At 44.5% G+C, this 115,343-nt stretch carries 85 protein-coding genes (2 of these 85 running past the window's edge); 74 read left to right on the forward strand and 11 right to left on the reverse strand.

Annotation, left to right across the window (positions count from 1 at the left end):
* From GO495_RS09590 to GO495_RS09665, 16 genes are all read left to right on the forward strand, one after another.
* A protein-coding gene (locus GO495_RS09590; protein ID WP_157299462.1) for a SusC/RagA family TonB-linked outer membrane protein crosses the window boundary here: on the forward strand, positions 1-3,161 show its 3' portion. 4 nt of this gene lie to the left of the window's left edge; only the last 3,161 of its 3,165 coding nucleotides appear in the window; its start codon lies off the left edge, out of view; the stop codon is at positions 3,159-3,161.
* A 10-nt stretch (positions 3,162-3,171) separates the two neighbouring features.
* On the forward strand, positions 3,172-4,926 hold the full coding sequence (locus GO495_RS09595; protein ID WP_157299463.1) for a RagB/SusD family nutrient uptake outer membrane protein: 1,755 nt from the start codon (positions 3,172-3,174) through the stop codon (positions 4,924-4,926).
* Positions 4,927-5,041: 115 nt separating this feature from the next.
* Positions 5,042-7,132 (forward strand): DUF3826 domain-containing protein, encoded by a 2,091-nt coding sequence (locus GO495_RS09600; RefSeq protein WP_157299464.1) that lies wholly within the window; start codon positions 5,042-5,044, stop codon positions 7,130-7,132.
* Positions 7,122-10,316 carry a DUF6298 domain-containing protein gene (locus GO495_RS09605; RefSeq protein ID WP_205691233.1) on the forward strand — a complete coding sequence of 1,065 codons (3,195 nt, stop codon included), beginning with the start codon at positions 7,122-7,124 and terminating at the stop codon, positions 10,314-10,316. Before GO495_RS09600 ends, GO495_RS09605 begins: the two co-directional genes overlap by 11 nt.
* A gap of 15 nt (positions 10,317-10,331) precedes the next feature.
* Positions 10,332-11,675: a glycoside hydrolase family 140 protein gene (locus tag GO495_RS09610; protein WP_157299465.1), complete on the forward strand. Its 1,344-nt coding sequence runs from the start codon at positions 10,332-10,334 to the stop codon at positions 11,673-11,675.
* A gap of 3 nt (positions 11,676-11,678) precedes the next feature.
* A complete protein-coding gene (locus GO495_RS09615; RefSeq protein ID WP_157299466.1) occupies positions 11,679-12,590 on the forward strand; it encodes a glycoside hydrolase family 43 protein in 912 nt (303 codons plus the stop codon).
* On the forward strand, positions 12,560-15,325 hold the full coding sequence (locus tag GO495_RS09620; RefSeq protein ID WP_157299467.1) for a SusC/RagA family TonB-linked outer membrane protein: 2,766 nt from the start codon (positions 12,560-12,562) through the stop codon (positions 15,323-15,325). The genes GO495_RS09615 and GO495_RS09620 overlap by 31 nt, the downstream gene beginning before the upstream one ends.
* An 11-nt stretch (positions 15,326-15,336) precedes the next feature.
* On the forward strand, positions 15,337-17,031 hold the full coding sequence (locus tag GO495_RS09625; protein ID WP_157299468.1) for a RagB/SusD family nutrient uptake outer membrane protein: 1,695 nt from the start codon (positions 15,337-15,339) through the stop codon (positions 17,029-17,031).
* On the forward strand, positions 17,015-18,739 hold the full coding sequence (locus tag GO495_RS09630) for an exo-alpha-sialidase (protein ID WP_157299469.1): 1,725 nt from the start codon (positions 17,015-17,017) through the stop codon (positions 18,737-18,739). Before GO495_RS09625 ends, GO495_RS09630 begins: the two co-directional genes overlap by 17 nt.
* Positions 18,736-22,497, forward strand: a complete 3,762-nt coding sequence (locus GO495_RS09635) for a family 78 glycoside hydrolase catalytic domain (protein ID WP_157299470.1) — start codon at positions 18,736-18,738, stop codon at positions 22,495-22,497. Before GO495_RS09630 ends, GO495_RS09635 begins: the two co-directional genes overlap by 4 nt.
* The gene (locus GO495_RS09640; protein ID WP_157299471.1) at positions 22,476-23,354 is read left to right on the forward strand and encodes a sugar phosphate isomerase/epimerase family protein; all 879 of its coding nucleotides are present in this window, start codon (positions 22,476-22,478) and stop codon (positions 23,352-23,354) included. Before GO495_RS09635 ends, GO495_RS09640 begins: the two co-directional genes overlap by 22 nt.
* A 47-nt stretch (positions 23,355-23,401) precedes the next feature.
* On the forward strand, positions 23,402-27,532 hold the full coding sequence (locus GO495_RS09645) for a glycosyl hydrolase (protein WP_157299472.1): 4,131 nt from the start codon (positions 23,402-23,404) through the stop codon (positions 27,530-27,532).
* A gap of 29 nt (positions 27,533-27,561) precedes the next feature.
* Positions 27,562-29,820, forward strand: a complete 2,259-nt coding sequence (locus tag GO495_RS09650) for a glycoside hydrolase family 2 TIM barrel-domain containing protein (protein WP_240915198.1) — start codon at positions 27,562-27,564, stop codon at positions 29,818-29,820.
* 54 nt (positions 29,821-29,874) lie between these two features.
* Complete coding sequence (locus tag GO495_RS09655; protein ID WP_157299474.1) at positions 29,875-32,595, forward strand: family 78 glycoside hydrolase catalytic domain; 2,721 nt, start codon at positions 29,875-29,877, stop codon at positions 32,593-32,595.
* A gap of 38 nt (positions 32,596-32,633) precedes the next feature.
* Positions 32,634-33,611, forward strand: coding sequence for a pectinesterase family protein (locus tag GO495_RS09660; protein WP_157299475.1), 978 nt, complete (start codon positions 32,634-32,636; stop codon positions 33,609-33,611).
* On the forward strand, positions 33,584-35,140 hold the full coding sequence (locus tag GO495_RS09665; RefSeq protein WP_157299476.1) for an MGH1-like glycoside hydrolase domain-containing protein: 1,557 nt from the start codon (positions 33,584-33,586) through the stop codon (positions 35,138-35,140). Before GO495_RS09660 ends, GO495_RS09665 begins: the two co-directional genes overlap by 28 nt.
* 256 nt (positions 35,141-35,396) lie before the next feature.
* On the opposite strand, the gene GO495_RS09670 is transcribed toward GO495_RS09665, so the two are convergent.
* The 4 genes from GO495_RS09670 to GO495_RS09685 all read right to left on the reverse strand — a co-directional run bounded on the left by GO495_RS09670 (position 35,397) and on the right by GO495_RS09685 (position 41,118).
* On the reverse strand, positions 35,397-38,399 hold the full coding sequence (locus GO495_RS09670) for an efflux RND transporter permease subunit (protein ID WP_338075388.1): 3,003 nt from the start codon (positions 38,397-38,399) through the stop codon (positions 35,397-35,399).
* On the reverse strand, positions 38,396-39,295 hold the full coding sequence (locus GO495_RS09675; RefSeq protein ID WP_157299477.1) for an efflux RND transporter periplasmic adaptor subunit: 900 nt from the start codon (positions 39,293-39,295) through the stop codon (positions 38,396-38,398). The genes GO495_RS09670 and GO495_RS09675 overlap by 4 nt, the downstream gene beginning before the upstream one ends.
* Entirely contained in the window at positions 39,292-40,530 is a 1,239-nt protein-coding gene (locus tag GO495_RS09680; RefSeq protein ID WP_157299478.1) for a TolC family protein, read from the reverse strand. The genes GO495_RS09675 and GO495_RS09680 overlap by 4 nt, the downstream gene beginning before the upstream one ends.
* Positions 40,531-40,605: 75 nt before the next feature.
* Positions 40,606-41,118 (reverse strand): GNAT family N-acetyltransferase, encoded by a 513-nt coding sequence (locus GO495_RS09685; protein ID WP_157299479.1) that lies wholly within the window; start codon positions 41,116-41,118, stop codon positions 40,606-40,608.
* Between the two features lie 318 nt (positions 41,119-41,436).
* Between GO495_RS09685 and GO495_RS09690 the strand changes: the two genes are divergently transcribed.
* The 24 genes from GO495_RS09690 to GO495_RS09805 all read left to right on the forward strand — a co-directional run bounded on the left by GO495_RS09690 (position 41,437) and on the right by GO495_RS09805 (position 71,352).
* Positions 41,437-42,339, forward strand: a complete 903-nt coding sequence (locus tag GO495_RS09690) for an SAM hydrolase/SAM-dependent halogenase family protein (RefSeq protein WP_157299480.1) — start codon at positions 41,437-41,439, stop codon at positions 42,337-42,339.
* A gap of 6 nt (positions 42,340-42,345) precedes the next feature.
* Complete coding sequence (locus tag GO495_RS09695) at positions 42,346-45,012, forward strand: TonB-dependent receptor (protein WP_157299481.1); 2,667 nt, start codon at positions 42,346-42,348, stop codon at positions 45,010-45,012.
* A 70-nt stretch (positions 45,013-45,082) separates the two neighbouring features.
* The gene (bglX, locus tag GO495_RS09700; RefSeq protein WP_157299482.1) at positions 45,083-47,332 is read left to right on the forward strand and encodes a beta-glucosidase BglX; all 2,250 of its coding nucleotides are present in this window, start codon (positions 45,083-45,085) and stop codon (positions 47,330-47,332) included.
* A 220-nt stretch (positions 47,333-47,552) separates the two neighbouring features.
* Positions 47,553-51,944 carry a Calx-beta domain-containing protein gene (locus GO495_RS09705; protein WP_157299483.1) on the forward strand — a complete coding sequence of 1,464 codons (4,392 nt, stop codon included), beginning with the start codon at positions 47,553-47,555 and terminating at the stop codon, positions 51,942-51,944.
* Between the two features lie 21 nt (positions 51,945-51,965).
* Positions 51,966-52,940 (forward strand): PorP/SprF family type IX secretion system membrane protein, encoded by a 975-nt coding sequence (locus tag GO495_RS09710; RefSeq protein WP_157299484.1) that lies wholly within the window; start codon positions 51,966-51,968, stop codon positions 52,938-52,940.
* Between the two features lie 2 nt (positions 52,941-52,942).
* Positions 52,943-54,742: an OmpA family protein gene (locus tag GO495_RS09715; RefSeq protein WP_157299485.1), complete on the forward strand. Its 1,800-nt coding sequence runs from the start codon at positions 52,943-52,945 to the stop codon at positions 54,740-54,742.
* A 235-nt stretch (positions 54,743-54,977) separates the two neighbouring features.
* Entirely contained in the window at positions 54,978-55,832 is an 855-nt protein-coding gene (gene hisG, locus GO495_RS09720; protein WP_089782790.1) for an ATP phosphoribosyltransferase, read from the forward strand.
* A 1-nt stretch (position 55,833) separates the two neighbouring features.
* On the forward strand, positions 55,834-57,114 hold the full coding sequence (gene hisD / locus GO495_RS09725; RefSeq protein ID WP_157299486.1) for a histidinol dehydrogenase: 1,281 nt from the start codon (positions 55,834-55,836) through the stop codon (positions 57,112-57,114).
* A 7-nt stretch (positions 57,115-57,121) separates the two neighbouring features.
* Positions 57,122-58,174, forward strand: coding sequence for a histidinol-phosphate transaminase (gene hisC / locus GO495_RS09730; RefSeq protein ID WP_157299487.1), 1,053 nt, complete (start codon positions 57,122-57,124; stop codon positions 58,172-58,174).
* Positions 58,171-59,307: a bifunctional histidinol-phosphatase/imidazoleglycerol-phosphate dehydratase HisB gene (gene hisB, locus GO495_RS09735; protein ID WP_157299488.1), complete on the forward strand. Its 1,137-nt coding sequence runs from the start codon at positions 58,171-58,173 to the stop codon at positions 59,305-59,307. The genes hisC and hisB overlap by 4 nt, the downstream gene beginning before the upstream one ends.
* A 355-nt stretch (positions 59,308-59,662) precedes the next feature.
* Entirely contained in the window at positions 59,663-60,208 is a 546-nt protein-coding gene (locus GO495_RS09740; protein WP_157299489.1) for a DUF6934 family protein, read from the forward strand.
* A gap of 13 nt (positions 60,209-60,221) precedes the next feature.
* Positions 60,222-60,413 carry a hypothetical protein gene (locus GO495_RS09745; protein ID WP_157299490.1) on the forward strand — a complete coding sequence of 64 codons (192 nt, stop codon included), beginning with the start codon at positions 60,222-60,224 and terminating at the stop codon, positions 60,411-60,413.
* A 256-nt stretch (positions 60,414-60,669) separates the two neighbouring features.
* Entirely contained in the window at positions 60,670-62,079 is a 1,410-nt protein-coding gene (locus tag GO495_RS09750; RefSeq protein WP_157299491.1) for an anthranilate synthase component I family protein, read from the forward strand.
* A 1-nt stretch (position 62,080) separates the two neighbouring features.
* Positions 62,081-62,650, forward strand: coding sequence for an anthranilate synthase component II (locus GO495_RS09755; protein WP_157299492.1), 570 nt, complete (start codon positions 62,081-62,083; stop codon positions 62,648-62,650).
* 3 nt (positions 62,651-62,653) lie between these two features.
* A complete protein-coding gene (trpD, locus tag GO495_RS09760; RefSeq protein WP_157299493.1) occupies positions 62,654-63,646 on the forward strand; it encodes an anthranilate phosphoribosyltransferase in 993 nt (330 codons plus the stop codon).
* A gap of 18 nt (positions 63,647-63,664) precedes the next feature.
* The gene (trpC, locus tag GO495_RS09765) at positions 63,665-64,468 is read left to right on the forward strand and encodes an indole-3-glycerol phosphate synthase TrpC (RefSeq protein WP_157299494.1); all 804 of its coding nucleotides are present in this window, start codon (positions 63,665-63,667) and stop codon (positions 64,466-64,468) included.
* On the forward strand, positions 64,465-65,091 hold the full coding sequence (locus GO495_RS09770) for a phosphoribosylanthranilate isomerase (RefSeq protein WP_157299495.1): 627 nt from the start codon (positions 64,465-64,467) through the stop codon (positions 65,089-65,091). Before trpC ends, GO495_RS09770 begins: the two co-directional genes overlap by 4 nt.
* A 7-nt stretch (positions 65,092-65,098) precedes the next feature.
* Positions 65,099-66,316, forward strand: a complete 1,218-nt coding sequence (gene trpB / locus GO495_RS09775) for a tryptophan synthase subunit beta (RefSeq protein ID WP_157299496.1) — start codon at positions 65,099-65,101, stop codon at positions 66,314-66,316.
* Positions 66,313-67,083, forward strand: coding sequence for a tryptophan synthase subunit alpha (gene trpA, locus GO495_RS09780; protein ID WP_157299497.1), 771 nt, complete (start codon positions 66,313-66,315; stop codon positions 67,081-67,083). Before trpB ends, trpA begins: the two co-directional genes overlap by 4 nt.
* Positions 67,084-67,089: 6 nt before the next feature.
* The gene (hisH, locus tag GO495_RS09785; RefSeq protein ID WP_157299498.1) at positions 67,090-67,683 is read left to right on the forward strand and encodes an imidazole glycerol phosphate synthase subunit HisH; all 594 of its coding nucleotides are present in this window, start codon (positions 67,090-67,092) and stop codon (positions 67,681-67,683) included.
* 3 nt (positions 67,684-67,686) lie between these two features.
* Positions 67,687-68,832: a 1-(5-phosphoribosyl)-5-[(5-phosphoribosylamino)methylideneamino]imidazole-4-carboxamide isomerase gene (gene hisA / locus GO495_RS09790; protein WP_157299499.1), complete on the forward strand. Its 1,146-nt coding sequence runs from the start codon at positions 67,687-67,689 to the stop codon at positions 68,830-68,832.
* Positions 68,833-68,837: 5 nt separating this feature from the next.
* Positions 68,838-69,593 carry an imidazole glycerol phosphate synthase subunit HisF gene (gene hisF / locus GO495_RS09795; protein WP_157299500.1) on the forward strand — a complete coding sequence of 252 codons (756 nt, stop codon included), beginning with the start codon at positions 68,838-68,840 and terminating at the stop codon, positions 69,591-69,593.
* A gap of 35 nt (positions 69,594-69,628) precedes the next feature.
* A complete protein-coding gene (gene hisIE, locus GO495_RS09800; RefSeq protein ID WP_157299501.1) occupies positions 69,629-70,237 on the forward strand; it encodes a bifunctional phosphoribosyl-AMP cyclohydrolase/phosphoribosyl-ATP diphosphatase HisIE in 609 nt (202 codons plus the stop codon).
* A gap of 23 nt (positions 70,238-70,260) precedes the next feature.
* A complete protein-coding gene (locus GO495_RS09805) occupies positions 70,261-71,352 on the forward strand; it encodes a redoxin domain-containing protein (RefSeq protein ID WP_157299502.1) in 1,092 nt (363 codons plus the stop codon).
* 60 nt (positions 71,353-71,412) lie between these two features.
* Here GO495_RS09805 and GO495_RS09810 read toward each other — a convergent pair whose 3' ends face one another.
* Both GO495_RS09810 and GO495_RS09815 read right to left on the reverse strand, forming a co-directional pair.
* Positions 71,413-74,076 (reverse strand): TonB-dependent receptor, encoded by a 2,664-nt coding sequence (locus tag GO495_RS09810; protein WP_170302654.1) that lies wholly within the window; start codon positions 74,074-74,076, stop codon positions 71,413-71,415.
* Between the two features lie 14 nt (positions 74,077-74,090).
* Positions 74,091-74,600 carry a hypothetical protein gene (locus GO495_RS09815; protein ID WP_157299504.1) on the reverse strand — a complete coding sequence of 170 codons (510 nt, stop codon included), beginning with the start codon at positions 74,598-74,600 and terminating at the stop codon, positions 74,091-74,093.
* A gap of 609 nt (positions 74,601-75,209) precedes the next feature.
* Between GO495_RS09815 and GO495_RS09820 the strand changes: the two genes are divergently transcribed.
* The 3 genes from GO495_RS09820 to GO495_RS09830 all read left to right on the forward strand — a co-directional run bounded on the left by GO495_RS09820 (position 75,210) and on the right by GO495_RS09830 (position 78,651).
* Positions 75,210-76,328 (forward strand): TlpA disulfide reductase family protein, encoded by a 1,119-nt coding sequence (locus GO495_RS09820; protein ID WP_157299505.1) that lies wholly within the window; start codon positions 75,210-75,212, stop codon positions 76,326-76,328.
* Between the two features lie 285 nt (positions 76,329-76,613).
* Positions 76,614-76,970, forward strand: coding sequence for a BlaI/MecI/CopY family transcriptional regulator (locus tag GO495_RS09825; protein ID WP_157299506.1), 357 nt, complete (start codon positions 76,614-76,616; stop codon positions 76,968-76,970).
* Between the two features lie 7 nt (positions 76,971-76,977).
* A complete protein-coding gene (locus GO495_RS09830) occupies positions 76,978-78,651 on the forward strand; it encodes a M56 family metallopeptidase (protein ID WP_157299507.1) in 1,674 nt (557 codons plus the stop codon).
* Between the two features lie 37 nt (positions 78,652-78,688).
* Here the strand turns inward: GO495_RS09830 and GO495_RS09835 are convergent, their stop codons facing one another.
* On the reverse strand, positions 78,689-79,723 hold the full coding sequence (locus GO495_RS09835) for a formylglycine-generating enzyme family protein (RefSeq protein ID WP_157299508.1): 1,035 nt from the start codon (positions 79,721-79,723) through the stop codon (positions 78,689-78,691).
* A 131-nt stretch (positions 79,724-79,854) separates the two neighbouring features.
* Between GO495_RS09835 and GO495_RS09840 the strand changes: the two genes are divergently transcribed.
* Positions 79,855-81,198, forward strand: coding sequence for a GH1 family beta-glucosidase (locus GO495_RS09840; RefSeq protein ID WP_157299509.1), 1,344 nt, complete (start codon positions 79,855-79,857; stop codon positions 81,196-81,198).
* A 35-nt stretch (positions 81,199-81,233) separates the two neighbouring features.
* On the opposite strand, the gene bamG is transcribed toward GO495_RS09840, so the two are convergent.
* Positions 81,234-82,478, reverse strand: a complete 1,245-nt coding sequence (gene bamG, locus GO495_RS09845) for a BamG family beta-barrel-assembly machinery protein (protein ID WP_157299510.1) — start codon at positions 82,476-82,478, stop codon at positions 81,234-81,236.
* A gap of 22 nt (positions 82,479-82,500) precedes the next feature.
* Positions 82,501-83,838, reverse strand: coding sequence for a DUF4270 family protein (locus tag GO495_RS09850; RefSeq protein ID WP_157299511.1), 1,338 nt, complete (start codon positions 83,836-83,838; stop codon positions 82,501-82,503).
* A 254-nt stretch (positions 83,839-84,092) separates the two neighbouring features.
* On the opposite strand from GO495_RS09850, the gene GO495_RS09855 reads away from it, so the two are divergent.
* The 4 genes from GO495_RS09855 (at position 84,093) to GO495_RS09870 (ending at position 87,587) form a co-directional block, all read left to right on the forward strand.
* On the forward strand, positions 84,093-85,118 hold the full coding sequence (locus GO495_RS09855; RefSeq protein ID WP_157299512.1) for a Kelch repeat-containing protein: 1,026 nt from the start codon (positions 84,093-84,095) through the stop codon (positions 85,116-85,118).
* Entirely contained in the window at positions 85,111-85,461 is a 351-nt protein-coding gene (locus GO495_RS09860; protein WP_157299513.1) for a DUF4907 domain-containing protein, read from the forward strand. Before GO495_RS09855 ends, GO495_RS09860 begins: the two co-directional genes overlap by 8 nt.
* A 175-nt stretch (positions 85,462-85,636) precedes the next feature.
* Positions 85,637-86,905, forward strand: a complete 1,269-nt coding sequence (locus GO495_RS09865; protein WP_157299514.1) for a sensor histidine kinase — start codon at positions 85,637-85,639, stop codon at positions 86,903-86,905.
* A complete protein-coding gene (locus GO495_RS09870; RefSeq protein ID WP_089782818.1) occupies positions 86,877-87,587 on the forward strand; it encodes a LytR/AlgR family response regulator transcription factor in 711 nt (236 codons plus the stop codon). The genes GO495_RS09865 and GO495_RS09870 overlap by 29 nt, the downstream gene beginning before the upstream one ends.
* A gap of 73 nt (positions 87,588-87,660) precedes the next feature.
* On the opposite strand, the gene GO495_RS09875 is transcribed toward GO495_RS09870, so the two are convergent.
* Together GO495_RS09875 and glmM are read right to left on the reverse strand one after the other, a co-directional pair.
* Positions 87,661-88,788, reverse strand: coding sequence for a cysteine desulfurase family protein (locus GO495_RS09875; protein WP_157299515.1), 1,128 nt, complete (start codon positions 88,786-88,788; stop codon positions 87,661-87,663).
* A 193-nt stretch (positions 88,789-88,981) separates the two neighbouring features.
* Complete coding sequence (glmM, locus tag GO495_RS09880; protein ID WP_338075392.1) at positions 88,982-90,364, reverse strand: phosphoglucosamine mutase; 1,383 nt, start codon at positions 90,362-90,364, stop codon at positions 88,982-88,984.
* Positions 90,365-90,617: 253 nt separating this feature from the next.
* On the opposite strand from glmM, the gene GO495_RS09885 reads away from it, so the two are divergent.
* The 26 genes from GO495_RS09885 to GO495_RS10010 all read left to right on the forward strand — a co-directional run.
* Positions 90,618-92,633: an LTA synthase family protein gene (locus GO495_RS09885; RefSeq protein ID WP_157299516.1), complete on the forward strand. Its 2,016-nt coding sequence runs from the start codon at positions 90,618-90,620 to the stop codon at positions 92,631-92,633.
* Positions 92,634-92,652: 19 nt separating this feature from the next.
* Positions 92,653-93,420: a class I SAM-dependent methyltransferase gene (locus tag GO495_RS09890; RefSeq protein WP_157299517.1), complete on the forward strand. Its 768-nt coding sequence runs from the start codon at positions 92,653-92,655 to the stop codon at positions 93,418-93,420.
* A gap of 2 nt (positions 93,421-93,422) precedes the next feature.
* Positions 93,423-94,001, forward strand: coding sequence for a phosphatase PAP2 family protein (locus GO495_RS09895; protein WP_157299518.1), 579 nt, complete (start codon positions 93,423-93,425; stop codon positions 93,999-94,001).
* Positions 93,998-94,729, forward strand: coding sequence for a ZIP family metal transporter (locus GO495_RS09900; protein ID WP_157299519.1), 732 nt, complete (start codon positions 93,998-94,000; stop codon positions 94,727-94,729). Before GO495_RS09895 ends, GO495_RS09900 begins: the two co-directional genes overlap by 4 nt.
* A 23-nt stretch (positions 94,730-94,752) precedes the next feature.
* Entirely contained in the window at positions 94,753-96,054 is a 1,302-nt protein-coding gene (locus GO495_RS09905) for a hemolysin family protein (protein ID WP_157299520.1), read from the forward strand.
* A gap of 158 nt (positions 96,055-96,212) precedes the next feature.
* Positions 96,213-97,754 carry a flexirubin biosynthesis tyrosine ammonia-lyase FlxA gene (gene flxA, locus GO495_RS09910; RefSeq protein ID WP_157299521.1) on the forward strand — a complete coding sequence of 514 codons (1,542 nt, stop codon included), beginning with the start codon at positions 96,213-96,215 and terminating at the stop codon, positions 97,752-97,754.
* Entirely contained in the window at positions 97,751-98,479 is a 729-nt protein-coding gene (gene flxB / locus GO495_RS09915; protein ID WP_157299522.1) for a flexirubin biosynthesis SDR family reductase FlxB, read from the forward strand. The genes flxA and flxB overlap by 4 nt, the downstream gene beginning before the upstream one ends.
* A 4-nt stretch (positions 98,480-98,483) precedes the next feature.
* Complete coding sequence (locus GO495_RS09920) at positions 98,484-99,710, forward strand: beta-ketoacyl-[acyl-carrier-protein] synthase family protein (RefSeq protein WP_157299523.1); 1,227 nt, start codon at positions 98,484-98,486, stop codon at positions 99,708-99,710.
* Positions 99,711-99,973: 263 nt separating this feature from the next.
* Positions 99,974-100,231 carry an acyl carrier protein gene (locus GO495_RS09925; RefSeq protein WP_157299524.1) on the forward strand — a complete coding sequence of 86 codons (258 nt, stop codon included), beginning with the start codon at positions 99,974-99,976 and terminating at the stop codon, positions 100,229-100,231.
* Positions 100,231-101,121: an LpxL/LpxP family acyltransferase gene (locus GO495_RS09930; protein ID WP_157299525.1), complete on the forward strand. Its 891-nt coding sequence runs from the start codon at positions 100,231-100,233 to the stop codon at positions 101,119-101,121. Before GO495_RS09925 ends, GO495_RS09930 begins: the two co-directional genes overlap by 1 nt.
* 7 nt (positions 101,122-101,128) lie before the next feature.
* Positions 101,129-101,548 (forward strand): hotdog family protein, encoded by a 420-nt coding sequence (locus GO495_RS09935; RefSeq protein WP_157299526.1) that lies wholly within the window; start codon positions 101,129-101,131, stop codon positions 101,546-101,548.
* Positions 101,549-101,561: 13 nt separating this feature from the next.
* Positions 101,562-102,308: a hypothetical protein gene (locus GO495_RS09940; protein WP_157299527.1), complete on the forward strand. Its 747-nt coding sequence runs from the start codon at positions 101,562-101,564 to the stop codon at positions 102,306-102,308.
* 116 nt (positions 102,309-102,424) lie between these two features.
* Complete coding sequence (locus tag GO495_RS09945; protein ID WP_157299528.1) at positions 102,425-102,877, forward strand: acyl-CoA thioesterase; 453 nt, start codon at positions 102,425-102,427, stop codon at positions 102,875-102,877.
* A complete protein-coding gene (locus GO495_RS09950) occupies positions 102,874-104,016 on the forward strand; it encodes a beta-ketoacyl-[acyl-carrier-protein] synthase family protein (protein WP_157299529.1) in 1,143 nt (380 codons plus the stop codon). Before GO495_RS09945 ends, GO495_RS09950 begins: the two co-directional genes overlap by 4 nt.
* Positions 104,017-104,038: 22 nt before the next feature.
* Positions 104,039-105,106 (forward strand): methyltransferase, encoded by a 1,068-nt coding sequence (locus tag GO495_RS09955; protein ID WP_157299530.1) that lies wholly within the window; start codon positions 104,039-104,041, stop codon positions 105,104-105,106.
* Between the two features lie 34 nt (positions 105,107-105,140).
* Positions 105,141-106,385 carry an NAD(P)/FAD-dependent oxidoreductase gene (locus tag GO495_RS09960; RefSeq protein WP_157299531.1) on the forward strand — a complete coding sequence of 415 codons (1,245 nt, stop codon included), beginning with the start codon at positions 105,141-105,143 and terminating at the stop codon, positions 106,383-106,385.
* 5 nt (positions 106,386-106,390) lie between these two features.
* Positions 106,391-106,951, forward strand: a complete 561-nt coding sequence (locus GO495_RS09965) for a 3-oxoacyl-ACP synthase (protein ID WP_157299532.1) — start codon at positions 106,391-106,393, stop codon at positions 106,949-106,951.
* A 6-nt stretch (positions 106,952-106,957) separates the two neighbouring features.
* On the forward strand, positions 106,958-107,218 hold the full coding sequence (locus tag GO495_RS09970) for a phosphopantetheine-binding protein (protein WP_157299533.1): 261 nt from the start codon (positions 106,958-106,960) through the stop codon (positions 107,216-107,218).
* Complete coding sequence (locus GO495_RS09975; RefSeq protein WP_157299534.1) at positions 107,218-108,414, forward strand: beta-ketoacyl-[acyl-carrier-protein] synthase family protein; 1,197 nt, start codon at positions 107,218-107,220, stop codon at positions 108,412-108,414. Before GO495_RS09970 ends, GO495_RS09975 begins: the two co-directional genes overlap by 1 nt.
* Before the next feature lie 2 nt (positions 108,415-108,416).
* Positions 108,417-109,484, forward strand: a complete 1,068-nt coding sequence (locus tag GO495_RS09980; RefSeq protein ID WP_157299535.1) for a beta-ketoacyl synthase chain length factor — start codon at positions 108,417-108,419, stop codon at positions 109,482-109,484.
* The gene (locus tag GO495_RS09985; RefSeq protein WP_157299536.1) at positions 109,478-110,254 is read left to right on the forward strand and encodes a polysaccharide deacetylase family protein; all 777 of its coding nucleotides are present in this window, start codon (positions 109,478-109,480) and stop codon (positions 110,252-110,254) included. Before GO495_RS09980 ends, GO495_RS09985 begins: the two co-directional genes overlap by 7 nt.
* Positions 110,247-110,882 carry a flexirubin biosynthesis/transport protein LolA2 gene (gene lolA2, locus GO495_RS09990; RefSeq protein WP_157299537.1) on the forward strand — a complete coding sequence of 212 codons (636 nt, stop codon included), beginning with the start codon at positions 110,247-110,249 and terminating at the stop codon, positions 110,880-110,882. Before GO495_RS09985 ends, lolA2 begins: the two co-directional genes overlap by 8 nt.
* On the forward strand, positions 110,860-111,471 hold the full coding sequence (gene lolB2, locus GO495_RS09995) for a flexirubin biosynthesis protein LolB2 (RefSeq protein ID WP_157299538.1): 612 nt from the start codon (positions 110,860-110,862) through the stop codon (positions 111,469-111,471). Before lolA2 ends, lolB2 begins: the two co-directional genes overlap by 23 nt.
* Positions 111,471-111,836, forward strand: coding sequence for an ApeI family dehydratase (locus tag GO495_RS10000; protein WP_157299539.1), 366 nt, complete (start codon positions 111,471-111,473; stop codon positions 111,834-111,836). The genes lolB2 and GO495_RS10000 overlap by 1 nt, the downstream gene beginning before the upstream one ends.
* A 1-nt stretch (position 111,837) precedes the next feature.
* On the forward strand, positions 111,838-113,049 hold the full coding sequence (locus tag GO495_RS10005; protein ID WP_157299540.1) for a DUF2062 domain-containing protein: 1,212 nt from the start codon (positions 111,838-111,840) through the stop codon (positions 113,047-113,049).
* A gap of 7 nt (positions 113,050-113,056) precedes the next feature.
* Positions 113,057-115,343: the 5' portion of a 1-acyl-sn-glycerol-3-phosphate acyltransferase gene (locus GO495_RS10010; protein ID WP_157299541.1), read on the forward strand. Its footprint extends 1,568 nt past the window's final position; the window shows 2,287 of its 3,855 coding nt (coding positions 1-2,287); the start codon lies at positions 113,057-113,059; the stop codon falls past the right edge of the window.

Raw genomic sequence — 115,343 nt, forward strand, 5'->3', positions numbered from 1 at the left:
TTAAATTTTTATTCCCTCTGTGGGGATTGTTGTTATGGAATACGACTGTTAAAGGACAACAGGTCGCTTATCAAAAACCCAAGGCTGCCACAGACTCCCTGGTACCGGCAAAAGAAATTATACTCAAAGGAAAAGTATTTTCGGGGGATGAACGTACCGGTATGCCGGGCGTTACTGCCAGAGTAAAAGTAGGTAACAAAGGTACCACCACTTTGGTGGATGGTTCTTACTCCCTCAAAGTACATGAGAACTCTACCGTTATTTTTTCCCAGATGGGATACATCTCCCAACAGATACCTGTCAATGGACGTACATCAATGGATGTATACCTGGAGAAAGATGTAAAGTCACTCAATGAAACAGTGATCATCGGATATGGCACACAGAAAAGAGCAAACGTACTGGGTGCTGTAACTGCTGTCAACGCTGCGGATATTGAGGACCTGCCGGTAGCCAACCTCGGAACTGCCCTGCAGAATAAAGTGCCGGGAGTATCTATTGGGCAAACGTCCGGTAAGCCGGGAGCTACTACCTCACTCACTATCAGGAACCCCGTTACCTGGGCCTCTACCGGTTCTACTACAGATCCGCTGTTTGTGATAGATGGCTTCCAACTGACAAAGCAGGACTTCGATAACCTCGATGCTACACAGATAGAAAGTGTTACTTTTCTTAAAGATGCTGCTGCATCTATATATGGTGCAAGAGGTGCCAACGGTGTTATTCTCGTTAAAACGAAGATGGGAAAACCGGGGAAACCGCGTATCAGCTATGCTGGTTCCTATGGTATTTCCTCCGCTACCTATATCCCGGAAATGTTATCCGGATATGATCAGGCTATTCAACTGAATAATAAATACACCAGTCTGAAAGATGCGGATGCTAACAAATATTACACACCCGATGAGCTGGCATATCTCAAAACACATAATAACAACTGGATAGATGATGTGTGGAAAAGCTCTCACCTTACCAGACATACTATCAGCGTGAGTGGTGGTACAGACAGGATCACCTTTTTTGCCGGAGGAAATTATTATAAAGAGAACGGAAATGTGGGTGATCTATATGTAACAAAATACGGTTTGAGAATGGGGATCAATGCTAAGATCATTGATAACCTCACCACCAGTATTTCCTTTTCTACAGATAATGCGCTTACGAACAGACCAGCCCCTAAGACAGTGCAGTCTGGCTTAACAGAGCAGTCAGATCAGATGAGCGCTACGGTAAGTGCGTTACTGCTTACTCCAGGATGGGTGCCTATGTATATAGATGGCAGACCGGTATATTCTTCGGTACCAGGCTGGCATCCGCAGGAACTGATCAAAACAGGAAGTTACAGCAAACTGAAATCACAGGGGCAAACGATTAATGCCAGTCTGGATTATAAACTGCCCGCTGTTAAGGGATTGACTTTCCGTGTACAATATGGACGTAATACCCGTACCAACTTCGGTAAGGAATATTACCTGCCTTATTCCCTGTACAACTTTGTAAGGGAGGGTACACACAACACATCACAGAATGTGATCTTCACCAATCAACTGACGACTACCAACCCGAGTACGCTCATCAAGAATGGTAATTTAATGACGGAATCATATGGTGGTACTTCCAGTTACCAGTTGAATGAGTCCGTAAGTTATGACCGTACTTTCGGGAAACATGCAGTGAACCTGATATTAGTAGCTGAACAAAGCGAAAGTCAGACAGATAATTTTGATACGAGAAGAGAGACTGTCGTAATACCGGGTATTGATCAGTTATTTGCTTTTAGTCAGGATAAAACATTGTACGACAACTCCGGCTCTGCAGGGGAAGGTGGCCGGAAGAGCTACCTTGGTCGTGTGAATTACGCCTTCATGGATAAGTTCTTATTAGAGGCAACTTTCCGCGCAGATGCTTCCCCTAACTTCCCTAAAACATCCCAGTGGGGATATTTTCCTTCTGTAGCCATAGGCTGGAAGTTATCAGAAGAACCTTTCTTTAAAGAACATGTAAGGTTTGTGAATGACTTCAAGGTCCGTTTCCAGGTGGGACTGACAGGTAACGATGCGGTAAGGAATTATCAGTATAAAGAGAGATACACACAAACGACCGGGATGCTGTTTGGTAGTACCCTCACCAGTGGTCTTAACAATAATGATATTCCTAACCCCAGTATTACCTGGGAAAGAGCATTGTATAAAAACCTTGGTTTCGATGGAACATTCTTCAACCGTCGTTTCAACTTTGCGATCGATCTCTACCATCGTTATAATTATGATATGCTGATGCAGCCGACAAGTACAGTTCCTACTACTTTCGGCGGAGGTATCTCAGATCAGAATTATGGAAGGTTGAAATCATGGGGACTGGAAGCCATGTTAAACTATAACGGTTCCATTACAAATGACCTGAAATTCACAACAGCGATCAACTTTTCTATCAGTGATAATAAAGTCATCCGCAAATATTACGGTGCTGGTGATACTGCCTGGAAAAACCCTATCGGCCGCAGAACGGATAACGGACTGGAAGGCTATAAATCTACCGGCATATTGCGCTCACAGCAGGAGGTGGATGCTTTCATGGCAAAGAACCCGGGCTGGACTATAGACGGGCAGCCATTAGTGCCCGGATACATGAACTATGCGGATATCAACAAAGACGGTAAGATTGATGAAAATGATAAAACACGTATTGCGCCAAGGGGAGGAAGTCTGTTCGGGGTAGGATTTATTCTGGGCGCTTCCTGGAAAACGCTGAAGCTGAGTGCTAACATCGGTTTGCAGGTAGGTGGATATGAGGCGTATGATAAAACGGCCAGAACTCCTGCTACCGAAAATCAACGCTCATTAGCAATCTGGAAAGATTCATGGTCGCCGGATAATCCGAACGCAAAGTATCCGCTCATCAATTCTCCATTGATCAAAGAAGTATCAGATTTCTGGGTACGCAGCGGAACAACGATGCGTGTGAATAATATGATGTTATCATATGGATTGCCACAGGCATTATCTGCAAGATGGAAGATCCCTGATTTGCGGGTATTTGTTACCGGCACAAATTTATGGTCGATCATTAACAATCAGCCTTACAAAGATCCTGCTACCAACCTGGCAGTGGATTATCCTGCTCTCCGCACATATACGTTCGGTTTAAATCTGAGCCTGTAAAAAAGATCTCATGAAAAAGTTATTGATATTTATACTTTGCCTCACTTCCTGTTCGAAGATCCTTGATAAAACGGACCTGACAGGGATAGATGAACGTACCTGGGATACAGAGTCTACCGCTACACTTTTCCTGAACAGACTCTATGATGTATCAATGCCTACATGGCCTAATATGAGCAGCTCGGCTGCCTTGCCTACCGGTATTCATGATCTGGCCGACGATTATAACGGGGGAGAAGCGAAGATCTGGTACGGACAATTATCTGTAGATAATATAACAGATTTTTACGGAGGAAATGCTGCCAGTAATGCCTGGGCATACATCCGTAAAATTAATATCCTGCTTACACAGATAGAACAGGGTGCATTACCCTTGGATGTTAAAACCAAAATAAAAGCACAGGCCTATTTTTTAAGAGGATGGGTTTATTTCCAACTGGTAAAATTATACGGCGGAGTTCCGTACCTCAATCATCCGCAGGACTGGGTAACAGAAAACCTGCAGGTAAAACGTAATAAAACCTCTGAATGTATAGACTCTATTGTCCGCGATTTTGACATGGCGACTTCATTACCTGCTTCCTGGGGTAGTGCCGACCGTGGACGTATTACAAGAGGTGCAGCATTGGGCATAAAGGGCCGTATGCTGCTGTATTGGGCCAGTCCGCAATTCAATCCGGGCAATGATGCTGCACGTTGGGAAAGGGCTTATAAAGCCAACAGGGCGGCTTATGATACATTACTGATAGATGGGTATGCGCTGTTTTCCAATTTCGCCAATGTATGGTTGGATGAGGGTACTGGTAACAAGGAAGTGATCATGTTAAGATCATTTGACGGAGCCACCAAAGCCAGTACATTTGAGGATGTTGCCCGGCCTTATTCTGAGTCTAATGGTGGAGGCGGGTCTTATCAGCCTACACTGGAACTGGTGAATACTTTTCCGATGAAAAACGGGTTATCTGTAACAGATGCTGCTTCCGGTTATGACTCCGTGTATTACTGGAAAAACCGTGATCCCCGCTTTGATGCTACTATCGCTTATAATGGCTGTACCTGGCCGCTGAGTAATAAGACCAATCGTAAGCAATGGAATTATGCGGGTGTTACTGATGATAAGAATAAACCCTGTGTAACAGGTTTTTACTGTCGTAAACTGATCAATACGGCTACTATAAAGGATAATTCCAAACTGGGTAAAACCGACTGGATAGAATTACGCTTAGCAGAAGTGATGCTGAACCTTGCGGAATGTGCGAATGCTACCGGGCGTATGCAGGAAGCTTATGATATGCTGATCGCTATCCGTAAAAGAGCGGGTATTGATGCAGGCGTGGCAGGATTATATGGATTAAAGGCAGCGATGACACAAACAGAAATGTGGAATGCTATTTTATCAGAGCGCAGGATAGAGCTGGCTTTTGAAGGCAAGAGATATGATGATCTGCGCCGTAATAAATTATTTGATCAGTTGAACGGTACGAAAAGACATGTGCTTAAAATAGCTATCAAAGCGCCTTTCACTGTAAAAGACCTGGAGAAAACAGATGGAGAGGGTGTGATGCTGAGGGATCGTATAGATATTAATGGTCCGGATTATACTACTTATTTCAGTCCGTTTGTGGATGTACTTGACACACAGAATTCGATCAACTTTTTACCTAATTATTATTTCTATGCCATCCCAACGTCAAATATTCTCAGGAACCCTGCATTGGAACAAACAGCAGGATGGGGTAGCGGAACATTTAATCCGCTGGAATAGCTATCCAATCGCTGCATTCAGCTCCGTTAGGAGCTACGTGTTTGTAGCAGAAGATCATATTATTTATCAGACTCCGTAAGAATCCCCTGTTTTATAATGTTGTAATTTAATCAAGATGAAAATACCTTTTTTATTCGCTGCTCTTTTTATCATGCAGCATGCACAGGCTCAATATCCAAAAATTCCTAAAGATGTACAGGAAGTAAGTGACAAACTCCTTGACAGCGCCAAAAAACATGCTGATGAGGCATGGCAGAAAGCATTACCGATCGTTCAGAAAGAGGCAAAGAACGGAAGACCTTACATTCCCTTCGCTGCCCGCCCTACAGACCTCCCGCAGGCAGATATCCTGGCATTCCCGGGAGCAGAAGGCGGTGGTGCTTACACTTTCGGTGGCCGTGGTGGTAAAGTGTTTGTGGTTACCAGTCTGGAGGATAGCGGTCCGGGTACACTAAGAGAGGCTTGTGAAGCCGGTGGCGCACGTACCATTGTCTTTAACGTAGCGGGTATTATCCACCTGAAAACGCCTATAATGTTGCGGGCGCCTTATGTAACTATTGCGGGACAGACAGCTCCTGGCAGTGGTGTATGTATTGCTGGTGAGAGTTTCTGGATAGATACGCACGATGTTATCATCCGCTACTTACGCTTCCGCAGGGGCGAAACCAATGTCGGCCGCAGAGATGATGCGCTGGGAGGAAATCCTATCGGTAACCTGATCGTAGATCATTGCTCTGCCAGCTGGGGCCTGGATGAGAACATCTCTCTCTACAGGCATATGTATAACCCCGGAGAAGGTTATCCGGAAGAGAAATTACCTACTGTAAACATTACTGTACAGAACTGTATCTCTTCAGAAGCGCTGGATACTTACAATCATGCTTTTGGCAGTACGATGGGTGGGGAGAACTGCTCTTTTATCCGTAACCTCTGGGCTTGTAATGCGGGACGTAATCCTTCTGTAGGATGGTTCAGTGTATTCAACTTTGTGAATAATGTAGTGTTTAACTGGAAACACCGTACTGTGGATGGTGGTGATTACCGTTCCCAGTTCAATATCATCAATAACTATTTCAAGCCAGGCCCTGTTACACCGGTGGATGATCCTGTAGGACATCGTTTGCTGAAACCGGAATCTGGTCGTAGTAAATTGAAATATCAGCAGTTTGGAAGAGTATATGCCAGTGGGAATATTATGGAAGGGAATGATAAGGTGACAAAAGATAACTGGGATGGCGGTATACAGGTGGAAGAGCTACCGGATGCTGGTCAGTATAAAGAGGATATGCGTGCTGATAAGCCAATGCCAATGCCTCATTTCACGATCATGTCCGCTAAAGAGGCATACCAGTATGTATTGGATAATGCTGGTGCTACTTTACCGGTAAGAGATCCGGTGGATACGCGTATAGTGGAACAGGTGAGAACGGGTAAAATTCTTTACAAGGATAATACATCTTCTAAGATCGGACATGAATATATCACCCGCCGGTTAGGAGAAGATTCTTATAAACAAGGTATTATTTATGATATCAGTCAGGTGGGCGGCTATCCTGAATACAAAGGCAAGCCTTATAAAGATACTGATGGAGATGGTATGCCGGACGATTGGGAAACGCGTCATAACTTAAATCCTAAAGATCCTTCTGATGCGAATAAGATAGGTAACAGGGATGGTTATACCAATATTGAGAATTTCCTGAACGACATCAAACCTGAAAAGAAAAGTTACACAGTTGTAGTAACAGAACGTGCAGATAAAATAGTTGCTGCATTGGATATTAAAAATGTCAGTCAGTCCGCTACTGTAAGAGATATTATTGCACAACAATACATTGATATTAATAATACAGAGAAAGATACAGCAGCATTGCATCAGTTACATGTACGCTATCTTTCTAAATTATCTTCTGTATTAACTACAGAGCAGGTAACGAAAGTAAAAGACGGGATGACTTATGGCATCTTGCCTGTTACTTATCGTGCTTACCTGGAGATGCTGCCTCAATTGACTCCTCAGCAACAACAGCAGATTATGGCATGGCTGGTGGAAGCGAGGGAATATGCAATGGATGCAGGTACTTCTGAAAAGAAACATGCATGGTTTGGTAAATACAAAGGCAGGATAAATAATTATTTATCTGCTAATGGGATTGATATGAAAAAGGCGGAAGCCGACTGGAAGAAACGACAGAATGAAAAATAACTTACTTTTTATACTATTTGTCTGCTTTTCTGCTAACGTTGATGTACAAAAGAAATCTGCCCTGCCCGTAATGGTGGGGCAGGATAGTCATTTAATATATACGCCTGATTCGTTAGGTAACCGTATACCCGATTTCTCTTATTGCGGATATATGGGTGGGGATAAACCTATTCCTGATGTACCTGTACGTGTGCGGGTTCCTCTCATAAAAGGGGACGCTACGGCGCGTATTCAGGCCGCATTGGATTATGTGGCGGGCTTACCATTAAAAGGAACTTCTTTGGATGGATCACCCTTGAATGGGACAAGATCGTCTTTGGACGGAAAAGGAATGCCCTTGGAGGTAACAGGCTCACCTTTCCGTGGTGCTGTATTGCTGGACCCTGGTACATACGAAGTATCAGGTTCTTTGCATATTAATGCTTCGGGAGTAGTACTCAGAGGTAATAATACTTTGTTGCTGGCAACAGGTATTAGCCGGGAAACACTGATCACTATTGCAGGACAGGATAACAGGGTCTTCTCACCGGCTGTTAAGGTCATTGATCCATATGTGCCTGTGAATGCCTGTAAAATCAGGATAGCGGCACAAATGCATACAGGAGATAATATCCGTATTACACGCCCTTGTACAAAAGACTGGATCGGTTTATTGGGTACGGAACATTTCGGGGGTGGGATTACTTCTTTAGGCTGGAAACCGGGAGAAAGAGAGATTCACTGGGATAGAAAGATCACGGCTATCACCGGAGATACGATAACACTGGATGCTCCGCTCACAACAGCACTGGATACGGCTTATGGTGGCGGATATGTGCAGGTATACCGCTGGCCGGGTTGTATCTCCCGGTCGGGTGTAGAGAATTTGCGTTGCAGTTCTGTATTTGATACTACGAATATAAAAGATGAAGACCATCGCTGGATGGCCATCACTATTGAAAATACAACAGATGCCTGGGTAAGACAGGTAAGCTTTGAACATTTCGCCGGATCAGCAGTAGCTGTATTGGAAACTGCCCGGCGTATCACAGTTGAAGATTGTATTTCTCTGGCGCCTGTTTCCGAGATTGGTGGGCAAAGGAGAAATACTTTCTTTACTACCGGACAACAAACACTCTTCCAGCGCAACTACGCTGAATACGGCTATCATGATTTTGCTACCGGCTTCTGTGCCGCCGGCCCTAATGCATTTGTACAATGTGAATCCTATTTGCCATTCAGCTACAGCGGAGCTATTGATAGCTGGGCCTCCGGTTTGTTAATGGATATTGTGCAGGTTGATGGACAGGCATTAGGGTTCCCTAACCGCGGGCAGGATGGCCAGGGAGCAGGATGGAGTGCCGCTAACAGTATGTTATGGCAATGTACTGCTGCAAGGATAGATTGTTACCGTCCGCCAGGTGCAAATAACTGGGCCTTCGGCTCCTGGGCGCAATTTGCAGGAGATGGGTACTGGGATAGTTCCAATGAGTACGTCCAGCCCCGCAGTCTCTACTACGCCCAGTTATCTGACCGTACAGGGGACCAGACGAGAGCGCAGTTATTACCGGTAACATCTGAGGCTTCCAGTAGCCCTACCGTAGAACAAACGGCTGCACTCATCAAACAATCAGTGCAACCTGCATTGACCTTACGCGAGTGGATATTACAGGCAGGGCAAAGGAACCCCATTCCTGTTGATGGCACCGGGGCTATTGCTATAGGTAATAAAGGGCCTGCTGTTAATAAGCCGGCAGCTAACAGGTCATCAGGCCCTATGCAGGTTTCCAACGGCTGGTTAATCCGTAATGGTGCAGTTATCACCGGCGGACGCAGGGAAGTTGCCTGGTGGAGAGGCAGTCCTAAACCTTACGACCTTAAAGACGTTGGGCCGCATATCACCCGCTTTGTACCTGGGCGCACCGGCACAGGGCTTACAGATGACCTGGACACCGTTACCAACCAGATGGTGCGTAAGCATATCGCTGCTATAGAACATAACTATGGCTTATGGTATGATCGCCGTCGCGATGATCATGAACGTGTGATGCGCATTGACGGAGATGTATGGCCTCCATTCTATGAACTCCCTTTTGCACGCAGTGGCAAAGGTACTGCCTGGGATGGCCTCAGTAAATACGACCTTACAAAATATAACCACTGGTATTGGGATCGTTTAAAAGCATTTGCTACGCTGGCGGATAGCAAAGGACTGGTCCTCATCCACCAGCAATACTTCCAGCATAACATCATAGAAGCAGGGGCACACTATGCAGATTTTCCCTGGCGTCCGGCTAATAATATCAATGCGACAGGCTTCCCTGAACCACCACCATATGCAGGTGGTAAACGCATTTTTATGGCAGAGCAGTTCTACGATACTGCAAATGCGGTAAGGCGTAATCTGCACAAGGCTTACATCCGCCAGTGCCTGAATAACTTCGACGGTACCGGCAGTGTTATCCAGTTATTAGGTGCAGAGTTCACCGGGCCATTGCACTTCGTGCAGTTCTGGGCGGATGAAGTGGCTGCCTGGAAAAGAGAAACCGGCAAGCCGGCTGTCATCGGACTAAGCACTACCAAAGATGTACAGGATGCTATTTTGGAAGATAAAACGCGCTTGTCTGCCATAGACCTTATCGATATCCGTTACTGGTATTACCAGCAGAATGGAACTGCCTATGCGCCACAGGGTGGGCAGAACCTGGCCCCTCGCCAGCATGCAAGGTTGTTAAAGCCAAAGAAGACCAGTGCAGAGCAGGTATACAGGGCTGTAAGAGAGTACCGTAGTAAATACCCCGGTAAGGCAGTATTGTATTCCGCTGATGGGTATAATGCTTTTGGCTGGGCCGTATTCATGGCAGGTGGTTCATTGGCCAATATCCCTGTTATTGAGGCAGAAGGATTTTTATCAGCAGCGGCTTCTATGCAACCTGTAGATACAACAACTACACAGTCTGTAACATCAATCAGGACTTCTACTATTCAACCTGCAGCTACAACCGCCGGACAGTTTGTCTTACGCAATGAGCATGACGACTACATTATTTACGCTACTGAAACCATCCACTTAAACCTGAAAGGATCTTACAAAGCATACTGGATAGATCCCAGAGACGGCCATATATTAAAAACAGAAAAGAACATAAAGACCTTGAAAAACCCGGTAGAAGGTGCAGTCGTACTATGGCTGACCCGGATGTAATATAAACACGATCATATGCTGAACAGAATACTGACTATCCTCCTGTTATTTTTCTCTATTAATACTTACAGCCAGCATAAACTGCCTGAATTACGCGTTTCTAAAAACCACAGATACCTGCAAACCAAAGACGGCAAACCTTTCTTCTGGCTTGGTGACACCGGCTGGTTGTTATTTACAAAACTGAATAGCGAACAAACCGGGCTGTATTTCTCAGATCGTCAGCAAAAAGGATTTAACGTGATACAGGTAATGATATTACCTTCTCTGACTGCGACGAACGCCTGTGGGGACAGCGCTTTAATCAATAAGAACGTGGCACATCCTGCACTGTCAGGATATTGGGACCATATAGATTCCATGATTGATAAAGCCGCTGCAAAGGGCTTATACATGGCATTGGTACCCATATGGGGAAACAATGTGAAAGATGGGTCAGTGAGTATATCTGACGCCAGGACTTTCAGTTCTTTCCTCGCCGGAAGATATGCAGATAAACCCAACATCATCTGGTTGAACGGAGGAGATACGAAAGGGAATGATTCAACAAATACATGGAATGCGATCGGTAATACCCTGCATCAGCAAGACCCTCATCATCTGATAACCTTTCATCCCCGTGGCCGTCTGCAATCATCAGAATGGTTCCATAATGAATCCTGGTTAGACTTTAACATGTTCCAGTCAGGACACCAGAGTTATTCGCAGGATACTACAGGCAAAGCTTATGGAGAAGATAACTGGAAATATGTAGCAGCAGATTATCAGCGTACTCCGGCAAAACCTGTCATAGACGGAGAACCATCCTATGAAGCTATGCCACATGGATTACATGATCCCCGCGCTACCCGCTGGACGGCCGGCGATGTGCGCAGATATGCTTACTGGGCTGTATTTGCAGGGGCTTTTGGTCATACTTACGGACATAATGCTGTGATGCAGTTCCATCGCCCGCAGGACGGGGCCGGCGTTTATGGCGTAAAGGAATACTGGACAGATGCTGTCAATGCACCTGGCGCTGCACAGATGGTATATCTCAAAAAACTCATGCTCTCCCATGCTTATTATGACAGGGTCCCTGATCAGTCAATGATAGCAGGTGGAACAGGTGATAAATACCAGCGGTTGTCAGCTACAAGAGGGAAAGACTACGCTTTTATCTATACATATAACGGTCGTAATATCTCTGTAAACATGGGCCATACAAAAGGGAAAAATGTAAAAGCCAGTTGGTATAGCCCCAGAGATGGAAGTACGAAAGAGATAGGCACATATCCAAATAAAGGTGTGATGGTATTCGATCCTCCCGGTGATATACAGGATGGTAACGACTGGGTATTGGTAATCGAAAAGATCTGATGCATGAACAAACATCTTCTATATATCCTCTTATTATTCTCCTGCCGGCCGGCAAAGGAGGTATACATGTTCACTTCCTTCAGAGAGCCGGCCACGGACGGGCTTCACCTGCTATACAGCTATGATGGCATTAAATGGACCGACCTGAAAGGGGTAGTACTGAAGCCGGAAAACAGCATCCTCAGAGATCCTTCCATCGTAAAAGGCCCGGACAATAACTATCATTTAGTATGGACAAACAGCTGGAAAGGAAATACCGGTTTTGGCTACGCTGAATCAAATGACCTCATCCACTGGTCAAAACAAAAAACCATCAACGTCATGGAAGATGAACCCGGCACTGTCAACATATGGGCGCCGGAAATCTTTTATGATGAAGAACAGCAACAATATATCATCATCTGGGCATCTGCCATCCCACAACGATTCCCAAAAGGAATAGAAGCAGAAGATAACAATCACCGGATGTATTACACCACTACAAAAGATTTTACCACTTTCTCCAAAGAGAAACTATTCTACGATCCCGGATTCAGCATAATAGACGCCGTTATTGTGAAAATGGAGAAAGATAAATACGCCCTTGTATTGAAAGATAATACCAGACCGGAAAGAGACCTGAAAGTAGCATTTGCTACCAGACCCACAGGCCCTTACGCCAACTGCTCCGCAGCTATCACCGGGCATCTTACGGAAGGCCCTGCAACTGTTCGCATCGGTAATGAATGGTTGATTTATTACGATAACTACGGAGAGAAAAAATACAACGCATTAAAAACAACAGATTTCAAACAGTTCACAACACAGGAAATAGTTATCCCATCCGGACATAAGCATGGAACCATTTTTAAAACGTCCGGTAAAAACCTGCACAAACTAATGTTATGGTTAAAAGAACAACAACCATCCTCCTGACCCTATCCTGTTTCACTGCCTATGCACAGGATACAATGAAGGTCCGGGCCCTCAATGAAACCGTTGTAATCGGTTATGGCGTGGTAAAAAAGAGAGACCTCACAGGTGCTGTTTACTCCGTTAAACCTGATGTGATCATGCAGGCGCCCACGCATAACCCGCTGGAAGCATTGCAGGGAAGAGTACCCGGTATGGATATCACCCGCAGCTCCGGCAGACCCGGTGCTGATGCAAATGTACTGATCCGCGGAACAAGGTCTATCAGCGGCAGTAGCAAGCCGCTCTACATCATAGACGGTATGCAGGGGGGGAACATCAGCGATCTGAACCCTGCTGATATCGCCTCCATAGAAGTCCTGAAAGACGCTTCCGCTACCGCTATCTACGGCTCTCAGGGTGCTAATGGCGTAGTGATCGTTACCACTAAAAAAGGATCAGAGGGTAAAACGAAAGTCTCCTATAACGGCTACTATGGTATCAACGGATTTACACAATATCCTAAACCCAGACTGGGAGAAGATTATCTGAAACTCAGAAGAGAGGCTTACCGGGCGTCCTTAAACCCCGGAGATCCCATGCCTGATGACGCTACCATATTCGCCAATGCAGGAGAATATGACGCTATTCAGAAAGGGCAATGGGTGAACTGGCTGGACCTGCTTACCAGCAATGGTACTGAACAGCAACACAGTATCTCAGTAAGTGGGGGTACAGAGAAAACAAAGGCTTACTTCTCCGGTGGATATTTCAAAGAAGAAGGTGTACTGAAGAATGATAACATGACAAGATATACCGTAAGATTAAGTATCGATCAGAAAATCAATAACAGGATCAAAGCAGGTATACAAAGTCAACTGAATTATTACAAGTCCGATAGCCGGAAGGATGTGTTTCCCGTAGCACTCACCACCACTCCATTAGGTGTTCCTTACGATGCTAATGGTAATATAAGTTTATATCCCGTAGCTGGTAATACCACCACCATCACTCCGTTAACTGATGATCGCGGAGACTATATCTCCAAAGACCAGACCATCATAAATATCACTACACTCAATGGATATGCAGAAATAAAACTGGCAGAAGGATGGACGTTCCGTTCCAACTTTGGTACTACAATTACCTTCAACAGAGAGGGCAAATATTATGATGGCACCTCTCTGGAACGTAAAGATGTACGCACTTCTTTATCCAGTATCACCAACAAGAATAACAGGTTTTATAACTGGGATAATATCATGACTTACACCCGGCAGTTACAGGACCATTCATTCACTGTCACCCTGTTAACGAGCTATACGCACAAAGATTATGATGATGCATATGCAAGTGGATATAACCAGGCATTAGCCTCCCAGTTGTTCTATAACCTGGGCGCAACAGATGTAACCAGCAGGGGAATAACATCCTCATACATTGGCTCAAAAACCATGTCTTATGCGGCAAGAGTGAACTATAACTACAAAGGGAAATATTTACTGACCTTCTCAGAACGTATAGACGGGGCTTCGAGATTAGCCGCCGGACATAAGTACGCTGGTTTCCCCTCAGTAGCTGCGGGATGGCGCATCACAGATGCCGTGAAGTTAAGGGCCGGTTACGGTATAGCCGGTAATTCAGGGATCGATGAATATGGAACACAAACAGGCGTCTATGCTTATCCCTATATGTCATTTGGGAATGTAGCTGCTCCGGGATATATGTTCAATGACCTCGTTGGTAACAAAGAACTGGGATGGGAATTGTCTGCTACTACCAATGCAGGGGTAGATCTTGATTTCTTTAACGGCAGACTGAATGCTACCATCGATATATACAATACAAAAACAACAGATCTTTTACAGATAAGGACTTTACCACAATCCACTGGTGTTGTGAAAGTATACCAGAATATAGGAGCTACCAATAACAAAGGGATTGAGATCGGAGTAAACACAGTGAATATTCAGCAGAATAATTTCAAATGGACATCAACGCTTACATTTACCAGCAACCGCGAGAAGATTACTTCTCTGATTGATGGAAAGGATGTTATCGCTGCGTCCGGTCCTGAAACCAACTCTTTATTATTAAACCATCCTGTCAAATCGTTTTATACTTACAAAAAACTGGGTATCTGGCAAACATCAGAAGCTGCTACCGCTGCACAATACTCCTTCGGAGGTACACCGTTTAAACCCGGGGATATAAAACTACAGGACAAAAATGGGGATTTAAAGATTACTGCGGATGATGACAGAATGTACCTGGGGGCTGCTGTTCCCCGCTGGACAGCAGGGTTTCAGAATAATTTCAGCTATCGCGGACTCGATCTTGGTATCTTTTTATTTGCCCGCTGGGGACAAATGCTGAATGCACAATTCTTAGGGAGATATAATCCTTCCGGAGAAGGAGGTGGCCCCGCGATGATCAATTACTGGACACCTGAAAACCCAACCAACGATTTCCCCCGTCCGTTAAAAGGAGCCGGTATTAGTAAATATGCAGGTTTCCAGGCGCTTAATTTTGTAGATGGTTCTTATGTGAAGATTAAGAACATTACACTTGGTTATACCTTACCGGCACGATTAGCAGAACGCTTAACGATTCAGCGTTTACGGGTATATGCTACAGGCGCCAATATCTTCACTAAAGCCCGTAATCACCTGGTGAAATATTATGATCCTGAAAGGGGAGGAGAGGAATCTACTCCGCTGAACCGTCAGTTTGTATTTGGTGTAAACGTGGATTTTTAAACCGGTATGTTATGAAAAAGATATGTCTGATAATTTTACTGTTCTCCTGTAATATAGATGAATACAACCCTTCCGGCGCTACAGCAGATGCGGTGTGGTCAACACCTCAGGGATTTGTTACGCTGGTGAATGCTGCATATTCAGAACAACGGGCCTGGTATGGCAAAGAGGATGGGGTGTTTATGTCGGAAGCAGGGACCGATCTCTGGTTCAATTCCAATAAAGATAATTATGCGAATGAACTCACCCGTTATGAGAGCTTTACTCCTTCCACTGCTAATCCTAATAAAGCCGTGTGGAAGTCTTTGTATAAAGCTATCAACCTTTGTAATGCGGGGATCAACAGGATTGGTCAGGCCGGGTTTACAGACAGCGTCCAACGTAATAACAGGGAAGGGGAATTACGTTTCCTCAGGGCCTTTTGTTACTGGCATGTGGTGGAAACATATGGTGGCGTCATGTTGCTGACACAGGAAACATCCGGAGTGATGCTGACTGCTACCAGGAGCCCGGTAAAAGCTTTCTATCAGTTAATGGTGGAGGACCTTACCCTGGCAGTGAAGTATTTACCCGTTAGTTATGGCGCTGAATATAGTCGTGCTACAAAGAAATCTGCGCTGGGATTATTAGCCCGTGTATACCTCTCCGGCGCTTATTATTATACGGGCGCAGAAGCACAGCAATGGTTTAAAAAGGCACAGGAAACTGCGGATGAGGTGATTAACAGGAAAGTGGAATTTGGGGTAGATCTTTGGGCTGATTACGCCGATCTCTGGAAACCTCAGAATAATAAACAGAACAAAGAGGCTTTGTATACCATCAGTAATTCTACTAATACGGCGTTGAATTATGATGGTAACGCGAATCGTTTGCACCTTTGGTTTCTGACTACCTACAGCTCCAAACCCGGTATGCAGTTAAGCATGGAATATGGAAAGGATAACAGCCGGAGATTTATGCCTACCCGTGCATTGCTGGATTTTTATGATGAGAATAAAGACCACCGCTATGCAGGTGCTTTCCAGGAAGTATGGATCTGTAATAAGGCGTATACATGGACAGCGGCAGATGTGGCTACCTATAAAAAAGATCCTGCTATGATCGGAAAACAGATGATACCAGGGAAAGATACTGCGCTGTATGTTACCAAACAAAGTATCGCTGATAAGGCTACCCGTCCCTATTTAGTAATTGACAGGGATAGTACTTATCATACGAATGGTTCCATCTATGGGGCGAATGATTATGTGCAACTGAAGAAATATATGGACCCTCTTACACGTGCTGCTGCCAACTCCAATCCCGGTTACCTGGATATCCTGGTTATTCGCCTGGCAGAGATATACCTGGTGGCAGCGGAAGCGGCTTTTCAACAAGGGGATAATAATGCAGCCGCTGCGTATATCAATATATTGAGGACAAGGGCTGCTGTCAAAACACCTGTAAATCATACTACAGAGATGCAGATCACAGCAAATGATATCAGCCTGGATTTTATACTGGATGAAAGAGCACGTGAACTGGCCGGAGAACATTTACGCTGGTTCGATCTGAAACGTACAGGTAAACTTATAGACAGGATCCATCAGTATAACCCGGATATCACACAGGTACAACCTTTTCATATGCTGCGGCCGGTGCCGCAGGTTGAACTGGATGCATTAACTAATGGTCAGCAATTCGGACAAAATGAAGGGTATAATTAGTTTATTCTTATTACTGGCAACATCTGCTGCTGCACAGGTACATTATACAGGTAATACACTGGTAAATGTAGACTATCATCATGGGCAGTTACACCCTGTTGTGGGTGTGCGTAATATCCAGGTAATGCGGGCCGATAGGAATATTAACCACGGCTGGACTTACAACCATGCGCCCATGCTGGCATACTGGCGCAACAGGTTCTATCTTGAATACCTGAGTGATGAAGTAGGGGAAAGCGTGCCACCCGGACAAACATTATTACTTACTTCTCCGGATGGTGTTACCTGGTCTTCGCCTGATGTCATCTTCCCGCCTTACAAAATCCCCGATGGGCCTGTGAAAGATGGTATTGCTCATAATCTCTATGCGGTCATGCACCAGCGTATGGGATTCTATGTATCTAAGAATGATCATCTGCTGGCATTGGGATATTATGGTATCTGTTTAAATGCAAAGGATGATCCGAATGATGGGAAAGGTATCGGTCGGGTAGTAAGAGAAATTTTGCCAGACGGTAAATACGGCCCCATTTATTTTATACACTACAACAAGGCATGGAATGTAAGTAATACATCCTATCCCTTTTACACCAGCAGTAAGAATAAAGAATTTGTGGCTGCCTGTAATGAGTTATTAGCTACACCGCTGATGATGATGCAATGGAATGAAGAATCTGACAGAGATGATCCTTTGATCCCTTTACAGAAACAATACAAGGCATTTTGTTATTATCATTTGCCGGATGGTAAGGTAGTAGGATTATGGAAGAATGCGTTGACTGGTACAAGCAATGATGAAGGGAAAACATGGTCTGCTGTTGGGCGGGCTCCGGGGTTTGTAAATAGTAACGCAAAGATATGGGGACAGAGAACTTCAGATGGCCGCTTTGCTACAGTGTATAATCCTTCTGAATACAGATGGCCACTGGCATTGTCCGTAAGTAATGACGGACTTGAGTATACCAACTTATTACTGGTGAATGGAGAAGTACCCCCTATGCGTTATGGCGGGAATTATAAGTCTTACGGGCCACAATATGTAAGAGGGATAGAGGAAGGGAATGGTATACCAAAGGACAGCAATCTGTGGGTTACTTACAGTATGAATAAGGAAGATATATGGGTGGCGATGATACCTGTGCCTGTAAAGGATTATGGGGATGAATGGAATACGTATAGCCCGCTTTTGGCGCCTGTAACTATCACACCTGATAAAATTACTTTGGAAGATAAAGACCCTTATGATTACGCTAAAGCAGAAAGGATTATCCCTGCTGCAAAAAAACTACAGGTGGATTTTACTATCACTCCCAAACAGGATGACCACGGTCAGTTACAGATAGAATTGCAGGATGGGAAAGGCGCTCCTGGTCTCAGGCTTATCTTTGACGCAGATAGTATATTAAAAACAAAAGCAGGGGCCAGGTATAAAAACTTCTTCCATTATCAAGGAGATAGTACTTATGCTTTCCATATTACCTTAAACACGTTCACCCGTTTTTACACTATCAATATAAACGGGAAAGATATACTGACCAGTCTTCTCTATGCTCCTTTGGATGCCGTGGAAAGAGTGGTGTTCAGAACAGGGGAGACAAGACATTTCCCGGATGCAGATACACCTGCGGATCAGACTTATGATCTGCCGAAGGCTGATGTGCAAAAGGCTGTGTACGATATCCGTTCTTTTAAAACTGCTGCATTATGATGAGATACCTTCTTTTATTATTATTTGTGAGCAGCCCGGTATCTGTTGATCATCTCCGTTGTGAGATGTTAACAAACCCGGAAGGTATTGATGTCCTCACTCCCCGGCTTAGCTGGGAGATAAATGGGACTGGTAATAATATCAAACAAACGGCTTACCAGGTCATCGTTGCATCTTCCATAGAAAAACTAAATGAAGGTGATTTATGGAATTCAGGGAAAGTACTATCTGATCAGTCTATTCACATTACCTACGCAGGAAAACCTCTTAAAAGCGGTACGGATTGCTACTGGAAAGTAAAGGTCTGGACTACCGCAGGTGTCAGCGACTGGAGTGCACCTGCCCATTGGGGTATGGGGCTGTTTAACTGGCAGGCGCATTGGATAGGACTGGACAGTGTTTTTGCATGGGATAGTGCACAGAGTAAATTCTCACGCTTGTCTGCACGTTACTGCCGTAAATCATTTGATGTAAAATCTGGTATTAAAAAGGCCACTGTTTACATGGCCGGCCTGGGTCATTATGAATTATATATTAACGGGAAACAGCAGCGTGATGTTGTATTGGCGCAGGCGCCTACCGATTACTCCAAAAACATTTTATATAATACATATGATGTAACCAATATTATTAAACAAGGAAAAAACGTGATTGGTACCGTATTGGGTAACGGGCGTTTCTTCACGATGCGACAGGCATACAAACCTTATAAGATCAAAACCTTCGGTTATCCGAAGTTATTACTGCAACTGGATATTGAATATACTAACGGAGAGAAACAAAGTATTATCACGGATGATTCCTGGAAGATAACGACCGATGGCCCTATCCGTACAAATAATGAATATGACGGAGAAGAATATGATGCAACGAAAGAAATGCCTGGATGGGATAATATTGCTTTTAATGATGATCATTGGTTAAAAGCGGCACTGGTACAATCGCCGGGTGGACGTTTGGACGCACAGATGAATGAGCCGGTGAAAGTGATGGAGAAGATAAAGCCTGTCTCTATCCGTGCTGTTACTCCGGGTGTGTACATCATGGATATGGGGCAGAATATGGTGGGATGGTTGCGAATGAAAGTGACCGGACAACGCGGTCAGCAGGTTACTTTACGTTACGCGGAAACTTTAAAACCCAATGGCACACTGTACACGGAAAATCTGCGCGATGCTAAGGTAACAGACAGATATACCTTAAAAGGTGGTGGAAAAGAAATATGGGCGCCTTCTTTTGTATATCATGGTTTTCGTTATGTGGAAATTACCGGCTGCGTACCTGCATTGGATGATTTTGTAGGAGAGGTTGTATATGATGATCTTACAACAAATGGTCAGTTTGAAACGTCAGACCCTACTTTAAACCAGATTTATAAAAATGCTTACTGGGGGATAAGAGGGAACTACAAAGGCATGCCTGTAGATTGTCCTCAACGTAATGAACGTATGCCCTGGCTGGGCGACAGGGCAACAGGTGCTTATGGAGAAAGCTTTCTTTTTGATAACGCAAAACTGTACGCCAAATGGCTGGATGATATTGAATATGCACAAACGGCAGAAGGGGCTATTCCTGATGTGGCACCTGCCTATTGGAATTATTACTCCGATAACATGACCTGGCCGGGAACTTATCTGCTGATAGCAAATACTTTGTATGAGCAGTTCGGGGATGTACAGTCTATCCGTAAACATTATCCTTCTATGAAAAAATGGATGGAGTATATGCGGAGTAAATATCTTGTCAACAATATCATGACGAAAGATAAATACGGCGACTGGTGTGTACCTCCTGAATCTAAAGAGCTGATTCATGCAAAAGATTCTTCCCGGTTAACAAGTGGTACTTTGATCGCCACGGCTTATTATTATCATCTGCTTACTTTAATGCAGCATTTTGCGGGATTAGTGCAGGAGGATAAAGATGCAAAGACATTCGCCGATTTGTCTGTCAAAATAAAAACTGCTTTTAATCGACGGTTTTTGAACAACAAGCATAACGATAGTAGTACAGTTAAGTATTATGATAACAATACTGTAACCGCTAATCTCCTGCCTTTGTCTTTTAATATGGTGCCTGTTGCCGATCGTAAAGAAATATTTGAACAGATAGTACGCAAGTCTGATGGTCATATCAGCACAGGTATGATAGGTACACAATGGTTAATGCGTGGCCTTACAGATAATGGCAGAGCAGATCTTGCTTATCAGATAGCTGCCAGCCGGGATTATCCCGGCTGGGGATATATGGCAGCAAACGGTGCTACTACCATCTGGGAATTATGGAATGGTAATACGGCTAATCCCAGTATGAACTCTCATAACCATGTGATGTTATTAGGAGATCTACTGGTTTGGTTTTATGAGAACCTGGCGGGAATTAAAAGCCATGATGCTTTTAAAGATATCATCATGAAACCTGTTCTTGTAAATGGGCTGGATGAAGTAAATGCTTCGTTTCATTGTATGTATGGAGATATTCGTAGTCATTGGAAAAAGACGCCGGGAAGTTTTACGTGGGACATTTCTGTACCTGCCAATTCAACGGCTACAGTATATATCCTTGCTAAATCTGTTAAAGATGTAAAAGGTCACGGGACTTTTTTACGTATGGAACAAGACAGGGCCGTTTATAAAGTAGGCTCAGGGGACTATACATTTATTGCTGAGCAAACGAAGAAAAAAGCAGTGATTGTTGATGAGTTCATATTTGATAAGGCGCCTTTCCCCGAGAGCCATGCAGCCACTATTGCAGAAACACCGAAGGGGTTGATCACCGCCTGGTTCGGAGGTACGAAAGAAAGGAATCCGGATGTGGGGATATGGGTAAGCAGGCAGGTAAAGGATACAATAAATGGACAGAGTAATAAGGGTGTAAAGATAAAAGATAAAGCAAACAGTCAGGCAAGGCTTATCTGGACTACGCCTGTGGAAGTAGCCAATGGCATTGTTTCAGATAGTGTTCGGTACGCCTGCTGGAACCCGGTATTATACCAGGTACCCGGGGGCGACCTGCTGTTATTCTACAAAACAGGCCCCAATGTGGCAGGATGGAAAGGCTGGATGAAAACATCTGCTGATGGAGGGATGACATGGTCTGCTGCACAAGCTCTTCCGCAAGGCTTTTTAGGCCCGATAAAGAACAAACCGGTACTACTGGAGAGTACACTACTATGCCCTTCCAGCACAGAAGAAGGGGGCTGGAAAGTGCATTTCGAAGCTACTAAGGATAATGGCAAAACCTGGACTATGACAGGCCCAATTAACGATGGTAAAACCAGTAACGCTATCCAACCCAGTATACTCAGTTATGGTAATGGGAAATTACAGGTCCTTTGCAGAAGTAAAGAAAGAGTAATAGAGCAGTCCTGGTCTACGGATAATGGGCGTAGCTGGTCTCCGGTAACCGCTACTTCATTACCTAATAATAACTCTGGTACAGATGCAGTGACGTTGTCAGATGGGCGTCAGCTATTGGTATATAACCATGTTAAAACGCCTGAAGGTGCATCCAAAGGGGCGCGTACACCTTTAAATGTGGCAATATCCAAAGATGGAATTACCTGGTATGCAGCGCTGGTATTGGAAGATTCTCCTATAGGTCAGTATTCTTATCCTTCTGTAATACAGTCGGCCGATGGGTATGTACATATTGTATATACCTGGCGCAGACAGAAGATTAAATATGTGAAGATAGATCCGCGTCAGCTTACTTTAAAACTGATAAAAAACGAGCAATGGACAGACGTCAATTTATAGGCAAAGCTGCAATAGTTAGTACAGGATTGTTATTACCAATGCAATTACTGGCCACAGCGAAAGAACCCCGTTACAGAATAGCTGTCTGCGACTGGATGATCCTTAAAAGGCAGAAGCTGGGTGCTTTCCAGTTAACCAGGGATATAGGAGCAGATGGGGTAGAGGTAGATATGGGAGGATTGGGTAACCGTCCAACTTTTGATAACAAGTTAACAGATCCTGTTGTCCGTCAGCAGTTTCTCGATAAATCCAAAGAGTTAAATATTGCGATCAGTTCTGTTGCGATGTCTGGTTTTTATGCGCAGTCATTTGCAGAAAGACCGGAAGTAGATGCTATGATACAGGATTGTATCAATACCATGCTGCAATTAAACGTAAAAGTAGCCTTCCTGCCATTAGGCGTAGAAGGGGATCTGGTGAAACACCCGGAGCTGCGCCCTGCTATTGTCACCCGTTTAAAAGCGGCTGGCCTGCAAGCGGCAAAAGCAGACGTAGTCATCGGTATTGAAACAGCTTTATCCGCAGCAGAAGAGGTGAAGTTATTAGATGAGATCGACTCTCCTGCCATCAAAAGCTATTTCAATTTTTCCAATGCTATACAGGGAGGCAGGGATTTACAACAGGAGTTACGTACGCTGGGTAAACACCGCATTTGCCAGATCCATTGCACAGATACGGATGGGGTATGGTTACAAAACGATTCGCATATCAATATGCGCAAAGTGAAACACACGTTGGATAAGATGGGCTGGCGTGGCTGGCTGGTAATAGAGCGCTCCCGCGATGCCAATGATGCAAAGAATGTTAAAAGAAACTTCAGTGCCAATACCGCTTATCTGAAATCCATTTTCCAATAATCCAGGTCTCTTTCGTTATTATAAAAATCAGGGTCTCTTTCTTCGTCATGAAAAAACTTCTTTCCATAGCAATAATCCTTCTTTGTACAACACAGCTTGTTGGGCAATCCTTAGATTCTCTTTTTCTCCATCCACCGCCATCAGCCAGGCCATGGGTCTTCTGGTACTGGCTGAACGCTGCGGTATCCCGTGAAGGGATTAAAGCAGATTTACAGGCGATGAAAGACGCAGGAATTGGCGGAGCCTACCTGATGAGCATCAAAGGTAAAACTGATCCGCCTTTGGTAGATCCCCCCACAGAACAACTGACCCCTCAATGGTGGGATATGGTGCACTATGCAATGAAAGAAGCAGATAGTCTGGGGCTGCAAATGGGGATGCACGTAAGTGATGGCTTTGCCCTGGCCGGTGGTCCCTGGATCACACCGGAACTCTCTATGCAAAAAGTAGTATGGACAATATCTTCCCCAAAAGATACCTTGTCACAACCGGAAACAAATGAAGGATATTACAGGGATATTGCCGTACTGGCATATCCTTCTCCGTTATATGCAGATGCCAGACCTGTAGTGACCAGCAGCAATGGAGATGCCCATTACCTTGCCACTCCTGGTAACAAAGAAGCATTCAAAAGCACAACACCCTGCTGGATTCAATATGCATATGATAAACCCTTTACCTGCCGGTCGGTCATCATTCATACAAACGGGAACAATTACCAGGCACATAGATTAGGAATGGCTATCAGTGACGACGGAATAAACTTTCGTCCTGCTGGAAAAATGGAATCTCCCCGTCATGGCTGGCAGGATACAGATGCAGATGTAACGTATTCAATCCCTGCCACCACTGCCCGTTATTTTCGTTTTTTATATGATAACGACGGTTCTGAACCAGGTGCAGAAGATCTTGATGCAGCTAAATGGAAGCAAAGTTTAAAAGTCGCCGGGATCACTTTATCTCCCTTGCCCCGCATTCATCAGTACGAAGGGAAAACAGGGGTGGTATGGCGTATCAGTACACGAACTATATTACCGGATTCATTATGTATCCCCCTGGATAAAATCATCGATATCACGAATAAGATGGATGCCAACGGGTGTTTACACTGGAAAGCCCCTGCCGGTAACTGGACCGTTATCAGAATAGGACATACTTCTACCGGCCATACCAATGCTACCGGTGGCGCGGGCAAAGGACTGGAATGTGATAAGTTCAATCCTGTAGCTGTAAGGTTACAATTTGATCACTGGTACGGAGAAGCATTACGCAGATCTGATCCGGCACTAAAAATGTTCCATGTAGATAGCTGGGAATGTGGTAGTCAGAACTGGTCGCCCGTATTCAGAGATGCTTTTCATAAAAAACGCGGATATGATTTATTGAAATACCTGCCTGCTATGGCAGGCATTCCTGTGCAAAGTGCTGAAAGGTCAGAGCAATTCCTTCATGACATACGAGAGACCATCACAGAACTGGTACAACAGAACTTCTTTGATACACTGGCTGTTCTTGCGCATGCAAAAGGTTGCACCTTCAGTGCAGAAAGTGTAGCGCCTACTATGACCAGCGACGGTATGTTACATTACAGCGCTGTGGATATCCCTATGGGAGAATTCTGGTTACGCAGTCCGACTCACGACAAACCCAATGATATGCTGGATGCTATTTCCGGTGCACATATCTATGGTAAAAATATCATCCAGGCAGAAGCATTTACTTCATTACGTATCCGGTGGGATGAACACCCGGGTATGCTCAAAACCTTACAGGACAGGAACTATGCGCTGGGAATCAATCGCCTGGTATACCACGTATTCATGCACAACCCCTGGATGGACCGTCAACCCGGCATGACATTGAATGGTATCGGTCTTTATTTTCAAAGAGATCAGACATGGTGGAAGCCCGGCAGCGCCTGGGTTACCTATGCACAACGCTGTCAGGCTTTATTACAACAGGGCCGCCCTGTAGCAGATATAGCTGTATTTACGGGAACAGAGATTCCCAGACGTGCCGTACTGCCAGAGAAACTCGTGCCAGTATTACCGGGCATCTTCGGAGATAGTATTGTGAAGAAAGAACAGGCGCGTCTGGCTAATAAAGGGACACCCCTGAGAGAAATGCCTGCCGGCGTTACATCCGGTGCTAATATCACTGATCCGGCAGACTGGATAAATCCTCTGCATGGATATGCCTACGATTCTTTCAACCCGGATGCACTGATGCGGTTAGCAAAAGTACGCAACGGACGCATAGAGCTGCCAGGCGGGGCCTCTTATAAACTGCTGATCGTACCGGGCAATACTTTACCCGCAGAAATGACTACACGTTTATATCAACTGATTAAAGAAGGAGCAACAGTATTGATAAATGATACTACTTTAAAGACGCAAAAAATAGGTAAAGGTTATTTATTAACGGGCCCCTGGGAAAAACAGGATTTTAGTTCGGTCAATTTACATCCTGACTTAGAAGTCCCATCCGGTATTGCCTGGACTCACCGTACTGCCCCGGGCTTTGATCTCTACTTCATCTCTAACCAGGATAGCTGTGAACGTATCATCGATGCCTCTTTCCGTATCTCCGGCCGTATTCCTGAATTATGGGATCCCGTTAACGGGGAACAGCATGCCGCAGGTAACTGGTATATCGCTAACGGTCGTATTAAATTGCCTTTGCAGCTACCTGCCAATGGTTCCGTTTTTGTCATCTTCCGTAAACCAACTGCCGCAAAAGGAGCCAATGGTAACAACTGGCAAACGTTCACAACTGTACAGGAACTGAAAGGCCCCTGGAAAGTAGTTTTCAATAAAGACACTACCACCTTCGATAAACTGACCGACTGGAGTACAAACTCATCTGACAGTATCAAATACTTCTCCGGTACAGCGAATTATACACAAACCTTCTCCTGGCAGGGCAAAACACAAGTACAGCTATCTCTGGGAGAAGTCGCCAACCTTGCAGCGGTAAAAGTAAACAACATCCCCTGCGGGATAGTATGGACGGCTCCTTACAGCGTAGATATCACACATGCTTTAAAACAAGGGGAAAACAATATTGAAATAGCCGTTACCAACACCTGGGCCAATCACCTTTCAAAATCTTCGCTAAAAGCAGGATTACTAGGGCCTGTAGTACTAAAAACAAATCTCCCGGATAGCAATACCATGCAGGCTATTTATTCAAAAATAAAAACGCCTTATAAATACGGGTTAGTAATGACCCCGGAAGATAACTCCAAAAAGATGGACTGTCCCAGCATCTTCAGGAAAGACGGCAAATGGTACATGGTATACATTGTCTTCGACGGCAAAGGATACGAAACCTGGCTGGCAAAAAGCAACGACTTACTACACTGGAAAACACTAGGTAAAATGATGTCATTCTCAGACAGTACCCACTGGGATGCCACACAGAAAGCTGGTTATATCGCCCTGCAGGACTATCAATGGGGCGGTAGTTACAATTGGGAGGAATACAACGGACAACACTGGATGTCTTACATAGGAGGCGCAGAACATGGCTATGAACAGGGATTATTATCCATTGGTATTGCTCACACAAATAAAGGCATTACTACTCCGCATGAATGGCAACGTTTGGATAAGCCTGTATTAAAAGCTACAGATAAAGATGTAAGATGGTGGGAGAATAATACGATCTATAAAAGTTCTGTCATCCATGATAAAGATAAAATCACCGGATATCCTTTTGTGATGTACTACAACGCAAAAGGAGACAGCCTCAAACCTAAAAGAGGAAAGGAACGCATAGGGATGGCCGTGTCAAATGATATGGAACATTGGATCAGGTACGGTAAAGGACCCGTATCAGATCATTTCACCGGCATCACCGGCGATGCTGTCATCCAGAAAATAAACAACATATGGGTGATGTTCTACTTCGGTGCATTCTGGAAAAACAGGCCAAATGCTTTCAACCGTTTCGCCTGCTCGTATGATCTGGTCCACTGGCAGGACTGGCAGGGAGAAGATCTCATCAGCTCTTCAGAAAAGTATGATGAACGGTTTGCTCACAAATCTTTTGTAATTTACTACAAAGGAGTTGTTTATCATTTTTACTGTGCTGTTAACAATGCCGACCAGAGAGGCATTGCTGTCGCTACATCTAAAGACATGGGAAAAAGTAAAATTACATTCAGGAGGTTATGAGAATATTGATCATCTTTTTTTGTTGTATCATGAGTACTGCACACGCACAACGATATTTGTTTGATGAAAACTGGCGGTTCTACCGTGGCGCTGCACAGGGTGCAGAAGATATCAATTTCAATGATTCCGGATGGAGAACTATAAATCTTCCCCACGATTGGAGCATAGAAGACCTGCCGGGTACAACCTCTCCTTTTAATCCTGGTGCTTTGAGCCAGGTGAGTGGTGGATTTACCACAGGAGGCACCGGCTGGTACCGTAAACATTTCAAAACAGAGGAAGGGAAAAATACCATTCTTCAGTTTGATGGTGTATACATGAATGCAGAAGTATGGGTGAATGGAAAGAAGCTCGGCAAACATCCCTATGGATATACTTCTTTCTGGTATGATATATCTGCTCATGTCTTTTCATCCAAAGACAACGTGGTAGCCGTAAAAGTAAGGAATGAAGGAGAGAACAGCCGCTGGTACTCCGGTTCCGGTATCTACCGGCATGTATGGCTTCATTCACTGGACCCGCTGCATTTCGATCAATGGGGCGTTAGTATCACGACGCCAAAAATAACGGCTAACAGTGCTACTATCAACATCGAAACAAAACTACATACGAATTTTAAGCAGATAACAATGATCATCCGTATACTGGATGCAAACGGGAAACAGGTGGCGAAAAGAGAAGCTCCCGCAACCGAAAGCAGTACCCAGGAAATCGAGATCAAAAACCCGGTTTTATGGTCTGTTACCTCTCCGGTACTCTATACCGCAGAAACAACCGTCTTCGCTAATGGCAAGCCTACGGACAGCCTTACTACCACCTTCGGTATCCGTACTATCGCTTTTGATGCGGTAAAAGGTTTCCGGTTGAATGGACAGTCATTAAAGCTAAAAGGAGGCTGTGTACACCACGATAACGGCCCGCTGGGTGCGAAGGCTTACGACAGGGCAGAAGAGCGTAAAGTGGAGCTTTTAAAGGCCAGTGGGTACAATGCTGTCCGCTGCGCCCATAACCCGCCTTCTCCTGCCTTTCTGGATGCCTGCGACCGTCTGGGTATGTTAGTGATAGATGAAGCCTTTGATACCTGGCAGGATGGCAAGAACCCCGAAGATTATCACCTGTATTTTAAAGACTGGTGGCAGAGAGATCTTGAAAGCATGATTTACAGGGACCGTAACCACCCTTCCGTTATCATGTGGAGCATCGGTAATGAAATCCCTCATAGAGAGAAACCGGAAGTTGCTGCTATAGCAGTTACGCTGCGTGATTTTATAAAAGGTATAGATACCACCCGTCCTGTTACCTGTGGTGTAAACGGGATTGCAGAAGATAAAGATCCTTTCCTGGCAGCGCTTGATATAGCCGGATATAATTACGCGCCTGATAAATATGGAACAGATCATCAGCGTGTACCGCAAAGGATCATAATGGCCACAGAATCTTTTCCGCTGGATGCTTATAAATACTGGAAAGCAGTGGAAGATCATCCCTGGGTGATAGGAGACTTTGTATGGACGGCCTTCGACTATATCGGGGAAGCCAGTATAGGCTGGCTGGGTTACATGCAGAAACAGAGTTTCTATCCCTGGAACCTTGCTTACTGCGGGGATATTGATATCTGTGGATGGAAACGGCCACAATCCTGTTTCAGAGATGCTCTCTGGAAGGAAAAGCAGCTCTCGGTATTTGTACGTCCCCCTCAGCCTTCTTTTAAAACTAATCCGGATAAGATAGACTGGAGCCGCTGGGAGTGGCAGGATGTAACTGACAACTGGAACTGGAAAGGCTATGAAAATAAACCACTGAAAGTAGTGGTATATACTTCTGATAAACAGGTGGAGTTATTCCTGAACGGCCGGTCTTTAGGTAAGAAAAAGGCGGATAGTTGTACGGCTGAATGGGAAGTGCCCTATGAAGCAGGGACTTTAAAAGCTGTTAGCAGGAATAATACTGCTACGCTGAGTACTGCGGCTGAACCAACACAAATTACCCTTACAGCAGATAAAACAACAACAAAAGACCTGTCTTACATCACTGTACAGCTTACAGATGCCAGGGGCATCCGCAATCCTTTAGCAGAAAACCTGCTAAAGTTTGAGATAAGTGGCCCGGGTAGTATCGCTGGTGTAGGCAATGCTAACCCACGAAGCATAGAAAGTTACCAGTTGCCTCAACGCAAAGCATGGCAGGGGAGATGCCTGGTAATAATAAAAGCAGATGGGACCGGTCCTGTCACCCTCACCGCTAAAACAGACGGATTGCCTCCCGCAACAATAACAATCAATAGGTAAGCATAAGACAGTTAAACGTAGAAAATTATATAGCTTATTCGCAATTCTTTATCGATGACCAGAACTTGCCTTTCCACGTTATTCGTTCTGTTTACCTGTTATTGTACAGCCCAGGTGAAAGTAACGGACCTCTTATGTGAACATAAACCATCTCCTGATGGAGTAGATGCTAATGCTGCTTCATTCAGCTGGCAGATAAACGCCACACAAAGAAACTACCTGCAATCTGCTTACCAGGTCCAGATAACAGATGATAGTACAACACTACAAAAGCAGCCTGCCAACATCATCAAAAGCAATCTGTCTGTATACAAAGGAAAAAAACTACTCCCGGCACACCGCTATTACTGGCGTGTAAAAGTATGGGACCAGCATAATCAGCCTTCTGGTTGGAGTAACATCTCTACTTTTACCACAGGTATCACAGACTGGAGCAATGCTAAATGGATAGGTTACGAAGAACTCCCCGATTCCATGCTGCTGGTACCGGGAGTGCATTCAGGAGAAGAAAAGCCCAACAATAAAAACAAAGCAAAACAAAGGCCTGTCATCCCTTTATTCCGCAAAACATTCAATACTACACACGCAATAAAAAGAGCATTGGTATTTATCAGCGGACTAGGTCAGTATGAACTGAATATCAACGGGAAAAAAGTAGGGGATAACTTCCTCGCTCCCGGCTGGACATACTACGATAAACGTGTCTTATACAACAGCTACGATATTACCGGATTACTGAAAAATGGGGATAACGCTATCGGCGTAATTGTAGGTAACGGATTTTACAACATCAACAAAGAACGCTACCGTAAATTATCCATTGCTTTCGGTATGCCGAAGATGATCTGCAAACTATTTATTACTTATGATAATGGTACTACCAATACCATCGTTTCCGGTAGCGACTGGAAAACAGCGCCATCACCCATTACCTTCGCCAGTATATACGGAGGAGAAGATTACAACGCCAACCTGGAACAAAAAGACTGGGACCAACCTTCCTTCCATGATGAAACATGGAAGAATGCATTGCTGGTAAAACCACCTCAGGGATTACTGGAAGCAGAAAAAGACTATCCCGTAAAAGTAACAGATATCTTGCCCGTAAAATCAATCTCAAAACCCGTAGACAGTATCTACATGTATGACTTCGGACAGAATGCATCTGGTATCATTGAACTGAAAGTACAAGGGCATAAAGGACAAACTATCAAACTCATTCCCGCTGAACTGATCAATGATAAAAAATTAGCTAACCAGAAAGCTACCGGCAAACCCTATTATTACTCCTACACATTAAAGGGAGAGGGGATAGAAACCTGGCGCCCCCGTTTTACCTATTACGGTTTCCGTTACGTACAGGTAGAAGGTGCCATACCTGATACCGCCAAACAGAACGATCTTCCAAAGATAAAAGGACTCAGTTTTTTACATACCCGTAATTCAACCCCCTCATCAGGATCTTTTGAATGTTCAAATGCGTTATTTAACAAGATAAATACGCTCATCCTCTGGGCTATTAAAAGCAATATGCAAAGTGTGGTCACTGATTGCCCGCACAGGGAAAAACTCAGCTGGCTGGAACAGGATTACCTGATGGGTACATCTATTCAACACAATTTCGATATCTACCAGTTGTATAAAAAGCTGGTATACGATATGATGGACGCACAAACCAAAGAAGGATTAGTGCCAGACATTGCTCCGGAATTCGTTGTATTCAATGATGGTGGTGTTGGTTTTCGTGATTCTCCGGAATGGGGCAGTGCATCCGTCATACTCCCCTGGTTAATTTATAAATGGTATGGTGATAAGGATGTTATGCGGGCTGCTTACCCGATGATGAAAAGATATGTAGAATATCTGAAAAGCAGATCAGACAGCAACATCTTATCTTATGGATTAGGAGATTGGTTTGATTATGGTCCTGCGCGGCCAGGTGTTGCGCAACTCACCCCCAAAAGCCTTACGGCAACGGCTATTTATTATTACGATATCAGCCTCTTATCTGAAATGGCTACCTTACTGGGCAACAAAGACGTGGCTAAATGGACGCAACTGGCAGCTTCCGTAAAGCAGTCGTTTAATAAGAAATTCCTGCATGCACAGGTATATGCCACCGGTAGCCAGACAGCCATGGCTATGCCGCTTTGCACCGGACTGGTAAATGAAAAGGACAGGAAGCAGGTATTCAAAAACATGGTAGATTCCATAGTGCATGATGGCAAAAAGCTCACAGCCGGAGATATAGGTTTTCACTTTCTTGTACAGGCGCTACAGGAAGGTGGTGCTTCTCAATTGATTTACGATATGAACTACCGCAGTGATGTACCCGGTTATGGTTTTCAACTGGCAAAAGGAGCAACGGCACTCACTGAATCCTGGCCGGCACTGGCAGAAGTCTCTAACAATCACCTGATGCTGGGGCATATCATGGAATGGTTTTATAATGGGTTAGCGGGGATTAATCAATCGGAAAAATCGGTGGCTTATAAAGACATTATTATCCGTCCGGAAGTAGCAGGGGATATCTCTTATGTAAAAGGGGCTTATAATTCTCAGTACGGAACTATTCGCAGCGAATGGGAAAAAAAAGGAAGGGTATTTAATTTGTACGTACAGATTCCGGCTAATACTACTGCTACTATATACATTCCTGCCGCAAATACACAAATGATTAAAGAAGGCGGTAAGATGGTTATACCAATTGGATATGAAGATGACAGAGCAATTATCAAAACAGGCTCGGGGGAGTATCATTATGTAGTGAGATAAATTTTATAACTTGTCAGCAATCCTGAAAACTCTTTATTATGAAATACTTTTTATTATTCCTTCTGTTTATTACACAGATAGCCAGGGCAGAAGACCCCAAATACATTGTTGTTGCCAAAGATAATTCCGGTGATTTCCATACTATCCAGGAAGCGGTGAATGCTGTGCGCGACTTCTCCTATTTTCCCTGTAAGATCTTTATCAAAAAAGGAATTTATGAAGAGAAACTGGTGATCCCTTCCTGGAAAACAGGTATTACTTTAGAAGGGGAAAGCAGGGATAGTACTATTATCACTAATTCCGATTTCTCCGGAGGATTTGTACCAGGTGCCAGAAAAGATATGTTTGGTAAGGATAAGTTCAGCACGTTTAACTCTTACACTGTATTAATAGCGGGAGATGATGTTACTGTAACAAATCTCACCATTGAAAATACCGCAGGTAACGTTGGTCAGGCTGTAGCATTGCATGTGGAAGGAGATCGTTGTGTTGTCCGCAACTGCCGGTTGCTGGGTAATCAGGATACGTTGTATACCGGCAGGGCGGGCAGTCGTCAGTATTATCAGAATTGTTATATAGAAGGCACTACCGATTTTATCTTCGGCGCTGCTACTGCTATTTTCAATGATTGTACTATTCAAAGTAAGAAGAATTCATACATCACTGCTGCTTCAACAACGAAGGATCAGCAATACGGGCTTGTTTTCATGCACTGCAGGCTAACGGCTGATAAGATATTCACGAAGGTCTATCTGGGGCGGCCATGGCGCCCTTATGCCGCTACGCTGTTCATGTATTGTATCCTGGGTGCCCATATATTACCTGCAGGCTGGTATTATTGGGAAAAGGAGAAAAACGAACAGACTGCAAGATATACAGAGTATAAGAATACCGGTGCGGGTGCAGCTATTGACAAACGTGTGGCATGGTCACATCAGTTGACGGATAAAGACGCGAAATCTATCACGATTACTAAAGTATTTAGAGGATGGGATCCTTCAAAACAAAGTTACTAGCTTGTTTGCTGTTGTCTGTGAATGCCGTTGCTCAGCAATACATAGCACCGGCGTTAACTCCATATGCAATCCACAGGGGGACAGATACTACACTGTTTCGCTATGTTGAACGCTTCAACAGGCAGGACAGTGAATATATAAAGAACCTCATAGACAATAAGAATGCCTATAGCTGGTTGGCTGCGAACATCCCTGTGTTGCAATGCCCGGATTCAGTCATAGAACAAACTTATTACTATCGCTGGTGGACTTTCCGCAAACACCTCAAACAAACACCGGACGGCTACATCTTCACTGAATTCATCACACCTGTAAAACATGCGGGAAGATATAATGCTTTAAGCTGTGCCTTCGGACATCATGTATACGAAGGCCGCTGGTTAAGAGATACGCAGTATATCAATCAATACGTCCGTTACTGGTTTATCAAAGATGCACAACAACCCGCTCCCCGTTTTCATCAGTTCAGCAGTTGGGCAGAAGATGCGGTGTATAATCGTTTTCTGGTAGATGGGGACAGCAGCTTTATCATCAGCTTATTGCAAAACATGGATGCTGATTATCGCCTCTGGAAAAAGGAAAAGGGGGTAGGAGAAGGCTTCTGGCAGTTTGATGTAAAAGATGGAATGGAAGAATCTATCAGTGGTTCCAGGAAGGAAAAGAATATCCGCCCTACCATCAACAGTTACATGTATGGTAATGCCAGTGCGATAGCAAAGATTGCTGCAATGGCAGGTAATGATACCTTACAACAAAGGTATGAGAGAGAAGCAGACACATTGAAATCGTTCATATCCCGGCTTTGGGATGAGGATGCTCATTTTTACAAAGTAAGATTAGCAAAAGGCCCTTTATCTGATGCCCGGGAGGAGTTGGGTTTCATCCCCTGGTATTTCAATATACCAGCCGATAAAGCCACTTATGCTAAGGCATGGGAGCAACTTACCGATACATCAGGATTTAATGCTCCCTGGGGCATTACTACCGCAGAGAGAAGGCATCCTGCCTTCCGTTCTCATGGCAGCGGTGGCTGTGAGTGGGACGGGGCCATCTGGCCATTTGCGACTACCCAAACATTAAAAGGGCTGGCCAACCTGCTCACCAACTACAAGTATCATATAGAGCCTGCTGTCTACTACAAAGCTTTACATACTTACGCCAATTCCCAACAGAAAAACGGCATTCCCTACTTAGGCGAATACCAGGACGAACGTTCCGGCTACTGGCTGAAAGGGGATGATCCCCGCAGTAGTTACTACAACCACTCCGGTTTCTGCGATCTGGTCATCAGCGATCTGATAGGCCTTAAACCCGGTACCGGAAACACGATCGAACTAAACCCTCTGATCCCTTCCGGGAAATGGGATTGGTTCTTACTGGACAAAGTTCCTTATCACGGGCATCTGCTCAGCATCCGCTGGGATAAAACAGGCAGGAAATACAAGAAAGGAAAAGGGTTATACATTTTCGCTGATGATAAAGTGATCTATCACGGAGATCAGTTAAAACATGTCATCACGAAATTATAGGTAAGTCCATATTATCCTCAGCAGGATAATAATGATTCGATAAGAAAAAGCAATAGCTTCTTAAGTCTGGTTTTGTTTGATTACATAATCTTCGCACAGATGTTGTTGATCGATAAATACACCTTATCTGACGTGAATATCAGGTGAAGTTAAATTGAAAAACAAATCCTGAGTCCATATTCCAAAGCTAAATCAGAGAACTAAACAGTCAGATGCAGTGTATTTATCGATCAACAACATCTGGTAATCTAAGCTGTTATAGTATCGCATCAATTACTGGAAAGGGATTTTTATCCTTGTACAATATACGCAACATAGAAGGCAATACAATAAGCAACAAAGGAAGGGCTACTATAAAACCACCTATCACCGCTATGGCTAGTGGCTGGTGCAGTTGCGCTCCGGCGCCAATACCTAAAGCCAGTGGCATTAAAGCAATGATAGCGCCCAGGGCTGTCATGAGTTTGGGTCTTAGACGGGTAGAGATGGAGTATATAATAGCCTCATCCACATGATGTTTACAAAGCGAATCCTTAAACTGTAAAAATGTGAAAATAGCATTCTCTCCAATGATCCCCACGATCATAATTAAGCCTGTATAACTGCCCACATTCAAAGGCGTATTAGTAAGATATAATGCCAAATAACTACCAGAGATACCCAGTACTGCTAAGATAATAATGAGCAATGCAATTTTAAAATCACGGAATAAAAAGAGAATTACGATAAACACCAGCAGACTGGCAGTAATAAGAATGATCAACAACTCATTGAAAGATTGTTGCTGATCTGCATACGCTCCACCATACTCCACATGATATCCGGGAGGCACTTTGATTTTACGGATCTCATTCATCACCGTTCCCAGGTCACTGTTCTCCAGACGGGCAGTAACGACGCCCATCGTTTGGAGATTTTGCCGTTGAATCTCCGCATCTCCTGCATTCAGCCTGACTGTAGCCAGGGATGAAATAGGATGCAAACGTCCGTCAGGAGAGAATATCTCCAACTGCTGAAGGTCTGTAATGCTACGGCTGCGGGGATAGATCATCCTCACCGCGGACAACTGCTCTTTTTCTGGAATACTGCCAATGACATTGCCTTCCAGTGCATTCTGCAACTGCATCTGCAGGTTGGCAGGGGTGATCCCAAACTGTGCCATCCTGCTGTAATCCGGAACGATACTTACGGAAGGTCCGGCAATGACGATGCCATTAAAGACATCTGCCGTACCATGTATCTTAGATACCTGCTCTGCTACCCGTTTTGCAATTCTCTGTGGATTATCCCCGAATATTTTTATCTCTATTGGCTGAACGGAAGTCATCAGATCGCCCAGCATATCACCAACCACCTGCCCGAAATCTATGCGCAGCGCTGGTTGTGTAGACTCAATGCGTTGCCGGATATCACTGATCACTTCATTAGTACTCCTGTCACGTTGTTTTTTAAGTTGTATCAGATAGTCGCCGGTATTAGGTTCTGTGATAAAGAACCCCATCTGCGTCCCCGTTCTCCTCGAATAAGCCTGTACCTCCGGAACTGCCATGATCAGCTTTTCCGCTTCCCGTAACATCTTGTCTGTTTCTTCGAGAGAAGTGCCGGGCGGAGAACTGTAATCCAGCACTATACTGCCTTCATCCATCTCCGGTAAAAAACCGGTTTCCAGTTTAGGGAGGATGAGGTATATCAGCAAGCCCAGACAAATTACCATCACAAAGCTGATAACAGGGCGATGGATAAAAAATGATACCCAGCCTCGTTGCCGCACGGCATGTACCTTCACCGGTGTATCTTTTCTGGAAAACAAGAGATAAATGACCGGTAACCCGATCCATGTTACGAAGAAGGAACATACCAGCGTGATGATCATCGTATTGGTCAGTACTTTGAAATAAGCACCTGCCACACCCGTCATCAAAACGAAAGGAAGAAAGATGACTATTGTACTGATAGAAGATCCCAGCATGGCCGGGAACAGGTAACGGACCGCTTCCTGTAACAACGTAACGGTTGATTCATCAGGATGTTCTTCATGCGTACGGTGAATCTGTTCCACTACTACAATGGCATCATCTATAATTAAACCGGTTGCTGCCGCAAGCGCTCCTAAGGTCATGATGTTAAACGTGTACCCGATAGCGTATAAAACTAATAATGTTAAGCAGAGCGTAATCGGTATCGTGACTAATATCGTAGCACTGGCTTTTAAAGAACGAAGAAATATGATAGCTACTACAATGGCCAGTAATAACCCTATCCACAAGCTGTCTGTTACACTTCTCACCGCATCCTGTACAAAATCCGACTGGATATAATACGGTCTGATAGTTACGCCGGCTGGCAAAGTCAGTTGCTGTACCTTTTTCTCCATAGCAAGGGACATGTCTGTAAGGTTCGCATTGGGCTGCTTGATAATGGCTATCAGTATGCCTTCCCTGCCATTTGCGTTGATCTTGGTATATTCTATGGCTTCCTTTATGTCTACTGCACCAATATCCTGTAAACGCGTAATTCTTTTACCATCATTCCTGATGATGATTTTTTTCAGATCATCTACTGAATGTACAGTAGCATCTGTGACAGTAAGGTATAGGAATTTATAATCTGATAAATAACCATTCGATTTGATGAAGTTAGTCTGGGATAATACATTGCTTACCATATCCGGTGTTACGGACAACGTACTCATTTTATTGGCATCCAGTTGTAACCAGTATTCCTTGGTTTTGCCACCTATCACCCGCACTTCCGATACACCATCCACCTGAGATAAAAACGGTTTAATGGTATAATTGGCCAGCATCTTTAACTCAATCGGACTCTTGGTATGACTCTCAATAGTATACCCCATCACCGGCAGAATGGAAGGATTCATTTTCTCTACCGTAATCTGTACTTCCGGAGGTAACTGGTTCCTGATCTGATTGATCTTTGATTCTATACGCTGCTGGCTCAGATCTATATCCGCATTCCAGTCCATAAAAGCAGAGATCTCACAGCTCCCTTTACTGGTGCTGCTGCGTACCATATGCAGACTAGGCACCTGCTTTACCGCATTTTCCAGTGGTTTTGTTACCGTCACCATCATTTTGTCCACCGGCTGTAATCCTGCATCCGCAATGATCTTTATCTTGGGGAAAGTAATTTCCGGAAACAGCGATATCTGCATTTTACTGTACGCAAAAATACCTCCCGCTATGATAAGAAAGAGTATAGCAGCAATCGGATGTTTATGGGAGATAAAATAATTTTTCACGGGTTGATGATTTTAACTTTCGCTGTATCTTCCAATCCATAATTTCCCGTAATAAGGATTTTATCATTATCTGAGAATACCGGTGAGATGATCTCTATCCTGTCTTTTGTCTCAATACCTTTTTTTACCGGGACTTTAACAGCCGTACTGTCATTCATGAGTTTCATCACCCAGAATTCAGTTTGTGTCTCATCTGCCAGCACCGTTGATTTGGGTAAGGTGATAACATCGGTTTTGGAAATAGTAGGGATGTTTACTTTCACCACCAGGTTCTCAGGTATGGTCTTATTGCCATCCATGGTGATAATGATACTTTGCGTCTGTGCTGCGGAATCCACAGTAGGCATAGCCGCAGAGATAGTACCTGTGATCTTTTCCCCACCCGGCAGAACGATGTCGACAGTATGATGATTGATAACCGCATTATGCAGTTCGTAAGGCATGTTCATCAGGAATACGAAATTGTTACTGATCGTGGCCAGTTGTTCTCCATCCTGCACATAATCTCCCGGTTGGTGATCGAGTGAAGTAATATATCCGTCTACACTGGCTTTAATACTGTTGGTACCGGAGAATTTGAAGCTGCTGTCTAAGGCGTTCACTGCATTGCCGATACTCACGGCTTCTTTTGTTTTAACGGTAAAAAGTAATTGTCCGCGGTGCACCGGTTGTCCCAGGTGTATATTGGTAGATTGCAGATAACCGGTAGCATTGGCTTTGATATAACTCTTTAACAGGAATGTGGACGTTGCGTTCAGTTCAATATATTCCTGCATCGGTCCTCTGCTGATATTAATGACCGATACCGGTGTCTGTATCTCGGTAGTGGCATCTTCAGTCGCTGCCTGTTTACAGGACGTTATTAACAGCAATAATATCATTACCCGTTGTCTCATCTGTTCCAGTAGTTGATTTGATTAATGATCTGAAGACGGCTCACCGTATTTTGTGTGAGCAGGTTCCTGGCGTTTAAATAATTATTGAGCGCAATGATCAGGTCGGCTATACGTACATCACCGGTTACCAGTAATCTGGTGTTCACCTGTATCAGTCCTTCAGAATATTTTATCTGGTAATTGATCTGGTCTATCAGTTCCTGTGTACCTTTCAACTGTTGCATAAGCTGTAACACCTGCTGACTGTATTGTTTCGTAAAGAACTCCTTGTAATGCTGTCTTGTTTGCTCTGAGAGATCTAATTTCTGGTATTGCAGTTTACGTTGTCTGCCATCATAGATAGGAATATTAAGACTAAATCCAAAGCTGGTACCGAAATTTTTATATGGAGTATAAGCTAATGATGAATTATACCCGGCATCTGCAAAGGCGCTGACGGTAGGTTTATAGCTGTAATCCAGGTTAGCCCTGTCATTACGGAGTTTCAGGCTGTCTAAAGTATATTGATGAAAGAACACAGAGTTTTCGGGTTGGGGTAATGCCTGGATTTTTATATCAGGCTCTTCCAGTTCAACTGTGGTAGTATCAACGATGCCACTTAAATAATTCAGCGTAGCATAATCGTTCTGGAACTGGATCGTGTTTTGTTTAACGGTGAGTTCCTGTTGTTGTAAGGTCACCAGAAAAGTAAGGTAATCAGCCTGACGATATACATTACTTCCCGTCAGTTTTCTCAAAACAGTATCTTCTTTCGCCAATAATGAATGAATGGTTTTAGAGAAATTAAGTTGTTGCAGATCGCCGTAAGTTGTGATATATTGTGCTATCAGTGTTCTTTTGAGTTCCTGTACGGAAATCTTCGCTGTATTCTCTATCCCCTGGCTTAAAAGGTTCACGCCCTCAAACCGTGTCTGCAGGTTCTTCTGTCCCACAAACTTTTTATTCACCCCTACAAGGGCATTCACGCCAGCTCCGTTCGTAATCGCATTATCATACCCATAACCCTTTATAACAGGCGCGTAGGTATTAACGCTGGTCCCGGCTACCTGTGGTTTATACGTAGCCAGGATCTTTTCACTGTCTATTTTATTAGACAACACCTGGTTCTGATAATCCAGCAACAGCGGACTGTTACTCAGCGCCTGGTCAATAAAGTAATCCAGTGTTTTCTTTTGTGCTATGGCAGGACTCATCAACAGGAAAAGAAAAATACTGATCAGAAATTGTTTATACATGATATAATTGATGAGCAAACCTATCACGCAATTCTGAAGACTTTCTGTATGGAACTTAGTTTTCTGCGCTTTTCTTCATAGCACAAGTTTCATCATAATATCCGTTTGGTCCTCATCTCCAAACCGGAAGATATGTGAACTAAAGGCAATGAATCCGTTCTTAGCGTAAAATGAGATCGCTTTGGTATTCTTTTCCCAGACTCCCAGCCATACGTAAGCAGCATTCTTTTCCCGGCCCATCTGCAATGCTTTATCAAGCATTAGCTGACCCGCCTTCTGCCCCTGAAATTCTTTCAACACATAGATCCGTTCTATCTCTATCCCATCTTCTTCCCGTAATTCCGTTTGTGCCGCTCCGGTATTGATTTTTAAATACCCGATGATGTTATCCCCGGTTTTCGCAAAATAAAAAACCGAATGAGAGTTATTGATCTCCTTCAGGAGTCCTTCCTGCTGAAAAGCCTTATCCAGAAAGGCCTGCATGTTGGCAGGAGTATTTTCCGCGGCAAACGTTTCAAAGAAGGTTTGCCGGGAGAGCGTCTGTAAAGCTATGATATCAGAGGATGTTACTTTAATCAGTTCGATCATAATAAAGCAAATATCGGGGATTTGGTCCTGATTAGGAACATACTGATCCCTTCTGAAATCCTATATCCCTTCATCATGGAAAGTCCATTCCTTCGGCATTCTTTCATCATTCCTATATCGTTTGGATATAGGAATGCCGGTAGAATGCTATAGGAATGCTATAGGAGTGATAAAGGAATGATGATAGAATGCTGGTACCATTCTGTGTTTCAGGCTTGTTTAAGAGTGGTTTGTACAACCTTATCTGCATTGTTTTGTTATTATTTTGCATATAATTGCATCAATCCCACTAAATTTGTAGACTAATATTCAAAGAAGATGCAAAGAGTTCTAGGTATTATTTTGTTCCTGCTGGTTACCAGCCATTCCTTCTCTCAGAACAAGATTGTCGTGTTTCAGTCGGATTTCGGATTAAAAGACGGCGCCGTTTCGGCCATGAAGGGTGTGGCATCCGGCGTTTCCCCTGATCTTAAACTATACGACCTTACCCATGAGATCCCGGCTTATAACATCTGGGAAGCTGCTTACCGCTTACAGCAAACAGTTCCCTACTGGCCTGCCGGAACAGTATTCGTGTCCGTAGTAGACCCCGGAGTAGGTACTACCCGTAAATCGGTAGTGCTGAAAACAAACACCGGACAGTTCATCGTGACCCCTGATAATGGCACATTGACCCTGATAGCGGAATCCCTGGGCATAGCAGAAGTGCGGGAAATAGACGAAGCCGTGAACAGGCGTAAGGATTCCCGGAAGTCATATACTTTCCATGGGAGGGATGTATACGCTTATACCGGCGCAAGACTGGCCGCCGGGTCTATCACTTACGAGCAGGTTGGCCCTGTGCTGCCAAAAGAGGTGGTAAAAATCCCTTATCAGCAGGCTACCCTGGGATCAGGTAAGCTGAAGGGGAATATCTCTATTCTGGACGTCCAATACGGCAATATCTGGACTAACATCAACGGAGACCTGGTGAGCCAGCTGCATCCTCAGTACGGGGATATCTTGCATGTGTCCATCTTCCATAGCGGGAAAAAAGTATATGAAGGAGATGCTCCTTACAGCCAGACTTTCGGCGCTGTGGCAAAGGGTAAACCTCTCAGCTACCTGAATAGCCTGTTACAGTTGTCCTTTGCCTTAAACCAGGGAAGCTTCGCCAATACTTATCATATTGGGAGTGGCAGCGAATGGAGTGTAGATGTAACCCTGAAACCTAAAAAATAATCATCGATGATAAAATATTTAATCCCCGTCCTTTTACTGATAGCAGCTGCCGCGAATGCCCAGAAGATTACCGGTAAAGTGCTGGATACAAATAGCAAACCCATAGCAGGCGCCAGTATCATTGCATCCGGCAGCGGTACTACCACCAAAGAGGATGGATCGTTTGCCATTACGCTTACCAGTAAGGATAAACACTTTACCGTTAGCACTGTAGGATATGATACCTATACACAGGTGTTGACAGCGGAAAGTAATTACACTATTGTGCTTCAGTCATCCCTTCATAACCTGAATGAGGTTGTGCTGGTAGGGACGCGTAGCAGTGGCCGTACGAGGCTGAATACGGTGGCGCCGGTAGATGTGTTCAATATTTCAAAATTGCAGGCACAATCGCCTCAAAATGACCTTAATCAGCTATTGCAATATGTCTCTCCTTCATTCAACTCTAACCGGCAATCATCTTCCGATGGTAGTGAGCATATAGACCCGGCCAGTATCAGGGGCTTAGGCCCTGATCAGTTATTGGTACTGATCAATGGGAAACGCCGGCATACCACTTCGCTGGTCAATAACCAGGGTACAGTGGGTAACGGTTCTGTTGGTACTGATCTGAATGCCATTCCTGTATCTGCGATAGAAAGGATAGAAGTATTGAGGGATGGTGCTTCCGCACAATATGGCTCTGATGCGATTGCGGGTGTGGTGAATATCGTACTGAAACAAAACACCCATCAGTTATTCGCCTCTGCCACAGGGGGCGTTACTTCCCGCGGAGATGGCGGGCTGGGACAGCTCAACCTGAATTATGGTACTGGTCTGGGTAAGAACGGTGGATTTATCAATCTCACGGCAGAAGGTTCTTACCGCGATAAAACGACCAGGGCGCAGAATAATAACCTGATCATCTTCGATCAGTCTTCTCTGAATAACTATTTTGCCTATGATTTTACAGATGATCCGGCAGCTTCGAGGAAGTATGATGATGACATGTTAAAATCAAAAGGGTTGAAAAGGGATGATTTTAATTTCCAGATAGGAGATGCGAAAATCAAAAACGGCGGTGCTTTCTTTAACCTGTCCTTACCCTTTGGTAAAAGCGAAATTTATGCTTTTGGCGGATATAACTACCGGCGGGGACAAGGCTTCGGCTTTCGCCGTCTGCCCAGCGATCCCACTGTAAACGTATATAGTATTTATCCTGACGGCTTTCAGCCTGCAACAGATTCGAAGATTCAGGACAGGGCTGTAACGGTAGGAATAAGACATCAACTGGGTAACTGGCATGCAGATTTAAGCAATACCAAGGGCGATAACCGCTTCGATTATGAAGTAGACCATACCGTGAATGCTTCTTTGCAGAATGCTTCTCCTACCAGCTTTAAAGCGGGCGGCCATGAATTTTTACAGAGTACTACAAACTTTGATATAAGCCGTCGTTTCAGGAACTTAAACCTGGCTTTCGGGGCGGAATTCAGGATAGATGATTACCGTATCCGGGCAGGTGAAGAGGCTTCCTGGAAGAACTATGCACTGGTGACTAATCCCGATGGTACGGTATCAAATCCATCCGGACTGGCAGGTGGCTCGCAATCATTCCCTGGTTTTTCTCCTGATAATGCGATTCATAAAAGCAGGAATAACACAGGGGTATATGCAGATGCTGAATATGATGTAACGTCCAGATGGCTGCTCAGCGGGGCTGCCCGCCTGGAACACTACAGCGATTTCGGAACAGCTTTCAGCGGTAAGCTGGCTACCCGTTACAAACTCTCTTCCGTGTTCAATGTGAGAGGTGCTTTCAGTAATGGCTTCAGAGCGCCTTCCCTGCATCAGCAGTATTTCAGTTATATCAGTACGGATATATTGCCCGATAATACACTGGGACAATCCGGGTTCTTTAGGAATGAAAGCCCGGTTGCAAAAGCATTAGGTATCCCTGCACTGAAACAGGAAACGTCATTGAACTATAGTCTGGGTTTCACCGCACAGCCTGTCAGCAATTTTAATGTTTCTGTGGATGGATATTTAACAGATATTAAAAACAGGATCGTATTAACCGGTAGTTTCGGATTTGATCCTAACGGAGATGCGGTAGAGTCTATACAGAACATTATCAATCCGCTGGGTGCCAGTTCTGCCCGGTTCTTCAGTAATGGGGTAGATACAAGGACGATGGGAATAGATGTAGTAGCTGATTATACCTTGAAAGCATTTACTGCTTCACTGGGATTAAATATCAATAAGAACAAGATCACAGGTACTCATGTGCCAGCGTCGCTGAAAGGACAGGAACAGATCTTCTTTTCTCCGAACGACAGTACCCTGATTACAGAAGGAACACCCAGGGTAAAAGCAAATCTCTCCCTTACTTATACCTTCAAAAAATTCAGTGTATTACTGCGCAATGTATACTTCGGGGAAGTAGCACGTAACAGCTTCCCTTATGGAGAAGTACAGGTGCACAAAGGGAAAGTAGTGACCGACCTTTCTCTCAGCTATAATGTGAAACCATTTACATTCACCATTGGGGCCAATAACCTGCTGGATGTATTTCCTGATAAACAGGTATATGGCAACAGTTATTTTGGCGTGTTTAAATACGCTTCCGTACAGATGGGAACACTGGGCTCCTTTTACTTTGCCCGCGTAACCATGAATTTGCCCACGATGTAAGATAAAAGCTCCGGGGATTGCTCCCGGAGCTTTTTTGTATATTTACCCCACTTTAGTTTAAAAACCCGTTATGAAAAAGATACAACTCCTCAAAATATGCCTGCTCATTACCTGTAGTGCCGCAGCTCAACAAAGTAAAAACGCTTTTATCAGCAGTCTTATACAACGTATGACACTGGAAGAGAAGATAGGGCAACTGAACCTGCTGACCAGTGATATGGATATCACAGGGCCTTTTATGAAGGCCGGTTATAAGAAAGATATAGAAGCCGGACTATGTGGTACTATCTTCAATGCCTACACACCGGTATACACCCGTCAGCTACAGGAAATGGCGTTAAAAACCCGCTTAAAGATTCCTTTGCTGTTTGGATATGACGTGATACACGGGCATAAAACTATTTTCCCCATTCCTTTGGGAGAAGCCTGTACCTGGGATATGTCGCTGCTGGAAAAGAGCGCACGTATTGCCGCAATAGAAGCCAGTGCTGATGGTTTACAATGGACATTCTCCCCTATGGTGGATATTGCCCGTGATCCGCGCTGGGGCCGTGTGGCAGAAGGTGCAGGAGAGGATACCTGGTATGGTTCGCAGGTGGCGAAAGCGAAAGTAAAAGGATATCAGGGTAGTGATCTGTCTTCTCCCAACAGTATTCTTGCCTGTGTAAAACACTTCGCTTTGTATGGTGCAATAGAAGGAGGCCGTGATTATAATACGGTGGATATGAGCCGCCGCCAGATGTTCCAGTTTTATCTTCCTCCCTATAAAGCGGCCGTTGATGCTGGTGTAGCTACTGTGATGACATCCTTTAATGAAGTGGATGGTATCCCTTCTACAGGGAATAAATGGTTACTGACAGATCTGCTGCGTAAACAATGGGGCTTTAAAGGATTCATTGTAACGGATTATACTTCTATCAATGAAATGATTAACCATGGCATTGTAAAAGACGAGTACGAAGCGGGCGCCCTGGCGTTGAATGCCGGTGTGGATATGGATATGCAGGGAAGCATATTCTCTTCCCAGCTTAAAAAATTATTACAGGATAAAAAGATAACTATTGCGGAAATCAATGCGGCAGTATATCGTATTCTCTCTGCAAAGTATGATCTTGGATTATTTAAAGATCCTTTCCGTAACTGCGATACAGCATTAGCAACAAAAGAAATTATGTCTGCAGAACATCTCAGGGATGCGCAGATGATAGCAGAGCGTTCTATCGTTTTGCTGAAGAATGAACACCAGTTATTGCCGTTGAAGAAAGAAGCAAAAATTGCGCTGATAGGCCCGCTGGCAAACAGTCAGCGTGAATTGATCGGCAACTGGTCTGCCGCCGGGGATTATACGAAGGCAATAACACTGCTGGATGGTATTAAAAGTAAAACATCGAATGTAACTTATGCTCCCGGCGCTCATTATTCCAGTGATACGATGTTGTTGAAGAAGGCTTTGCAGAAACAGCGTTTAACAGTAGAAGATACTGCTAACAGTGCACAGATGCTGGCGGAAGCGGTGGCATTGGCGCGCCGGTCTGATGTGGTGGTAATGGCATTGGGAGAGTCTCAGGGGATGACAGGAGAAGCTGCCAGCAGGTCTGATATCAGGATTCCCGATAGCCAGAAAGAGTTGCTGAAGGCGGTATATGCTACCGGCAAACCGGTGGTATTAGTGCTGATGAATGGCCGGCCTTTAACGCTGGAGTGGGAAGATGCGAACATCCCTTCTATCCTGGAAACATGGTTCCTGGGAACGGAAGCGGGTAATGCCATTGCCGCTGTTCTCTTTGGGGATTATAACCCGGCAGGTAAGCTTACTATGACTTTCCCCCGTAATACTGGGCAGATCCCCATCTTTTACAACCATAAAAATACCGGTCGTCCGCTGGACGTGAATAACAAGTATACTTCCAAATACCTGGATGTAAGTAATGAACCGTTATATCCTTTTGGTTACGGTTTAAGTTATACGCAATTCACGTATGGCGCTGTCAGCGTAAGCAAACAACAGATCACTGCTGCTGATAAATTACAGGTGAGTATCCCTGTTACCAACAGCGGTAATTATAGCGGGGAAGAAGTGGTGCAACTGTATATCCGTGACAGGGTAGGCAGTGTAACCCGTCCTGTGAAGGAACTGAAGGGCTTTAAGAAGATCTTCCTGGAAAAAGGAGAAACCCGTATAGTCACGTTCGATATCACTATTGAAGACCTGAAATTCTACGATAAAGACATGCGCTGGACTGCCGAACCGGGAGATTTCACTGTTTTCGCCGGACCAAACAGCAGAGATGTACAATCAGCGTCCTTCTCTTTAAAGTGATTGAGTATTTCCAGAAAACGTATTTAAATCATTTATAATGAGTTGCGGGGTCCCGCCAGGGATTTGATTGCCTGCTCATTGAGTAGAACTATTTATTTTCCATGAAGAACCCATAAATTAGCTTTGATACAAGCTGATAACTAAGTCCCTATGCTCGTAAAATGACCTTAATTCTTGTTGTTGAGACAGTCTTTCATAAGTTTATGTAGTCCTGTTCCCTATGAAATCGATTCTCAAAATTATCCTGTTTGCAGGGATGTTGTTATCATACCTGCCATTGCCGGCAAATACACTTTTTCACTGGAACTTTGCATCCGGTAACTTCCTGCAAGAGCTGAGGCAATTTGCCGGAGCTGCTACTGTCAGTATTGGCGCACCTGTTGATGGTGCGGAAAGTATCAGTCCTGTCGATGGATCTTTTACCATTTCTCTTAGTAGTGCGGAAGCAGAAAATGTTACTGTTACCTGTTCCATATCCGGCACGGCTGCAAACGGAACAGATTTTACTGTGCCCGCAAATGTGGTGATCCCTGCCGGGGCAACAACCGGGCAGCTGCCAGTACATGTACTGGATGATATGATCCTGGAATCCAATGAAACGGTGACGGTTACCTTAACGGGAGCAACCACTGCTTCCGGAGGGACCCTCGCTGTATCAGGCAGTTCTTCGCTGATTATCACAGATGATGATTATACTCCCACGAATCGTACGCTGGTTTTTGTAGATGCCCTGACGGTGAATGGAGAAGAGGGGGGAGCAAGTGGTAGTATGACAATAGCCCTTCCGGCAGGATATATTGCGGGAGAGGATATCACAGTACATTATAGCCTTATGGGGGCCAGTACAGCAAGTGCATCAGACTATATTGCTTTCCCGTTAACAGCGGTGATTAAGGCAGGTACGAATAGAGTACCGGTATCTGTAAGTATTGTTGACGATACAGAAATAGAAAATGAAGAAACAATAAATGTAGAGTTGACCAGCGCCACCGGCTCGCTTGCTTATAACGTTGGTTCTACTTCCGGATATGGTAGTCTTGGTACTACTATAGCCATTATTGATAACGATAGCCAGCTTACTATTTCCAGTGTTACCAATGGTACAGAGGGTGGCGCTAATGCGGGTTTTTATATTAGTCTGCCTGCGGGCATCACCAGTACCGAAAATATTAGTGTTAACTATACACTTACCGGCGCTGCTACGAACGGAGTTGATTATACTACTTTAAGTGGAACAATCATAATACCTGCCGGGCAACCGGGAATATCGCTGGACGTGCTGGTAACGGATGATGAGGTGATAGAGACTACGGAAGATGTGATCCTCGGGCTGACCAGCGGTACCGGTACATCCAGTGGTATAGATTTTACAATCGTCTCGGCAGCAAATATTGCTACCATTACTGATAACGATAATACGGCAGCCAATCGGGTGCTGACTGTCACTTCCATTGTGAATGCTGCCGAGCCTAATGTAAACGGTAGCTTTGTGTTTAGTTTACCGGGCGGCTATACCTGCTCGGAAACAATGATCGTACGTTATACTATTTCCGGTTCGGCTACTGCCAATGTAGATTATACAAAGTTAACCGGTAATACGGTATTGGTAGCAGGACAGCATACCACTGCACCAATTCCGGTAAAAGTATTGGATGATCTGATCATTGAAGGAGATGAAACGGTGGTCATTACCGTTACATCCGGTACAGCATCTCCTTCGGGTGCCATATTTACTGCTGGTATTCCTGCCTTTAATACCGTGATCATTGCAGATAATGATAATGCGGATATGGGCATTAACGTCACTGCTACTACTCCTAATGCTGCAGAACCTGCTGTTAACGGGTTATTTACCATTGGGTTTTCGAATGGACTGACCGCCAGCGTACCTGTTACGGTTAACTACACCATTACGGGAACAGCTACTAACGGCACTGATTACACTACTATTCCACTGTCCGTGGTTATACCTGCGGGAAGTCCATCTGTACCTGTTTCTGTACCAGTGCTGGACGATAACCTGATAGAAGGAGATGAAACGGTGATCTTAACAATTACTAATGCTGTTTCAACGATTACAAGTCCTTCGGGATTTGTAGCCGGCACGAACAATGTTGCTACTGTTACCATTGCTGATGATGACAATACTGATATGAATGTACAGGTAACCGGCACTGACGGGGGAGAACCTGCTACTAACGGATCATTTACTTTCAGCGTGGCGCCTGGTAAAAAGACGGGCGTACCCGTTACTATTACATATACTATCTCAGGAACAGCAACTGATGGAACTGATTATACTACGCTGCCTTTAACAGCTATTATCCCTGCCAACAGTAATAGTTATACCATGACCGTACCGGTTATTGATGATAACATCATTGAAGGGACAGAGACAGTAGTGTTAACAGTTACTGGTGTCAGTTCATCTCCCGTCCTTACTCCTGTGCCTTTTACATTTGACGCAACTAAAACGACCAGTATCAACATCACTGATGATGATAATGCAGACATGAATGTAACGGTAGCTGTCAGTGATGCAACCGCGGCAGAACCTAATGATAATGGTGAGTTCACTTTCAGTGTAGCTCCGGGGAAAGTCACCAGCGTACCTGTTATAGTTAATTATAGCATCACCGGCACTGCTGCCAATGGAACGGACTATACTACCATACCATTAACAGCCACCATTCCTGCGGGAAGTAATAGTGTCAAAGTAGCGGTCCCTGTACTGGACGATAACCTGATAGAAGGCGATGAAACGGTGATCCTTACATTTACCGGTTTTAATACAACACTGCCGTATGTAGGCATTGCTAATACTGCTACAGTTACTATAAAAGATGATGATATTATTACAGTAGATATTAGTGACAATGATGGGGACCCTTCTAATGGTATCAATGGTGTAAATGCTGCGGAACCTTCCACGAACGGTAGTTTTACATTAAGTATAGGAACAGGTAAAACAACTACTCTTCCAATAATTATTACTTATACTATTACGGGAACAGCGGCCAACGGTACTGATTATACCTCGGTACCACTAACAGCTACCATCCCTGCTAACGGTAATAGTGTAACTGTTCCCGTTAATGTTATCGACGATGATCTGATAGAAGGAGATGAAACAGTTATACTAACAATCACTAACATTACCAGTACATTACCCATTACCATCGGCACACAGAGATCAGCCACTGTGATCATAAAAGATGATGATTCGGATATGAATGTAGGTATAGGTGATAATGATGGAGATCCTACCAATGGTATCAACGGTGTAAATGCAGCAGAACCTTCCACCAATGGCGGATTTACGGTGAGTGTCGCTCCTGGTAAGCGGACCAGTGTACCAATTACGGTGGCTTATACTATTGCGGGTACTGCTATCAACGGTACAGATTATGCTACTATTTCCGGAACAGTGACTATCCCTGCGGGTAGTAATGGGGTGAATATTCCTGTTAATGTGATTGATGATAACCTGATTGAAGGAGATGAAACCGTGACTATTACCATCACCAGTATCACCAGCACATTACCGTTTATAAAAAGCGCACAGGATAATGCAGGGATCATTATCGGAGATGATGATGACGATGATATGAATGTAGGAGTAGGAGATAATGACGGAGATCCTTCCAATGGTATCAATGGGATGAATGCAGCAGAACCATCTACGAATGGTGGATTTACCATTACCGTTGCTCCGGGTAAAGTCACCAGTGTGCCAATTACCATTACTTATACACTTTCCGGTACGGCTACAGGTGGAGATGATTATGAAATACCCACGTTGCAGGTGGTTATTCCTGCTGGTAGTAGCACTGCAAATATCCCCATTAATGTAATAGATGATAAGCTGATAGAAGGAACGGAAAACGTGATCATCACCATCACTGGTGTGAGCAGTACATTACCTTTTACAGGTGTGGGGAACACGGGTTCTCTGGATATTATAGATGATGATATACCGAAGGTAGACCTGGTGGTGACTAAAACCGTTGTTCAACCAGGGCCTTATAGTATCGGACAGGATATTACTTACCGTATAACAGTTACGAATAAAGGAAATATAGCAGCTACTGAAGTGGTAGTGACAGATTCTCTGCCGCTTACACTGGATATCAACCCTATTGCCACTACCGCAAAAGGTACGGTCTCTCAGAATGGCAGGATCGTATCCTGGGCTGTTGGGGATCTGGCTCTTGAGGAAACAGCCGAAATGCTGCTGGTATGTAAAGCCACAGATGGGGGGACCATTACCAATGCTGCCAGCGCTATCTCTAAAGAAACAAAGGATGATCCTACCGGCGGCAGGGGCACATCTACGATTACGGTAGATGGAGATGTGCTGATCATCCCTAATGTATTTACGCCTAACGGAGATGGGAAGAATGAAAAATTTGATATCGGCGGACTGGATAAATATCCTTCTTCCGCTTTGTATGTATATAACAGATGGGGGGCAATGGTGTATCAGTCTAAAGATTACAGGAACAACTGGGACGGCACGGGACTAAATGCCGGTAGTTACTTCTATACCCTGGAAGTACATAAAGCAGATGGCGTAAGGATATATAAAGGGTGGGTGGAAATATTAAGATAAATGAGCTTAAAATATGCAAGCATGCGCAAGGTGATCCTTCTCCTGTTCATGGCGGTGGGACAGGCACAAGCCCAGCAGACGGTACAATTCAGTCAGTATGTATTTAACGGGCTGAGTGTAAACCCTGCTTATGCGGGTTATAAAGAACAGATGTATGCGAGCGCCACTTACCGGCATCAGTGGACGGGCATTCCCGGTGCGCCACGTACCGGGGGGATCTCTGTTGATGGCCCTACGCGGGAGAACAGGGTAGGACTGGGGGTACAGCTGATGGCAGATTTCATGGGGCCGCAACAGGCGTATTCTTTATATGGCTCTTATGCGTACCGTATTCCTTTGGATGAAGAAGGTACGAAACGCTTATGCCTTGGTTTAGGCATTGGTGTTACACAATATTCCCTGGACGGGAAAGCATTGGTCCCAAGGGAGAATGATGACCCTACGGTACCTACGGGGAAGGTGAACACATTAGCACCTGATGCGCGGTTCGGGATTTATTATTATACATCCTCTTTTTATCTGGGTGTATCAGTAATGGACCTTTTTTCGTTATATACAGAGAAAGGATATTTCTGGAAAGGATATAATTTCGGAACCATACGAAAAACCCAGCATGTCTACCTCACTACGGGCTGCATGTTGTATTTGTCTGATCATCTCCGGTTAAAACCTTCCCTCCTGGTTAAAGAAGATTTTAAAGGCCCGACAGGAATAGATATCAATACTTTTTTGCAGATTGATAATCTGATCTGGATAGGAGGGTCTTACCGGATGAACCCGAGATTATGGAAGAGTAAGCTGCCGGATGATCTGCAGATAAGCAATGCGGCCAGTGCGATGGTAGAATACTATGCCTCTGAAAAATTAAGGATTGGTTATTCGTATGATTTAAATATTAACAAACTGGCAGGCTACCAGGGAGGCTCTCATGAGATCTCTATTGGTCTGTCTTTCCCATCAAAAAAATCACAGGTAATTAATCCCCGATACTTTTAAATATGAAGATGCGTTTTTCTGTTTTAGTGTTATGTGTAATGTTTTTATTTCCGCATATCGTACAAGCCCAGGAACAAAAGAGTACCCGGGAGCTTGCGGATGAGGCCTATGAATTTCAGCAATATCCAAGAGCTGTTAATCTCTATAATGATCTCGTTTCCAAATCTAAAAATCCTCCATTGGATATAATGGGCAAACTGGCGAATTCCTATCTCAAAATGGGAACTATTCCTGCAGCTACCTATTGGTATGAGAATATGCTGAAACGTCCTGAAAGTGGAGACAGCATCCGTCTTATCTTTATCGAAATGCTGAAACGCACAGAGGATTATAAGAAGGCAAAAGAGCAGATTGCGCTTTTATCAGATAAGAGGAAGGCGATATTGTTAGCTGGTTGCGACAGCGCTGTTGCCTGGAAATCATTGCCACCGGATTATGCACTGGAAAATATCAAAGACCTGTGTACGCAGAATGATGAATGGATCAGCGGAGTTACTAAACAGGGCTTGCTGATAGAAGGGAATGGTTATCGTAAAATGGGTATAAGCGGGAGAGCCGAATCGCATCCCAGCGTTGATGAGCGTATTGGTCAGCCTTATTTTAAATCGTATATGCTGAAACAATATATCCGTGGTAATGCCAATAATGTGCTGGATGAAGTAATTCCATCAGTGCTTGGAAGATTACCCTATAATATTGGCCCGGTGTGTTTTAATGCCAGGGAAGATACCGCTTATGTTACCATTAATCAGTTGGTGGAAACCCGTGGACAGAAGCAGACGTTTAATTTATTAATATTCCGTTCTGTAAAAGATAAAGATGGATATAAATGGAAGAAACTGGAGTTTATACGGGAGTTAAATTATAAAGGAAGTTCATCCAGTCACGTAGTGATCAACCGGGAAGGCAATGTGTTATACTTTGTTTCCGACAGGCCAGGTGGAGTAGGGAAAACAGATATCTGGTATAGTGAGCGCCAGGCGGACCATAGCTGGGGTAGCCCTAAGAACTGCGGACCAGTGATCAACACGCCTGAGGATGAGGCTTGTCCTACTATCAATGAAAATGGGTATTTATACTTTTCCAGTAATGGGCATCCGGGAATGGGAGGATATGATATTTTCCGGGTGGCGGGTAACCGGGCTACCTGGGATGGATTACAAAACTTACGTTCTCCGGTGAATTCCGGAGGGGATGATATGGGCTTTATTCTGAGGGGTAATGACTTTGAAGGTTTTTTCTCTTCTAACCGCCTTGGTGGGATGGGAGGAGATGATATCTACCATTTTATGGATGCACATCTGACAGAGAAGCTGAAACAACCGGATACCGCTAAACTGGCGGTTGTTACACCGGATACTACCGCTAAACCTGCTATCAAACCTGAAATCGTTGCTGTCAGGCCACCTGCGCCTGATACGCTTACCAACACAGATAAAACAGCTGTTGGCCGCCTGGAGAAGCTCCGCTTCCTCTACGACTACAACAGTGCAGTGCTGCTGGATGAGTCTAAAAGGGTGCTGGATAACGTAGCTGCTGTTTTGAAAGAGCGCCCCAACTGGAAGCTGATCATCAAATCTTATGCTGATAGCCGTGGTTCTGACAGTTATAACCTGAATCTTACGGCCCTGCGTTGTTATGCAGTCATCGCCTATCTGACCAATAAAGGCATTTCTCCTAAGCGTTTCTCCTACCAGAATATGGGAGAAAAAGACCCTATAAATCCTTGTAGTGATGGTGTTCCATGTACAGAAAGCCAGCACCAGGAGAATAGAAGGACGGAGCTGACGGTGGTGCATTAAAAGCTTTTATAATATTTAGTAACAAAAAATTTCCTTTTGTTTTTAAAAATAGTTATTACCTTCGCACCGTTATTCAAATTATGAACATAAACGTACATACACATCATCACCATCATTTCTTACCAAACAGGTAGGCTGGGATGATCGTATGTACTATACAGGATATTAGAACATCATCAGGGGCTTACCACACGGTAAGCCCCTTTTTTGTTTTTCACGGAACATTAGTAACAATATGAAACTGAGAATTGCCATTCAGAAATCAGGACGTTTGCACGAAGATTCTATCAAGCTCTTAAAGGAGTGTGGGATCGATATCAACAACGGTGTAAACAAGTTAAAGACAGAAGCCAGTAACTTTCCCCTGGAAGTGTTTTTCCTGCGCGACGATGATATTCCACAGTACGTTGAAGACGGCGTAGCGGACATTGGAATGGTAGGAGAGAATGTGGTGCTGGAAAAGAATCGTTCCGTAAAGGTGGCTACCAAACTGGGTTTTGGTAAATGCCGTTTGTCGCTGGCCGTACCAAGGTCTGTAGAATACAATGGTGTAAAGGATATGGACAAACTGCGTATTGCCACCAGTTATCCGGTGATCCTTGAAAAGTTCCTGAAAGAAAATGGTATCACCGCAGATATCCATGAGATCAGCGGGTCTGTGGAGATTGCTCCTGGTATCGGTCTGGCAGATGCTATCTGTGACCTCGTAAGCAGTGGTTCCACCCTGTTCATGAATGGTCTGAAAGAAGTAGAGGTGATCCTGAAATCAGAATCAGTGCTCATCACTAATAATAACCTGAACGCAGAACAGCAGCAATTACTTGAAAAGCTGTTATTCCGTATCCAGGCTGTGAAGAAAGCCAAGAATAATAAGTACGTATTGCTGAATGCGCCGAATGATAACCTGCAAAAGATCATCAGCCTGTTACCGGGTATGAAGAGCCCTACTGTATTGCCACTGGCAGAAGCAGGATGGAGTTCTGTGCATTCCGTTCTGAATGAAAATGATTTCTGGGATATCATCGAAAGCCTGAAAGCTGCCGGTGCACAAGGTATCCTGGTAGTTCCCATAGAAAAGATGATCATTTAATATGTTAGTATATAAATACCCTGAGAGAACTTCCTGGCCATCATTACTGCAACGTCCTGTAATGGACACGGCAGCGCTGGAAACAAATGTCGGGAATATCCTGGCCGATGTAAAGCAGAATGGTGATGCCGCTGTACGTAAATATGCACAGCAGTTTGATAAGGTACAACTGCAAATGCTGGAAGTAACATCCGCTGAATTTATACATGCTGCTGCTGTGCTGGATGCAGACCTGAAAAAAGCCATTTTACAGGCAAAACAGAACATAGAGCTCTTTCATAAAGCACAACAGGAAGCCGGTAAGATCATCGAAACCATGCCGGGGGTACAATGCTGGCGCAAGCCGGTTGCCATCGAAAAGGTGGGACTGTATATTCCCGGTGGTTCCGCTCCGCTCTTCTCTACGATATTAATGCTGGGTATACCGGCAATGATAGCGGGGTGTAAGGAGATCGTCCTTTGTACGCCTTCCAATGCTGCGGGTGAAGTGCATCCTGCTGTATTATTTGCTGCTGAACAGGTGGGATTGGACCGCGTATTCAAAATAGGCGGTGTGCAGGCGATTGCGGCGATGGCGTATGGAACGGAGAGCGTGCCTAAAGTACATAAGATATTTGGTCCGGGTAACCAGTACGTCACCTGTGCCAAACAGCTTGTAAATAAGAGCGGTGTGGCGATAGATATGCCTGCCGGTCCTTCTGAAGTAGCGGTACTGGCAGATGAGACCTGTATCCCTTCTTTTGTGGCGGCAGACTTGTTGTCTCAGGCGGAACATGGTCCTGATAGCCAGGTGTTATTAGTAACTACTGCCGGGGAGATAATTGAAGAAGTACAGAAAGAAGTAGCCGCGCAGCTGGCGTTGCTGCCGCGGAAGGATATTGCTGCGCAGGCATTGGAAAACAGTCGTATTATTTTAGTAAAGGATACGGAAGAGGCGATGGCGTTACTGAATGCATATGCACCTGAGCATCTGATCGTAGCTTGTAAAGATGATATCGGTATTGCCGATGCAGTGATCAATGCAGGTTCCGTGTTCCTCGGTAACTATTCTCCGGAAAGTGCAGGTGATTATGCTTCCGGTACTAACCATACATTGCCTACCAATGGATATGCGACTGCTTACAGTGGTGTATCTCTAGATAGCTTCGTAAAGAAGATCACTTTCCAGCGGCTGACGAAAGAAGGCCTGCAGCAGATAGGGGCTACTATCGAAACAATGGCCGCAGCAGAAGGATTGGATGCGCATAAGAATGCGGTGACGATCAGGTTAAAATACAAATAACAAAGTTATGTTCGATCTTAATAGCTTATTACGCGATAATATTAAAAGACTGGTACCTTACTCAACGGCAAGGGACGAATTCAAGGGGGAAGCAGCTATCTTTCTCGATGCAAATGAGAATAGTTATGGCTCTCCGTTACCGGTGAAATACAACCGTTATCCGGACCCGATGCAGTGGAAAGTAAAGTACAAACTGGCGGATATCAAAGGAGTACCTCCACAGAATATTTTCCTGGGAAATGGCAGTGATGAAGTAATTGATGTGTTGTACCGTTCTTTTTGCCGTCCGGGGATAGATAACGTGGTATTGTTCCCGCCTACTTACGGGATGTATGAAGTGAGTGCGAATATCAACGATGTGATCGTACGTAAAGTATCGTTAACCCCCGATACCTACCAGATAGATATGGCAGCGTTACAGCAGGCCGTGGATGAAAATACAAAGCTCATCTTTATCTGCTCTCCCAATAATCCCACAGGTAATTCTATCAATCGTACAGATATAGAAATGATCCTGAACAACTTTGATGGTATCGTTGTAATAGACGAAGCATATATCAACTTTGCCCGTCAGAAGACGTTTATCCCTGAGTTGACAGAATATCCTAATCTTGTTATCATGCAGACCTTGTCTAAAGCATGGGGACTGGCGGCATTGCGTGTGGGAATGGCTTTTGCAGGTGAAGAGATCATTAATGTCCTCAACAAGGTAAAACCTCCTTATAATATTAATCAGGCAGCGCAGGACCTTGTTTTGCAGGCACTGGATAATATTGGTCAGGTAAATGAATGGATCAGGGATACCGTGATTGAAAGAGATAAATTATCTGCCGCACTGGAATCATTACCACAGGTACTGGAAGTATATCCAAGTGATGCCAACTTCGTACTGGCGAAAACAACAGATGCAAAAGGTATTTATAACTACCTGGTAGAACAGGGGATCATTGTACGCGACCGCTCCAAAGTAGAGTTGTGCAATGGTAGTCTGCGTATTACTGTAGGTACGCCGGAAGAAAACATCACGGTGGTAAACGCGATTAAATCAGTTCAATTATGAAAAGAGTACTCTTCATAGACAGGGATGGCACTATTATCAAAGAAGTGCCTCCTACGTATCAGATCGATAGCCTGGACAAAGTGGAATTTTATCCGAAGGTATTTACTTACCTGGCTAAGATTGCTGCGGAACTTGATTTTGAACTGGTGATGGTGACTAATCAGGATGGCCTGGGTACACCCGGTTTTCCTGAAGCCGATTTCTGGCCTGCTCAGAACTTCATTACGCGCACTTTTGCTAATGAAGGTATCATCTTCAGGGAAGCATTCATAGACCGCTCTTTCCCGCATGAAAATGCGCCTACAAGGAAACCGGGTACAGGGATGCTTACCAGATTCTTCTCTGCTGATTACGACCTTGCTAATTCTTTTGTTATCGGCGACCGTATTACAGATGTGCAACTGGCAAAAAACCTTGGTTCTAAAGCGATTTTCTTAAACGAAGGTACTGGTTTGGGTAGTGCGGAAATCAGTGATGATCTCCAGGCATTGCAATCAACAATTGCCCTGGAATCTACAGACTGGGAGAAAATTTATGAGTTTTTAAAACTGGGCTTACGTACTGTTACACATAGACGTACTACCAAAGAAACGGATATCACCATCTCTCTTAACCTGGATGGTGCCGGTAAAGCAGACATCAGCACCGGCCTGGGGTTCTTCGATCACATGCTCGATCAGATAGCCCGTCATGGCAGCATAGACCTCACTGTTAAAGCCAAAGGCGACCTTCACATAGACGAACACCATACCATAGAAGACGTTGGTCTCGCACTTGGCGAAGCAATGGCAATGGGCCTTGCAGACAAGCGAGGCATAGAACGCTACGGCTTCTGCTTACCGATGGATGACTGCCTGGCGCAGGCCGCCATAGACTTCGGTGGTCGCAACTGGCTGGTGTGGGATGCGAAGTTTAACCGCGAGAAGATAGGAGAGATGCCAACGGAGATGTTCTTCCACTTCTTCAAATCATTCTCCGATGCTGCTAAATGTAACCTCAATATCAAAGCGGAAGGCGAAAACGAACATCACAAAATAGAAGCGATCTTCAAAGTATTTGCAAAAGCAATTAAGATGGCGGTAAAACGCAATCCTTCTAATATGCAGTTACCAAGTACAAAGGGCGTTTTATAATATTTTTTCAATAGTTTCTGAGAGCGGAATGTGTTATCACGTTCCGCTTTTTTATTCATAATGATAATCGCCATGACAGAAGTTCTCTAAATTTTTATTTAAATTTTGCTCGTTTTATTTTTTGAAATAATTTCGTTGGAATATGAAAAACGAAGGGATAAAATAATAAAGTTTGTTACTCCTTTTCAGTATTAATAAAACTGAATAAGAGCATTATAATTTCACTATAGATTTCGGACAAATGTATTTTTCACTTTACTGTTTACTATTTCAAAAATAGTACTGGTAAGGCTGTTATGGTAATGTCATTTTGATTTTACCTGTAGGGAAGTATTGTTCAGATAATCTATGATCTATGGCAGATAGAGAGCATTATAATGTTACGCCGGAAGTGAAAAAGAAACGAATAAATTTTTATTTTGAAAGTGTTGGTAAAGACAATTTTACAAAGGCAATAAAATATGCTCTTTTAAGTCTAAAACTTGAAGGGCGTTTTGTATACAATTTAGGATTTGGTGATTATGACGATGAAAAGGAGACATTAAGTGATACGGTAATTAATAATAATGGGGATGTCTATAAGGTTTTTAATACAGTATTAACTACTGTTCCATTATTTTTTGAGAAAAATCCGGATGCTATTCTTTGGGTGGAAGGTAGTGATAATGATCCTGCCTATTTAAATGCGTGTAAGCTTTCCTGTAAGAAAAAATGTACTGACAAATGCAGAAATGAAGGACGTAGGATAGCATTATACTGTCGTTTTGTGGATAGAAATTATTCTACTTTGAGTAAGGAGTATATTTTCGAGGGGGGATTTGAATATGAAGGAGAGATATTGATAGAAGCTTATGAAATAGGGAAGGCGTATAGTATGATTTTAGTTTATAAAAGGAATTAATTAACTTTATTACATGAAAAATTTAACTTTCATAACAAGATTTAAGAAAGAAGTAAAAGCTCGTAAAGAAGCAGCTTCCAGGAAAAGACTTCGGGCAATTGCTAAGAAATTAGGGGATAGAGAGCTTTTTCCTGAACGGGTGGCAAGAGCAAATGAATTGCTTAGAAGACTTGCTTTAACAGATAAAAGATTTACTGTAGCATAATATTGATTATAACCCTACCCCTCAAAAAACTTTAAAATTATAAAACAAAAATTTGCATTTTTTCAAAAAAGACCGGATATTTGTTCCGCAATGAATATAAACATGACATACAAACATTGGCGTTGGCATACTATCAGTTCCTGATAACGTGTTACAGTGCCATGTTTCGTAGTGAAATATAATTGGAAGGCTCGCTGTTACACAGCGGGCCTTCTTCGTTTTTGACGGTCACCCAATCAAATCAATTAACAAACCAATGGGTAGTATTCAAGTAAAATCAAGATCAAAGCAAATGCTGGCAGACATATTCACTCCTGTCGGCATCTACCTGCGGCTCCGCGACCGATTCCCCGGTTCCGTATTGCTGGAAAGTACTGATTATCGCGCCAGTGAAAACAGCTTTTCTTTTATTTGTATCAAGCCGATCGCCGGCATGGAAGTTACCAGTACCAAGGACTTCGAGTTCAAATACCCGAACCTTCCGCCTGAAAGGAAACAGCTGAAAAGTCCCCAGAATGTGCTGGACGAATTACAGAAATTCCTGAGTCACTTCAACTTTGTCAATAAGCCGGTACTGCCCGTTGTACAAAGCCTCTTTGGATACAGTACTTTCGATTCCGTACAGTTCTTCGAAACGATTGAATTTAATCAGAATAAACAAAATGGTAATACCATCCCGCTGATGCGTTACCGTTTCTATCAATACGTGATCGTTATCAATCACTTTAAAGATGAACTCTACCTCTGCGAAAACCAGGTAGAAGGCCTTGATAGCGAGTTTGAACTGATAGAATCCCTCATCCGGCAAAAAGATGTACCGGGCTATAGGTTCTCTGCCGAAGGAGAGGAACAAAGCAATATGACCAACGAACAATATATCGAAATGGTCGAAAAAGGAAAGCAGCACTGCTTCCGCGGAGATGTCTTCCAGGTAGTGTTATCAAGAGCTTTCCATCAGCAGTTTAAAGGTGATGAATTCAATGTATACCGTGCCCTCCGCTCCATCAATCCTTCTCCTTATCTTTTCTTCTTCGATTATGGCGATTACAAACTGATGGGTTCTTCCCCTGAAGCGCAGCTTATTATCAAAGAAGGAAAGGCCACCATCCACCCGATAGCAGGCACTTTCCGCCGTACCGGCAACGATGAACAGGACAGACAACTGGCGGCACAACTACTGGAAGATCCAAAGGAAAACGCAGAACACGTAATGCTGGTGGACCTCGCCAGGAACGATCTTAGCAGGCTGGCAACAGATGTGGAAGTGGAGTCTTACAGAAAGATACAGTACTACTCACATGTCATTCACCTGGTAAGTGAAGTAACAGGAAAAATACAACCGGGATTGAACCCATTCTCTCTATTGGCAGCCACTTTCCCTGCAGGAACATTATCCGGTGCACCAAAGTACAGGGCCATGCAGATCATCGATCAGTACGAACCTACTGCAAGAGGATTTTACGGCGGATGTATAGGCGCCGTAAGCTTCAACGGAGATTTCAATCATGCTATTATGATCCGCTCCATCCTGAGTAAATCAAATACGCTTTACTACCAGGCAGGTGCCGGAGTAGTGGCTAAATCAGTGGCCTCCTCAGAACTGGAAGAAGTGAACAATAAACTGAACGCATTAAAGCAAGCCATTGTGCTGGCACAAAATATCTGACATGAACATTCTGGTGTTTGATAATTACGACTCTTTTACCTATAACCTGGTACACCTGGTAGAAAAAATTATTCACGGAAAAGTGACAGTAGTCCGCAATGATGAAATTCCCCTGGAACAAATAAAGGCATATGATAAGATCATCCTTTCACCAGGGCCGGGTATTCCGGAAGAAGCAGGTTTATTACTGCCGCTGATAAAAGAATATGCTGCCACCAAATCTATATTCGGCGTATGTCTTGGTCAGCAGGCAATAGGCGAGGCATTCGGTGCAAGCCTTACAAATCTCAAAGATGTATACCATGGCGTAGCCACTAACGTAAATATAATCTCAAGAGAGGGGAGGATCTTTAACGGTTTGCCAGATCAGCTGGAAGTGGGCCGTTACCACTCATGGGTAGTTGATGAAAAAACATTACCGTCATCCCTGACCATCACGGCCAGAGATGATAACGGATATATCATGGCATTGCAGCATCAGCAATATGATGTGAGCGGTGTACAATTTCACCCGGAAAGCGTATTAACGCCGGAAGGAGAAAAGATCATGCGTAACTGGTTGAATGCATAAACTATGAAAAAGATACTGAACTACCTCTTCGAACATAAAACCTTTACCCGCAACGCGGCAAAAGATATACTGATCAGCATTTCCAAAGGAATGTACAACGACAGCGAACTCGCTGCTTTTATGACAGTATTCCTCATGCGCAGTATCACCGTGGATGAACTGCTGGGCTTCCGCGATGCCCTGCTGGAACTCTGCATACCGGTAAACCTGAATGGTTATGATGTGCTGGATATTGTTGGCACCGGCGGGGATGAAAAGAATACTTTCAATATTTCTACCCTGTCCTGCTTTATTGTAGCGGGCGCAGGCGGAAAAGTGGCCAAACATGGTAACTACGGCGTATCTTCCATCAGCGGAGCATCCAATCTGATGGAATCAGCAGGCTATAAGTTTAAAAACGACGATGCTAAACTGCGCCAGGAACTGGAAGAAGCAGGCGTTTGTTTCCTGCACGCTCCCCTGTTCCACCCCGCATTGAAAAATGTTGCAGGTATCCGCAGACAACTGGGTATCCGTACATTCTTCAACATGCTGGGCCCCTTAGTGAACCCGGCATTTGCACAACATCAGCTGATAGGCGTGTACAGCCTGGAACTGGCAAGAGTATACAACTACCTCTTCCAGCAGACCGATAAGAAATATGTGATCGTACACAGCCTGGATGGATATGATGAAATCTCCCTGACAGCAGACACCCGCGTGATCACCAACCAGGGCGAAAAAGACTGGACACCGGAACAACTGGGTAAACGTAAAGTATATCCTGAAGATATCTCCGGAGGCAACTCTGTAGAAGCCGCTTCTAAAATATTCGTGAAGATATTGAAAGGAGAAGGTACCTGGGCCCAGAACTCTGTGGTAATGGCAAATGCTGCGATGGGCTTGTATTGTATGGGAAAATATAGTAATTACGCAGATTGTTTCCAGGCGGCTGTCGCTTCCCTGGAATCAGGAGCAGCTTACAATTCTTTTAAGAAGTTGATAAGTTTGCAATAGTATCGGAAACAAGAACAAATGAAAAATATACTCACAGAAATTGTCGCTCATAAACACACGGAAGTGGCGGCCCGCAAACAACAACGGAGTGTGGCAGAACTGGAACAGGTCTCCTGGTTCAAACGTACACCCCTTTCGCTTGCCCACTTCCTGCAGGACCCGGGTAAAACAGGGATCATTGCAGAGTTTAAACGACGCTCTCCTTCTAAGGGTATCATCAACGGAGACGTAACAGTACAGGATGTAACCATGGCTTATACCCGCTATGGCGCTTCCGGCCTGTCCGTACTCACAGATGAAAAATTCTTCGGCGGCTCTTCCGATGATCTGCAACAGGCACGTGCCGTGAATAATAACACACCTATCCTCAGAAAGGATTTTATTATTGACGAATACCAGATCCTGGAAGCAAAAGCCATCGGTGCAGACGTTATCCTGCTGATAGCAGAATGCCTCACCAAAGAAGAAGTGAAACACCTGGCCGCTTTTGCGAATAACCTGGGACTGGAAGTCCTGCTGGAAGTTCATAGCGGTGATCAGCTCGATAAGGTCACAGATCATATTCAGCTGGTAGGGGTGAACAACAGGGACCTGACCACCTTCAAGGTGGATTTTAACCGCTCCTGCGAACTGGCTGCCCATATACCGGACGGCAAGTGTAAAGTAGCAGAAAGCGGTATCAGTAATACCGATGCCATCGTTACCTTAAAACAGGCCGGCTTCAACGGCTTCCTGATAGGGGAATTCTTTATGAAACAGGAAAATCCGCCCAGGGCATTTGAAAACTTTGTGACGGAACTGGCAGATAAACTAGCGAAATGAAAATAAAAGTATGCGGTATCACCAGGAGAGAAGACTTGCTCAGGCTGGTAGAATACCGGGTGGACTATGCCGGCTTTATCTTCTATGAGAAATCTCCCCGTTTCGCAGGTAGTAAACTGGACCCGCGTACCATACGGGAAACAAAAGAGATCAAAAAAGTAGGCGTGTTCGTAGATGCTCCGCTGGAACAGGTAAGACGTACCATCACAGACTATGGTCTGGATATGGTACAGTTACATGGTGATGAAACTCCCGGTTATTGCGCTGCCATAGATATTCCTGTAGTCAAAGCGTTCCGTGTAAGGACAAACATCAACTGGGACACTATACAGCCGTATATCGCCGTCACAGATTATTTCCTGTTTGATACCGATGCGGGTAATGCTTATGGTGGTACAGGGATAAAGTTCAACTGGGAATTACTGAACAGTTATCCTTACGGACATCCCTTTTTCCTGAGCGGGGGTATAGGACCGGAACAATTAACAGAACTGCTGGCATTCAAACATCCTGCTTTATTTGCAGTCGATGTAAACAGCAAATTCGAAACACATCCGGGTGTAAAAGACATGGAAAAGGTACAGCCCTTTACAGAACAGATTCAATCAACTTTTTTAAAATAGTCATAGCATGAAGATTGCGGAAAATACGTTCGGCTCTAAGTATCATGTAGATGAGAAAGGCTTTTATGGCAGGTTTGGCGGTGCTTACGTACCAGAGATGTTATATCCCAACGTAAAAGAACTGCAGGACAATTACCTGCAAATCCTCCGTGACCCTGCTTTTCAACAACAGTTCGATCAACTGCTGCGGGATTATGTAGGCCGCCCTTCTCCTTTGTACCTGGCAAAACGCCTGTCTGAGAAATATGGGGCCAGTATCTACCTGAAAAGGGAAGACCTGAACCATACCGGTGCGCATAAAGTGAATAACACCGTAGGACAAATCCTGCTGGCTCAGCGACTCGGCAAAAGCCGCATCATTGCAGAAACCGGCGCCGGACAGCATGGCGTAGCTACCGCTACCGTATGTGCCCTCATGAATATGGAATGTGTGATCTATATGGGTAGCATAGATATTCAGCGGCAGGCGCCAAACGTAGCACGTATGAAGATGCTGGGCGCTACCGTAGTAGCTGCTACCAGCGGTAGTCAGACCCTGAAGGACGCTACCAATGAAGCTATCCGCGACTGGATCAACAATCCGGTAGATACGCATTATATCCTGGGTACGGCAGCCGGGCCACATCCTTACCCGGATATGGTGGCCCGTTTCCAGTCAGTGATCAGTGAAGAGATTAAAGTGCAGTTATTGGAAAAAACAGGCAAGGCAAACCCTGATTACGTAATGGCCTGCATAGGGGGAGGCAGCAATGCCGCCGGTGCTTACTACCATTTCCTGAATGAGCCGGATGTAAAACTGGTGGCTGTAGAAGCTGGTGGTAAAGGGGTGAATTCCGGATTCTCCGCTGCAACGACGCAGTTGGGTAAACTGGGGATCATCCACGCCAGCAAAACATTGCTGATGCAAACAGAAGACGGGCAGATTACTGAACCGCACTCTATTTCAGCAGGACTGGATTATCCCGGTATCGGCCCTTTACACGCACATCTGTTTGAAACCGGTCGTGCTACTTTCCTGAACGCTACCGATGATGAAGCTTTACAGGCAGCTTACGAGCTGACACGCCTGGAAGGTATCATCCCGGCCCTGGAATCATCCCATGCACTGGCCAAGTTAAAAGACATGTCTTTTAACCCGGATGACGTAGTGGTACTGTGCCTCAGCGGCCGTGGAGATAAGGATATGGAAACATACATTCGTAATCTGCCCAATAAATTATCATGAGCAACCGTATAGATCAGTTATTTGCCACTAAGAAAACGGGCATCCTCAACATATACTGCACCGCAGGTTTTCCTGAACTCAATGATACCCTGCCGGTGATGACTGCCCTGCAGCAATATGGGGCAGACCTTATCGAATTAGGTATGCCTTTCTCTGATCCGCTGGCCGATGGCCCGGTGATCCAGGAGAGCAGCACCCGTGCTATCAAAAACGGAATGAGCATCCGTCAGTTGTTTGAACAACTGAAAGACTTCCGTAAAACCATACACCTACCCGTTATCCTGATGGGATATCTGAATCCCGTATTATTATACGGCATTGAGAACTTCTGTAAGAAATGTGCGGAAGTGGGCGTAGATGGTGTGATCCTGCCAGACCTGCCAATGGATGAGTACGAATCAGATTATAAAAGCATCTTTGAACAGTACGGTCTGCACTTGATCTTTTTGGTAACACCGGAAACAAGTGAAGAAAGAATAAGAAAGATCGATAGTCTGAGTAAAGGATTTGTATACGCCGTGTCTTCTTCTTCTACCACCGGTAAGGATAAAGATATGGGCAATCAGCAGGCTTACTTCGAAAAACTGAAGCAATTGCAGCTGAAGAACCCTGTGCTGATAGGCTTTGGTATCAAAGATAAAGCTACCTTTGAGGCTGCCTGTGCATATAGCAACGGAGCTATCATCGGTACTGCCTTTATCCGCGCTATTGAAAATACCACTAACCTCGACGCTGCTGTCAAGAGTTTTATAGCAGGTGTGAAATAAAAGTATATGAAAACAGTCATCATAAAATACAATGCCGGTAATATCCGCTCTGTATTATTTGCGCTGGAACGCCTCGGTGTGGAAGGGGTGGTTACAGATGATCCTGAAGAGATCCGCGCGGCAGATAAGGTGATCTTTCCCGGCGTAGGTGAGGCAAGCTCTGCCATGCGTTATCTGAAAGAAAGGAAACTGGATCAGTTGATTACCAGCCTGGAACAACCGGTACTGGGCATTTGCCTGGGCATGCAGCTGATGTGTAAATACTCTGAAGAAAACGATACCCCATGTATGGGTATTTTTGATGTGGATGTAAAAAAGTTTACTTCGCCGGTAGATAACCTGCTGAAAATTCCGCAGATCGGCTGGAACAATATTACAGGCTTGTATAGCACCATGTTCGAGCATGTACCGGAGAATTCCTACATGTACTTTGTACACAGTTATTATGCAGCGCTGGGCGCTGATACGGTCGCTACTGCCAATTATGTGATTAACTACAGTGCTGCTTTGCAGAAAGACAATTTTTATGCAGTGCAGTTTCACCCGGAAAAATCCGCAACAGAAGGAGCGAAAATCCTGGAAAATTTCCTGAAGTTATAAGTAATGAATATCAGAAGAATAGCTACGGAAGATACATTGGAATTACGCCGGGATGTGCTGTATCCGGGGGAAACACTGGAAGCGGTAAAAGTACCGGGAGATGAAGATGGATTACATTTCGGTTTGTTTGAGGAAGCGCAACTGGTAGGGGTCGTATCATTATTCCTGCGCCGTACGGATGCCCAGTTCCGCAAACTGGCAGTACATCCTGCATGTCAGGGTAAAGGGTACGGCCGTATGCTGATCCATCATCTGATTGAATTATGCCGTAAAGATCATGTGTCATTGTTATGGTGTCATGCACGCGATACTGCAGCTACTTTTTACACGCAGTTCGGCTTCACACAAGTAGGCGAATATTTTACAAAAGGGAATATTAGTTTTTGCAGAATGGAATTACAACTGAATAAAAATAATACAACAGGATTTTCAATCATTCCTGCGATAGATATCATAGATGGTAAATGTGTTCGCCTTACGCAGGGCGATTACGCCCAGAAAAAAGTATATAACGAACATCCGCTGGAAGTGGCGAAAGCCTTTGAAAGTATAGGGGTGACCCGCCTTCACCTGGTAGATCTGGACGGTGCTAAAAAAGGAGAAGTAGTGAATTGGAAAGTGCTGGAAGCAATTGCCGGGAAAACAAACCTGGTAGTTGATTTTGGCGGTGGTATCAAGAAAGAGGAGGACCTGAAGATTGTGTATGAGAATGGGGCCGCACTGGCTACTATCGGTAGCATTGCGGTGAAAGACCCTGAGTTGTTCTTCGGCTGGGTAAAGAAATACGGTGCAGAGAAGATTTTCTTAGGCGCAGATGTAAAAGAAGAAAAGATCGCCGTTGGCGGATGGCTGGAGACAACGGAACTGTCCGTGTTTGATTTCCTGGAATCCAATATTCAACAGGGCCTACAGCACGTCTTCTGTACAGATATCGCTAAGGACGGCCTGTTGCAGGGTCCCTCTATCCCTCTCTATAAAAAGATCCTGGAACGTTTTCCGCAGATCACATTTATAGCAAGCGGAGGCGTAAGCGAAATGGCAGATGTGCATGCACTGGAAGAAGCCGGATGTAGTGGTGTTATAGTAGGTAAGGCGATCTATGAAGACAAGATCACCATGAAAGAACTGGAAGCATACTTAAAAAAATAAGGATCATGTTAACAAAACGTATCATTCCATGCCTGGACATTAAAGATGGTCGTACGGTAAAGGGTGTGAACTTTGAAAATATACGCGATGCCGGTGATCCTATTGAATTAGGTGCCTTTTACGCAGAACAGGGAGCGGATGAACTGGTGTTCCTGGACATCACAGCTACCAATGAGCGGCGCAAAACATTATCAGAACTGGTGACCCGTATCGCCAGGAATGTAAACATCCCTTTTACCGTAGGTGGAGGCATTTCTTCTGTGGATGATGTAAGTGTGTTGTTAAACTCAGGAGCTGATAAGATCTCTGTGAACACGTCCGCTTTCAAAAGACCGGAACTGGTAGATGAACTGTCGCGGGAATTTGGAAGCCAGTGCGTAGTGCTGGCCATCGATACCCGTTTTGAGAATGGCGACTGGTACGTATACCTGAACGGTGGCCGGGTAAAGACGGAGATCAGGGCGTACGACTGGGCCAAAGAAGCTGTAGATCGTGGGGCAGGGGAGATCCTGCTTACTTCCATGAATAATGATGGTACCAAACAGGGCTTTGCCCTGGATATCACCGCTTTACTGTCCCGGAACCTCAATGTTCCGGTGATCGCCTCCGGCGGAGCCGGTACCATGGCACATTTCAAGGACGTATTTGAGATTGCCCAGGCAGATGCGGCATTGGCTGCCACCATCTTTCATTATAAAGAAATTGAAATTCAGGCATTAAAAACTTATTTATATCAGGAAGGGGTTAATATCCGGTTCTGATAAAACATTAATTTTGAACAAAATCTTTAAACCGCATGTACAATAACAAACAGGTAGACTTTCAGAAATCAGCAGACGGCCTGGTGCCTGCCATCGTACAGGATGCGGCTACTTTCAAGGTGCTGATGCTGGGGTATATGAACCAGGAATCCCTGGATAAAACACTGGCAGAGGGAAAAGTGACCTTTTTCAGCCGTTCTAAACAAAGACTGTGGACCAAAGGCGAAGAAAGTGGTAATTTTCTTCACTTACAGGATATCAGGGTGGATTGCGACAGCGATACACTGCTGATTAAAGTGAATCCGGCCGGAGTAGTATGCCATACCGGTGCCGATACCTGCTGGGAAGAAGCCAATGTGAGCAATGACTTCCTGTGCAAACTGGAAAGCATTATCAACGACCGTAAGAATAACCCTTCTGATAACTCATATACGTCAACACTTTTTACCAAAGGGATTAACAAAATAGCCCAGAAAGTAGGGGAAGAGGCCGTAGAACTGGTGATAGAGGCAAAAGATGATAATGAGGAACTGTTCCTCAATGAATCTGCCGACCTGCTTTTCCATTACCTCGTACTGCTGAGTGCCAAAGGCTATCAACTGGCCGATGTACTTGCCATACTACAGCAAAGGCACAATAAATAGGACTTATTTCTTATATTAGAGCTGTGAAACAACTTGCTTTATGCGCCATTGGTGCGCTTTTCTCATGGACGGTCTCTGCACAGCAGATGATATCAGGTACCCTCAAGGGTGCTGATGGTAAAACCCTGTTCCTGTACAGTGATGAAGACAATAACCCAAAGGATTCAACTGTCCTCAAAGATGGTAAGTTTTCCTTTACTGTAACGCCGGCTACTCCATCTATTCATGCGCTTATCCTGCAGGGGAAGGATTATCCTTACCTGTTCGTACCGGCTAAAGAGCCGATAAAGGTGGTGTTTAATGTGAGTGACTTCCCGGTAGCGGAATCTATCAAAGGCGGGGAGGAGAATGCCGCAATGCAGGCTTATCAGCAGGCTTTCCGTCCACTGATACAGCGTGCACAGGCATTGAATGCGGAAGCTGCCGGCATTGCTGAAGATGATGAAGCTGCTAAAACTGCTTTCAGGACGAAGGCAGGTGCTTTTAACCAGGATGTGTTAACTACGGGTAAACAATTCGTTAAAGTACACCCTAAGCAATTGGCCAGCATGTGGGTATTACTGAATGAGCTGCGCACCCGCCTGGACCAGGAAGAGTTTGCTCAGATCTATAATTCACTGGATAAATCGCTGAAAGAGACCAAATATGGTAAATCGGCAGCTAAATACCTGGCCAGTACACAGGGGGAAGAAGCCGGAGCATCGGCTGGTTTAGCGCCTGATTTCACACAGGAAGATGTAAACGGGGTAGCCGTGAAACTGTCTTCTTTCCGTGGAAAGTATGTACTGGTCGACTTCTGGGCCAGCTGGTGCGGTCCCTGTCGTGCAGAAAACCCGAATGTGGTGAAGGCTTTTGAACGTTTTAAAGACAAAAACTTTACGATCCTGGGTGTTTCCCTTGATAATAATAAAGAACGCTGGATAGGAGCGGTTAAACAGGACGGGCTTTCCTGGACACATGTATCTGACCTGAAAGGATGGAGCAACCAGGTAGCACAATTATATCGTGTTAATTCTATCCCTGCCAACTTCCTGATAGATCCGCAAGGCCGGATTATCGGTCGCAATTTACGCGGAGCGGCATTGGAAGCGAAACTGAAAGAAGTATTGAAGTAGATTTTTTCTGGAAATATATTAAATATTATTGCAGAAGGCCCTTTATAGGGCCTTTTGTTGTTAATGAATATTATGGTTTCCCCCGCCAAATCTGCTGAAATTATAGGTAAAAGTTACTAATAGATAGCGGCCCCTGGTCCTGGACCACGTATCCGTTACTGTTCCTGGTTCAATGCTCTTGTATGCACCTGATTGCTGGTTGAGGAGGTCATTAATGGAAAGATTGACCTGAGCTGCTTTACGCTTTAAAAAGCGGTAACCAATAAACGGTGCGATAATGGGATAGTCTGGCTGATAGCTGCCTGGCAGACTATTATTGAAGGTATAATAAGCCGATAATGCACTTTCCCAACTGTCCCTTGTATAACTTGCTTTGCCACCAAAGATTGCTATGAAATATTGGCTGGTCTGCCCCATACTTGTGTGCATGCTGTTATAGGCCGGCGTACTGCTAATGTTCAGATCAATTCCCTTATCAGTATGGAAGTTCCATGTAAAGGTGCTTGAAAAGTATAGTAAACTGCTTTTATTCCTGATCCCATTACTTAAAAGAGGATCTTTTGAATAAGTGGCATTGGCTGCAATATTAAACCCTGACTTCCTTTGTAGGGCGGGGATCGCATAATTCAGTATCAAGGAAAGATTTTGTGCCCCATTCAAGTTAACAGGTTTGCTTATCTGTGCTCCATTATCCATCAGCGAGACAGCATGCTGGATAGAATGCATGGTAATACTACCACTGAAAGAAGCAGAAAAAAATTGCTGCGTGCCGGGGCGCAAAACGCTGTAACCAAGGTTCAGAGAATGCGTATAAGGTTCCTGCAGATCGGGATTACCTTCCTGTATAAAAAGAGAATCGGCCGTAACGGATACAGGTTGTAGTTGTTGTACTATAATAACTACCGGCTTGCCGGTATAGCTGACCTGTAAGCCGGAACCCAGACCCAGGGTTACTGAGGGAAGCATGTTGATGAAATGTCTTGTTGTATGGGATTGGTTAGTCTTATTATCACCGGAAAGCCAGTCGGCCGCTATGCCAGTTCCAGCCGTCAGGGTTATTTTATTCCATTGTTTTCTTATACTCATTTGCATGGCAGCATTGTGATAACTGCTTTTAAAGTCATTGCTTTGTGTGGTATCCAGTTGATCAAAATGTTGAGTGCTTCCATTAAAACTATAAGTTCTTGTAGCGATGTCATCATGGGTATAGGAATAGTTGGCTCGTATATTTAATATATTTTGCTTTCCTATCGGCATCATGTAATTCATGGATGGAGATAAAACGAGTACATGGTCAGTATTGGTGTTATGCTGGTTTAGACTGCTGCTGCCGGAGAGATGAGTTGTTTGAGTAAAGTAGCTCCCGTTATAGTCCGTGTAATTGTTGAACATATTCAGTTCCAGGGAAAGCATTTGCCCCGGTTGCTGCCCGTTGTGTCTGTACTGGAGAGTGGAAGAGATCATTCTTCTATCTGTATTGCTGCTGTTATTACCAGAAGACTGATAAATGCGATCTCCTGAGCTTTCATAGTGTTGCGTGTTTTGTTGATCCTGTACCGTGTTTGTACGCTGTAACATTACGTTTTGCTGAAAAATAAAGGAATTAAAAGCATCCGGTTTATGTTCCAGGTTCAGGTTAAAGCGCTGTGTATTATTATGCGTGACCATGTTCAGGTTTTGGTCCAGCACGGTAGAAGAATTGCCTGGGAAGATATTCAGTACATGTATGCGTTGCGAATTTTCATTGCGTTGGTCGGAATTCATGTAGCTCCCGTTTATGCTGGTATGATCGTTACGGGAATCCCGATAATTAACTCCTCCGTTCAGATTGCGTGTAATCCCGCTGGCTCTGCTGAATAAGTCTGCGCGTGTATTTTCTCTGTCAATATTCCCGGCATCTCCGATGACAGATATCTGCTGGCCTCCGTTCATATGGTTCAGATCTCCGTTGCTGTTGAATGCTCCTCCGGTGCCGGCACCAACTGATAATTTGCCAAAATCACCTTTCCTTTTATCTGCTTTCAGGACAAGATTGATGGTCTTGTTACCGGGGAAGCCAGGGGGAGGGGGAACACCCGAAAGGTTGTTTTGAGTGGTGGTATATACTTGTATTTTTTTAATGATCTCCGCAGGTAAATGAGTGAGCGCTGTTTGAGGATCACCATTAAAAAAAGGTTTACCATCTACCATAATCTGGTCTATAGGCTGTCCGTTTATACTGATGTTACCATCATTTTTCAGCTGTAATCCCGGAAGTAATTTTAGGAGATCTGAAAGGGAGGCGTACTGGTTGGTCTGGAAACGCCCTGCATTATATTCTACTGTATCTTTTTTTATCAAAACGGCAGCTTCCTGTACAACAAGTGTATCCAGTTCCATTACACGTATGTGCATGTAGATGATGCCCATATCCAGTTGTTTTTGCTGATCGTTCAGTGTGAATTTTTTTTGCACTGGTTGCAGTCCCTGGATGGAGATGTGAATGAGATAATTACCATAGGGTAGACGATCGCAGCTAAAAGAGCCATTTTCCGTAGAAAAGAATCTTTTCTGGATAGAGTCGTCACTCACGCGGCTAACAGTTATAAAAGCATCCTTCAGCAACTGATGGTTGGTTGTATCTGAGAGTTGGCCCCATACCATCCCAGTCTGCTGCCCGACAGCCATATAGGATACGAGCAACAGCAGGATTAGCGGAAGAATGCTTTTATAGGATCTGTTCAATCGATGATAATACATCAAAGATTATTGGTAGTCATTTCCAATGTAATCAAAGCAGATGCCGTAGGTGTTGTAGTATATGTGTAAGCGCCTGCGGGAATGGGGGTGGTAACTGTTCCTCCAGATGGTATTGTTACGACGGAACCGTAGAAAAGTGTACCCCCGCAATGGAGGATTAGCTGGATTTTTGTACTGATGCCAGATGAATTGAGAATAGTTGCTGTGTAGCCAGATAGCACCTGTACTGTTACAGGTGTAATAATAGTGGGTGTGAGCCAGTAAGCGCCATAGGAAAAGATGCCAGAAGGGTTGGTATAATATCCACCTGGAGCAGTATTTGTCCAGGTGTTTACTACACCAGGAGATATAGTCTGTGAAGTGGTAATGCCAATATTAGTAGTCTGCATCACGACTGGAACCGACACCGAAGTGGCATATTGTACATAATAATATTTGTCCTGTGCATGGACGTTAATAGATAGCAAAGCGCAAAGAGAGACTAGCAGCGAAAAGATTAACTTTTTCATAATTGATTTATTGTTTTAAGTGATTAAAGGGCTTGCGAAGTCATTTCCAGCTTTAACGAGATTGAAATGTTTTCAGAAATAACAATAATTCTCCCTGTTCATGTAGTTGACATGTACGATAGTTGGATTAACTTTTATAGGAACATGACGCTTTACGTTGCTACAAAGAGCAATAATGGATGCATAAACATGGTGTTTAAGAAATGGAAAAATGGATTTTCACTTCAATGGGTTAGCGTTTAGAATTGAAGGGAAACGAGTTGTTATTTTACATAAGGATGTATGTGTTCGTAATGGTATGTAATATTTGGGTCACAATTAATTCCGTATAGGAAATCACACAAATAATTTGAAATTTTAACAGTCTTAAGAAAATGGTAATGTCTTATTTCGTAAAACTGATTTGAGTAATTTGGGCTACAAAATCAATAGTAATCTAATGATATAGATTTTATCTTTCGTATTATACTAGACTAATTATTATTTGCAATCTGTGGATTGGCAAAATTTATCTTTCAGGTCATATTCTTAGTCAGACTTCACCGTTTATCACAATCAGTTTGATTTTCCTCTCCGGATGTGGGATTTTTGTCGTTCAAATCAGAGTCAATGAAGTCAGTATTGATGATCGCGGCATTGTTCGGGCATGCGGTCTTGTTTGCGCAGGATAAGTCTTTTACAATACAGGGGTCCGTGGAGCAGCTTCAAAAGCCGGCGAAAGTATATATAAGTATGAGGAGCCACGGCTCTAATAAAATAGATAGTGCGGAGGTGAAAGAGGGTAAATTTGTGCTGAATGGAACAGTGGATGAGCCTACTATGGCCTACCTGATGCTGAAGGTACAGGACCCGGAAAATGGAGGACCGAAGAAACGTGACGTTCTGACCGTTTTTATAGAAAAAGGGACCTTAACCGTTACTACACAGGATTCTATCAGTAAAGCAACCGTAACAGGCTCTGCTGCCAATGATGACTATATAAAACTGAATGAACTTTTAAAGGATGTTACCAGCCAGTTAAATGAGTTGAAGCAGTTGAACCGTCAGTTATACATGGCTAAGGATGAAGAGGGGATCAGGAAGCTGGAACCGCGCTTTGATGAGCTGGAAGCCATCCGCAATAAGATCATGGGGGATTATCTTAGAAATAACACCGGTTCTCCTATCGCATTATTTGTATTAGGTCAGTATGCCGGCTATGATATTAATCCCGTCGAAATTGAACCTATTTATAACAAACTCAGTAAGAGCCTGCGTAATACCCCTACAGGAAAAGAATTTGCCAGTTGGCTGGCTGTTGCAAGGAAAACATCGGTGGGTAAACCGGTAATGGATTTTGTCCAGCCGGATGCGGAAGGTAAGAATGTGAGCCTGACGTCCTTTAATGGTAAATATGTGCTGGTAGATTTCTGGGCCAGTTGGTGCGGGCCTTGTCGTGCAGAGAACCCGAATGTGATCAGGGCATATAGTAAATTTAAAGATAAAGGGTTTGACGTTTTAGCTGTTTCTCTGGATGATAAAAAAGAGAAGTGGCTGGCAGCCGTACAGGCAGATAATCTTCCCTGGACCAACGTCTCTGATCTGAAAGGCTGGAAAAATGCGGCGGCTGAATTGTATGGTATCCGGGCAATTCCTCAGAACCTGCTGGTAGACCCGCAGGGGAAGATAATAGCCAGGAATTTACGGGGAGATGCACTGGAGAAGAAGCTGGAAGAGATGATTAAATAACCCGACTCCTAACTACGTTTATATATAGAAGGCTCCGAAAGGGGCCTTTCCTCCTTCATATCTCCTTCATATCTCCTTCATATCTCCTTCATATCTCCTTCATATCTCCTTCATATCTCCTTCATGTCTCCGTCATGTCTCCGTCATACCTCCTTCATGGTTTAAGCATGAACCCTATATGAATGATGCATGACCATGCATCCCCCTTATTTAATTGTTAAAAACCTAAAATAAATTTGTTTTACTACGAACTATTCGTAGATTTACGAAACAATCGTAATGAATATGGAAAAGCTTACACAGCAGGAAGAAATAGCAATGCTGGCCGTGTGGAAAACCGGGTCTGGTTTTGTGAAAGATTTTCTGGAAGCACATACCGCTCCGCAGCCGCCTTATACAACGCTGGCTTCTACCATCAAGAACCTGGAGAAGAAAGGATATCTGCAAAGCCGTAAAATGGGCAATGTATATGAGTATACACCTGTCATCGCGGAAAATGAGTACAAGCAGAAATTCATGAACGGGTTTGTAAAAGATTATTTCGACGATTCCTATAAAAGCCTGGTGACTTTCTTCGCTAAAGAGAAGAAGATCACTCCGGATGAATTAAAGGAAATATTAAAGATGATCGAAAAAAACTGATAGCCTTATGCTTATCTATCTGTTAAAAGCCAATATTGCGCTTACCTTATTCTATCTGGCATACCGTTTAGGGTTACGTCGCCTTACATTCTATATTCTGAACCGTTTTTTCCTGCTGGCAGGCATCGTATTTTCAGCGGTATTCCCACTCATTGTGATCAGTGAACAGAAGCCTGTCAATAACGTTGCATTGACCTATGTGCCGGACCTGGCAGCATTGAATGAGCGTCCTTCCACTCCTCTGATAAATATAGTGTTGTTGTATATTTTCTGGACGGGTGTTATTGTAATGGGAATACGTTTGATCATACAATTATCATCTCTCTGGAAACTGCACAGAAGCACTGTCAAAGAAGGGGATATAAGAGTATCTGCAAAAAAAATAACACCTTTCTCTTTCATCAATAATATCTATATAAACCCTTCCCTGCATACGCCTGTGGAGTTCCTGGCTATAGTACGTCATGAGAAAGTGCATGTAAAACAATGGCATACACTGGACGTTATGCTGGGAGAATTAAACAAGGTCTTTTACTGGTTTAATCCGGGTGCCTGGTTAATGAGTACGGCCATCCGTGAAAACCTGGAATTCATTACCGACAGGTGTATCCTGCAACAGGGAATGGATGCGAAAACATATCAATACAGTCTTATAAAAGTAAGTGGGATCCCATATGCGACGGCCATCGCAAACAATTTCAATTTCTCACATTTAAAAAAACGGATCATGATGATGAACAAAAAGAAATCATCTCAATATCATTTGCTGCGTTATTTAGTACTGGGGAGCCTGGTAGGTATTGCATTGCTTTCACTCAATATCAGCAGGGCGGGTAATAAGAGTAAATCAACAACTGATACAACAGGTGTTAATCCTGCAGGGGAACTGGTTCTCACAAGGGACACTATTAATTTTGTGTCCGCAAAAACTTCTGTAAAACATTCTGCAACATTTACTGCCAGAGCAGAAACGAGAGATACAGCGTATCCTTCATCTAAGAAGAAAGGAAAGAACGTTGTTCCTCCTGTACCACCACCACCGCCTCCTCCGGCAGGCGTAGTGCCACCGCCTCCGCCAGTACCATCATTACCACCGGCTCCTCCCGCACCACCGGCGCCACCGGCAAGAACAATTACGGTTGTTCCTGCTCCTGCACCAGCTCCTGCTCCGAAGCCGGGAACAATAATGGTGACAAGTTATAGGACCGCGGCTATCAGCGGCCCTCCGGCCCAGACAGGTATTACCTACAGACGCCCGGCTATGGACGCTAACGGTACTCCTGCCACTGGTACTCCGATATATTACGTTGATGGCGTATCCCATGGGCACAGTGACCCGGGTGTGAAGAGTGAGGATATTCAAAACATCACCGTGTTGAGTAATCCGGATGCGGCAACATATGGAGAGGATGGTAAAAATGGGGTAATTTTTATCGATACCAAAGAGTACATGGCTAAGAATAAGGTGCATCAGATAAATGTGGGTACGAATAGCGTTGTAGTTCCCAATGGCAATCCGCTATATGTTATTGATGGAAAAGTTGCCGGCAGTGGAGACCTCAAAAAGATTTCTGCCAGTGACATAGAAGCTATGTATGTTCTTAAAGATGATGCAGCCACCAGCAAATATGGTAAGGACGGCGCCAATGGCGTTATAGAAATAAAACTCAAAATAAAATAACCTGATATAAAAAATCCCGGGGTATTCCCCGGGATTTTTATTTAATACTTTTTACACAACGGAAACCTAAATTCTGCAATCCTGATTCTGCTGTTGTTTTCATCCTTGCCGTTACACGATATCCGGAACAATATTCATCTGTACACATATAAGATCCTCCCCTGATCACTCTTTTGGGAGAGGAGGGATCATCAGGGTCATAGCCCGTTTCCGGTCCCTGAGGATTATGGGCATCAGCAGACTGCGCGTAGTAAGTATTGTTGTACAGGTCTTCACACCATTCCCATACATTACCGGACATATCATAGAGCCCATATCCGTTAGGGGCAAAAGATTTTACAGGGGCAGCGCCTGAAAAGCCATCCGTTTTAGTATTCTGATAAGGGAAATGCCCGTTCCAGGTATTGGCTTTGATCTTACCTGTTGTAAGGGCTTCATTTCCCCAGGGAAAAGGCTGGTCTTTCAATCCGCCACGGGCGGCATATTCCCATTCTGCTTCTGTAGGCAGGCGTTTACCGGCCCATTTGGCATATGCCTGTGCATCCAGCCAGGAGATATGTACTACAGGATATTGTGATTTACCTTTCAGATCACTCCCCGGCCCGTCAGGATGCCGCCAGTTGGCTCCCTGTACAAAGGACCACCACTGAGACACATCATCCAGCGGTACGGCATGGTCGGGAGGAGTAAATACCAATGATCCGGGTAGTAACATGCTACTGTCAGGTTCAGGAGAACCGGGAGGCAATTGTTGCATCAACTCTTCTTTGGTGACAGGCTTTTCTGCCAGCGTAACGTAACCCGTAGAGGCCGTAAAAGCGGCAAATTCGGCGTTAGTCACCTCATGCTCGTCCATCTGAAAACTGTCTATTGTAACAGTATGCCTGGGCTGCTCATCTGCACGGGCTTCTTTATCATCTGCTCCCATTGTAAAAGTGCCGCCAGGTATGATTACCATGTGGCCCGGGGAATCAATATGATGCAGAGGATCTACGGCGCCTGCCGTTGGTTTACCGTTTTGCTGACATGCACCCAATAATAAGGCAAATAAGGTAATTGATATCTTATTCATACACTCATCTGATTAAATTGGTGGGAATTGCAGGTAAACAGGTCAGCAAGTTCGGAATTATTCGCAATTCTTAACAGGAAAATAATTAGCTATGCAATAAAAGTATTGTAAACTGCAGCCTGGATTTGTATATGGAACAATTCACAAAACAAGATTTTGGGGCTGATTTCTTATGGGGGGTTACCATTTCGGCCTTCCAGAATGAAGGCGCTTTTGAGCACGATGGTAAAGGGAGTTCTATATGGGACGTTTTCACTGCCCGTAAAGGCAAAGTGAAAGATGGCACTCATGCCCGTGTAGCTACGGATTTCTATAACCGTTACTACGATGACCTGCTGTTGACCAAACAAATGGGTTTCAAGGTATTCCGCTTCTCCATCGCCTGGGCCCGCATACTTCCAAAAGGAACAGGCGAAGTAAATCCTGCCGGCATCGCCTTTTATCACCGGGTGATAGACGCCTGCCTGGAATTGGGATTACAACCTTATGTCACATTGTATCACTGGGACCTTCCGCATGCCATTGAAATAAAGGGAGGCTGGACACACCGCGGTGTGATATTCGCCTTTGAAGAATATGTGCGTATCTGTATGCGGGAATACGGGCAGAAAGTGAAACACTGGATCGTGATGAATGAACCCTTTGGCTTTACTTCCCTGGGGTATATGCTGGGTGTACATGCCCCCGGCAAGTTCGGATTATCTTATTTCTTCCCGGCAGTACACCATACATTACTGGCACAGGCCTCTGCGGCCAAGGTGATCCGCCAGGAAGTGGAAGGCGCTGTGATAGGCACCGCATTGTCCTGCTCTCATATTATTCCCCATACGCAAAGCGAAGGAGATATACAGGCGGCCAAAAAGGCCGATGCGCTGTTTAACCGCCTCTTCCTTGAGCCCGTGTTAGGCTTAGGTTACCCTGTTGCCGATTTCCCCCTGCTGCGCAAAATTGAGCGTCGTTATGGCCTCTGGCGCGATTGGGACCAACTGGCTTTTGATTTCGACTTCATTGGTGTACAGAATTATTTCCCGCTGGTGATGAAAAGTAATTATTTCATGCCGGTAGTAGGTGTTTCGGAAGTAAAGGCAAGGGCGCGTAAAGTACCGGTGACTGCGCTGGGCTGGGAAATAAGTGGTACCGGAATGTACAACATACTGAAGCAGTTTGCAGCTTACGAAGGCGTAAAAAGACTGATCGTTACAGAGAACGGAGCGGCTTTTAACGATGTACTCACAGATGGACGAATACATGATACAGATCGCATTAAATATTTTGAAGAATATCTGGGAGCAATATTGAAGGCAAAGCGGGAAGGAGTGAAGGTAGATGGATTTTTTGCGTGGACACTGACCGATAACTTTGAATGGGCAGAGGGATACAGGGCTCGTTTTGGCTTAGTACATGTAGATATGGAAACGCAGCAAAGGACGATGAAAGACTCCGGACTATGGTTTGAGAAATTATTAAAGGAATAAAAAAGGAGGACTTCATGTCCTCCTTTTCATTAATATTATTCATACGTTCTGCGTATAAACCAGATATCTCTTAATGAGAAGTGGAATACACCATTCACGTAAGTTTCTTTGATTAATCCACCGCTGGTAGTACCACGTTGTCCTACTTCAACACCTATATAGTAACGAAGTGCGCCGCTGCGGCTGGGGATAGAGATACCAGCCGTTCCTGCCACATCCCTGATCTGGTTGTTTTTCACTACCAGGTTGGAATTGTAATAAGAGAAGCCAGCCTGTGCGATGATACCTTCTACCTGCTGGTTGTAGTAAGTACGTTTGAAGCTATACTCAAGACCCGTTGAATAACGGTCGGAGTTGACAAGATTATAGTTAGTGGTTTTATTACCTGCAGAACCCCATTTCTCTGTACGGTAATCAGCTAACCAGGTGATGGTCCCGTTACTCAGGGAGAAACCTCCACCGATCTGCTCAGGTAATTTGATCTTGGTCCTTGCAAGGTCATTATCGGTAAATAACACAGTAGAACTACTGTTCAGGATATACAGTTTGTTCTGGTAGTTCATGTTGGTTTTAAAGCGATAAGTACCGCCTAAACCTAACAGCCATTTCTTACCGATCTTGCCGCTATACTGAACACCTGTAGTGAAGTTCATGTTAAAGGCGTAACGTTCTGTCCTGGTAGATACGGTATCTCCACCTACGTTAGAGGTAGTGTTGATAGGGCCGAACAGGAAGTTACTGGATACGCCTACGGAAAAGTTCTTCGTTAATTTTACTGCATTGGAGATATATGCTTTATTGATACCGCCGGTACCTTCTGTAGTGGTAACCAGTGGAGATGTATCTATGAATGTAGTAGAAAGAAGTTTATAGTCAACAGTACTGTAAGGAGAGAAGCCTGCGCTGATACCCCAGCGGTTGCTGGCTTTGAAGCCTAATGCCAGTCTTTTGATAATCACATCTCCGGCCGTCTGGTTCAGGGAACCTGCATCTTTATAAGTAATGGATTGCGCCCTGAGGGACACATCAAACATAAAATGCTGTCTGGGTATCGCTGAGTATGAGGCTGGGTTCAGCTCGTTCAGGAAAAAGTCTGAACGGCGGGCAATACCTGTACTACCCACTCCAAAGTTACGGCTGTAATCATGTTGTTCCACGTCGCCAATACCATAAGCAGAGTAAAGGGAGTTGATCCCTTTTTGTGCCACAGCATCCTTTCCTGATAATAATATCAGGCCGCCTACGCATAAGCCAGTTGTATATTGTTTTATTCGCTTCATGTAATCTGGAACTTGATGGCAATTATTCATACTGCAGGTAATAGATCTTAATCTCAATGTTGTTAAACTTATTCTTTCTATCACCCAGTACAACACGGTCAAATCTCGTAAACCCTGTATTCCTCGGTTGTATCAATGCCAGTCCACGGATATTCGCATCTACAGCGGACATTTGTGCTATGCAATAATTGGTAATATCGTATGTATAATCGGTATTCAGATTGTATGCGTAATCAATCACCAGGTTACCGGTTTGTACGCCACCTGTGCTTGGAGAAATCAGTGTATCTGTAATAGAATTCGTGCTGTTTATTTCACAAAGAGTGAGTTTGGCAGGAAGATTATATGGATACTGATAGGTCTGTTTTTCAGGTCTTACTGTCAGGGTGGCACGCATTACTTTAAAGAACTTATGCAGTTGTGAAATGTTCTTCAGGTAAGGCATATCGATACGGCTGATCAGGTTTGTCAGCGGCTGTGCATATGTCCTGTTACCAGCACTGGTGGAAGCCAGTAGCTTGTTAGAGCTGGAAAGCGCTGTCAGCGGTGATCCGGAAGGACGGGTCACATCAATATGATTGAACTGTAATGCCGCGTTATATACCGGGAAATCGATGGTAGTAGTAAGCTTTTCACCAGAGTTCTGATGGTAATATAAACGCATGGTCAGAGAGTCATCTCCACGGAAAGAACTAACAAGTTTGCTGTTAGCGCCAGGTTGGATAGAGAGACCTTTCAGATAGTCTGCAAACTGGATCTGATCAGTAACAGTCTGGGATTTAGACTTACATTTCTGATAGAGGTCCGCTCCAAGTGCATCATCCAGTTTAATCCTGATGAGTGTATCGATGCTGGGTCTGATTTTGAACTGTTTGCTACCAAGTGGTGTTGTTTCAGTAGCAAATTTATCATAACTATATAAATAACCGTTTGTAATACGGGTGTCTATCTTTTCTGTTACACGGTATACCGATACATCCTGTACTGCCGCAGTATCACCATACATACCGGTTTTATTCGGACGCATGATCATCACCAGGGAATCATAAGATGCCAGGTCGGGGATGGTCGCTCCGTTGAAAGCCTTTACCCTCCAGTAAGAGGATGCGGATACCGTTCCGAATATAGGATCGGTGTGATTACCTACCAATGCCAGGCTCTGGTAAGATGTGGGAATAGAATCCAGGAATACTGTATTCATATTCATTGTTACGGAATCGACAACAATATATTGGGTCGCTCCATTATCAACGATATTATCGTAGGAGAAACCGGCTTTGTCACAGGCTTCAGCGCCTGTAATCAATAACGCACAAACCAGATATTTACAGGCCTCTTTGGCACGGATACTTTTATTCATGGAGCGCAATTTTAGACAGGATGCCTAGTTCCTGCTTATTTAATATGCCAATTGGCTTTTTTTATCGACGAATCACCTTCACTGCTCCTTATGCTACTGCCGGGGCAGTAACAGTGGTTGTAAGGCAAACAAACCGATTGGCAGATGAAAACCCGTCCTTTATCATGTAAATGTAGCATTGTATCTATTTTCTGATTGCACTACAATAAGGGCGGATAATTTTGGCAGCTATAAAAAAAGTAAAGAAATAACTTATGCGCTATTTAAAAGTATATTTTCTGGGATTAACAGTGTTTACGTTAGCGTCCTGTACATCCAACAGCGATACGACTAAGCTGGGTAACTGGATCAAACGGGCCGACTATCAGGGTGATGCCAGACGTGAAGCTGTTAGTTTTGTGATTGGGGATACAGCGTATGTAGGTACAGGCTTTGGTGGAACAGGCGACGGTGCCAAGTTGAACGACTTCTGGAAATACGATCCGGTAAAGGATGCATGGACTTCTATGGCAGCACTTGCTGACCCTGCTGATGCAACTCATGACCTTTCCCGTTTAGGTGCTACCGGCTTTGCCGTAGGTACAAAAGGGTATGTGACTACCGGTTACAATAACAACTACGAAATGTTGAAAGATACATGGGAATTCGACCCTGCTACCAATACCTGGCAGTCAAGAGCGGATTTCCCTGGTGCTGCACGTTATTATGCAGTTTCATTTGGCCTGGGTAACTACGGTTACGTTGGTACAGGAAGCTCCGGAACAAGCGGTAGCAACTTCAGTGATTTCTACAAATTTAATCCTTCCTCTAACTCATGGACAGAAGCTAATCCACTGAAAGACAAGAGAAAACAAGCTGTTGCTTTTGTTATCAAGGATAGTGCTTACGTAGTTACAGGTGTTAGCAATACAGAATCATCCACCCGTATGTATGTGTATGATGCTGCCAACGACCAGTGGAATGAAAGATGGCAGATCAAGAATGCTACCGATGGTTCATTCGATGATGATTACACCACTATCGCCCGTTACGGTGCTGTTGCTTTTGTTATCGACAACATCGCATACCTGGCAACTGGCTCACTCAGCAATACATGGGCATATAATCCAGTCTCAGGTTACTGGACAGAAAAGACTGCTTTCGATGCTGCTTCCCGTACAGGCGCAGTTGGCTTCAGCGTAAAAAACAGAGGTTATGTAGCACTGGGTCTGGCCAGCAGCACTCAGCTGGATGATTGTCATGAATTCAAGCCTCTTCAGGAAAACGATACTAATGACTAAGACGTCCTTTTATCTGTTGATAATCATAGCTCTAGCTACCTCTTGTCAGCAGAAACAACAGGCAAAAAATATAGAAATTACCGCAGTGCATGACAGCATTGCGGTAATTCCTTTTGAACTGGAAGGTGGAGGCTCCTGGGGCTTTAAGATTAACATCGGTCACAAAACCTTTATCTATCAGGATATTATACCTACCGTAGCAGGCAGACATTACTTCCAGACAAAGGAAGATGCCCGGAAGGTAGGAGATTTGATGGTAGCAAAAATGCGCAGCAACGGTAAAAGCTTTCCGGTGATCTCCAAACAGGAACTAATGGATATGAAAATCGCCGGCGTTGAGTAGCATATAGCAGTCTGAAGAGAACATATTAATTATTTATAATACTGGCCATAGTACTGTATCCGGCCACATGGGATATCTATTTTCTCCAAATTTTAACATTCCTTTTACCTTACTTAACAAATTTTAACACCCCCTTTAACGGAATTGAGTGTAAGTTTATCGCGCTTTTGGCCACATGATAAATTTAAAACTACTCTATAAAAGCCGGTTATTTAATGTTGGACTGCATATTGTAGTTTGGACCTGTTTCCTGTTTTTTCCTTTTTTCATCTACAGGATCAAAATCCAGCACCCTTGGTTCTTTGCCCGTGAAATAGTAGATAATCTCTTCCTGATAGGTGTTTTCTATCTCAACTTCTACATACTCATCCCAAGATATTTTACTTTAAAGAAGATCGTTTACTACCTGAGCTGTGTCATCTTCATGCTGGTTTTCATCATCATGCAGCAGGCGCTCACGGATTATCTCTTCTGGAAAACCTATGCGGCCCAGGAAACGGCAGCCAGCAGAGGCCAGGATATAGGGTTTACGCCTCCGCCACCTTTCAGTCGTTACCATGCCCCTGAGGATCAGGATATTATAAAGCAGAGCAGGAGTATCTATTTCAGGGAAAAGCCACCCATTGCCTTCGAAGAAGGCATTTTACACGATACCGCTGCTGCAGGCATGCCTCCCCAGCTACGGCTAAGGAGAGTACCTACTTTCCTGGACTATATCCTGTTCCCGGAAATACTGCGTAAATCGGTCTTTGCCGCGCTGCTCATGCTTTTCATGAGTGGATTTATCAAGATCGCCCAGGAATGGTTCAAGAGTGAACAACAGCGGGAAGCCCTGAAAGTAGAGAACCTGAATGCGGAATTAAAATTTTTAAAGTCTCAGATTAATCCTCACTTCCTTTTTAACTGTCTAAACACTATCTATTCACTTGCACATAAACATTCTGCACAAACGGAACATGCTATTGTAAAGCTGTCAACCATCATGCGGTACATGATTTATGAATCGAATGAAGACAAAGTGCAATTGCAACAGGAACTGCAATACCTGGAAGATTACATTGATATTCAACGTTTAAGGATGCCGGACGATATCGTGGTAGACTATGCGGTACAGGGGAACCCGATAGGGTTACGGATAGAACCCATGCTGTTGGTGCCATTCGTGGAGAATGCATTTAAGCACGGGATCAGCTACGCAGAGCCTTCCTTCATCGCCATCGCAGTGGCTATCGAGAAAAACCAGGTACGGCTGGTAGTAGAAAACAGTATGTTCCGGCAAAGGGTAGCAGAAAAAGGGGGGATAGGATTGCAGAATGTGCGCAAAAGACTGGAATTGCTCTACACCGAAGACCATGAATTAGAAATAACAGAAGCTGATAACCAATTTATTGTTGATCTTAAAATAGTGTTGAAAAATGATCAGGTGTATAGCGGTGGACGATGAGCCACTGGCATTGGAAATAATTACTGATTTTGCAAAGAAAGTCCCCTTTCTTCAGCTGGTAGGTACGTTTGAAAATGCGGCGGAGGCTTTGCGTTTCTTACAGGAAGAAAAGGTAGACCTCCTTTTCCTGGATATCAAGATGCCTGATATTACCGGTATTCAATTCATGAAATCGCTCAAATACCCTCCTATGGTGGTGTTTACTACTGCTTACGGTGAGTATGCGCTGGAAGGATTTGACCTGGAAGTAGTGGATTACCTGCTTAAACCTGTTCCCTTCGAACGTTTCCTCCGCGCAGCTACCAAAGCATTGGAACTGAGGACAATGTCCCAGCAGAAGAATGGCGATAGCAGCAATAATCATGTGAATGACTACATCTTTATTAAGACAGAATACAAGATCATCAAGATCAATCTGGAAGATATTCTCTTTATAGAGGCATTGAAAGATTATACCAAGATCTATACACCTTATCAGCCGGTATTGACACTGCGCAGCCTGAAATCATTTGAAACCAGACTACCGTCAGATAAATTTATCCGGGTACACAGGTCTTATGTTGTTTCCCTGAATAAGATTAATTCTGTGGAGAAGAATACGGTAATGATTGCTAATCAGTCTATTCCGATCAGTGATGGGTATAGAGAGAAGTTTTATGACGTGATCAACAGAAATTCATAAATAAGAAAAGGAGAAAGACGAACATCTTTCTCCTTTTGCTTTTAAGCCACCGGCATAAACCCGGCACTCCATATTATATAATATCCTTCAACTTAGTCACTACTTCATCCACTTCTTCTTTCGTATTATTCTTGCTGAAAGAGAACCTTACCGCTATATGGTTAGGGTTGCTGGAAATGGCGCGGATCACATGAGAACCCAGATCTGCGCCGGATGTACAGGCACTGCCCCCGGAGGCACAGATACCATTGATATCCAGGTTAAACAACAGCATCTCGCTCTTTTCTGTTTTAGGGAAAGACACGTTCAGCACTGTGTACAGGCTACGGCCATACAGATCGCCATTAAAACCGATACCCGGAATATGTTGCTGCAATTGTTCTGCCATGTACATACGCAGGTCGTTGATGTATTTGCTGTATTCTTCGTAATGAACAGTAGCCAGTTCCAGCGCTTTGGCAAAACCAACAATGCCGTACAGGTTCTCTGTACCGGCACGCATGTTGCGCTCCTGGGAACCACCCTGTATAAGAGGGGTGATCTTCACATTCTCATTTACATAGAGGATACCCACGCCTTTAGGACCATGGAACTTGTGTCCTGCTCCGTTAATGAAATGTACAGGTGTGTTGCGGAGGTCGAAAGGATAGTGCCCTACGGTTTGCACAGTATCGGAATGGAAGATAGCATCGAATTCTTTGCAAAGGTTACCTACAGCATGTATGTCCAGCAGATTGCCGATCTCATTGTTAGCATGCATGAGTGTTACCAGGCATCTCTCTTTGGAGCCGGCCAGTAGTTCACGCAGGTGAGCCGGGTCCACATGTCCGTCTGCCAGCAGGCGTACATTGCTGAGTTTCACGTTCTCCTTAGAGTGCAGGTGTTCTACAGTGTGCAGGGTAGCGTGGTGTTCTATCTCGGAAGAGATGATATGACGGCAACCCAGGTTATGGATGGCCGCAGCAATAGCAGTGTTGCTGCTTTCTGTGCCTCCGGAAGTGAAGAAGATCTCTCCGGGATTGGCGTTCAGGATCTTTGCGACTGACTTACGTGCCGTTTCAATGGCCAGACGTGTTTCGCGGCCATATGAATAAATAGAAGACGGGTTCCCGAACTTCTCGGTCATGTAAGGCAGCATCACATCCAGGACGTCTTTATCCAGCGGCGTGGTAGCTGCATTGTCAAAGTATATTCTTTTCAAGGTGGTTGGTGGTTTTTGATATAAAATAAATGCCCGTTGGCGGACACAAATGTCCAACTTTTTTTGAAAATAACGCTAAAACGTGTAGTGCCTCAGTTTGATTACATAATCTACGCTGGCATAACATTTAAAAACGAAATTGGCGGATACAAATGATGTATCCGCCAATTTGCCCATATATCTTTACTGATTATCAATGCATAAACTCACGGATATCCTGCATGATCCTCTTGGCGATATTATCTGCCGTGGTCTCATTCTGGCTTTCCGCATAGATCCTGATAATAGGTTCTGTATTGGATGTACGTAAGTGTACCCAATCTTTCTCAAACTCTATTTTCAGACCGTCTTCTGTGTTCAGCGGCTGATTTTTGTATTTGCCTTTGATCTTTTCAAAGATGTCTTTTACGTCCACACCTTTGTCGAGTTCTATTTTGTTCTTGGAAATGAAATAGTCGGGATAGCTGTTACGCAATGCTTTCAGGTTCTTTTTGCTTTGAGCCAGGTGACTCAGGAACAAACCAACACCGATGAGTGCATCACGGCCATAGTGCAGGTCCGGAACAATGATACCACCATTACCTTCTCCACCGATTACGGCATTTACTTCCTTCATTTTACGCACCACATTTACTTCCCCAACAGCAGAAGGATGGTATTCTCCGCCATTTTTGAGGGTAATGTCCTTCAGTGCCTGGGTGGAAGAGAGATTGGAAACGGTATTCCCTTTCCTGGTCTTTAATATATAATCAGCCACGGCTACCAGGGTATATTCTTCACCAAACATGCTGCCATCTTCACAAACAAAGCAAAGGCGGTCAACGTCAGGGTCTACTGCTATGCCCAGGTCGGCATTGGACTTATTCACTTCATTACTGAGGGCCGTCAGGTTCTCCGGTAACGGTTCCGGATTATGACTGAATTTGCCGTTCACCTCATCGAATAATACAGTTACATCCTCTACTCCCAGCGCTTTGAGCAGGGCAGGGATGAAGATGGCGCCGGTAGAGTTTACCGCATCCAGTACTACTTTGAAGTTACGGGCCTTGATAGCCGGCACATCCACCAGGGGGTAGTTAACTACCAGGTCTATGTGTTTCTGCAGATAACTGTCGTCTTTACGGTAAGTACCCAGTTTGGAGACGTCTGCAAAGACAAAGTCTTCCCGTGCGGCGATGTCCAGTAAGAGGGCTCCTTCTTCTCCGGAGATGAATTCTCCTTCGCTGTTCAGCAGTTTCAGGGCGTTCCATTCTTTAGGATTGTGACTGGCAGTGAGGATGATACCGCCAGCGGCGTTTTCCATCTTCACGGCTATTTCCACAGTCGGAGTGGTGGAGAGGTCCAGATCAACCACATCCAGGCCAAGGCCGTTGAGGGTTGCCACTACCAGTTGCTTCACCATTTCTCCGGAAATACGTCCGTCACGTCCGATAACTACTTTTTTATTGTCGGATTGCTGTGTCAGCCAGGTGCCGTAGGCAGCTGTAAATTTGACAACATCAAGCGGGGAGAGTCCCTCGCCGGGTTTGCCTCCAATAGTTCCGCGAATACCGGAAATTGATTTGATCAGTGCCACGATTTTTCAATTTTTAAAGGAAGGGCAAATATAAAGTGACTATTCCCAAAAGAAAAATTCCATATTTCCTACTGCGGTCCTATATACCCTCAAAGGCCCTGCCAGGTAAAATTCAATGGTATATATATGATTTTAAGTTGATTTTAAGTTCTTATACCCCCTTTGATAGAAGTGGAATTTGGTATATTTGCAGCCACGTTTAAATTTTTGTTATGTTTTTAAACGCATTTGATCTAAAACAGTTGCTCTTTACATGAAATACACTTGGAAGAATATACCACGGTATATTCGTTACGTTATTTTGCAGGCATCTTACCTATTCCTTTTTTCTGTAATATTCCGCCTGGTATTCTACTTCTTCTTTTTTAAGACTACCGTAACAGGCACATCACCTGTTCTGAAGGCCTGGTATCTTGGATTGAAGTTCGACTTGCGGCTTACCCTGATCCTGATGGTCCCGGTCCTGATTATTACACTGATATGGCGGAACGGGTTCTTTCACAAGACTTTCCTTCGCAGGATTGCCTTCTGGTACTTCTTTATCATATACTTCGTGCTTATATTATTATATGCCCTGGACCTGGGGCATTATGCCTACCTGGCCCTGCGTATAGATCCTAACATTTCCCGCTTCCTGTTAAGTGGTGAGAGAGCGGATACTGCCAGTATGTTGTGGCAGACCTACCCGGTGATACGTGCTTTCATCGGCCTGCTGCTGTTCCTGTTCCTTGTTAGCAGGTTGCTGATGACTACTTACCGCAGACTGGCCAACCAGCCGCCTAAGAAGATCACCAACTGGCGTTTTGCAGGATGGGCAACCAGTGTAGTGCTGCTTTTTGCCGCCGGCATCTATGGGAACTTTGCTTATTTCCCGCTGCGCTGGAGCCAGGCGATGTTCTCCCGCGATAACGGGATTACCAGTCTTGCACTCAATCCTATCTTATACCTCGTATCCAACCTGTCTGTAAGAAATGATACCTACGATCTGAAAATGACCAGGAAGTATTATCCCGTGATAGCGAAATACCTGGCCGTAGATAGTCCGGATGTAGATAAGCTGAACTTTGTAAGAACAATAGCGGCAGATCCGTCCAGGCGTAAAATGAACGTTGTACTGGTAATGCTGGAATCTACCGGTGCCTGTGTAACCAGTATGTACGGTAATCCTATGCAGGCTACACCACATATGAAGAGCATTGCAGACAGTGGCATCCTGTTCAAACATTTTTATGTGCCGGCTATCAGTACGGCAAGAACAGTGTACGGTGTAACAACCGGTTTACCGGATATCGCGATGGCCAATACTGCTTCCCGTCACCCGAAGATGGTGGACCAGCGGGTAGTGATGGACCAGTTCCATGGGTACGAAAAGTACTACCTGCTGGGTGGTAATACCAACTGGGCAAACATCCGTGCAATATTTACCAGCAATGTGGAAGGTGTGAAAATCTTTGAAGAAGGTTATTATAAAGCACCGAAAGCAGACGTATGGGGTGTATCTGATTACGACCTGGTTACAGAAGCAGATGAAATTTTCAGGGATGCCCATCAGCGTAATCAACCTTTCATTGCCTTCCTGCAACTGGCAGATAATCACCCTCCTTATACTACTACGGCCGGTTCGGGCGACTTTAAAAAAGTCACTGAAAAGGATATAGATATGGAGAAGTTCAAACAGGCAGGCTTCGTTTCCATAGATCAGTTTAATGCTTTACGTTATGAAGATTACAACGTAGGACACCTGATAGACCTGGCAAGGAAAGGCGGTTACCTGGAAAATACCGTATTCATTATGTTTGGGGATCATAACTGCGCGCTGAATCCTTACCACTTCATGCCGATACCGGAATATGAACTGGGCAGCGGCGGTGTACATACGACTTGCTTTATGTATAGTCCGGGTAATGTGCAGCCGGCAGTAGTGAACCAGACGACCAGCCTGGTGGATGTATACCCTACAATGGCCACCATAGTGGGTATGCCGGTTAAGAACTATACGCTTGGACAGAATATGCTCGATTCTTCCCGTGCAGGTCGCTATGCTTTTAGTACTTTTGTAAAGAATATGCAGACATATATTGCCATAATGGGCGACAGATACCAGTATGAGATTAATTATGCGACGCAGGAATCTGCTTTGTACGATCTTCAGGGAGACCCATTAAAGAATATAAAGCTGCAACAACCGGATACGGCAAAGGCGCTCGATAATTTAACGCGTGCATTTTACGAAAGCACCCGATATTTGATGTTTAATAATAAGAAATAGGGCGCATTTATTACAAAGCATGGAAGTTTATAAAGAGATTGACGTGGAAGTACAAAAACAATGGTTTAAAGACTGGTTTAATTCTCCTTATTATCACCTGTTATATAATAACCGGGATAGTCAGGAAGCAGCATCTTTCATAGATCATCTCCTGGAGTACCTGCACCCGGCTGCAGATGCCACCATGCTGGATGTGGCCTGTGGCCGCGGCCGTCATTCAAAATACCTGGCAGACAAAGGATATACTGTTACCGGTATAGACCTGTCTATACAAAGTATCAACATCGCCAAAAAGATGGAAAATGATCATCTGAGCTTTTTCCAGCACGATATGCGCCTTCCTTTCAGGGTCAATTACTTCGACTTTGTCTTTAACTTCTTTACCAGTTTCGGTTATTTTGATACGCAACGTGAGAACGAAAATGCCTTACGTACGCTGAAGAATGCCCTGAAACCCGGCGGTACCCTGGTACTGGATTACCTGAACAGCTCATATGTGGCTGCTCACCTGGTACCGGAAGAATCTAAGGAAAAGGAGAATGTATTATTTGATATCCAGCGGGAAGTAGCAGACCATAAATTCCTGAAACAGATTGATATCCTGGACCAGTCCAGGAAACAGCGGGCTTGCTTTACGGAAAGCGTAAACGCATATACGAGAGAGGATTTTGAAGAAATGTTTGCCCATCAGGGATTAGAGATAGTACAGATCTTTGGGGACTACCAATTTAATAACTACGATGAACAGGCTTCACCACGACTGATCATTATAGCTACAAAACCATAGCCATGCTGGAGAAACTGCTTCGTCTGGATCTTAAACTCTTTTTCCGGATCAATAATCAATGGCAGCATCCCTGGCTGGATGCTATCATTCCCTGGTTGAGGGAGCCTTTTGTATGGGCGCCTTTATACCTGTTCCTGGGCCTGTTCGTCACTATCAATTATAAATGGAGAGGATTCTGGTGGATCGCATTCTTCCTGATTACTTTCGGACTGGCAGACCAGTCAAGTTCTCACATCAAAGACTGGATAGGCCGTGTAAGACCCTGCCGTGATCCTTTATTACAGCATTATGTGAGGGTACTTGTGTCATATTGTCCGGGTAGTGGCAGCTTTACCTCTAATCATGCTGCCAACCATTTCGCATTAGGTACTTTTTGTTTTCTTACATTCAGGCATATTTCCAAATGGTATGCCTCTCTGTTCTTCCTCTGGGCTTTTATGATCAGCTATGCCCAGGTGTATGTGGGTGTGCATTATCCGCTGGATGTTGCCGGCGGTGCTGTACTCGGCATATTTATTGGGTTGTTGAGCGGCGGGTTCTTTCAGCGCCGTATCAGGCTGGAAGATGAATTAACACCATGAACTGGATCTTCTTAATAATTATATTTCTTGCAACCCTTGGTGGGGGCATTATTCCAATGGTAGTCAGGCGGATACATCCTAACCTGCCTCTTTATCTGCTGGGCTTTACCGGCGCCTGTCTTTTCGGGATCACTATCTTGCACCTGCTGCCGGAAGTATTCCATGAACTGGGACATAGTGCCGGCATTTACATTGTGATCGGTTTCTTTTTCCAGGTAGCTTTAGCACAGTTGTCACACGGTACGGAACACGGACATACACATGTGCCCCAGAACGATCATCATCATGTGGCCGTAGCTCCTTTGTTGCTGGGATTATCTATACACGCTTTCATGGAAGGTATCCCGCTGGGATTCCATTTTAATGACAGCGCGTCCATGTCTTCCCTGGTCATAGGTGTAGCCGCCCATAAACTGCCGGAAGCACTAACGCTGATGACAGTAATGCTTCATTCCCATCAGAAAGGAATGAAATTGTGGCGAATCTTACTTATCTTTTCGCTTGTAACACCACTGGCTGCAGTGCTTGCCGCTGAAGCAGGCAGCCATTCTGCACAGATGGAACATGTCCTTACATATGTGGTAGCGCTCGTCATCGGGGCCTTTCTGCATATATCAACCACCATATTTTATGAGAGCGGCACCAAACACCATGAATTGAGCTACCGCAAGGTATTGGCTATTTCAGCAGGACTGCTTTTAGCATTTCTTACCTTAATATTTGAATAATTCTTTATTTTAGCCTTTGTATCATGGAAGTCGTCGTCATTATCCTCGTCCTTATTTTATTAAATGGCTTGTTCTCAATGTCTGAGAGTGCCATGGAATCGGCCCGTAAAGCAAGGCTGGAATTCCTGGCCAACAAAGGCGATGAAAAGGCAAAAACAGCGCTCAAGCTGGCCAACAACCCTGACAGATTTTTATCCACTGTTCAGATAGGTATTACTCTCATTAGTATTTTAATAGGTATCTACTCCGGTGCAACCTGGAGAATGGAACTCATAGATATAGTGGCACGGATAGAATATCTGGCGCCTTACAGCCATGGCATTGCCACGGCTATCATCGTGCTGGTGATCACTTACTTCACCATCGTATTGGGTGAACTGGTGCCCAAACGCCTGGGTGTTGCCCGTCCGGAAGCTATTTCCAGACAACTGGCTGCGCCTATGCTCTGGTTATCCAGGATCACTTCACCTTTTATCTGGTTGCTCACCATCTCAACAAACCTGCTGGTAAGCTTGTTTAAGCTGCAACCTTCAGATAATAACAATGTGACGGAAGAAGAGATCAAAGCGATGATCAATGAAGGAACAAGTTCCGGCGCTATTGAAGAAACCGAGCAGGAGATCATTGAGCGTGTATTCCATCTTGGAGACCGTAACATCACCTCTCTCATGACCCACCGTACAGATATAGTATGGCTGGATATGACCGATCAGAAAGAAATTTTAAGAGATAAGATTTTTGAGAGCGTACACTCTGTTTACCCTGTATGCGATGGCCAGATAGATAAAATATTGGGTATCGTATCTATTAAGGACCTCTACCTGGCTGCTGCCAGCAACAATTACACCCTGGAACCAATCATAAAGAAACCCCTCTTTATCCCGGAGAACAACTCTGCTTACCAGGTACTGGAAAAATTCAAGGAAACGCAGAGTCATGCTGCATTTATCGTGGATGAATATGGTACGTTCCTGGGCATGATCACATTAAATGATATCCTGGAAGCCATTGTAGGCGATATGCCGGAAACCGGTCAGGATGATGATTATGAGATCGTAAGACGTGAAGACGGATCTTACCTGGTAGACGGGCAGATTCCTTTTTACGATTTCCTCAGCCGTTTCGATAAGGAAGACTGGATGGCCGAATTTGAGCAGGAGTTTGATACGATGGCAGGTTTTATTCTCCATCACCAGGAACATATACCCAAAATCGGAGAAAAGTTCGAATGGAGAGGATTTACTTTTGAAATAGTTGATATGGATGCCCACCGTATTGATAAAGTATTGGTGGAAGCTCCCGAACCAGGGGTCGAAGAAGGATAATACAACAACCGGTAGTGACTCAGTCTGATTTTTGGATGCAGGGCGAAGCCCCGCAAAATCCCCCTGAGGCGCTATCAAATAACCTATATTATGTTCTTAATTAGAATTTGCTAATTTTGAGGGCTTTTTCACATATTTAAATATTATAATTTAAAATAATGGTCGTTTTAGGAAGTAAGGTACTTTCACTGGAAGAAGTGTACCGGGTATTATTTGGGGGGGAAGAATTAAGTCTGGATGAAGCAGCCGTGCAACAGGTAGAGGAAAACTTCCTGTTTCTTCAGAAATTCTCAGCCAAAAAGCTGATCTACGGAATTAATACCGGGTTTGGACCAATGGCACAATACCGTATCAGTGAAGACGATACACACCAGTTACAATATAACCTGATCCGCAGTCATAGTTCCGGTGCAGGTAAATACTTACCTCCGGTCCTGACCAAAGCATTGATGATAGCCCGTTTGAGCAGCTTTATGCAGGCTCATTCAGGAGTACATGTGGAGGTAGTGACCTTACTCAAAGACCTTATCAATAAGAACGTATATCCCTGCGTTTATGAACACGGCGGTGTAGGCGCCAGCGGAGACCTGGTACAACTGGCGCATCTGGGATTAGTATTAATCGGTGAAGGAGAAGTAGTGTACGAGGATAAATTACAGCCCACCGCAGAAGTGTTTGCAAAGCTGGGGATCAAACCTATGAGCGTGCATGTGCGTGAAGGACTGGCGGTGATCAACGGTACTTCTGCCATGACAGGCATAGGACTGGTGAACATTATACAGGCAAAGAAACTGCTGGACTGGAGTTGCATCCTCTCTGCCATGATCAATGAAGTGGTAGAAGCATTTGACGATCATTTATCACATGAACTGAATGTGGTGAAACTGCACGAAGGACAGAATAAAGTGGCCGCAGCTATGCGCCATGTGCTGAAAGACAGTAAGATGGTCCGCCATCGTCCGGATCATTTCTACAAAGAACTGGAAGAAGAGATCTTTAAAGATAAAGTACAGGAATATTACTCTTTACGTTGTGTACCTCAGGTATTAGGCCCTGTATATGATACACTGGTACAGGCAGAAAAGATAGTGATACAGGAATTGAATTCAGTGAGCGATAACCCGGTAGTGGACCATCATCATCAAAATGTTTTTCATGGTGGTAACTTCCATGGTGATTATATCTCCCTGGAAATGGATAAAGTGAAGATCGCTATCACGAAGTTGTCCATGCTGTCCGAAAGACAACTCAACTACCTGATGAATGATAAGCTGAACCACAAGTTCCCGCCATTCATGAACCTGGGTAAACTGGGCTTCAACTTTGGTATGCAGGGTATACAGTTCACCGCTACTTCAACGGTAGCAGAGAACCAGACGCTGTCTTTCCCGATGTATGTACACAGTATTCCCAATAACAATGACAACCAGGATATTGTGAGCATGGGATGTAATGCAGCGCTGATGACACAGCGTGTTATTGACAATACATTTGAAGTACTGGCTATACAGGTGATGACGATGTTGCAGGCAGTAGATTACCTGAATTGCCAGGATAAGCTGTCCAGCTTCTCACACAGGATCTACAGTGAAGTAAGGGCTATTTTCCCTAAATTTATTGAGGATAGCCCTAAATATAAAGATGCTAAAAGGATTAAAGAATATCTGCAGACGCATGAACCGGAAATAGTATTTATATGAAATGTGCTTTAATAACAGGAGGCTCAAGAGGGATAGGCAGGGCGATATGTATAAAAATGGCGGAGCTGGGCTATTATGTACTCATCAATTATAAGGGCAATGAAGCAGCGGCCAACGAAACGCTGGAAGCTGTGCGTGCAAAAGGAAGTGATGGGGAGATCCTGAAATTTGATGTGGGAAATGAAGAGGAAGTACAGGCGGTGTTAGGTGGCTGGGTAGAGAATAATAAAGAGAAACAGGTAGAGGTGCTGGTGAATAATGCCGGTATCCGCGAAGATAACCTGCTGTTCTGGATGAACAGTACGCAGTGGAGAAATGTGTTGAACAGCAGTCTGGATGGATTCTTCTATGTAACCAAGCAGGTACTGAACAATATGCTGATGAAGCGTTACGGACGTATCATCAATATTGTGTCCTTATCCGGTATCAAAGGGATGCCAGGGCAAACGAATTACTCTGCGGCCAAAGCCGGTGTAATTGGGGCTACCAAAGCGCTGGCGCAGGAAGTGGCCAAACGCGGTGTAACGGTAAATGCAGTAGCACCCGGGTTTATCAGAACGGATATGACAGCAGACCTGAATGAGAAAGAGCTGGCGGCACAGGTGCCTATGAATCGCTTTGGTACACCTGAAGAAGTAGCTGAAGCAGTTGCGTTCTTTGCCTCAAAAGCTTCCGCTTATATTACGGGAGAAATATTATCAATTAACGGAGGACTATACACTTAATGATATGAAGAGAGTAGTGATCACTGGCTTGGGAATCTATTCCTGTATAGGCAAAAGCCTGGAGGACGTAAGGGATTCATTGTACAAAGGGAAATCTGGTATAATACTGGACCCGGCCAGGAAAGCTTATGGCTACCGGTCCGGTTTAACCGGTTTTGTAGACAGACCCGAACTGAAAGGACTGTTAGACCGTCGCGCCCGGATGATGATGCCGGAGCAGGCGGAATTTGCATATATGAGTACCCGCGATGCGATGGCACAGGCGGGTATCGACCCGGATTATATAGAGAAAACAGAAGTTGGTTTGCTGTTTGGGAATGACAGCTCTTCCAAACCGGTGATAGAGGCAACCGATATTATGCGGGAGAAGAAGGATACCATGATGGTGGGATCGGGTTCTGTATTCCAGACGATGAACTCTACCGTAAACATGAACCTGGCTACTATCTTTAAGCTGCGCGGGATTAACTTCAGCGTAAGTGCGGCCTGTGCAAGCGGTTCCCATGCCATTGGCCTGGGATATACCTTTATCCGTAACGGAATGCAGGATTGTGTGATTTGCGGAGGCGCCCAGGAAGTGAACGTTTACTCCATGGGCAACTTCGATGCGATTGCTGCATTCTCTGTAAGGGAATCTGATCCTGCAAAGGCCAGCCGTCCGTTTGACAGGGACCGTGACGGGCTTGTACCAAGTGGCGGTGCGGCAACGGTGATCCTGGAAAGCCTGGAATCTGCGCAGCGCAGAGGGGCAAAGATCCTGGGAGAGGTGATAGGTTACGGTTTTTCTTCTAACGGAGCGCATATCTCCAACCCTACTATAGATGGTCCGGTACGTTCCCTGCAGATTGCTTTGCAGGATTCCGGACTACAGGCACGTGATATCGGGTATATCAATGCGCATGCTACCAGTACCCAGGCGGGTGATGCCAGTGAGGCCGCTGCACTGGACCTGGTGTTTGGAGAGTCCAAACCTTATATCAGTTCCACCAAATCCATGACCGGCCACGAATGCTGGATGGCGGGTGCGAGTGAGATCGTGTACTCCATGCTGATGATGCAGAACGGGTTTATAGCCCCTAATATCAACCTGGAGAATCCTGATGGAGCTGCTGCGAGATTAAATATTACAAATTCTACTATTAATAAAGATTTTAATATATTTTTGTCTAACTCTTTTGGCTTTGGGGGTACTAATTCATCTCTCATCGTCCGTAAATGGGATAATAAATAATTAATTAACTGTCAACACTTTAGAGAATTATCGCCTCAACATGCAATCTGCAGGTCCATATTGTGCACTTAACTGCCGGGATATTTACTAACTTTGAGCGGGAATAATCATCATAACGTATTGACCAGGCGAACTATAGTTAAAGTTAAAGGATCATTTAAGGGGATACAGGGCGGGTAATGTCACAGCATTTTATAATTAATCAACCTGATTATTTTAACTAACAATTTTGTTTCAACCTATATCTCAGAGTTACACTTATTATGGAGAAGAACGAGATCATATTGACCACAAATGCATTCCTGGTAGAGGAATTTGAAGCTAATCCTGAGAATATCAAGCCGGAGGCCAACCTTAAGATAGTATTGGACCTGGATAGTCTTGATTATATAGACCTGGTAGTTGTTATTGAGAATAACTTCGGTTTCAAGGTTAACCCTGAAGATTTCCAGTCAATTATTACGTTCCAGGACTTCTACGACTATGTAGGCACTCGTGTAAAACAAAAAGAACTGGTATAATGTCTTCCTGGGAGGGGAAATCCAAAGGAAACAAGCTGGGGTACAGTATTTTCATTGGGATTTTGCGTTACGGAGGAGTAATGCCCGCATATGTATTGTTAAGATTTGTGGCGGGATACTACTTTTTGTTTTCTTATAGTTCTTCACGCCCCATTTTTCAATACTTTCATACAAAAGTCGGATACGGCTGGTGGAAATCCTTATACAGTGTATACAGGAATTACTACGTATTCGGACAAGTGCTGATAGACAAGGTTGTTGTCATGTCAGGCTTATCCAACAAATTCACTTTTGAATTTGAGGGGGAAGCCTATCTGCGTGAAATAACCGCTGCGGGTAAAGGCGGTATCATGCTCAGTGCTCACCTGGGTAACTGGGAAGTGGCCGGGCACTTGTTTCAGCGGCTGGAAACAAGGATTAACATCGTGATGTTCGACGGAGAACACGAACGTATTAAAAAATATTTGTCGTCTGTTACAGGAGAACGGAATGTGAATATTATTGTTATTAAGGATGATTTATCGCACATTTACGCCATTAATGATGCCCTGAGCAAACAGGAACTGGTGTGCATGCATGCGGATCGTTTCCTGGAAGGCAATAAAACGGTGACGATACCATTCCTGGGACAGGATGCTAAGTTCCCGGCAGGTCCTTTCCTGCTGGCTGCTACATTCCGTGTACCGGTATCACTGGTGTTTGCCTGTAAAGAATCAAATACGCATTACCATTTATATGCCACCAGGCCAAGGGAATACAACGGTCGTCGCAGGCAGGGGATAGAACTGGCTGCACAGGATTTTGTAGAAGAAATGGAAGCCATCGTGAAGAAGTATCCTGAGCAGTGGTTTAATTATTATGATTTCTGGGACTCGTCCAATCCAAAATAAACTGATTATGTTCATCCACACAGACAACATTACAGAGTATATTCCTCAACGCCCGCCTGTGGTGATGATCAGCGGCCTGCTGGAAGTTAAGGACAATATTACCCGTACCGGTCTGCAGATCGCAGCCGATAACCTGTTTGTTGAAGAAGGTAAACTGATGCCTCCCGGCTTGCTCGAAAATATGGCGCAGACAGCTGCTGCCAGAGTCGGTTATGTTGCCCAACAAGAAAATACACCCGTACCTATTGGCTTTATTGGAGCCGTGAAAGATTTTGAAGTATTTGAACTGCCGCCAGCCGGCTCATTCATCGAAACTATTACCGAAATCCAAAGCCAGGTGTTCAATGCCACTATGGTAGCGGCTAAGGTAATGCTGGATGGAAAACTGATGGCGCAATGCGAACTAAAGATTTTCATAAACCCATAAACCCCCGATTTTTATGATGTATTTTAAAAGACACATGTGGTGTTTCTTTTCATTGCTGTTATTAAGTCTGGCCACCCGGGCTCAAACCCTTAAAGAATTTTACAATAGTGACACCATTCCGCTCACTTATCTCGGCGTAGACTTTTCCCTGGCTAAAGTACAGGGAGAAACAGCTATCGCCAGCCAGATGCGTGACAAGTTCGAAGAGATCAATAACGTGGTCACCAACGAACCGAAGAAGTACGATATAGCCGGTTCTTTTAAAAGGACCCGTGTTATAAACGAACTGTCTGCGGTGAATAAGCTGAATGCTGCCAGGAACACAGAGACACTGAAAGTAGATGATGTGCCGGCAATGGAAAAGGATAGTGTTAAAATAGCTGATATCGCGAAACATGTGAAATCATATGAACTGAGCGGGAAGAAAGGCATTGGGCTGGTATTTATCATGGACGGCATGAGTAAAACCAATAAGGAAGCTGCTATGTATGTTACGCTCCTGAACCTTTCTAACAAAAAAGTATTGTTTACTGAACGTATGACGGGTAAAGCACAGGGATTCGGTTTCCGTAACTACTGGGCTTACACGGTATACAAAGTATTACATTCCATAGATAAGGATGATTACGCCGACTGGAAGAAAGAAGCATTGGCTGCTCCTGATGAAAAGGAAGAGGTGCTGGAAGTGCCTAAGAAAGCAGTAGATACGTTGAAAACAACGAAACCTCCCAAGGCTAAGAAAGTAGTGAAAAAGGGGTAGTAACTTAGTTTGATTTTGGGTGCAGGGCGAAGCCCCCCCTCAATTTTTTAGTGATGGAGCTTTGCTCCGTCACTAAAAAATTGCTCTCTGAGAATGTTCGCATATAAAATATAAACATGAGCCCTGTATTAACAGAGAGTGCCAATATACTGGTAAAGTTTAATGAAGCAGATCCGCTGGGGATAGTATGGCATGGCCACTATGTGCGTTATTTTGAAGACGGGAGAGAGGCTTTCGGCGAGAAATACGGCTTGCGTTACCTGGATATTTATAAGGAAGGATATACAGTGCCTGTTGTAAATGTACAATGCAGTTATAAACGCTCTTTACGTTATGGCGACCGTGTTATTGTAGAAACTAAATACATCAATACCGCAGCTGCAAAGATCAGTTTTGAATATACGCTCTTTAATGCGGCAACGGGAGAACTGGTGGCAGAAGGCAGCTCTTTACAGGTATTCCTGGACGCGGCTACATCTACCCTGCAACTGACCATCCCCCCGTTTTTTGAAACATGGAAAACAACGCATGGGCTTATACCTCCTCCAATTAATGTGAAAAGAAGATGAAAAGCGTGTATGTAGTTGCTGACAATATTTTATCTCCTTTAGGCAGAACTACCGAGGAGAATTTTTCTAATGTCTCCAGCGGGCAGAGTGGTATACAATTGCAGGATAACAAAGCATTGTATACACAACCTTTTTATGCGGCTATGCTGCAACCCGGGCAACTGGAAGCGTATTGGAACGAGGATAGCCCCGATAGCTATACGAAGTTTGAACAACTGCTGATCTTGTCTGTGCAGACCGCATTGGACAGAACAGAGATAGATATCACTGACGGACGTACGGCATTTATCGTGTCTACTACAAAAGGGAATATTGAACTGCTGGAACAGCATCCGTCTGATCCTCCCTTGCAGGAGATGGAACTATTTCATACAGCTAAAAAAGTAGCGGCTTATTTTGATTACGAACAGGACCCTATCGTAGTGAGTAACGCCTGTATTTCCGGACTGCTGGCCATATTAACGGCCCGCAGACTGATTTTGTCCGGGCGTTATGATCATGCAGTGGTAACAGGTGCGGATGTAGTCACTCAGTTCGTGTTATCAGGTTTCCAGTCGTTCCAGGCAGTAAGCAGTGAACCGTGCCGCCCGTTTGATGCTGCCAGGAAAGGGGTAACACTGGGAGAAGGGGCCGGCACCGTGATCTTAACATGCAAAGAAGAATACATACCCGCCAATGCCATCCTGGTAGGAGCAGGGGCGGTGAGTAATGATGCCAACCATATTTCCGGCCCTTCACGCACAGGTGCAGAACTGAGCCAGGCAATGGTAGCGGCCATGAAAAACAGTATGGTGAACAGTACTGATATAGGTTTTGTTTCAGCACATGGTACAGCTACACTGTATAACGATGAAATGGAATCTAAAGCATTACAACTGGCAGGTTTGCTGGACACTCCTGTAAACAGTCTGAAAAGCTATTACGGGCATACATTAGGAGCCGCAGGATTAATAGAGGCCATCATAGGCATGCATGCCTTGCAACAGAACGTAGTGGTCCCTACGCTGGGGTTTGAAACACTGGGTGTAAGTGAACCGGTGAAAGTGAGCAGTGAGATGCTGCATAAAGAGATGAAACATTTTTTGAAGACAGTGTCAGGATTTGGCGGATGTAACGCTGCAATGGTATTTTCCAAATAAACGGGTACTTGATAATTGTAATATGGAGCTTTTTACAAAAGAAACGAAGACAGCACTACAGGCACAGGAAGCCGCATTAAGACTGGCATTTGCGCCTATAGCATTCCAGGCTACCCGCGCATTACGCGATATGGGCATCCTCCAGGTGATCAGCGATAGCGGTACTAAAGGGCTGACTATCGAGGAAGTACTGGAAAAGGTAAAAGTAACCCGTTATGCTGCCCGTGTACTCATGGAAGCAGGGCTGGGCATGGAACTGCTGATCGTGAACAATAAGAGATATTCCCTTACCAAAACAGGCTATTTCATCCTGCATGATAAGCTGACCCGCATCAACATGGACTTTACCCAGGACATCTGCTACCGTGGGATGGACCATCTGCAGGAAAGCCTGATAGAAGGAAAACCTGCCGGGTTGAAAGAGCTGGGCCCCTGGGATACCATTTACCCCGGACTGCCACTGCTGCCGCCCAAAATCGGCAAAAGCTGGTACGACTTTGATCACTACTATTCCGATCTCGCTTTCCCGCAGGCATTACAGATCGTATTTGAAAATAAACCCCGTAAACTGCTGGACATTGGTGGTAACACCGGTAAATGGACACTGGCTTGTACCGCCCATGATAAAGAGGTACAGGTAACCATGTTCGATCTACCGGGTGAAATCGAAATTGCATCGCAAAGAGTGAAAGATGCCGGCGTTGCTGACCGCGTATCTTTTCATGAAGCCAACATCCTGGATGAAAGCTTACCTTTCCCTGCTGGTTTTGATGCTATCTGGATGAGCCAGTTCCTGGACTGCTTCTCTGAAGAGCAGATCGTATCCATTTTAAAACGTTGCGGAGATGCACTCACAGAAACCGGTACTATCTATATCCTGGAACCTTTCTGGGACAGACAGCCGTTTAAGTCAGCCGCTTTCTGCCTGCAACAGACATCCCTGTATTTTACCGCTATGGCCAATGGTAACAGCCAGATGTACCATACAGATGAATTTTTCCAGTGTATTGATCAGGCAGGATTAAAAATTGTTGATGAAAATAACCAGATGGGACTAAGTTACACATTGCTGCAATGCAAAAGAAAGTAGAAGCCACAACTATTACCACTAAACCCTACAATTTATGACTACAGAAAAAGTGGATGTATTAGTAATCGGTGCAGGTCCTGCCGGAACTGTAGCCGCATCCATTATTCATCAGGCAGGTTATACTGTTAGAATTGTCGAGAAACTAAAGTTCCCCCGCTTTGTTATCGGAGAAAGCCTGTTACCCCGCAGCATGGAAGCCCTGGAAGAAGCTAAATTCATTGATGCTATCAAAGAGAAAGGCTTCCAGGAAAAGTTCGGCGCCAAATTCGTAAAAGGCAATGCCGTATGCGACTTTACTTTCAAAGAACAACATACACAGGGCTGGACATGGACCTGGCAGGTTACCCGTGCAGACTTTGACAAAACCCTGGCAGATACCGTAGAGAAAATGGGTGTGCCCGTTTCTTACGAAACTACTGTGACAGACATCAAATTCAACGGATCTGATTCTGTGACAACTGTAGAAGATCTGCAAGGCAACAAACATGAAATAGCAGCTAAATTTATAGTGGATGGAAGTGGTTATGGCAGGGTAATTCCCCGCCTGTTCAACATGGAACGTACTTCTAATCTGCAACCCCGCAAGGCATTATTTGCCCATACGGCAGATGTCCGCCGCTCTATGGCCGATGAGCCTAACCGTATTACGGCCGTGGTGCATAAACCCGGTGTATGGATCTGGATCATTCCATTCTCCACAGGTGTTACCTCTGTAGGTTTTGTGGGCGATCCGTCGTTCTTCGCGGAATATCCGGGTACACCTGAAGAACAGTACCGTGCGATGCTGGAAGCTGAACCCTATACCCGCGAACGTTTCCGGGGTGTAGAAATGGTGTTTGAACCAAGAATACTGGAATCCTGGTCTGCTACCACTGATAAGTTCTACGGAGACGGATTTGTACTCACCGGTAATGTTACCGAATTTTTAGACCCTATCTTCTCTTCTGGTGTAACTTTGGCCTGTGTATCTGCACAAACAGCGGCAAAGCTGGTGATACGCAAATTAAAGGGAGAGCCTGTAGACTGGGAGAAAGAATATATGGAACCAACCATGCAGGGTGTGAACACATTCCGCTCTTATGTGATGGCCTGGTACGAAGGTACACTGGATACCATTTTCTTTTCTACAGATCAGGACCCTGCTATCAAGAATCAGATCTGCTCCGTATTGGCCGGTTATGTGTGGGATGAGACCAACCTGTATGTGAAAAATCACGATACAGCATTGAAGCGCCTGGCCCGTACTATTGAATTAACGCAAATATTAAAACAGGAATAAAAGGATTGGGAGAGGTATCTATCACAGCAAGTTGTATAATCCGGCAGCACCGGATCTACCGGAATGATGAGTTGCTATGGGAAGCATCGCAGGACCTGAATCTGCAGGATTTCCTGCGGGCGGCGTACGACCGCTTTTCCGGGCAGTATCCGAAGTTCCATAAAATGGACCATTTGTGCAAGCTGGGCTGGCTGGCCGCAGAAGTACTGCTAAAAGAGCCACTGGATTACCCGCCGGCAGAGGTGGGACTGATACTGGCTAATAAGAGTGCCAGTCTGGATACAGACCTGCGTTATTACGATACGGTAAAGGAGTTCCCGAGTCCTGCATTGTTCGTCTATACCTTGCCCAACATTGTAATGGGAGAGATCAGTATCCGTCATGGTTTCAAAGGAGAGAATGCCTTTTTCACTTCGGATCATTTTGATACAGAGTTGGTTATGTCTTATGTGCAGCAGCTGTTTGATGAAAATGCAATAGGGGCCGCACTTTGTGGATGGGTGGAAGTGATGAACGAGCAATATGAAGTAATTTTGCACCTGGTTGAAAAAGAAAATAAATTATAAACAGACATGGAAAAATTGATGGCGGCGCTGAAAGCCCAGATCGTAGAGCAACTGAACCTGCAGGAAGTGAAACCGGAAGAGATCGGAGACGATCAGCCTTTGTTTAAAGAAGGTCTGGGACTGGATTCCATTGATGCGCTGGAACTGATCGTATTGTTGCAGCAGAATTATAACATCCGTATTGCCAACCCGGAACAGGGTCCTGAAATATTCCGTTCTGTACGTACAATGGCAGAATTTATTACGGCCCACCAAACTAAACAATAATGGCCTGCGAAGTATGGATCGGCGGTGGTGGCGTTATTTGCGGGATAGGGGATAACCTGCCTGCATGCATAGAGGCCTTCAGGAACATGGCTACCGGTGCCGCTACGATGGAATACCTGTCGTCTGCTCACCGGGGTACTTATCCTGTAGTGGAAGTGAGAGCGGATAATGCGACGCTTGCTGCCCGTGCAGGTATGCCGGCCCATATCAGCAGAACGGCGCTACTGAGCAGGATTGCTGCACAGGAAGCCTGGGACAGTACCGGGCTGGGTGAGATCAGAAACTACCGTGTAGGATTCGTTTCGGCCAATACAGTGGGAGGGATGGATAAGACGGAAGAGTTCTTCGCAGATTATCTGAAAGACCCGCAGAGCGGTCAGCTTAGCCAGGTGGTGAACCATGAATGTGGCAGCATTACCGAACTGGTGGCCGATTCGCTGGGAATCCGTCATCACGTTACCACTATCAGTACAGCCTGTTCTTCCGGAGCCAATGCACTGATGTACGGGGCAAGGCTGATCAGGAATAACATGGTGGATGTGGTGATCGCAGGAGGTACGGACGCCCTCACACGTTTTACCCTCAATGGATTTAATACGTTGATGATACTGGACCAGGAATCCAGTCGCCCGTTCGACGATACCCGCAAAGGGCTGAACCTGGGTGAAGGGGCTGGTTATGTTGTACTTGTAAAGGATACGCTGAAAGAACTGATACGTACACCCTGGTGCAAACTGAGCGGCTTTGCGAATGCTAATGATGCGTATCACCAGACAGCCTCCTCTCCTGAAGGCATAGGTAATTACCTGGCCATGAAAGGAGCGCTGGAGATGAGCGGATTAAAACCGGAAGAGATTGATTATATCAACCTGCATGGTACCGGTACACAGAATAATGATTCATCGGAAGGACTGGCGATCGAACGCCTCTTTGCTCCTCATTATCCGCCGGTAAGCAGTACCAAATCATTTACCGGTCATACGCTGGGCGCCAGTGGTGGTATAGAGGCGGTGTTTTCCGCACTGGCAGTAAGAGAAGGATATCTTTATCCCAATGCCAACTTTGGCACAAGGATGAAGGAAGTTCCTTTTACGCCGGTAACAGCTTTTTCAGAAGGTAACAAGGTGCATCATGTGATGTCTAATTCATTTGGCTTTGGCGGTAATTGTTCCAGCCTTATATTTTCAATCGGCTAAGTATGAGTATCTATATACAAGGAACGGGTTGTGTGTCGCCGCTGGAAACAGCTGCTGAGGGGCTGTTCCCGGCTGTGGTTAATCCCGCTTACGATGGTGCACGCCTGAAAGTAAGTGATCCGGACTATAAACAATGGATAGACATTAAACAGATACGGCGTATGAGCCGTATCATTAAAATGGGCGTGGCTGCGGCTAAACTCAGCTTACAGGAAGCTGGTGTGGAGAAGCCGGATGCTATCATCACCGGTACTGCTTATGGCTGCCTGGATGATACCGGTGTATTTCTTACGAAGATGATCAATCAGCAGGAAGAAATGCTGACGCCTACTTCGTTTATACAATCTACGCATAATACCGTGGCCGGCCAGATAGCTTTGATGCTAAGCTGTCATGCCTACAATAATACATTTGTACATAAAGGATTTTCTTTTGAGAGTGCGTTGCTGGATAGTATCATGATACTGAAAGAAGGAAAATCCAAACATATCCTGATGGGTGGGATGGATGAACTTACCACACATAGTTTCAACATTATCTCCCGCTTTAACCGGTTTAAAAAAGAACCGATAACTCATACTGAGTTATTGCATAGTACTACTCCCGGTACTATTGCCGGTGAAGGTGCTGCCTGTTTTGTACTGGGTACTGAGAAAGGGGATAACAGTTATGCAAGATTGACCGGATTGACTACTTCTTATAAGCCGGGAAGTACAGCGGAAATTGCCGCAGATATCATTGCATTTCTTGCCGTACATGAAATAACACAGGAAGATATAGACCTCCTGATCACAGGACGTAACGGAGACAGTGAAGAGGATGTATGGTATGAACACGTGGAAAGTACATTGTTCCCCGGTCAGGCAGTAGGTTGTTTTAAACACCTGTGCGGGGAATATCCTACAGCATCCTCTTTTGGCATGTGGGTAGGATGTAAGGTATTGTCTTCCGGACAAGTGCCGGCAACTGTTTTGTTCAAAGGCAAAACACGGGAGAAAATAAAGAAGGTCCTGATTTATAATCATTATAAGGGAACACATCATTCCCTGATACTTTTAACCGGATGCTGACACATCGTAATATAAATATCATTTTGTTTGTAGTCCTGGCGGCTTTGCTGCTGGTAAACTATCTGTGGCATCCTGTGCCATGGTGGATATTCGTATTATTGTTTTTGCCTTATTCGGGAGCATTGGTATGGGGAGCTATGAATGTACGGTCCGGGTTTTTTATGCCGGTAGTATGTGAAGGGAATACTACAGAGAAAGTAGTTGCGATTACTTTTGATGATGGCCCTTTATTACAGCATACGCCGGAGATACTGGACATATTAAAGCAACAGAATGTGCCTGCTGCTTTTTTTTGCATAGGGAACCGTATAGCGGGGAATGAATCTTTATTAAAAAGGATAAATGATGAAGGCCATGTAGCGGGTAATCACAGCTACTCGCATCATTTCTGGTTTGATATGTTCGGTGCGGATAAAATGCTGGCAGAGTTACAACTGACAGATGATACGATTGAAAAGGCCATTGGTAAAAGACCCCGTTTCTTTCGTCCTCCTTATGGTGTAACGAACCCTAATTTAAAGAAGGCTGTAAAGAAAGGGAAATATACTTCGGTAGGATGGAACATCCGTTCCCTCGATACCGTAGTAAAACAACCGGAAGAACTGATGCAGCGTATTACACCTTTCATTAAACCAGGCGCTGTTATCTTATTACACGATTCTATGAATGTGACAGTACAGACATTACCTGCATTGATAGATCACATACATAAAGAAGGTTACCGGATAGAAAGAATTGATAAGTTATTAAATATACCCGCTTATGCGTAGATGGATTTTATTACTGGGTTGTATCGTTTGTGCGATACATACACAGGCACAGACTGCCGGTTATAAGGCAGTACAGGATGTGGCTACTTTTAAACAGCAGTTTGCAAAAGCATCACAGGCTACACAATCTATACAGTGCGATTTTGTGCAGGAGAAAAACCTGAGTATGCTGTCTGATAAAATTGTTTCTAAAGGAAAGTTCTGGTTCAGAAAAGATAATAAGGTGAAGATGGAATACCTGACGCCGTCTTATTATCTGCTGGTGATGAATGGCAAGGATATCAAAACAAAAGACGGACAGAAGGAAAGTCATGTTTCCACTAAAGGCAATAAACTGTTTGAACAGATCAATAAAATTACGGTGGATTGTGTGCAGGGAAATGTATTGGACAATACAGATTTCAAGACGACCATCCTGGAGAATGCACAGAATTATTTACTGGAACTTACACCGGTAAATAAAGCATTATCCCAGTATTTTAAATCTATTCATTTATTGGTAGATAAGAAGGATTACTCCGTATCCACTATACAGATGTATGAAACAGGAGGAGATGATACCAGCATCAACTTTTTACGTAAACAACTGAATGTAACTATTCCTGATGCGGTATTTGCTGTTAAGTAGCCTGTTACTGATAACGGGTTGCACATCTGTTTATAAAGGACTGCGGCCAGCAACAGGGGATGTACACTGTATAGAACAGTTCCGTCCTCAGTTTGCTAATACGTTGTACAGTACACAGGTAGATGTAATGAAACATCACCTCAGCGGATTGCTCTTTTTCAAGCAGATGCCTGACAGTAGTTTAAGAGTAGTGTTTGCGAATGAGATGGGATTTAAATTCTTTGATTTTGAGTTTACGAAAGAGGGTGGTTTTGTAAAACATTATGTGTTGCCTAAGATGGATAAGAAAGCAGTCGTGAAAACCTTACGGGGCGATTTTGAACTGGCCTTACTAAGACCGGATTTACAGCAGGCCACCATTAAGCGCGACAGTAACTACCAGTACATTGTAGTGCCTTCTGCTAAAGGGAATAATTATTATATCACAGATACGATGTGTACTCAGCTGATGCATATAGAAAAATCATCCCGTCGCAGGCCGGTGGTGAAAGCATGGCTAAGTAGTTATAAAGCAGGTGTACCGGATTCAATAGAGATCAGGCACCAGCAGTTTAAATTTAATATTTCACTACAACGCGTACAGAAGTAATGTTAATAGGAAAACTATATACACTGGAACAGGAAGAAACCGTTGAAGGCGGCGGTACTTTCAGAATTGTATGGAATGCACAGCATCCCGTATTTGAAGGGCATTTTCCCGGTCGGCCGGTAGTGCCCGGCGTTTGCATGATGCAAACCATTACAGAACTGCTGGAAAGATCATTACAGAAAAAGGTGATCATTAAGAAGGCTTCCAATATGAAGTTCCTGAACATGATAGACCCTGTGATAAATCCACAGACAGATATCACACTGCAATACAAAATACAGGAGAATGAATTAAAGGTGACTGCTACCCTTAAATTTGAAACCCTCACTTTTATGAAGTTCCAGGGAACATTTGCAGAGATATAACATGACGGACAATATCACACATAATGAACAGTTCACCGCTTTGAAAGTAGCGGTACTTATCCCAACCTACAACAATGCCAACACACTGGGGGCTGTATTGCAGGATGTATTGTCGTATACCTCTCATGTCATCGTCGTGAATGATGGCAGTACGGACCATACAGCTACTGTACTGGACAACTTCCCGCAAATACAGCGGGTAGATTATTCACCTAACCGTGGCAAAGGTATTGCGCTGCGCAGGGGCTTCCGTTATGCATTGGAGCAGGGCTATGACTACGTGATTACGATGGATGCGGACGGTCAGCATTTCGCTTCCGACCTGTTAGTGTTCATGGCGAAACTGCCTAAGCATAAAAGACATATCATTATAGGGGCGCGTAACCTGCAACAGGAAAACATGCCCGGCAAAAATACATTTGCCAATAAGTTCTCTAATTTCTGGTTCTATGTGGAAACAGGATTGAAGGGGCCTGATACACAATCAGGATATAGATTGTATCCTGTCTATGCCATGCAGGGGATGCATTTCATGTGTACAAAATATGAGTTCGAAATAGAGGTGCTGGTACGTTGTTCCTGGAAAGGAATAAAGATTAACTGGGTGCCGGTGAAGGTATACTATCCGCCTGCGGACGAACGTGTGTCACATTTTCGCCCTTTCAGGGATTTCTCCCGCATCAGTATATTAAATACAGTACTGGTATTAATCGCCTTCTTATACATCAAGCCCCGCAACTTTATCCGCTACCTGTTTAAGAAGGATAGCTGGTACAGCATGTGGCATGATCACTTCCTGAACAAGCATGAATCAAACGCAATGAAGGCGGTTTCTATAGGCGTAGGCATCTTTATGGGCATTGTTCCCATCTGGGGCTTACAACTGATCACCGCAGTGGCGGTAGCCGCTTATTTCAGGCTCAATAAGGCGTTAGTGCTGATTGCCTGTAATATCAGTATGCCTCCACTGATTCCGTTCTTTATCTATGGCAGTTTTGAAACGGGGAAGTTATTCGTGCCCGCAGATACTGCTATTACTATTACTGATAACCTTTCTATAGAAGGACTGAAAAAAATGCTTTCGCAAAACGGACTGCTGAACGCAGTACAATATTTTGCGGGTGGCACCATGCTGGCAATCGCAGGAGGCTTAATGGGCTTTACCATTACCTGGTTGTGTCTGAAGGTGTTCAGGCCGGCTGCTAATAATTAAATCTTGTATGGGGACATTCTTTGTAAGCATATATAATTTCTTTGCACGTCATAAAGGCTGGCTGTGGACATGTACCATTGCCAGCTTTTTACTGGCGGGCTTTTTCGCGTCCCGTATCAAGCTGGAAGAAGATATTACCAGGATCCTGCCACAGGATAAAACACTGGACAAACTACAACAGGTCTTCAACGATTCCCGGTTTGCCGACAAACTGGTCATCACCATCTCTCAGAAAGATACTTTACAGACGGCACAGCCGGATAGCCTTACTGCTTTTGCACATGAACTGTCTGACAGTGTGATAACCACCTTGTCGCCTTACGTCAAACAGATGCAGACGCAGGTGGAAGATGCAGCAGTACTGGACCTGATGCAGGTGATACAGGACCATTTACCGGTCTTCCTGGAAGAGAAAGACTACCATACCATTGATTCCCTGATAACGCCACAAAGGCTGCAACAGACACTGGAGAATAACTATCGCACGCTCATCTCTCCGGCAGGACTGGTAGTAAAGAAAGTCATCTCCACTGATCCGGTAGGTATGTCCTGGCTGGGGATCAAAAAACTGCAGCATCTGCAATATGACGAGCAGTTCGAGTTGTACGACGGGTTCATCATGACAAAGGACCATCAGCACCTGATGATGTTCATTACGCCTGCTTTCCCACCCAGTGCAACCGGTAAGAATGCTGTTTTCCTGAAGAAATTACAATCACAGATAGATTCCCTGCAAAAACGCTATCCGCAGATAGAGGCATCCTTCTTCGGCGGTACGGCTGTTTCTGCCGGTAATGCACAGCAGTTGCGCCAGGATACCATGTTAACACAGGGTATTACGGTCGTATTACTGGTAGTGCTGATTGCGTTATTTTTCCGTAAGAAACGTGCTCCGCTGCTGGTAATGTTACCGGTAGTATTTGGCGCATTGTTCTCTTTGGCCTGTGTGTATCTCATACAGGGAAGTATCTCTGTTATTGCACTGGGAGCGGGAGCCGTCGTGTTAGGTATTGCAGTGAATTATTCCCTGCATGTATTTAATCACTACAGACATTTACCGGATATCCGGGAAGTGATCAAAGACCTGGCTACACCAATGACGCTGGGCAGCTTCACTACTATTGGCGGGTTCTTATGTCTTGAACTGGTAAAGTCACCTATCTTACAGGACGTAGGGTTATTTGCGGCGCTCAGTTTAGTAGGGGCTGCGTTGTTCTCCCTCATCTTTCTGCCACACTGGATCGTACTGGGGAAACAACCCGGACATGCTCCTGCGCATTCTCATAACTGGCTGGATAAAGTAGCTGCTTACAAACCTGAGAAAAACAAATATTTAGTAGGCGTCATCCTGATACTTACAGTTGTATTCTTCTTTACTGCAAGGAAAGTAGGTTTTGAAAGTGATATGATGCGCATGAATTTCATGCGACCCGAATTAAAAGAAGCAGAGAGGAAGTTCAATACCGTAAATGCTTATACCGCACAATCTGTTTACCTCGTCACTGACGGTAATAATTTGGAAGAAGCGCTGCAACATAGTGAACAAATGTTGCCATTAGTACAGCAGTTACAACAACAGGGTATTGTTAAGAAGTCTGCCGGTGTAAATGCATTGCTGATATCTGAAAAAGAACAACAGATACGCATTGACAGATGGAAACAGTACTGGACTGCAGAGAAGCAACAACTACTGATAAACTATCTGCGTGAACATGGTCCGTCTGCTGGATATAAAGCTGCTGCTTTTGATCCTTTTGCCGCCTGGTTGCGCAAGGATTTTACGGTGGTGCCGGATGAAGCATTGCATACCTTACGTGCGGGGCCGTTAGGAGATTTCATCACAGAGAAAAGACATAAGGTATCAGTGGTTACTTTGCTGAAAGTAGACCCTAAGCAAAAATCAGCAGTATATGAGAAGCTGCAACACGATCCCAATACGACCGTACTGGATAAACAATATGTAGCGAACAGGCTGGTACAGGTGATGCAATCGGAGTTTAACAGCATTGCATGGATGACATCATTGCTGGTATTCTTTGCATTGCTATTGTCTTATGGGCGTATAGAACTGGCATTGATCACGTTTATACCTATGCTGGTAAGCTGGGTATGGATATTAGGTATCATGGGACTGTTTGGTATCCGCTTTAATATCGTGAACATCATCCTCAGCACTTTTATATTTGGTTTAGGAGATGATTACAGCATCTTTACCATGGATGGATTATTGCAGCAGTATAAGTCGGGCAAGGAAGAACATCTCTCTTCTTTCCGTTCTTCTATCTTCCTTTCTG

It is taken from the genome of Chitinophaga oryziterrae, assembly GCF_009758125.1.
Classification (GTDB): domain Bacteria; phylum Bacteroidota; class Bacteroidia; order Chitinophagales; family Chitinophagaceae; genus Chitinophaga; species Chitinophaga oryziterrae.

What these genes read in the sequence shown, in the direction of transcription:
- GO495_RS09825 (WP_157299506.1), top strand. Translation starts at nt 76,614, where the DNA reads ATGGAAAAGCTTACACAGCAGGAAGAAATAGCAATGCTGGCCGTGTGG.
- GO495_RS09885 (WP_157299516.1), top strand. Translation starts at nt 90,618, where the DNA reads ATGAAATACACTTGGAAGAATATACCACGGTATATTCGTTACGTTATT.
- GO495_RS09740 (WP_157299489.1), top strand. Translation starts at nt 59,663, where the DNA reads ATGGCAGATAGAGAGCATTATAATGTTACGCCGGAAGTGAAAAAGAAA.
- GO495_RS09870 (WP_089782818.1), top strand. Translation starts at nt 86,877, where the DNA reads ATGATCAGGTGTATAGCGGTGGACGATGAGCCACTGGCATTGGAAATA.
- hisG (WP_089782790.1), top strand. Translation starts at nt 54,978, where the DNA reads ATGAAACTGAGAATTGCCATTCAGAAATCAGGACGTTTGCACGAAGAT.
- GO495_RS09945 (WP_157299528.1), top strand. Translation starts at nt 102,425, where the DNA reads ATGAGCCCTGTATTAACAGAGAGTGCCAATATACTGGTAAAGTTTAAT.
- GO495_RS09665 (WP_157299476.1), top strand. Translation starts at nt 33,584, where the DNA reads ATGGGATCCTTCAAAACAAAGTTACTAGCTTGTTTGCTGTTGTCTGTG.
- flxA (WP_157299521.1), top strand. Translation starts at nt 96,213, where the DNA reads ATGGTCGTTTTAGGAAGTAAGGTACTTTCACTGGAAGAAGTGTACCGG.
- GO495_RS09605 (WP_205691233.1), top strand. Translation starts at nt 7,122, where the DNA reads ATGAAAAATAACTTACTTTTTATACTATTTGTCTGCTTTTCTGCTAAC.
- GO495_RS09615 (WP_157299466.1), top strand. Translation starts at nt 11,679, where the DNA reads ATGAACAAACATCTTCTATATATCCTCTTATTATTCTCCTGCCGGCCG.
- GO495_RS09750 (WP_157299491.1), top strand. Translation starts at nt 60,670, where the DNA reads ATGGGTAGTATTCAAGTAAAATCAAGATCAAAGCAAATGCTGGCAGAC.
- GO495_RS09920 (WP_157299523.1), top strand. Translation starts at nt 98,484, where the DNA reads ATGAAGAGAGTAGTGATCACTGGCTTGGGAATCTATTCCTGTATAGGC.
- GO495_RS09855 (WP_157299512.1), top strand. Translation starts at nt 84,093, where the DNA reads ATGCGCTATTTAAAAGTATATTTTCTGGGATTAACAGTGTTTACGTTA.
- GO495_RS09600 (WP_157299464.1), top strand. Translation starts at nt 5,042, where the DNA reads ATGAAAATACCTTTTTTATTCGCTGCTCTTTTTATCATGCAGCATGCA.
- GO495_RS10005 (WP_157299540.1), top strand. Translation starts at nt 111,838, where the DNA reads ATGACGGACAATATCACACATAATGAACAGTTCACCGCTTTGAAAGTA.
- bamG (WP_157299510.1), bottom strand. Translation starts at nt 82,478, where the DNA reads ATGAAGCGAATAAAACAATATACAACTGGCTTATGCGTAGGCGGCCTG.
- GO495_RS09695 (WP_157299481.1), top strand. Translation starts at nt 42,346, where the DNA reads ATGATAAAATATTTAATCCCCGTCCTTTTACTGATAGCAGCTGCCGCG.
- GO495_RS09820 (WP_157299505.1), top strand. Translation starts at nt 75,210, where the DNA reads ATGAAGTCAGTATTGATGATCGCGGCATTGTTCGGGCATGCGGTCTTG.
- GO495_RS09625 (WP_157299468.1), top strand. Translation starts at nt 15,337, where the DNA reads ATGAAAAAGATATGTCTGATAATTTTACTGTTCTCCTGTAATATAGAT.
- GO495_RS09815 (WP_157299504.1), bottom strand. Translation starts at nt 74,600, where the DNA reads ATGAAAAAGTTAATCTTTTCGCTGCTAGTCTCTCTTTGCGCTTTGCTA.
- GO495_RS09650 (WP_240915198.1), top strand. Translation starts at nt 27,562, where the DNA reads ATGAGTACTGCACACGCACAACGATATTTGTTTGATGAAAACTGGCGG.
- GO495_RS09850 (WP_157299511.1), bottom strand. Translation starts at nt 83,838, where the DNA reads ATGAATAAAAGTATCCGTGCCAAAGAGGCCTGTAAATATCTGGTTTGT.
- GO495_RS09980 (WP_157299535.1), top strand. Translation starts at nt 108,417, where the DNA reads ATGAGTATCTATATACAAGGAACGGGTTGTGTGTCGCCGCTGGAAACA.
- GO495_RS09935 (WP_157299526.1), top strand. Translation starts at nt 101,129, where the DNA reads ATGTTCATCCACACAGACAACATTACAGAGTATATTCCTCAACGCCCG.
- GO495_RS09770 (WP_157299495.1), top strand. Translation starts at nt 64,465, where the DNA reads ATGAAAATAAAAGTATGCGGTATCACCAGGAGAGAAGACTTGCTCAGG.
- GO495_RS09985 (WP_157299536.1), top strand. Translation starts at nt 109,478, where the DNA reads ATGCTGACACATCGTAATATAAATATCATTTTGTTTGTAGTCCTGGCG.
- trpA (WP_157299497.1), top strand. Translation starts at nt 66,313, where the DNA reads ATGAGCAACCGTATAGATCAGTTATTTGCCACTAAGAAAACGGGCATC.
- GO495_RS09645 (WP_157299472.1), top strand. Translation starts at nt 23,402, where the DNA reads ATGAAAAAACTTCTTTCCATAGCAATAATCCTTCTTTGTACAACACAG.
- GO495_RS09715 (WP_157299485.1), top strand. Translation starts at nt 52,943, where the DNA reads ATGAAGATGCGTTTTTCTGTTTTAGTGTTATGTGTAATGTTTTTATTT.
- GO495_RS09865 (WP_157299514.1), top strand. Translation starts at nt 85,637, where the DNA reads ATGATAAATTTAAAACTACTCTATAAAAGCCGGTTATTTAATGTTGGA.
- bglX (WP_157299482.1), top strand. Translation starts at nt 45,083, where the DNA reads ATGAAAAAGATACAACTCCTCAAAATATGCCTGCTCATTACCTGTAGT.
- trpD (WP_157299493.1), top strand. Translation starts at nt 62,654, where the DNA reads ATGAAAAAGATACTGAACTACCTCTTCGAACATAAAACCTTTACCCGC.
- GO495_RS09685 (WP_157299479.1), bottom strand. Translation starts at nt 41,118, where the DNA reads ATGATCGAACTGATTAAAGTAACATCCTCTGATATCATAGCTTTACAG.
- hisIE (WP_157299501.1), top strand. Translation starts at nt 69,629, where the DNA reads ATGTACAATAACAAACAGGTAGACTTTCAGAAATCAGCAGACGGCCTG.
- GO495_RS09680 (WP_157299478.1), bottom strand. Translation starts at nt 40,530, where the DNA reads ATGTATAAACAATTTCTGATCAGTATTTTTCTTTTCCTGTTGATGAGT.
- lolA2 (WP_157299537.1), top strand. Translation starts at nt 110,247, where the DNA reads ATGCGTAGATGGATTTTATTACTGGGTTGTATCGTTTGTGCGATACAT.
- trpC (WP_157299494.1), top strand. Translation starts at nt 63,665, where the DNA reads ATGAAAAATATACTCACAGAAATTGTCGCTCATAAACACACGGAAGTG.
- GO495_RS09830 (WP_157299507.1), top strand. Translation starts at nt 76,978, where the DNA reads ATGCTTATCTATCTGTTAAAAGCCAATATTGCGCTTACCTTATTCTAT.
- GO495_RS09595 (WP_157299463.1), top strand. Translation starts at nt 3,172, where the DNA reads ATGAAAAAGTTATTGATATTTATACTTTGCCTCACTTCCTGTTCGAAG.
- GO495_RS09635 (WP_157299470.1), top strand. Translation starts at nt 18,736, where the DNA reads ATGATGAGATACCTTCTTTTATTATTATTTGTGAGCAGCCCGGTATCT.
- GO495_RS09975 (WP_157299534.1), top strand. Translation starts at nt 107,218, where the DNA reads ATGGCCTGCGAAGTATGGATCGGCGGTGGTGGCGTTATTTGCGGGATA.
- GO495_RS09900 (WP_157299519.1), top strand. Translation starts at nt 93,998, where the DNA reads ATGAACTGGATCTTCTTAATAATTATATTTCTTGCAACCCTTGGTGGG.
- GO495_RS09655 (WP_157299474.1), top strand. Translation starts at nt 29,875, where the DNA reads ATGACCAGAACTTGCCTTTCCACGTTATTCGTTCTGTTTACCTGTTAT.
- GO495_RS09970 (WP_157299533.1), top strand. Translation starts at nt 106,958, where the DNA reads ATGGAAAAATTGATGGCGGCGCTGAAAGCCCAGATCGTAGAGCAACTG.
- hisA (WP_157299499.1), top strand. Translation starts at nt 67,687, where the DNA reads ATGAATATCAGAAGAATAGCTACGGAAGATACATTGGAATTACGCCGG.
- GO495_RS09950 (WP_157299529.1), top strand. Translation starts at nt 102,874, where the DNA reads ATGAAAAGCGTGTATGTAGTTGCTGACAATATTTTATCTCCTTTAGGC.
- GO495_RS09620 (WP_157299467.1), top strand. Translation starts at nt 12,560, where the DNA reads ATGGTTAAAAGAACAACAACCATCCTCCTGACCCTATCCTGTTTCACT.
- GO495_RS09630 (WP_157299469.1), top strand. Translation starts at nt 17,015, where the DNA reads ATGAAGGGTATAATTAGTTTATTCTTATTACTGGCAACATCTGCTGCT.
- GO495_RS09955 (WP_157299530.1), top strand. Translation starts at nt 104,039, where the DNA reads ATGGAGCTTTTTACAAAAGAAACGAAGACAGCACTACAGGCACAGGAA.
- GO495_RS09660 (WP_157299475.1), top strand. Translation starts at nt 32,634, where the DNA reads ATGAAATACTTTTTATTATTCCTTCTGTTTATTACACAGATAGCCAGG.
- GO495_RS09930 (WP_157299525.1), top strand. Translation starts at nt 100,231, where the DNA reads ATGTCTTCCTGGGAGGGGAAATCCAAAGGAAACAAGCTGGGGTACAGT.
- hisD (WP_157299486.1), top strand. Translation starts at nt 55,834, where the DNA reads ATGTTAGTATATAAATACCCTGAGAGAACTTCCTGGCCATCATTACTG.
- GO495_RS09705 (WP_157299483.1), top strand. Translation starts at nt 47,553, where the DNA reads ATGAAATCGATTCTCAAAATTATCCTGTTTGCAGGGATGTTGTTATCA.
- GO495_RS09610 (WP_157299465.1), top strand. Translation starts at nt 10,332, where the DNA reads ATGCTGAACAGAATACTGACTATCCTCCTGTTATTTTTCTCTATTAAT.
- GO495_RS09745 (WP_157299490.1), top strand. Translation starts at nt 60,222, where the DNA reads ATGAAAAATTTAACTTTCATAACAAGATTTAAGAAAGAAGTAAAAGCT.
- GO495_RS09895 (WP_157299518.1), top strand. Translation starts at nt 93,423, where the DNA reads ATGCTGGAGAAACTGCTTCGTCTGGATCTTAAACTCTTTTTCCGGATC.
- lolB2 (WP_157299538.1), top strand. Translation starts at nt 110,860, where the DNA reads ATGCGGTATTTGCTGTTAAGTAGCCTGTTACTGATAACGGGTTGCACA.
- GO495_RS09835 (WP_157299508.1), bottom strand. Translation starts at nt 79,723, where the DNA reads ATGAATAAGATATCAATTACCTTATTTGCCTTATTATTGGGTGCATGT.
- GO495_RS09960 (WP_157299531.1), top strand. Translation starts at nt 105,141, where the DNA reads ATGACTACAGAAAAAGTGGATGTATTAGTAATCGGTGCAGGTCCTGCC.
- GO495_RS09710 (WP_157299484.1), top strand. Translation starts at nt 51,966, where the DNA reads ATGCGCAAGGTGATCCTTCTCCTGTTCATGGCGGTGGGACAGGCACAA.
- hisB (WP_157299488.1), top strand. Translation starts at nt 58,171, where the DNA reads ATGAAAAGAGTACTCTTCATAGACAGGGATGGCACTATTATCAAAGAA.
- GO495_RS09940 (WP_157299527.1), top strand. Translation starts at nt 101,562, where the DNA reads ATGATGTATTTTAAAAGACACATGTGGTGTTTCTTTTCATTGCTGTTA.
- GO495_RS09840 (WP_157299509.1), top strand. Translation starts at nt 79,855, where the DNA reads ATGGAACAATTCACAAAACAAGATTTTGGGGCTGATTTCTTATGGGGG.
- GO495_RS09675 (WP_157299477.1), bottom strand. Translation starts at nt 39,295, where the DNA reads ATGAGACAACGGGTAATGATATTATTGCTGTTAATAACGTCCTGTAAA.
- GO495_RS09690 (WP_157299480.1), top strand. Translation starts at nt 41,437, where the DNA reads ATGCAAAGAGTTCTAGGTATTATTTTGTTCCTGCTGGTTACCAGCCAT.
- trpB (WP_157299496.1), top strand. Translation starts at nt 65,099, where the DNA reads ATGAAGATTGCGGAAAATACGTTCGGCTCTAAGTATCATGTAGATGAG.
- GO495_RS09890 (WP_157299517.1), top strand. Translation starts at nt 92,653, where the DNA reads ATGGAAGTTTATAAAGAGATTGACGTGGAAGTACAAAAACAATGGTTT.
- GO495_RS09905 (WP_157299520.1), top strand. Translation starts at nt 94,753, where the DNA reads ATGGAAGTCGTCGTCATTATCCTCGTCCTTATTTTATTAAATGGCTTG.
- GO495_RS09755 (WP_157299492.1), top strand. Translation starts at nt 62,081, where the DNA reads ATGAACATTCTGGTGTTTGATAATTACGACTCTTTTACCTATAACCTG.
- hisF (WP_157299500.1), top strand. Translation starts at nt 68,838, where the DNA reads ATGTTAACAAAACGTATCATTCCATGCCTGGACATTAAAGATGGTCGT.
- hisH (WP_157299498.1), top strand. Translation starts at nt 67,090, where the DNA reads ATGAAAACAGTCATCATAAAATACAATGCCGGTAATATCCGCTCTGTA.
- GO495_RS09860 (WP_157299513.1), top strand. Translation starts at nt 85,111, where the DNA reads ATGACTAAGACGTCCTTTTATCTGTTGATAATCATAGCTCTAGCTACC.
- GO495_RS09925 (WP_157299524.1), top strand. Translation starts at nt 99,974, where the DNA reads ATGGAGAAGAACGAGATCATATTGACCACAAATGCATTCCTGGTAGAG.
- GO495_RS09640 (WP_157299471.1), top strand. Translation starts at nt 22,476, where the DNA reads ATGGACAGACGTCAATTTATAGGCAAAGCTGCAATAGTTAGTACAGGA.
- flxB (WP_157299522.1), top strand. Translation starts at nt 97,751, where the DNA reads ATGAAATGTGCTTTAATAACAGGAGGCTCAAGAGGGATAGGCAGGGCG.
- GO495_RS10000 (WP_157299539.1), top strand. Translation starts at nt 111,471, where the DNA reads ATGTTAATAGGAAAACTATATACACTGGAACAGGAAGAAACCGTTGAA.
- hisC (WP_157299487.1), top strand. Translation starts at nt 57,122, where the DNA reads ATGTTCGATCTTAATAGCTTATTACGCGATAATATTAAAAGACTGGTA.